107 protein-coding genes and 4 pseudogenes (1 of these 111 running past the window's edge) are annotated in these 115343 nt (G+C 62.3%); 79 read left to right on the forward strand and 32 right to left on the reverse strand.

Annotated features, from left to right (window positions below):
* The coding region (locus NKI95_RS10145) for a VOC family protein (RefSeq protein ID WP_352716413.1) at positions 1-193 on the reverse strand (193 nt) is incomplete at its 3' end.
* A gap of 337 nt (positions 194-530) precedes the next feature.
* Complete coding sequence (locus tag NKI95_RS10150) at positions 531-794, reverse strand: DUF1344 domain-containing protein (protein WP_023716902.1); 264 nt, start codon at positions 792-794, stop codon at positions 531-533.
* 274 nt (positions 795-1068) lie between these two features.
* Here NKI95_RS10150 and aroC point away from each other — a divergent pair, with 274 nt between their 5' ends.
* Together aroC and ribB are read left to right on the forward strand one after the other, a co-directional pair.
* Entirely contained in the window at positions 1069-2169 is a 1101-nt protein-coding gene (aroC, locus tag NKI95_RS10155; protein WP_352716415.1) for a chorismate synthase, read from the forward strand.
* A gap of 115 nt (positions 2170-2284) precedes the next feature.
* Positions 2285-3385 (forward strand): 3,4-dihydroxy-2-butanone-4-phosphate synthase, encoded by a 1101-nt coding sequence (gene ribB / locus NKI95_RS10160; protein WP_023716904.1) that lies wholly within the window; start codon positions 2285-2287, stop codon positions 3383-3385.
* A 58-nt stretch (positions 3386-3443) separates the two neighbouring features.
* Here the strand turns inward: ribB and NKI95_RS10165 are convergent, their stop codons facing one another.
* Complete coding sequence (locus NKI95_RS10165; protein ID WP_352716417.1) at positions 3444-4667, reverse strand: MFS transporter; 1224 nt, start codon at positions 4665-4667, stop codon at positions 3444-3446.
* Between the two features lie 118 nt (positions 4668-4785).
* Between NKI95_RS10165 and NKI95_RS10170 the strand changes: the two genes are divergently transcribed.
* The 7 genes from NKI95_RS10170 (at position 4786) to NKI95_RS10200 (ending at position 10554) form a co-directional block, all read left to right on the forward strand.
* Complete coding sequence (locus NKI95_RS10170; protein ID WP_352716419.1) at positions 4786-5439, forward strand: TetR/AcrR family transcriptional regulator; 654 nt, start codon at positions 4786-4788, stop codon at positions 5437-5439.
* A 133-nt stretch (positions 5440-5572) separates the two neighbouring features.
* On the forward strand, positions 5573-6499 hold the full coding sequence (locus NKI95_RS10175) for a histone deacetylase family protein (RefSeq protein WP_352716421.1): 927 nt from the start codon (positions 5573-5575) through the stop codon (positions 6497-6499).
* A 3-nt stretch (positions 6500-6502) separates the two neighbouring features.
* A complete protein-coding gene (locus NKI95_RS10180; RefSeq protein WP_352716746.1) occupies positions 6503-6754 on the forward strand; it encodes an exodeoxyribonuclease VII small subunit in 252 nt (83 codons plus the stop codon).
* 106 nt (positions 6755-6860) lie between these two features.
* Positions 6861-7127, forward strand: a complete 267-nt coding sequence (locus NKI95_RS10185; RefSeq protein WP_352716423.1) for a DUF2277 domain-containing protein — start codon at positions 6861-6863, stop codon at positions 7125-7127.
* Between the two features lie 9 nt (positions 7128-7136).
* The gene (locus NKI95_RS10190) at positions 7137-8057 is read left to right on the forward strand and encodes a pirin family protein (RefSeq protein ID WP_352716424.1); all 921 of its coding nucleotides are present in this window, start codon (positions 7137-7139) and stop codon (positions 8055-8057) included.
* An 81-nt stretch (positions 8058-8138) separates the two neighbouring features.
* Positions 8139-10052 (forward strand): 1-deoxy-D-xylulose-5-phosphate synthase, encoded by a 1914-nt coding sequence (dxs, locus tag NKI95_RS10195; protein ID WP_352516531.1) that lies wholly within the window; start codon positions 8139-8141, stop codon positions 10050-10052.
* A gap of 307 nt (positions 10053-10359) precedes the next feature.
* Positions 10360-10554: a hypothetical protein gene (locus NKI95_RS10200; protein WP_352716425.1), complete on the forward strand. Its 195-nt coding sequence runs from the start codon at positions 10360-10362 to the stop codon at positions 10552-10554.
* A 32-nt stretch (positions 10555-10586) separates the two neighbouring features.
* Here the strand turns inward: NKI95_RS10200 and NKI95_RS10205 are convergent, their stop codons facing one another.
* Positions 10587-10988: a GFA family protein gene (locus tag NKI95_RS10205; RefSeq protein WP_352716427.1), complete on the reverse strand. Its 402-nt coding sequence runs from the start codon at positions 10986-10988 to the stop codon at positions 10587-10589.
* Positions 10989-11163: 175 nt separating this feature from the next.
* On the opposite strand from NKI95_RS10205, the gene NKI95_RS10210 reads away from it, so the two are divergent.
* The 4 genes and pseudogenes from NKI95_RS10210 (at position 11164) to NKI95_RS10225 (ending at position 14125) form a co-directional block, all read left to right on the forward strand.
* On the forward strand, positions 11164-11943 hold the full coding sequence (locus tag NKI95_RS10210) for a TlyA family RNA methyltransferase (protein WP_352716428.1): 780 nt from the start codon (positions 11164-11166) through the stop codon (positions 11941-11943).
* Positions 11940-13181, forward strand: a complete 1242-nt coding sequence (locus NKI95_RS10215) for a class I SAM-dependent RNA methyltransferase (RefSeq protein ID WP_352716430.1) — start codon at positions 11940-11942, stop codon at positions 13179-13181. Before NKI95_RS10210 ends, NKI95_RS10215 begins: the two co-directional genes overlap by 4 nt.
* A gap of 80 nt (positions 13182-13261) precedes the next feature.
* Positions 13262-13632, forward strand: a pseudogene (locus tag NKI95_RS10220) (antitoxin Xre/MbcA/ParS toxin-binding domain-containing protein).
* Entirely contained in the window at positions 13598-14125 is a 528-nt protein-coding gene (locus NKI95_RS10225; protein WP_502908386.1) for an RES family NAD+ phosphorylase, read from the forward strand. The pseudogene NKI95_RS10220 and the gene NKI95_RS10225 overlap by 35 nt, the downstream one beginning before the upstream one ends.
* Here NKI95_RS10225 and NKI95_RS10230 read toward each other — a convergent pair.
* From NKI95_RS10230 to NKI95_RS10240, 3 genes are all read right to left on the reverse strand, one after another.
* The gene (locus tag NKI95_RS10230; RefSeq protein ID WP_352716433.1) at positions 14114-14386 is read right to left on the reverse strand and encodes an AbrB/MazE/SpoVT family DNA-binding domain-containing protein; all 273 of its coding nucleotides are present in this window, start codon (positions 14384-14386) and stop codon (positions 14114-14116) included. The genes NKI95_RS10225 and NKI95_RS10230 overlap by 12 nt on opposite strands.
* 52 nt (positions 14387-14438) lie before the next feature.
* A complete protein-coding gene (tldD, locus tag NKI95_RS10235; RefSeq protein ID WP_352716435.1) occupies positions 14439-15851 on the reverse strand; it encodes a metalloprotease TldD in 1413 nt (470 codons plus the stop codon).
* A 128-nt stretch (positions 15852-15979) separates the two neighbouring features.
* Positions 15980-16504, reverse strand: a complete 525-nt coding sequence (locus NKI95_RS10240) for an invasion associated locus B family protein (RefSeq protein ID WP_352716436.1) — start codon at positions 16502-16504, stop codon at positions 15980-15982.
* Between the two features lie 371 nt (positions 16505-16875).
* On the opposite strand from NKI95_RS10240, the gene coxB reads away from it, so the two are divergent.
* From coxB to rnhA, 11 genes are all read left to right on the forward strand, one after another.
* On the forward strand, positions 16876-17754 hold the full coding sequence (gene coxB / locus NKI95_RS10245; RefSeq protein ID WP_352716437.1) for a cytochrome c oxidase subunit II: 879 nt from the start codon (positions 16876-16878) through the stop codon (positions 17752-17754).
* A gap of 38 nt (positions 17755-17792) precedes the next feature.
* Positions 17793-19445 (forward strand): cytochrome c oxidase subunit I, encoded by a 1653-nt coding sequence (gene ctaD / locus NKI95_RS10250; protein ID WP_292657466.1) that lies wholly within the window; start codon positions 17793-17795, stop codon positions 19443-19445.
* 75 nt (positions 19446-19520) lie between these two features.
* Entirely contained in the window at positions 19521-20465 is a 945-nt protein-coding gene (locus tag NKI95_RS10255; protein ID WP_352716439.1) for a heme o synthase, read from the forward strand.
* Positions 20466-20467: 2 nt separating this feature from the next.
* The gene (locus tag NKI95_RS10260) at positions 20468-20629 is read left to right on the forward strand and encodes a cytochrome c oxidase system small membrane protein (RefSeq protein WP_198023516.1); all 162 of its coding nucleotides are present in this window, start codon (positions 20468-20470) and stop codon (positions 20627-20629) included.
* A gap of 7 nt (positions 20630-20636) precedes the next feature.
* The gene (locus NKI95_RS10265) at positions 20637-21269 is read left to right on the forward strand and encodes a cytochrome c oxidase assembly protein (protein WP_352489616.1); all 633 of its coding nucleotides are present in this window, start codon (positions 20637-20639) and stop codon (positions 21267-21269) included.
* A gap of 1 nt (position 21270) precedes the next feature.
* Positions 21271-22152 (forward strand): cytochrome c oxidase subunit 3, encoded by an 882-nt coding sequence (locus NKI95_RS10270; RefSeq protein WP_292657474.1) that lies wholly within the window; start codon positions 21271-21273, stop codon positions 22150-22152.
* Between the two features lie 82 nt (positions 22153-22234).
* Entirely contained in the window at positions 22235-22621 is a 387-nt protein-coding gene (locus NKI95_RS10275; protein ID WP_352463894.1) for a DUF983 domain-containing protein, read from the forward strand.
* On the forward strand, positions 22618-23373 hold the full coding sequence (locus NKI95_RS10280) for an SURF1 family protein (RefSeq protein ID WP_352716441.1): 756 nt from the start codon (positions 22618-22620) through the stop codon (positions 23371-23373). Before NKI95_RS10275 ends, NKI95_RS10280 begins: the two co-directional genes overlap by 4 nt.
* 107 nt (positions 23374-23480) lie before the next feature.
* Positions 23481-24485 carry a 4-hydroxy-3-methylbut-2-enyl diphosphate reductase gene (gene ispH, locus NKI95_RS10285; RefSeq protein WP_292657484.1) on the forward strand — a complete coding sequence of 335 codons (1005 nt, stop codon included), beginning with the start codon at positions 23481-23483 and terminating at the stop codon, positions 24483-24485.
* Between the two features lie 5 nt (positions 24486-24490).
* Positions 24491-25453 carry a homoserine kinase gene (locus NKI95_RS10290; protein ID WP_292657487.1) on the forward strand — a complete coding sequence of 321 codons (963 nt, stop codon included), beginning with the start codon at positions 24491-24493 and terminating at the stop codon, positions 25451-25453.
* On the forward strand, positions 25450-25989 hold the full coding sequence (gene rnhA / locus NKI95_RS10295; RefSeq protein ID WP_352716443.1) for a ribonuclease HI: 540 nt from the start codon (positions 25450-25452) through the stop codon (positions 25987-25989). The genes NKI95_RS10290 and rnhA overlap by 4 nt, the downstream gene beginning before the upstream one ends.
* A gap of 18 nt (positions 25990-26007) precedes the next feature.
* Here the strand turns inward: rnhA and NKI95_RS10300 are convergent, their stop codons facing one another.
* From NKI95_RS10300 to NKI95_RS10310, 3 genes are all read right to left on the reverse strand, one after another.
* Positions 26008-26487: a DUF2938 domain-containing protein gene (locus tag NKI95_RS10300; protein ID WP_352716445.1), complete on the reverse strand. Its 480-nt coding sequence runs from the start codon at positions 26485-26487 to the stop codon at positions 26008-26010.
* A 148-nt stretch (positions 26488-26635) separates the two neighbouring features.
* The gene (locus NKI95_RS10305) at positions 26636-27136 is read right to left on the reverse strand and encodes a peroxiredoxin (protein WP_292657494.1); all 501 of its coding nucleotides are present in this window, start codon (positions 27134-27136) and stop codon (positions 26636-26638) included.
* An 83-nt stretch (positions 27137-27219) separates the two neighbouring features.
* On the reverse strand, positions 27220-28026 hold the full coding sequence (locus tag NKI95_RS10310; RefSeq protein ID WP_352716447.1) for a protein-disulfide reductase DsbD domain-containing protein: 807 nt from the start codon (positions 28024-28026) through the stop codon (positions 27220-27222).
* Positions 28027-28173: 147 nt separating this feature from the next.
* On the opposite strand from NKI95_RS10310, the gene NKI95_RS10315 reads away from it, so the two are divergent.
* The gene (locus tag NKI95_RS10315; protein ID WP_292657500.1) at positions 28174-28782 is read left to right on the forward strand and encodes a YqgE/AlgH family protein; all 609 of its coding nucleotides are present in this window, start codon (positions 28174-28176) and stop codon (positions 28780-28782) included.
* Between the two features lie 23 nt (positions 28783-28805).
* On the opposite strand, the gene NKI95_RS10320 is transcribed toward NKI95_RS10315, so the two are convergent.
* From NKI95_RS10320 to thrC, 4 genes are read right to left on the reverse strand one after another with little or no spacing between them, the layout of a single operon-like run.
* Positions 28806-31694 (reverse strand): EAL domain-containing protein, encoded by a 2889-nt coding sequence (locus tag NKI95_RS10320; RefSeq protein WP_292657502.1) that lies wholly within the window; start codon positions 31692-31694, stop codon positions 28806-28808.
* A 3-nt stretch (positions 31695-31697) separates the two neighbouring features.
* Positions 31698-32294 carry a GNAT family N-acetyltransferase gene (locus NKI95_RS10325; protein ID WP_352716449.1) on the reverse strand — a complete coding sequence of 199 codons (597 nt, stop codon included), beginning with the start codon at positions 32292-32294 and terminating at the stop codon, positions 31698-31700.
* A 15-nt stretch (positions 32295-32309) separates the two neighbouring features.
* Positions 32310-33602 carry a M16 family metallopeptidase gene (locus NKI95_RS10330; RefSeq protein ID WP_352716451.1) on the reverse strand — a complete coding sequence of 431 codons (1293 nt, stop codon included), beginning with the start codon at positions 33600-33602 and terminating at the stop codon, positions 32310-32312.
* Positions 33603-33616: 14 nt separating this feature from the next.
* On the reverse strand, positions 33617-35014 hold the full coding sequence (gene thrC / locus NKI95_RS10335; RefSeq protein ID WP_352716453.1) for a threonine synthase: 1398 nt from the start codon (positions 35012-35014) through the stop codon (positions 33617-33619).
* Between the two features lie 128 nt (positions 35015-35142).
* Here thrC and NKI95_RS10340 point away from each other — a divergent pair, with 128 nt between their 5' ends.
* On the forward strand, positions 35143-35841 hold the full coding sequence (locus tag NKI95_RS10340) for a hypothetical protein (RefSeq protein ID WP_352716455.1): 699 nt from the start codon (positions 35143-35145) through the stop codon (positions 35839-35841).
* Between the two features lie 38 nt (positions 35842-35879).
* Here the strand turns inward: NKI95_RS10340 and NKI95_RS10345 are convergent, their stop codons facing one another.
* Positions 35880-36569 carry an HAD family hydrolase gene (locus NKI95_RS10345; RefSeq protein WP_352716457.1) on the reverse strand — a complete coding sequence of 230 codons (690 nt, stop codon included), beginning with the start codon at positions 36567-36569 and terminating at the stop codon, positions 35880-35882.
* Positions 36570-36749: 180 nt separating this feature from the next.
* On the opposite strand from NKI95_RS10345, the gene NKI95_RS10350 reads away from it, so the two are divergent.
* Positions 36750-37883 (forward strand): site-specific DNA-methyltransferase, encoded by a 1134-nt coding sequence (locus tag NKI95_RS10350; RefSeq protein WP_352716458.1) that lies wholly within the window; start codon positions 36750-36752, stop codon positions 37881-37883.
* A gap of 65 nt (positions 37884-37948) precedes the next feature.
* On the opposite strand, the gene NKI95_RS10355 is transcribed toward NKI95_RS10350, so the two are convergent.
* Together NKI95_RS10355 and mutY are read right to left on the reverse strand one after the other, a co-directional pair.
* Entirely contained in the window at positions 37949-38560 is a 612-nt protein-coding gene (locus tag NKI95_RS10355) for an HAD family hydrolase (RefSeq protein ID WP_352716460.1), read from the reverse strand.
* An 11-nt stretch (positions 38561-38571) separates the two neighbouring features.
* Positions 38572-39684 carry an A/G-specific adenine glycosylase gene (gene mutY, locus NKI95_RS10360; RefSeq protein WP_352716462.1) on the reverse strand — a complete coding sequence of 371 codons (1113 nt, stop codon included), beginning with the start codon at positions 39682-39684 and terminating at the stop codon, positions 38572-38574.
* Positions 39685-39740: 56 nt separating this feature from the next.
* On the opposite strand from mutY, the gene NKI95_RS10365 reads away from it, so the two are divergent.
* From NKI95_RS10365 to nadE, 8 genes are all read left to right on the forward strand, one after another.
* Positions 39741-40241, forward strand: a complete 501-nt coding sequence (locus NKI95_RS10365) for a DUF721 domain-containing protein (protein WP_023674157.1) — start codon at positions 39741-39743, stop codon at positions 40239-40241.
* Between the two features lie 129 nt (positions 40242-40370).
* Positions 40371-41099 (forward strand): DsbA family protein, encoded by a 729-nt coding sequence (locus tag NKI95_RS10370; protein WP_352716464.1) that lies wholly within the window; start codon positions 40371-40373, stop codon positions 41097-41099.
* Between the two features lie 117 nt (positions 41100-41216).
* On the forward strand, positions 41217-44675 hold the full coding sequence (gene smc / locus NKI95_RS10375) for a chromosome segregation protein SMC (RefSeq protein ID WP_352716466.1): 3459 nt from the start codon (positions 41217-41219) through the stop codon (positions 44673-44675).
* 108 nt (positions 44676-44783) lie between these two features.
* Positions 44784-45755 carry an NAD-dependent epimerase/dehydratase family protein gene (locus tag NKI95_RS10380; RefSeq protein WP_352716467.1) on the forward strand — a complete coding sequence of 324 codons (972 nt, stop codon included), beginning with the start codon at positions 44784-44786 and terminating at the stop codon, positions 45753-45755.
* 296 nt (positions 45756-46051) lie between these two features.
* The gene (asnB, locus tag NKI95_RS10385) at positions 46052-47989 is read left to right on the forward strand and encodes an asparagine synthase (glutamine-hydrolyzing) (RefSeq protein ID WP_352716469.1); all 1938 of its coding nucleotides are present in this window, start codon (positions 46052-46054) and stop codon (positions 47987-47989) included.
* Positions 47990-48008: 19 nt separating this feature from the next.
* Positions 48009-48272, forward strand: coding sequence for an acyl carrier protein (locus NKI95_RS10390; protein ID WP_352716748.1), 264 nt, complete (start codon positions 48009-48011; stop codon positions 48270-48272).
* Between the two features lie 22 nt (positions 48273-48294).
* Complete coding sequence (locus tag NKI95_RS10395) at positions 48295-49857, forward strand: class I adenylate-forming enzyme family protein (RefSeq protein ID WP_352716471.1); 1563 nt, start codon at positions 48295-48297, stop codon at positions 49855-49857.
* Complete coding sequence (gene nadE, locus NKI95_RS10400; RefSeq protein WP_352463914.1) at positions 49854-50861, forward strand: NAD(+) synthase; 1008 nt, start codon at positions 49854-49856, stop codon at positions 50859-50861. The genes NKI95_RS10395 and nadE overlap by 4 nt, the downstream gene beginning before the upstream one ends.
* Before the next feature lie 48 nt (positions 50862-50909).
* On the opposite strand, the gene NKI95_RS10405 is transcribed toward nadE, so the two are convergent.
* Positions 50910-52025: a hypothetical protein gene (locus tag NKI95_RS10405; protein WP_352716473.1), complete on the reverse strand. Its 1116-nt coding sequence runs from the start codon at positions 52023-52025 to the stop codon at positions 50910-50912.
* 518 nt (positions 52026-52543) lie between these two features.
* Here NKI95_RS10405 and NKI95_RS10410 point away from each other — a divergent pair.
* From NKI95_RS10410 to NKI95_RS10470, 13 genes are all read left to right on the forward strand, one after another.
* Positions 52544-53671: a transporter substrate-binding protein gene (locus NKI95_RS10410; protein ID WP_352716475.1), complete on the forward strand. Its 1128-nt coding sequence runs from the start codon at positions 52544-52546 to the stop codon at positions 53669-53671.
* Complete coding sequence (locus NKI95_RS10415) at positions 53668-54270, forward strand: ANTAR domain-containing response regulator (protein ID WP_352716477.1); 603 nt, start codon at positions 53668-53670, stop codon at positions 54268-54270. The genes NKI95_RS10410 and NKI95_RS10415 overlap by 4 nt, the downstream gene beginning before the upstream one ends.
* 19 nt (positions 54271-54289) lie before the next feature.
* Complete coding sequence (locus tag NKI95_RS10420) at positions 54290-55156, forward strand: ABC transporter permease (RefSeq protein ID WP_352716749.1); 867 nt, start codon at positions 54290-54292, stop codon at positions 55154-55156.
* The gene (locus tag NKI95_RS10425) at positions 55153-56073 is read left to right on the forward strand and encodes an ABC transporter permease (RefSeq protein ID WP_352716479.1); all 921 of its coding nucleotides are present in this window, start codon (positions 55153-55155) and stop codon (positions 56071-56073) included. Before NKI95_RS10420 ends, NKI95_RS10425 begins: the two co-directional genes overlap by 4 nt.
* Positions 56074-56105: 32 nt before the next feature.
* A complete protein-coding gene (locus NKI95_RS10430) occupies positions 56106-57749 on the forward strand; it encodes an ABC transporter substrate-binding protein (RefSeq protein WP_352716481.1) in 1644 nt (547 codons plus the stop codon).
* Positions 57739-58683: an acetamidase/formamidase family protein gene (locus NKI95_RS10435; RefSeq protein WP_352716483.1), complete on the forward strand. Its 945-nt coding sequence runs from the start codon at positions 57739-57741 to the stop codon at positions 58681-58683. Before NKI95_RS10430 ends, NKI95_RS10435 begins: the two co-directional genes overlap by 11 nt.
* The gene (locus NKI95_RS10440; protein ID WP_352716485.1) at positions 58680-60485 is read left to right on the forward strand and encodes an ABC transporter ATP-binding protein; all 1806 of its coding nucleotides are present in this window, start codon (positions 58680-58682) and stop codon (positions 60483-60485) included. The genes NKI95_RS10435 and NKI95_RS10440 overlap by 4 nt, the downstream gene beginning before the upstream one ends.
* Positions 60486-60679: 194 nt before the next feature.
* On the forward strand, positions 60680-61564 hold the full coding sequence (locus NKI95_RS10445) for a dihydrodipicolinate synthase family protein (RefSeq protein ID WP_352716487.1): 885 nt from the start codon (positions 60680-60682) through the stop codon (positions 61562-61564).
* Positions 61565-61603: 39 nt separating this feature from the next.
* Positions 61604-62263, forward strand: a complete 660-nt coding sequence (locus NKI95_RS10450; protein ID WP_023674176.1) for a GntR family transcriptional regulator — start codon at positions 61604-61606, stop codon at positions 62261-62263.
* A 61-nt stretch (positions 62264-62324) separates the two neighbouring features.
* Positions 62325-63662 (forward strand): extracellular solute-binding protein, encoded by a 1338-nt coding sequence (locus tag NKI95_RS10455; RefSeq protein WP_352716489.1) that lies wholly within the window; start codon positions 62325-62327, stop codon positions 63660-63662.
* A 35-nt stretch (positions 63663-63697) separates the two neighbouring features.
* Positions 63698-64600, forward strand: coding sequence for a carbohydrate ABC transporter permease (locus tag NKI95_RS10460; RefSeq protein ID WP_245274609.1), 903 nt, complete (start codon positions 63698-63700; stop codon positions 64598-64600).
* A complete protein-coding gene (locus NKI95_RS10465; protein ID WP_023674179.1) occupies positions 64601-65422 on the forward strand; it encodes a carbohydrate ABC transporter permease in 822 nt (273 codons plus the stop codon). It abuts the gene before it with no gap.
* A 40-nt stretch (positions 65423-65462) separates the two neighbouring features.
* Positions 65463-66521, forward strand: coding sequence for an ABC transporter ATP-binding protein (locus NKI95_RS10470; protein ID WP_352716491.1), 1059 nt, complete (start codon positions 65463-65465; stop codon positions 66519-66521).
* A gap of 29 nt (positions 66522-66550) precedes the next feature.
* On the opposite strand, the gene NKI95_RS10475 is transcribed toward NKI95_RS10470, so the two are convergent.
* Both NKI95_RS10475 and NKI95_RS10480 read right to left on the reverse strand, forming a co-directional pair.
* A complete protein-coding gene (locus tag NKI95_RS10475) occupies positions 66551-67624 on the reverse strand; it encodes a Gfo/Idh/MocA family protein (RefSeq protein ID WP_502908387.1) in 1074 nt (357 codons plus the stop codon).
* Between the two features lie 60 nt (positions 67625-67684).
* Positions 67685-68341 carry a GntR family transcriptional regulator gene (locus NKI95_RS10480; RefSeq protein ID WP_352716494.1) on the reverse strand — a complete coding sequence of 219 codons (657 nt, stop codon included), beginning with the start codon at positions 68339-68341 and terminating at the stop codon, positions 67685-67687.
* A 230-nt stretch (positions 68342-68571) separates the two neighbouring features.
* Between NKI95_RS10480 and NKI95_RS10485 the strand changes: the two genes are divergently transcribed.
* Both NKI95_RS10485 and NKI95_RS10490 read left to right on the forward strand, forming a co-directional pair.
* Entirely contained in the window at positions 68572-69729 is a 1158-nt protein-coding gene (locus tag NKI95_RS10485) for an LLM class flavin-dependent oxidoreductase (protein ID WP_352716495.1), read from the forward strand.
* A gap of 11 nt (positions 69730-69740) precedes the next feature.
* Positions 69741-70211 (forward strand): flavin reductase family protein, encoded by a 471-nt coding sequence (locus NKI95_RS10490; protein WP_352716497.1) that lies wholly within the window; start codon positions 69741-69743, stop codon positions 70209-70211.
* Here NKI95_RS10490 and NKI95_RS10495 read toward each other — a convergent pair.
* Positions 70196-71263 carry a LacI family DNA-binding transcriptional regulator gene (locus NKI95_RS10495; protein WP_352516539.1) on the reverse strand — a complete coding sequence of 356 codons (1068 nt, stop codon included), beginning with the start codon at positions 71261-71263 and terminating at the stop codon, positions 70196-70198. The two genes, NKI95_RS10490 and NKI95_RS10495, sit on opposite strands and share 16 nt — an antisense overlap.
* Before the next feature lie 111 nt (positions 71264-71374).
* Here NKI95_RS10495 and bglB point away from each other — a divergent pair, with 111 nt between their 5' ends.
* The 15 genes and pseudogenes from bglB (at position 71375) to NKI95_RS10565 (ending at position 92269) form a co-directional block, all read left to right on the forward strand.
* Positions 71375-72475, forward strand: coding sequence for a beta-galactosidase BglB (bglB, locus tag NKI95_RS10500; RefSeq protein ID WP_352716498.1), 1101 nt, complete (start codon positions 71375-71377; stop codon positions 72473-72475).
* Positions 72472-73305 (forward strand): 5-dehydro-4-deoxy-D-glucuronate isomerase, encoded by an 834-nt coding sequence (kduI, locus tag NKI95_RS10505; RefSeq protein ID WP_352716500.1) that lies wholly within the window; start codon positions 72472-72474, stop codon positions 73303-73305. The genes bglB and kduI overlap by 4 nt, the downstream gene beginning before the upstream one ends.
* Positions 73302-75821: a hypothetical protein gene (locus NKI95_RS10510; protein ID WP_502909143.1), complete on the forward strand. Its 2520-nt coding sequence runs from the start codon at positions 73302-73304 to the stop codon at positions 75819-75821. The genes kduI and NKI95_RS10510 overlap by 4 nt, the downstream gene beginning before the upstream one ends.
* An 88-nt stretch (positions 75822-75909) precedes the next feature.
* A complete protein-coding gene (locus NKI95_RS10515; RefSeq protein ID WP_352716502.1) occupies positions 75910-77178 on the forward strand; it encodes an ABC transporter substrate-binding protein in 1269 nt (422 codons plus the stop codon).
* Complete coding sequence (locus tag NKI95_RS10520; protein WP_352716504.1) at positions 77175-78197, forward strand: carbohydrate ABC transporter permease; 1023 nt, start codon at positions 77175-77177, stop codon at positions 78195-78197. Before NKI95_RS10515 ends, NKI95_RS10520 begins: the two co-directional genes overlap by 4 nt.
* Complete coding sequence (locus NKI95_RS10525; RefSeq protein ID WP_352716505.1) at positions 78194-79246, forward strand: carbohydrate ABC transporter permease; 1053 nt, start codon at positions 78194-78196, stop codon at positions 79244-79246. Before NKI95_RS10520 ends, NKI95_RS10525 begins: the two co-directional genes overlap by 4 nt.
* Positions 79247-79253: 7 nt before the next feature.
* On the forward strand, positions 79254-80342 hold the full coding sequence (locus tag NKI95_RS10530) for an ABC transporter ATP-binding protein (protein WP_352716507.1): 1089 nt from the start codon (positions 79254-79256) through the stop codon (positions 80340-80342).
* A gap of 461 nt (positions 80343-80803) precedes the next feature.
* Positions 80804-81898: an HlyD family secretion protein gene (locus tag NKI95_RS10535; RefSeq protein ID WP_502909144.1), complete on the forward strand. Its 1095-nt coding sequence runs from the start codon at positions 80804-80806 to the stop codon at positions 81896-81898.
* Entirely contained in the window at positions 81895-83475 is a 1581-nt protein-coding gene (locus tag NKI95_RS10540; protein WP_352716510.1) for an MFS transporter, read from the forward strand. Before NKI95_RS10535 ends, NKI95_RS10540 begins: the two co-directional genes overlap by 4 nt.
* A 442-nt stretch (positions 83476-83917) precedes the next feature.
* Positions 83918-87736: a PAS domain-containing protein gene (locus NKI95_RS10545; protein WP_352716512.1), complete on the forward strand. Its 3819-nt coding sequence runs from the start codon at positions 83918-83920 to the stop codon at positions 87734-87736.
* Positions 87737-88109: 373 nt separating this feature from the next.
* A pseudogene (locus tag NKI95_RS10550) lies at positions 88110-89855 on the forward strand (MASE1 domain-containing protein); the annotation flags it as partial.
* Between the two features lie 30 nt (positions 89856-89885).
* Positions 89886-90545 (forward strand): annotated as a pseudogene (locus NKI95_RS34430) (sensor histidine kinase); the annotation flags it as partial.
* Entirely contained in the window at positions 90542-91183 is a 642-nt protein-coding gene (locus NKI95_RS10555; protein ID WP_352716513.1) for a response regulator transcription factor, read from the forward strand. The pseudogene NKI95_RS34430 and the gene NKI95_RS10555, both read left to right, overlap by 4 nt.
* 2 nt (positions 91184-91185) lie before the next feature.
* A complete protein-coding gene (locus NKI95_RS10560; protein ID WP_352716514.1) occupies positions 91186-91575 on the forward strand; it encodes a response regulator in 390 nt (129 codons plus the stop codon).
* Positions 91565-92269 carry a response regulator transcription factor gene (locus tag NKI95_RS10565; protein ID WP_352716516.1) on the forward strand — a complete coding sequence of 235 codons (705 nt, stop codon included), beginning with the start codon at positions 91565-91567 and terminating at the stop codon, positions 92267-92269. The genes NKI95_RS10560 and NKI95_RS10565 overlap by 11 nt, the downstream gene beginning before the upstream one ends.
* 267 nt (positions 92270-92536) lie before the next feature.
* Here the strand turns inward: NKI95_RS10565 and NKI95_RS10570 are convergent, their stop codons facing one another.
* Positions 92537-93502, reverse strand: coding sequence for an alpha/beta fold hydrolase (locus NKI95_RS10570; protein WP_352716518.1), 966 nt, complete (start codon positions 93500-93502; stop codon positions 92537-92539).
* 564 nt (positions 93503-94066) lie between these two features.
* Here NKI95_RS10570 and NKI95_RS10575 point away from each other — a divergent pair.
* From NKI95_RS10575 to NKI95_RS10585, 3 genes are all read left to right on the forward strand, one after another.
* On the forward strand, positions 94067-95050 hold the full coding sequence (locus NKI95_RS10575; RefSeq protein ID WP_352716753.1) for an alpha/beta fold hydrolase: 984 nt from the start codon (positions 94067-94069) through the stop codon (positions 95048-95050).
* A 50-nt stretch (positions 95051-95100) separates the two neighbouring features.
* Positions 95101-95463 carry a hypothetical protein gene (locus NKI95_RS10580; RefSeq protein ID WP_352716520.1) on the forward strand — a complete coding sequence of 121 codons (363 nt, stop codon included), beginning with the start codon at positions 95101-95103 and terminating at the stop codon, positions 95461-95463.
* Between the two features lie 112 nt (positions 95464-95575).
* Positions 95576-96325, forward strand: coding sequence for a glucose 1-dehydrogenase (locus tag NKI95_RS10585; RefSeq protein WP_352716755.1), 750 nt, complete (start codon positions 95576-95578; stop codon positions 96323-96325).
* Positions 96326-96590: 265 nt separating this feature from the next.
* On the opposite strand, the gene NKI95_RS10590 is transcribed toward NKI95_RS10585, so the two are convergent.
* Positions 96591-96818 carry a DUF680 domain-containing protein gene (locus NKI95_RS10590; protein ID WP_352716522.1) on the reverse strand — a complete coding sequence of 76 codons (228 nt, stop codon included), beginning with the start codon at positions 96816-96818 and terminating at the stop codon, positions 96591-96593.
* A 472-nt stretch (positions 96819-97290) separates the two neighbouring features.
* Between NKI95_RS10590 and NKI95_RS10595 the strand changes: the two genes are divergently transcribed.
* The 9 genes and pseudogenes from NKI95_RS10595 to NKI95_RS10635 all read left to right on the forward strand — a co-directional run bounded on the left by NKI95_RS10595 (position 97291) and on the right by NKI95_RS10635 (position 103127).
* Positions 97291-98082, forward strand: coding sequence for an alpha/beta fold hydrolase (locus NKI95_RS10595; RefSeq protein WP_352716523.1), 792 nt, complete (start codon positions 97291-97293; stop codon positions 98080-98082).
* 65 nt (positions 98083-98147) lie between these two features.
* The gene (locus tag NKI95_RS10600; RefSeq protein WP_352716525.1) at positions 98148-98906 is read left to right on the forward strand and encodes an SDR family oxidoreductase; all 759 of its coding nucleotides are present in this window, start codon (positions 98148-98150) and stop codon (positions 98904-98906) included.
* Positions 98907-98987: 81 nt separating this feature from the next.
* Positions 98988-99389, forward strand: coding sequence for a cupin domain-containing protein (locus NKI95_RS10605; RefSeq protein WP_352716527.1), 402 nt, complete (start codon positions 98988-98990; stop codon positions 99387-99389).
* A gap of 50 nt (positions 99390-99439) precedes the next feature.
* Positions 99440-100087, forward strand: coding sequence for an HD domain-containing protein (locus NKI95_RS10610; protein ID WP_352716529.1), 648 nt, complete (start codon positions 99440-99442; stop codon positions 100085-100087).
* 273 nt (positions 100088-100360) lie between these two features.
* Positions 100361-100882 carry a carboxymuconolactone decarboxylase family protein gene (locus NKI95_RS10615; protein ID WP_023674208.1) on the forward strand — a complete coding sequence of 174 codons (522 nt, stop codon included), beginning with the start codon at positions 100361-100363 and terminating at the stop codon, positions 100880-100882.
* A gap of 137 nt (positions 100883-101019) precedes the next feature.
* Entirely contained in the window at positions 101020-101457 is a 438-nt protein-coding gene (locus NKI95_RS10620; RefSeq protein WP_352483844.1) for a CBS domain-containing protein, read from the forward strand.
* 128 nt (positions 101458-101585) lie between these two features.
* Positions 101586-102320, forward strand: coding sequence for a sensor histidine kinase (locus NKI95_RS10625; RefSeq protein ID WP_352716531.1), 735 nt, complete (start codon positions 101586-101588; stop codon positions 102318-102320).
* Between the two features lie 54 nt (positions 102321-102374).
* Positions 102375-102656 (forward strand): GNAT family N-acetyltransferase, encoded by a 282-nt coding sequence (locus NKI95_RS10630; protein WP_352716533.1) that lies wholly within the window; start codon positions 102375-102377, stop codon positions 102654-102656.
* A gap of 41 nt (positions 102657-102697) precedes the next feature.
* A pseudogene (locus NKI95_RS10635) lies at positions 102698-103127 on the forward strand (DUF1810 domain-containing protein).
* A gap of 66 nt (positions 103128-103193) precedes the next feature.
* Here NKI95_RS10635 and NKI95_RS10640 read toward each other — a convergent pair.
* The 4 genes from NKI95_RS10640 to petA are packed head-to-tail and all read right to left on the reverse strand — an operon-like array spanning position 103194 to position 107461.
* Positions 103194-104105 carry a pirin family protein gene (locus tag NKI95_RS10640; protein ID WP_352716535.1) on the reverse strand — a complete coding sequence of 304 codons (912 nt, stop codon included), beginning with the start codon at positions 104103-104105 and terminating at the stop codon, positions 103194-103196.
* A 26-nt stretch (positions 104106-104131) separates the two neighbouring features.
* Positions 104132-105649: a mechanosensitive ion channel family protein gene (locus NKI95_RS10645; protein ID WP_352716536.1), complete on the reverse strand. Its 1518-nt coding sequence runs from the start codon at positions 105647-105649 to the stop codon at positions 104132-104134.
* A gap of 23 nt (positions 105650-105672) precedes the next feature.
* On the reverse strand, positions 105673-106968 hold the full coding sequence (locus tag NKI95_RS10650; protein WP_352716537.1) for a cytochrome b: 1296 nt from the start codon (positions 106966-106968) through the stop codon (positions 105673-105675).
* 16 nt (positions 106969-106984) lie between these two features.
* Entirely contained in the window at positions 106985-107461 is a 477-nt protein-coding gene (gene petA / locus NKI95_RS10655) for a ubiquinol-cytochrome c reductase iron-sulfur subunit (RefSeq protein WP_352716539.1), read from the reverse strand.
* Positions 107462-107918: 457 nt separating this feature from the next.
* Between petA and NKI95_RS10660 the strand changes: the two genes are divergently transcribed.
* Entirely contained in the window at positions 107919-108503 is a 585-nt protein-coding gene (locus NKI95_RS10660; RefSeq protein WP_352716541.1) for a glutathione binding-like protein, read from the forward strand.
* 338 nt (positions 108504-108841) lie between these two features.
* Complete coding sequence (locus NKI95_RS10665) at positions 108842-109897, forward strand: alpha/beta fold hydrolase (RefSeq protein WP_352716542.1); 1056 nt, start codon at positions 108842-108844, stop codon at positions 109895-109897.
* 76 nt (positions 109898-109973) lie between these two features.
* Here NKI95_RS10665 and guaD read toward each other — a convergent pair whose 3' ends face one another.
* The 5 genes from guaD to NKI95_RS10690 form a co-directional block, all read right to left on the reverse strand.
* Entirely contained in the window at positions 109974-111341 is a 1368-nt protein-coding gene (guaD, locus tag NKI95_RS10670) for a guanine deaminase (RefSeq protein ID WP_352716544.1), read from the reverse strand.
* Between the two features lie 106 nt (positions 111342-111447).
* Complete coding sequence (locus NKI95_RS10675) at positions 111448-112305, reverse strand: aromatic ring-hydroxylating dioxygenase subunit alpha (protein WP_352716757.1); 858 nt, start codon at positions 112303-112305, stop codon at positions 111448-111450.
* 29 nt (positions 112306-112334) lie between these two features.
* Positions 112335-113735, reverse strand: coding sequence for an 8-oxoguanine deaminase (locus tag NKI95_RS10680; RefSeq protein WP_352716546.1), 1401 nt, complete (start codon positions 113733-113735; stop codon positions 112335-112337).
* Positions 113736-113742: 7 nt separating this feature from the next.
* Positions 113743-114678, reverse strand: coding sequence for an ABC transporter permease (locus NKI95_RS10685; RefSeq protein ID WP_352716548.1), 936 nt, complete (start codon positions 114676-114678; stop codon positions 113743-113745).
* A gap of 10 nt (positions 114679-114688) precedes the next feature.
* Positions 114689-115343: the 3' portion of an ABC transporter permease gene (locus tag NKI95_RS10690; RefSeq protein WP_502909145.1), read on the reverse strand. It continues 398 nt past the right edge of the window; 655 of the gene's 1053 nt are visible here — the last part of the coding sequence; its start codon lies beyond the right edge, outside the window; the stop codon is at positions 114689-114691.

Consider the following 115343-nt stretch of genomic DNA (forward strand, 5'->3'; position numbering starts at 1 on the left):
CGCCTGGCTTCGGATCGCCGCCCGCCTGACCACCGCTCCCCGCACCTGGGGCGCTGAGATACAGCGTCAGGTCGTCGCGCAGCAGCGCAGCGAACTTGCCCGGATTGTGCATGTCGATCTTGAAATCGAGATTGTCTCGATAGAACGCGACCGCCTCGTCGACGTCCGCGACGATGTATCGGACGGATGCCATTCAACCTTCTCCTCTGTCTTGTAGCTACAACAGTCAACTCGCGCAAAGGTTTCCCTGTCGGTGGAGCCGAGTGCAGAAGCGGGCTGTCTGGATGTCAGCCGAAGTAGTCGGATGAGGGTTTTTGGACATAGGTCGTATTTCGGCGGTGTGTATGACACTCTATACGACCCACATTGGGTCGGCAGCGTAATGGCTGCTTCTGACAAGCCAGTACCAAAAGCAGACCGTCAACTTCCGGCCCATTTCAGCCGTTCAGTGACAAGCATTCCCATGCCGTTCAGGGCGCTGTGTGCTCGTTTCCACCCGCCGGCTTCGGGATGGATCGGCCGGAAAGACTCTATTCGGTCGATCCGGTGTCCGGCAGTTCCATGTCGGTGACGACGTTCTCGCCATTCGTCACGTCATAGGCGAGGACGATGTCCATGCCCGGCTTCAGCGCATCGAGATCGGTTTCGGCGTTCAGCTTGTAGGACTTGCCGTCGTCCAGCGTCAGCGTCAGCGCATCCTTGTCGACCTTCTTGATCAGGCCTTCGGTCTGGCCGGCGAAGGCGGCGGTGGAAATCAACAGCGTGGCGGCAACAGCGCCAATCAGGATACGCATCATCGTCCTCTTTAATCATTGCCGGTACAGCGGCTCGTCCAACGGAACGGAACTGAGCAGAAACCAATCGAATGTGTCAAAACTAAATCCGCCGGATCACAGTTTGACCACTGTGGAAAACGCCAATAGAAGGCAGGCGACAGCGCCGCGCGTCCTCCTGGACGCGCAAAGGACGCTGTAGCACTTTTGATTTTGTGCATGATCGTTTCCGAAAATCGCTCCGATTTTCGAGGTCATGCGCTAGGCCGGCTCCGCCGCCGGCAGGGCTGGTTCCATGTCGCACAATACGTTCGGCCATCTTTTCCGCGTCACCACCTGGGGCGAAAGCCACGGGCCGGCGCTGGGCTGCGTCGTCGACGGCTGTCCGCCAGGCATCCGCTTCACTCGCGACGAGATCCAGGCCGAGCTGGACAAGCGCCGCCCCGGCCAGTCACGTTTTGTGACGCAGCGTCGCGAACCGGATGAGGTCAAGGTCCTGTCCGGCTTCATTCTCGATGAGGACGGCGAGACGATGATCACCACCGGCACGCCGGTGTCGATGCTGATCGAGAATGTCGACCAGCGCTCCAAGGACTATGGCGACATCGCCCGCCAGTTCCGGCCGGGCCATGCCGATTACACTTACGAGGTCAAATACGGCCTGCGCGATTACCGCGGCGGCGGTCGCTCCTCGGCGCGTGAGACTGCGGCGCGGGTGGCGGCCGGGGCGCTTGCCCGCAAGGTTGTGCCAGGCATGGTGGTGCGCGGCGCGCTGGTGTCGATGGGCGAAAAATCGATCGATCGCGCCAACTGGAACTGGAATTTTGTCGGCGACGCCGAAAACCCGTTCTTCACTCCCGATCCGGCGTCGGTCGCCGTTTTCACCAAATATCTGGACGGCATCCGCAAGGCGGGCTCCTCGGTCGGTGCGGTCATCGAGATCGTCGCCGACGGCGTGCCGGCGGGGCTTGGCGCGCCGATCTATGCCAAGCTCGACCAGGACATCGCCGCCGGCCTGATGTCGATCAACGCCGTCAAGGGCGTCGAGATCGGCAACGGTTTCGAGGCCGCCCGCATCACCGGCGAGGAGAATGCCGATGAGATGCGCATGGGCAATGACGGCAAGCCGGTCTTCCTGTCCAACAATGCCGGCGGCATCCTCGGCGGCATCTCGACCGGCCAGGCGATCGTCGCGCGCTTCGCCGTGAAGCCGACCTCGTCGATCCTGACGCCGCGAAAGTCGATCGACAAGGACGGCAACGATGTCGAGATCATGACCAAGGGCCGGCACGATCCATGCGTCGGCATCCGCGCCGTGCCGATCGGCGAGGCGATGGTTGCCTGCGCCATTGCGGATCATTATCTGCGGCATCGGGGACAGACGGGAAGGGAGTAGGGGAGTAGGGCAGTAGGGCAGTATGTTGGTGCACGCCAAGCAGCCAATTTTTTTCCTTTCCCCTACTGCCGTACTGCCCTATTCCCCTACTCCCCTGCGAGTGAAACGAGCGCTTATGCCTTACGACCAGAAGAAGATCGTTGAAGCCCTGCGCGCCTTCGAGCGCGGCGAGATCGTCGTCGTCATGGACGATGACGGGCGCGAGAACGAGGGTGACCTGATCGTCGCCGCCGTCCATTGCACGCCGGAAAAGATGGCGTTCATCGTGCGCAACACGTCAGGCATCGTCTGCACGCCGATGCCGCGCGAGGAAGCCAAGCGGCTCAACCTGTCGCCGATGGTGGCCGACAATGATTCTGCGCACACCACTGCCTTCACCGTCAGCGTCGACTTCAAGCACGGCACCACGACCGGCATTTCGGCGGACGACCGCACGCTGACGGTGCGCAATCTCGCCAATGGCAATGTCGGCGCGTCCGATTTCGTGCGCCCCGGTCACATCTTTCCGCTGATCGCGCGCGAAGGCGGCGTGCTGATGCGTTCGGGCCATACCGAAGCCGCGGTCGACCTCTGCAAGCTCGCCGGCCTGCCGCCGGTCGGCGTCATTTCCGAGCTGGTCAATGATGACGGCACTGTCATGCGCGGGCCGCAGGTGCAGGCCTTCGCCGAAAAGCACGGGTTGAAGCAGATCTCGGTTGCTGACCTCATCGCCTACCGGCAACGCAAGGAAACGCTGGTCGAACGCGTCGCCTGTTCCGACATCGAGACGCCCGGCGGCAAGGCGCAGGTCTTCACCTACACGCTGCCCTGGGATTCCATGCATCACGTGGCGGTCGTCTTCGGCGATATCCGCGACGGCGTCGAGGTGCCGGTACGCCTTCATTCCGAAGACGTGGTCAGCGACGTCTTCGGCACCAGCCACCGCCTGGACGCCATCATGAAAGCGATGGGCGAGCGCAAGCGCGGCGTCATTGTCTATCTGCGCGAAGGCTCTGTTGGTGTCGCCCATCAGGAGCGCAAGCGGCCGGCTGCCGGCGACCGCGAGGATCATGAAGAGGCGCGCCGGCGCGAGAACGAATGGCGCGAGATCGGCCTCGGCGCGCAAATTCTCAAGGACCTCGGCATTTCCTCGATCAATCTGATCGCCTCGCGCGAGCGCCATTATGTCGGCCTCGAAGGCTTCGGCATCCATATCGCCAAGACCGAGATTCTGTAGGCCGTTCTCACGATGCTGGTATGCGTCCGGCCCTGCTCGGGGCCGGACGCACCGGAAACTATTCCGCAGCGACCGCGGCTGCGTCGCATGCAGCCATGTCGCAGTTCGGCGCGGCAAGGCTGCGCTGGCCGGCGAGCACGATGACCAGCGCGATTGTGCCCGATGCCACCGATACCCAGAACCCGTTCTGCGCGCCGAAAGCGTCCACCATCCAGCCGGCGGCGAACGAGCCGAGCGCCATGCCGATGCCGATGCCGGTCATCACCCAGGTCACGCCTTCGGTCAGCACCGCCTCGGGCACGCGCCGTTCGATCAGGCCGAATGCCGTGATGAAGGTCGGCGAGATCGCCACGCCGCTGACGAAGACGGCCAGTGCCAGCAGCGGCACGGTGTCGGCGACGAGCAGCGGCAGCGTGGTAAGCGCAATGATGGCGATTGCGATGGCAAGCTGAATTTGCAGCGGCATTTTCAGGTTCAGGGCGCCGATGATGATGCCGACGACGAACGATCCGAGTGCGTAGACGCCGATGACGAAGCTGGCGGCGCCCGGCTGGCCAAGCTCCTTGGTGATCGCCACCGTGCTCACCTCGGTGGTGGCGAAGGTCGCGCCGATGAAGATCAGGGCCAAGGTGAGGATCTGGACCGGCCGCAGGCGGATTGCCGAGCCGCCCGAACCGTGTTCCACCGGTCGGGCTCGCGGTTCGGTCGAGCGCTGCAGGATGAAGGCCGTCGAACCGAAGGCGAGGAACAATGTGCTCGCGAGCACTCCCGCCTCCGGGAAAAGCGCGACACTCAGTCCGACCGACAGCGATGCGCCGGCGATGTAGACCAGTTCGTCCGCCGCCGACTCGAAGGCGAACGCCGTGTTCAGTTCGGGGCGGTTGCGAAAAATCTCCGTCCAGCGTGCGCGCACCATTGCCGGGATGCTGGGCATGACGGCGGCGAGCAGCGCCGAGACGAATAGCGTCCATATCGGCCAATGCTGATTGGCCGCCGCAATCAGGATCGCGAAAGCGAGCGTGGAAATCACGGTAGTCGGCACCACAATCCGCGTCTGGCCGAGGCGATCCACCAGCCGCGATACCTGTGGGGCGACGAAAGCGTTGGCCAGCGCATATGTCGCGGAGACGGCGCCGGCCAGCCAGTACTCGCCATCGGTCTGTGACAGCATGGCGACGATCCCGATAGGAGCCATGGCCATCGGCAGCCGGGCAACGAAGCCGGCTGCGGCGAAGCCTTTGGCGCCAGGAGCGCGAAAGATCTGGGAATAGGGATTTTGCATGGTCTGGCTCCTCGACAACGGATAGTCCGACGATTACATACGTAGCGTATGAGTTTAAATAGATCATACGTCTCGTATGTCAATTGGCATACGAGACGTATGTTAATAGGGCCAGACCATGCACAGACCACGCAAGGAGATGATTGCCGAAACCCGCGCCAAGCTGATCGGGGCGGCGCGCCAGGCCTTCGGCACGCTCGGCTATGCCGAAGCGTCGATGGATGATTTCACGGCATCGGCCGGGCTGACGCGCGGTGCGCTCTATCATCACTTCGGCGACAAGAAGGGCCTTCTCCAGGCGGTCATCGCCGAGATCGACGCCGAAATGTCGGCCCGGCTGAAGGTCGTTTCGGCCAAGCCGGACAATCTCTGGCAGGGCTTTGTCGACGAATGCACCGCCTATATCGAGATGGCGCTGGAGCCGGAGATCCAGCGTATCGTGCTTCGCGACGGGCCGGCGGTGCTCGGCGATCCATCGCAATGGCCAAGCCAGAGCGCATGCATCCGTTCGATGACGGAGAGCCTGCAAAGGCTGAGCGACGACGGAACCATTCTCGCCGTCGATTCCGAAGCCGCGGCAAGGCTGGTCAGCGGCGCCTCGCTGCATGCGGCGCAGTGGATCGCAAATTCGAACGATCCCGAAGCGACATCGAAGAAGGCAGTGAAGGCGTTCAAGGTTCTTCTGGAAGGGCTGCTCAATCGCACCGGCAGGCTGCATCAGCCTGATCGACCGTCGGCAATGCAGCCCGAAGTTGCCCGATCACCGGCCTGAGGTCATTCTTTTCGCCAATGTCAGACGGCTCGCGCTGGATCCAGCCGAGGCCGGCCGCGTAAACCCTGTTGAACATCGCGTCACCAGTGCGCGAAAACATGGCCAAAGCGGTGAGGCGCGCCTATATCGGGGCATGGCTACGAGACTTTACACGCATCCGATTTTCCTCGAGCACATAACACCGCCCGGTCACCCGGAGCGGCCGGACCGTCTGCGCGCCATTGAGCGTGTGCTTGACGATGAGGCTTTCGTGACGCTCGATCGCGTCCAGGCGCCGGAAGGCGACGAGGCAACCATCCTCTACGCGCATCCGCCCGAATTCGTCGACCGGGTCCGCGCAGCGATACCGGACACCGGCATCGCCCGTATCGACGCCGATACCACCGCCAGCCCAAAGAGCTGGCAGGCTGCCGTGACTGCGATCGGGGCTGCCAACGCCGCTGTCGACGACGTCTTCACCGGCCGTGCCGACAACGTCTTCGTCGCCGCGCGGCCGCCCGGCCATCATGCCGAAAAGACCACCTCCATGGGTTTTTGCCTGTTCAACACCGCGGCAATCGCGGCACGCTACGCCCAGAAGAACCATGGCGTCGACCGCGTCGCCGTCGTCGACTGGGATGTGCATCACGGCAACGGCACCCAGGACATCTTCTGGGACGATCCGTCGGTGCTCTATTGCTCGACACACCAGATGCCGCTTTACCCCGGAACCGGGGCCGTGAGCGAAACCGGCGCCGGCAACATCGTCAACGCGCCGCTGGCGCCGCAGAGCGGCAGCGATGCGTTCCGCGACGCCTTTCTGTCACGCATCCTGCCGGCGCTCGACAATTTTGCGCCCGACCTCATCATCATCTCCGCCGGTTTCGACGCCCACCACCGCGATCCGCTGGCCGAGATCAACCTGACCGAGGATGATTTCGACTGGGCAACCGGCCAGTTGCTCGAACGCGCCGGACGCCATAGCGGCAACCGGCTCGTCAGTCTGCTCGAGGGCGGCTACGATCTGCAGGGATTGGCATTTTCAGTCGCCGCCCATGTCGGGCGGCTGATGAAGGGATAGATGATGCCTGGTGAGACCAACGAGGACGTCAAGGCGATGAGCTTCGAGCAGGCGCTCGAGACGCTGGAGAGGATCGTCGACGATCTGGAGCGCGGCGACGTGCCGCTCGACCAGTCGATCCGCATTTATGAGCGCGGCGAGGCGCTGAAGGCGCATTGCGACCGGCTGCTGAAAGCGGCCGAGGACAAGGTCGAGAAAATCAGGCTGTCGCGCGACGGCAAGCCGGTGGGGACAGAGCCGCTGGATGCGGATTGAGGCGCGGCCTCGAACAACAATTGTGCTTTCCGGCTTTGGACATCATGATTGAGGATAAAACTCATCCCGTTTGAAACGGCTCCAGGACGAGAGGAGATTGCGAACGATGTGCAGAAACATCAAAACCCTGTTCAATTTCGATCCGCCGGCAACCAATGACGAGGTTCGCGATGCCGCACTTCAGTTTGTCCGCAAGCTGAGCGGAGCGACGCGGCCGTCGAAACAGAACCAGCATGCGTTCGACCATGCCGTCGAGGCCATTGCCGCATCGGCGCGCGAATTGCTCGATAGCCTTGAGACGACGCAGCATCCGCGCAATCGCGAAGAGGTGGCGGCCAAGGCGAAGGCCAAATCTGCACTTCGCTTCGCCTGAGGGGACCGCGTGAGCTTCTTTCCCGGAAACGACCCGCAGTTGGGCGATGCCTTCGCCAGCGATCAGATCGAGTTGATGGTCATTCCGAACGCCAAGGATATTGGCGGATTTCAGGTTCGCCGCGCCTTGCCGACGGCCAGGCGCCGGCTGGTCGGACCCTTCATCTTCTTCGACCGCATGGGTCCGGCCGTTCTGCGGGCCGGCCAGGCGCTCGACGTGCGCCCGCATCCGCATATCGGCCTGTCGACGGTGACCTACCTGTTCGACGGCAAGATCAGGCACCGCGATTCGCTCGGCACCGAGATGGTGATCCAGCCCGGCGACGTGAATTTGATGACCGCCGGCCGCGGCATCGTCCATTCGGAGCGCACGCCGGAAGAATTGCGCGGCGCGCCAATGTCGGTTTCCGGCCTGCAGACATGGTTGGCGCTGCCGGACGGCAAGGAAGAGGTCGCGCCGGTCTTCGAAAACACCGCGGCCCCGCGCCTGCCCGAGATCGATGCAGAGGGTGTCAGCGGGCGTATCGTCATCGGTGCGTTTTCCGGGCTGCGCTCCCCGGTCGCCACCGCTTCGGACACGCTTTATGTCGATCTCAGGCTGGCGCCGGGTGCCAGCGTGAAAATCCCAGCCGAAGCCGAGGAGCGCGCCATCTATACGCTGGAAGGCGCGGTTTCGATATCCGGTGACAGCTTTCCGGCCGAGCGGCTGCTGGTTTTCCGGCCCGGCGATGAGATCGTTGTCTCATCGGAGGGCGGCGCCCATTTCATGCTGTTTGGCGGCGCTTCGCTCGGTTCGAAACGTTATATCTGGTGGAATTTCGTATCGTCCTCAAAGGAACGCATCGAGCAGGCGAAAGAAGAATGGAAGACGGGCCGCTTCGATATCGTTCCCGGAGACGAGCAAGAGTTCATCCCGCTGCCCGAAAGCTGATGCGCGTTACCGCCACATTTACATTCGCCGGCCAGCGGCATATTTCACGATGAACAGAAAATCTGACCAGGCTCGCAAACAGTGAACGCAAAGCCCGATACGCCGCTTCTCGACAAGGTCCGCGTCCCAGCCGATTTACGCACGCTTGCCGAAGGCGACCTGCCGCAGCTGGCGTCCGAGCTTCGCGCCGAGCTGATCGACGTCGTTTCCCATACCGGCGGGCATCTCGGCGCCGGCCTTGGCGTCGTCGAACTGACCGTCGCGCTGCACTACGTCTTCAACACGCCGGACGACCGGCTGATCTGGGACGTCGGCCACCAGGCCTATCCGCACAAGATCCTGACCGGCCGCCGCGACCGCATCCGCACGCTGCGGCAGGAGGGCGGGCTGTCCGGTTTCACCCGTCGCGTCGAGAGCGAATACGATCCGTTCGGCGCAGCCCACTCCTCGACCTCGATTTCAGCCGGCCTCGGCATGGCGATGGCGCGCGATCTGTCCGATGGCCGCAACAATGTCATTGCCGTCATCGGCGACGGCGCCATGTCGGCCGGCATGGCCTATGAGGCGATGAACAATGCCGGCGCACTCGATGCCCGGCTGATCGTCATCTTGAACGACAACGATATGTCGATCGCTCCGCCGACCGGCGCGATGAGCGCCTATCTGGCCCGTCTGGCGTCGGGCAAGACCTATCTGGGCTTGCGCGATTTCGGCAAGAAGCTGACGTCCTATCTCGGCGAGCGCGCCGATCGCGCCATCAAGCGCGCGGTCGAGCACGCACGCGGCTACGTCACTGGCGGCACGCTGTTCGAGGAAATGGGTTTCTACCACATCGGCCCGATCGACGGTCACAACCTCGAGCACCTGATCCCGGTGCTGAAGAACGTCCGCGACAATGCCGACGGCCCGGTGCTGATCCATGTCGTGACCCAGAAGGGCAAGGGCTATGCCCCGGCCGAGGCGGCCGCCGACAAATATCACGGCGTCAACAAATTCGACGTCATCACCGGCGCCCAGGCCAAGGCGCCCGCCAATGCGCCGAGCTACACCAAGGTGTTTGCCGAAAGCCTGATCCAGGAGGCCCGAGAGGACGACCGCATCGTCGCCATCACCGCCGCCATGCCGAACGGCACCGGGCTTGACCTGTTCGGCGAAGCGTTTCCGGCGAGGACCTTCGATGTCGGCATTGCCGAGCAGCATGCGGTGACCTTCGCCGCCGGCCTTGCCACGGAAGGCTTCAAGCCTTTCGCGGCGATCTACTCGACCTTCCTGCAGCGCGCCTACGACCAGGTCGTTCACGACGTGGCGATCCAGAAATTGCCGGTGCGCTTTCCGATCGATCGCGCCGGCTTCGTCGGCGCCGATGGCGCCACGCATTGCGGCGCCTTCGACACTACCTTCCTGGCGACGCTGCCCGGTTTCGTCGTCATGGCCGCGGCCGATGAGGCCGAACTGCGCCACATGGTACGCACCGCTGCAAGCTACGATGACGGCCCGATCGCCTTCCGCTATCCGCGCGGCAATGGCGTTGGTGTCGAGATGCCGCAACGCGGCTCGGTGTTGGAGATCGGCAAGGGCCGGATCGTCAGGGAGGGCACCAAGGTTGCGCTGCTTTCCTTCGGCACCAGGCTGCAGGATTGCCTGGCCGCGGCCGAGGAGCTTGGCGCGGCCGGGCTTTCGACCACGGTGGCCGATGCCCGTTTTGCCAAGCCGCTCGACGAGGATCTGATCCGGCGGCTGGCCCGTTCGCACGAGATACTGGTGACGGTGGAAGAGGGCGCTGTCGGCGGCTTCGCCAGCCATGTGCTGCAGTTCTTGGCTCACGAAGGGCTGCTGGAGAGCGGCCTGAAGGTGCGCCCGCTGGTGCTGCCCGACGCTTTCGTCGACCATGCCAAGCCGGAAAAGATGTATGCCGATGCCGGGCTGGACAGCGCCGGCATCGTGCGCACCGTGTTCGTGGCACTGGGGCATACCGCGCAGGCCCAGCGCGCCTAGCTTTTAGACGCATTTCCCGCGACGCCAAAGCGATCAACTTGGCTGCAAGATGCTAGTCTGAATCAAATTCTCAACTGCTTGAATCAAATTGCCGGTGAACAGTCGTAACATGCTGTTTACGCTTCCGTTTGGCGATTTGCTTACCGTGTCCTTTGGCCATTTTTCAACGCCGCCCTGCTAGCAGGCAACCAGGCAGGGGAAAGAAGACCAATGAGATCGCTTTTGGGGCGGCATCGCGCTAACGGCCATCTTCGCCGAGTCGACCGCGGCCGAAACGCGCTACGACCGCAATCTCGAAAACGCGGTGATGGGCGTCGTCGCCGGCAAGATCGGCGAAATCCGTGGCGGCTTTACCGACAAACAGGCGCCGCAATTCGTCGTGCGCGATACCTTGCCGAAGGCGCCCATTTCCGTTGACCGGCCGCGCCCGCAGGTGTCCGGCGACAGCAACGAAGGTCTGACGCCGGCCGTCGAACGGCGGGCTTCGCGGACCATCTTCTAAAGGATGATCCCGATAAGGCTCTAGAAACTAGACTAGAACCACATATCCCGCACACAGCGACCATCTCTCGGCAAATCCTCGAATGTATCGAGACCATCGAAATGGTCGATCGGGAGATCGGCGACGGCCTCGGGCGGCGCAAGCCTCACATTGACGGCGATGCGGTAGCGCCCAGCCGCATCGGGATGCAAACCGCGCCAGGCCAGGACGCAAGCGCACGTTGGACAGAAGAGAATCTCAAGCGAAGGATGAGCCTTTCCGGCGCGCCGATAGGCGCTTACGGGCCCGGCAAGGCGGATGCGTTCGTCGACATAGTCGTAAGCCCAGAGCGTGCCGTAGCGACGGCAAAGTGTGCAATTGCAGGCAGTGATCGAACCTGGATCGCCCTCCAGGGTCCAGTGGGCTGCGCCGCAGTGGCAGGTTCCCGTCAGCATGTTCCTCCTCCGCGTTTCGACGGCAAAACGGCATCGCTTTCTTAGCATTGCGTCGGGCCTGGCGCGAGGTTCGACAAACAGCGCAGCGGCTGATGAGTTCACCCGCTTTTCCAACTATGCCTTGTCTCATCGCCAATATCCTTGCCATCATCGTTGGCATTCGCCATGAAGGCCGATGACTTCCCTTCCGCCAGCCAGCATACGCCAGCGGCTCGACGAATTGCTCGTCCAGCGCGGCCTGTTTGCCAGCCGCTCGCGTGCCCGTGACGCGGTCGAGCGCGGCACCGTGACGGTCGATGGCATCGTCGCCCGCAAGCCGGGCCAGGCCGTTCTGCCTGAGTGCAACATCGTCGTTGACGATCCGGCGCAAGGTTACGTCTCGCGCGCCGCACTGAAGCTGAAGGCTGGTCTCGACCATTTCGGCCTCGACCCCACCGGTAGCGAAGCCCTCGATGTCGGTGCCTCGACCGGCGGCTTCACGCAGGTGCTGCTCGAACGCGGCGTGGCGCATGTCACGGCGATCGATGTCGGGCACGGCCAGATGCACTCCGACATTGCCGGCGATCCGCGCGTGACGGTAATTGAAGGCCTGAATGCGCGCGAACTGTCGGCCGCCGATCTCGGCGGCCGTGTGCCGGATTTCATCGTCTCGGATGTCAGCTTCATCTCGCTGAAACTGGCGCTGCCACCGGCGCTTGCTTTGGCCAGGAACGGCGCAAAAGCCGTGTTTCTGGTCAAGCCGCAATTCGAGGCCGGCCGCGAGGCAATCGGCAAGGGCGGCCTGCTGAATGACCCCTATGATGCGGCGCGTATTGCCGGCCTGATGCAGGACTGGCTCGACACCATTCCCGGCTGGCGCTCGCTTGGGCTGCATCTGTCGCCGATAGAGGGCGGCGACGGCAACCGCGAGTTCCTGCTCGGCGGCATCAAGGACGTCGAGACCCAGAAGCGATGAGCACCCGTTTCACGATCGCAAGATTGGGCTCGCAGGGCGACGGCATCGCCGAGACGGAAACCGGCGAGGTTTTCATTCCATTCGCGCTGCCGGGAGAGGTCGTCACCGCCGCGCGGGAGAAAGATCGCGCCACCTTGATGTCGGTGCTTGAGGCTTCGCCGCTGCGGGTCGATCCGCCGTGCCGGCATTTCGGCGCGTGCGGCGGCTGCGCCGTCCAGCATCTCGAGACTGAAGCCTATCACCGGTGGAAGCATGAAAAAGTCGTACACGCACTGAAGAGCAAGGGCATCGCTTGCGATGTCGGCGCGCTGGTGCCGTGCGCGCCGCACACGCGCCGCCGCGTCGTCTTCACCGCCCGGCGGAGCGAGGCGGGAATGCAGTTCGGCTTCGTCCGCGCGCTGTCATCCGAGATCATCTCGATCGAGGAATGCCCGATCTCGCTGCCGCAGATCGTCGCTGCGCTCGACCGTTTGAGGATGCTTGCTGGGCTGATCTGCACCACGACCAAATCGTTCCACATGGCGGTGACGGTGACCGGTTCCGGCCTCGATGTCGCGGTTCACGATTCCGGCAAGCTCGGCGAGAACCAGCGCCGCGTCGCCTCCAACTTCGTCATCGCCGAGGGGCTAGCCAGGCTGTCGGTCGACGGCGAGATCATTATCGAACCAAAGAAACCGGTCATCCTGTTTGGTGGCGTCGCCGTCGCAGTGCCTCCGGGCGCTTTCCTGCAGGCGACCGAGGCTGCCGAACAAGCGATGGCCAACATTGTCGGCCAGCATCTCGCTCGTGCCAAAAAGGTCGCCGATCTCTTCGCCGGCTGCGGCAGCTTCGCGCTGCGCCTGGCCGCAAAATCGGAGGTTCATGCGGTGGAAGGCGATGCGGCAGCACTCTCGGCGCTTGACCGGGCCTTCCGTTTCGCCAGCGGCCTGAAGCGGGTGACCGGCGAACGTCGCGACCTGTTCCGGCGGCCGCTCACATTCAAGGAGTTGAATGCCTTTGACGGCGTTGTCTTCGACCCGCCTCGCGCCGGCGCCGAGGACCAGTCGAAGCAGATCGCGCGCTCCGACGTGCCGCTCGTCGCCGCAGTGTCCTGCAATCCGGTAACGCTGGCGCGGGATCTTCGCATCCTCCTCGATGGCGGCTACGCCCTGAAAGGCGTTACGCCGATCGACCAGTTCCTGTGGTCGCCGCATGTCGAGGCCGTGGCGCTGTTGGAGAAGCCGAGACGAAGGCGATAGCAGCATTTATGGGGCGCGAAAATGCGCACCAACAAAGCGCATTTGAACGTGCGTTGTTCAAAATGTGCTAGGAAATTGCAATGAGCACCAAAGCCTTTGAGATTTCGGCATCGCGCTTCGGCGAGGAGCGGGCGCCGTTTCTCTCGCCAAGGCGGGTCGCTGAACTGCTGGGGATCAATATGACAGAACTGGCGGGGCTACGGGTCTCGCGCGCAACACGCTTGCCGCCAAGTCCTGCGCGCGCAAGGTCGACGCCGCATTGAGTCCCATCGTCCGTATCCTGGTGATGGCCGGCGAGATGGCCGGTGATGAACATCGTGCGGCCATCTGGTTCAAGCATCAGCCGATCCCCGGTTGGGCCGGAAAGACCGCCTAGGATCTCGTTCGCGAAGGCAAGACGGACAAGGTGCTTGCCTATCTGGAGGCAGTCCGCTCCGGCATCTATGCCTGAACCCAGGCTGATCCTATGGTGCGCTTTTGTGCCGCGCTGGGCCCATCTGCCGCTTTCCGGTGAGGGCGCGGCCCGCTTCGGCGGCCGCTGGAATCCGATTGGCACGCCGGCGATCTACGCCGCCCGGGAACTGTCCACGGCTTGGGCTGAGTACAATCAGGGTTTTGTCCAGCACCCGGCGCTGATTGCACAATTGAAACTGTCAGGCGCCCGGCTGGCCGACCTGACAGGCGCCGATACGCTGTCGAAGCTCGGTGTAACGGCGGACATTCACCGATGCGAATGGCGTGACATCGTGGATAGAGGTTTTGTGCCCGAGACGCACCAGCTGAGAAACCGCTTGCTTGCCGACGGGCTGCACGGCGTGATCTACCCGTCCTTCATGTCGCCCGGCGGCACATGCGTCGCGCTGTGGAACGAAAACGATGCTCCGGGTCTCGAAATCATCGATCCCGACCATCGCCTGCCGAAAACACCGGCATCATGGTTTTAGGGCAGTTCGAGCTGCGGCGAGCACACCCGCCTCCATCTCTTCCAACGTCTTCGGCCTGCCTTTGTGGGGCAGGGATCCAAACACGTCCTCGGGCCGTGTCTCGGCGAAGACCCGCGCTGGTTTCAGCAGCACGCCCTCCGGAGTATCTTCGACCAGCAGACATGTGCCGGTGGCCCATTGCTTCTGCTCTCGGATCGCGCTGGGCAGCACGATGCTTCCGTCTGCCGAGACTGTGGTCGTGAGCCCTTTCATGGTAGGCATCGCGGCGCATCCTTTTAGCGAACGCAAGACATAAACCAGGTGACAGCCGCCATCAAACCCTGGTGCCGCCGACCGTCATCTGGTTCATCCTGAGATGCGGCTGGCCGACACCGACCGGCACACCCTGTCCGGCCTTGCCGCACATGCCGATGCCGGTGTCGAGCTTCATGTCGTTGCCGATCATCGAAACGCGATGCATGGCATCCGGCCCGTTGCCGATCAGCATGGCGCCCTTGATCGGTTGCGTCACTTTGCCGTTCTCGATCATGTAGGCTTCGGTGCAGCCGAACACGAACTTGCCCGAAGTGATGTCGACCTGGCCGCCACCGAACGACACGGCATAGATGCCGTTCTTGACGGAGGCGATGATCTCGTCCGGCTCCATGTCGCCTGCTGTCATGTAGGTGTTGGTCATGCGCGGCATAGGCTCGTGCGCGTAACCTTGGCGTCGCCCGTTGCCGGTGGCTTTCATGCCCATTAGCCGGGCGTTCTGGCGGTCCTGCATGTAGCCGACCAGCTTGCCATCGTTGATCAGAACGTTATGGGCCGAAGGCGTGCCCTCATCGTCGACAGTCAGCGAACCTCGCCGCTCGGGCATGCTGCCGTCATCAACGACGGTGACGCCTTTCGCCGCCACCTGCTGGCCAAGCAGGCCGGCAAAGGCCGACGTCTTCTTGCGGTTGAAATCGCCTTCCAGGCCGTGGCCGACCGCCTCGTGCAACATGACGCCCGGCCAGCCGCTCGACAGCACGATGTCGAAAGTGCCGGCAGGCGCTGGAACCGCTTCGAGATTGACCAGCGCTTGCCGCAATGCCTCCTTGGCAGCGTGCCGCCAGCTGTCCTCGACCAGGAATTCGCCAAAATCCTTGCGGCCTCCCATGCCGTAGGAGCCGCTCTCCTGGCGGTCGCCGTCGCCGACCACCACCGACACGTTGATCCTGACCAGCGGACGGATGTCGCGCACCATCTGGCCGTCGGCGCGCACGATCTCGATATGCTGCCAGGAGGCGGCGAGCGACGCCGTCACCTGCCTGACGCGCGGATCCTCGGACCGCAGCCATGCATCGATTTCCTGGAGCAGCTTGGCCTTGGTCTCGAAGGAAGGCGAGGGGATAGGGTTTCCGTCGCCGTAGAGATGGCGGTTGGTGCGGGCAGGCGCTGCTGCAAGCGTGCCGGAATAGCCGCTTTTCACCGTCGAAACGGCGTCGGCTGCGCGCAGCAGCGAGGCTTCGGAGAGATCGCTGGAATGGGCGTAGCCGCTGGCTTCGCCGGCGACGGCACGCAGGCCGAAACCCTGGTCGGTGTTGAAATTCGCGGTCTTCAGCTTGCCATTGTCGAATATCAGCGATTCGCTCTCGCTGTATTCGAGAAACAGTTCACCGTCGTCGGCGCCGTTAATAGTCTCGGCAACGATCTGCTTGATGCGATCGTCGGAAATGTCGAATTGGCCGATCAGGCTGTTCATGGCAGATCCATTCGCAGGAGGATTGTTTCCCACGATGTAGGCGCGAAGGCCCCCACAGACAATCTGAAATGAGATTTTGCCGTGACCGCGGCCGGTCAACATCACTGGATCGTGCTACAACACCGCGTTCAGGGCAGGGCGGCGAAGCCGTCGGCGAAACCCTTGAGGTCGACGGGAATGCCGATGCCCTCTTCCGGTGTCTGGAAGACGATGAAGGTGGCGGACGTACCGGTCTTCAGCGTGTCGAGCAGCGGCTTTTCCAGGATGACCTCGGCATAGCAGCCGTCCTGGAAGCAGCGCACGAAGTAGGCGCGGCCGATATCCTTGCCGTCGACATTGAGGCCGAGGCCGTTGGGCAACAGCACACCGAGCGGCGCCAGCACACGAAGGATTTCGGCCTTGTTGTCGGCTGTGCGCAGCACGACGACGGAAAGACCCATTTCCGGGCGGTCCTCGGCGACGACGTTCTGCATCATCACGCATTGTTCGGACGTAGCACCGGCCGGCGTATCGCAGATGATCGACCACGCCCCATGCGTCGACTTCACCGTGCCGCTTGGCTGCGCGGCATTGGCCAGGCCGCCGCCGGACAAGGCTATTGCGGCGGCAACAAGGATGACCTTCGCCAAGGTTCTCGAAAGCCAAGGGTTCATGACGGCTCCATTGCGAATCACGGCACTTTAAGCCGCACTAAACCCAAGTAAAGGACGAGACCCCGGCGATCTGCCCCGACATAGGCGACAATGCGCTTTTCAGTGCGAATTTCGCCCTAATTGCGACTGTTCCGCGCGCCGCGCGGCTCATTCTACCCGGACGCCGCTTCGGTGATTCGCGGCGAGCCGTCACCGCAGGATGCCAGCGCCACGCTTGCGCGCAAAAATGCCGCACGGGTTCCGGCGCTCCTTTCTTGCGGAGGCAAATAGAGTATGGTTTGAACCAGCCTTGAATTGTCCGGGATTCCCGTCCCGGCATTGTTCGACATTCTTGCGGTCCGATCGCGAGGAACTGGGAGATGACGAGGGCGATGAGAAAATTCCTGGCAACCGCCAAAATCGTAGCTAGTGCCGCCGCCACGTTGTTTGCCGCTGCATCCGCTCATGCAGCCCAGCCCCAACCTTGGGAAACCAGTTTTCAGCCTCCGGCGACCGACATTATGAGGCAGATCGAGTGGTTCGGGAACTACTCGTTCGCGTTCATCATTGTGATCACCGCCTTGGTGCTTTTCCTGATCGCCTACTGCATTTTGCGGTTCCGGGCGAGCGTCAACCCGACCCCGTCGCGCACCAGCCACAACACGCTGATCGAGGTCATCTGGACTGTCGGTCCCGTCGTCATCCTGCTCTGTCTCGCCATTCCCTCGTTCCAGCTGCTGACCGCGCAATACACGCCGCCGGAAGAAGCCAAGCTGACCGTCAAGGCGACGGGCAATCAGTGGAACTGGGATTACGAATATCAGGTCGACAACACGCTTTCCTTCAATTCCGCGATCCTTCAGGATGCCGACAGGGCTGCTGCCGGCAAGGAAGATCGCGCCGCTTATCCGCGCCTGCTCGCCGTCGACAATGAGATGGTGGTGCCGGTCAACACCATGACCCGCGTACTGGTGACGGCGACCGACGTCATTCACGCCTTTGCCATGCCTTCCTTCGGCATCAAGACCGACGCGGTGCCGGGCCGCATCAACGAGGTGTGGTTCAAGGCCGACAAGGAAGGCCTCTATTACGGCCAGTGCTCGGAACTCTGCGGCAAGGACCACGCCTTCATGCCGATCGCCATTCGCGTCGTCTCCGATGCGCGATACAAGACCTGGCTGGCGGCAGCCAAGACCGACCTTCCCGGCGCCAACAAGGCGCTGATGGCCGAGGTCGATGGCACGAACAAGGTAGCGGCCGCCGGCAACTGATGCCGCGACCAGAAAAGATTCAGGGAACGGAGCCGACCATGGCAGACGCTGCAGCTCACGACGACCACGACCACAAGCCGTATCATGGCTGGGTCCGGTGGGTGTATTCGACCAACCACAAGGACATCGGTACGCTTTATCTGATCTTCGCGATCATGGCGGGCTGCATCGGTGGCGCCTTGTCGGTCGTCATGCGCATGGAATTGCAGGAGCCGGGCATCCAGATATTCACTGGCTTGGCGCAGATGGTCTACGGCATGAACGGTGACGCCGCCATCGACGGCGGCAAGAGCATGTACAATGCTTTCACCACCGCGCATGCGCTGATCATGATCTTCTTCATGGTAATGCCGGCGCTGATCGGCGGCTTTGCCAACTGGATGGTGCCGATCATGATCGGCGCGCCGGATATGGCGTTCCCGCGCATGAACAACGTGTCGTTCTGGCTGCTGCCGCCGGCTTTCATCCTGCTGATTTTCTCGGCCTTCGTCCCGAGCGCGCCCGGCGCCTACGGCGTCGGCGGCGGCTGGACGCTTTATCCGCCGCTGTCGACATCGGGCCAGCCCGGACCGGCCATGGACCTGGCGATCCTTTCAATCCACATCGCCGGCGCCTCCTCGATTCTTGGCGCCATCAACTTCATCACCACCATCTTCAACATGCGCGCGCCCGGCATGACCATGCACAAGATGCCGCTGTTCGCTTGGTCGGTGTTGATCACCGCCTTCCTGCTGCTTCTGTCGCTTCCGGTGTTGGCCGGCGGCATCACCATGCTTTTGACCGACCGCAATTTCGGCACCACGTTCTTCGCCCCGGACGGCGGCGGCGATCCGATCCTGTTCCAGCACCTGTTCTGGTTCTTCGGCCATCCGGAGGTCTACATTCTGATCCTGCCGGGTTTCGGGATCATTAGCCACATCATCTCGACCTTTTCGAGGAAGCCGGTGTTCGGCTATCTCGGCATGGCCTATGCGATGGTTGCCATCGGCGCGGTGGGCTTCATCGTCTGGGCCCACCACATGTACACGACGGGCCTGTCGCTCGACACCCAGCGCTATTTCGTCTTTGCCACCATGGTCATCGCGGTGCCGACGGGCGTGAAGATCTTCTCGTGGATCGCCACTATGTGGGGCGGGTCGATTTCGCTCAAGACCCCGATGCTGTGGGCGATCGGCTTCATCTTCCTGTTCACTGTTGGCGGCGTCACCGGCGTGCAGCTGGCCAATGCCGGCCTCGACCGCCCGCTGCACGACACCTACTTCGTGGTCGCGCACTTCCACTACGTGCTGTCGCTGGGCGCGGTCTTCGCGATCTTCGCCGGCTGGTACTACTGGTTCCCGAAAATGACCGGCTACATGTACTCACCCGTGATCGCGAACACCCACTTCTGGGTCACTTTCGTCGGCGTCAACCTGGTCTTTTTCCCGCAGCACTTCCTCGGCCTTTCCGGTATGCCGCGTCGCTATATCGACTATCCCGATGCCTTCGCCGGCTGGAATATGGTGTCGTCCTACGGCTCGTACATCTCGGCTGTCGGCGTCGTCATCTTCCTGTTCGGCGTCTTCGAGGCGTTCCAGAAGAAGCGGGTCGCCGGCGCCAATCCTTGGGGCGAGGGTGCGACCACGCTGGAATGGCAGCTGCCTTCGCCGCCGCCGTTCCACCAGTGGGAACAGTTGCCGAAGATCAAGTAGGCGGTTGCCTCCTTAATACGGAACCGCCGGCCGACAGGCGGTTTTGGCCAACGGAATGATGGACTTTAAGTACGCATGGCCCTTGCCGAAGACAGACTGATTGACGAGCCGGGCTTCCGCATGTCGGAAGCGACGGCGGGCGATTTCTTCGCCCTGCTGAAGCCGCGCGTCATGTCGCTGGTGGTGTTCACCGCGTTTGTCGGCATGGTCGCCGCCCCGGTGACCATCAATCCGCTGCTGGCGGTGATCGCGATCCTGGCTATTGCCATTGGTGCTGGCGCGTCCGGTGCGCTCAACATGTGGTACGACGCAGACATCGATGCGGTGATGACGCGCACCGCCGGCCGTCCCGTGCCGGCCGGCCGCATCCGGCCAGGCGAGGCATTGAGTTTCGGGTTGGTGCTGTCGGTTTTATCGGTGATGACGCTCGGCGTGCTGGTCAACTGGTTGGCCGCATCGCTGCTGGCCTTCACCATCTTTTTCTATGCCGTCATCTATACGATGTGGCTGAAGCGCTGGACGCCGCAGAACATCGTCATCGGCGGTGCTGCCGGTGCCGTTCCGCCGGTCATCGGCTGGGTGGCGGTAACCGGATCGGTCAGCCTCGAAAGCTTGGTGCTGTTCCTGATCATTTTCCTGTGGACGCCGCCGCATTTCTGGGCGCTCGCGCTCTTCAAGTCGGAGGACTATGCGAAGGCAGGCATTCCGATGATGCCGAATGTCGCCGGCCAGGCCTCGACCAGGCGCCAGATCTTTGGCTATGCGCTGGTCCTCGCGCCGGTTGGCGTGCTGCCCTGGGTTCTCGGCTTCACCACGCCGGCCTATGGCGTCGTTGCATTGCTGCTCGGCGGCGGCTTCGTCTGGTATGCGTGGAAGGTGCTGCAAATGGCCGATGACGACCGGGCGATGAAGCCGGCCAAGGCCTTGTTTGGCTATTCGCTGCTCTATCTCTTCGCCATCTTTGCCGCCTACCTTGGCGATTGCGTCGTCGCGCGCGCGCTGACCATCGGTGGAGCGTGAGCATGGCCGAAAAAAAGCTTGAACTGGTCACGCTGACCGAACGTCAGCAGAAGGCCCGCCGCAATCGCTCGGCCGCAATCGGTTTCGCGCTGGCGGCGCTGGTCGTCATATTCTACGTCGCGACCATCGTGAAATTTGGTCACAGTTTCCCCGGCTCGATGTGAGCTGACGATGACCAGGCAAACAGTCACCGATCCTACGAAGAAAAATACGAACCGCGTCGTCGCCGGCGTCTGCATCGCGTTCTTCGGTGGCATGATCGGCATGGCCTACGCCGCGGTGCCGCTTTATGCGATGTTCTGCCAGGCGACAGGCTACGGCGGCACCGTCAAACGGGCGACCCAGCAATATGCCGATCGGGTGCTCGACCGCGACATCACCATCCGCTTCGATGCCAACACCGTCGGCGTTCCCTGGCAATTCCAGCCGGTCGCCCGCTCGATCACCATCAAGATCGGCGAGACCGCCGAGGCGCATTTCAGCGCGACCAACAAATTCAGCCGGCCCATCACCGGACGTGCCACCTTCAACGTGCAGCCGGAACTGGCCGGACCTTACTTCAACAAGGTCGAGTGTTTCTGCTTCACCGACACGACGCTGAAGCCGGGCGAGACACTGGACATGCCGGTCGTGTTCTATGTCGATCCCGACATCGTCAACGCGCCGGAACTGAAGGATTTGAAGACGATTACCCTGTCCTACACGATGTTCCCGGTCGACAAGACCAAGCCGGTCGCATCATCGGTGCCGGCCGACGGCCGCCGCAACAAGATTTCAGATACCGAAGCAAGCCTCGGGGGTTGATATGGCAGACGCACACGCAAAACCACAACATGACTACCACCTCGTCGACCCGAGCCCGTGGCCTTTCCTGGGCTCCGTCGGGGCGCTGGTGACCGCGCTCGGCGGTGTCTGTTACATGCAATATCTCAAGGGCGGCGATTTCCCGATCTTCGGTTTCAACATCGCCAACCCATGGCTGTTCTTCATCGGCCTGCTGATCGTCATCTACACGATGTTCGCCTGGTGGTCGGATACGATCAAGGAAGCGCATGAGGGACACCACACCCGTGTCGTGTCGCTGCATCTGCGCTACGGCATGATCATGTTCATCGCCTCCGAGGTGATGTTCTTCGTCGCCTGGTTCTGGGCCTTCTTCGACGCCAGCCTGTTTCCGGGCGAGGTCCATCAATACGCCCGTACCGCCTTCACCGGCGGCGTCTGGCCACCCAAGGGCCTCGAAGTTCTCGACCCCTTCCATCTGCCGCTTTACAACACCGTCATCCTGCTTCTGTCGGGCACCACGGTGACCTGGGCGCACCACTCGCTCATCCACGGCGACCGCAAAGGTCTGATCAATGGCTTGGTGCTGACCGTCGGCCTCGGCATGCTGTTCACCATGGTGCAGGCCTACGAGTACATGCACGCGCCGTTCGGCTTCAGGGATTCAATCTACGGCGCCACCTTCTTCATGGCGACCGGCTTCCATGGTTTCCACGTCATCATCGGCACGATCTTCCTGCTGGTCTGCCTGATCCGCGCCATGAAGGGCGACTTCACGCCCAAGCAGCATTTCGGCTTCGAGGCCGCCGCCTGGTACTGGCACTTCGTCGACGTGGTGTGGCTGTTCCTGTTTGCCTCGATCTACGTCTGGGCATCGAACGGCGCGATGATCGAACCACACTGAGATCGAGCTGAGGAAATCGACAAGGCGGCTGCGGCGACGTGGCCGCCTTATCTTTTGTGGCAAATGCTCCTAGGATGACCTCATGAGCGACGACAAGGCGATCTGGCCACCAATCGATCCGATCTCGGCCGGCCTGCATGGCCGCTGCCCCCGCTGCGGCGAGGGCAGACTGTTCTCTGGGTTCCTCACGGTCGGCAATCGCTGCACCAATTGCGGCCTCGATTATTCCTTCGCCGATGCCGGCGACGGGCCGGCGGTGTTCGTTATCCTGATCATCGGCTTCATCGTCGTCGGTCTGGCGCTGTGGATGGAGGTGACGCTCAATCCGCCGCTCTGGCTGCATCTGCTGCTGTGGATTCCGCTGACGCTGGTGCTTTGCCTGGCGGCGCTCCGGTTGATCAAGGGCGTCCTGCTGACGCTGCAATACCGCAACAAGGCGGCCGAGGGCCGGCTGGACCGCGGCGAATGAGCGAGGCATCAGGTTTGGTGGCCGGCCGGTCGCGGCCGAAGCGCGCATTGGCGCTCGGCCTGGGTATCGTCGTGTTTTTGATACTGCTGGCGCTCGGCACCTGGCAGGTTCAGCGCCTGCACTGGAAAGAGGGCCTTCTCCAGACGATAGACCAGCGGACGCATTCGGCGCCTGTGCCATTGGCCGAGGTCGAAAAGCGGTTTGCTGCCACTAGCGACGTGGACTACACGCCGGCAACGGTGACCGGCACTTTCCTGCATCAAGGCGAGCGGCATTTCCTCGCCACCTGGGAAGGCCAGTCCGGTTTCGATGTCTTCACGCCGCTGCAGCTCGACGATGGCCGTTTCGTACTGATCAACCGCGGCTTCGTGCCTTACGATTTCAAGGACCCAGCCAAGCGGCCGCAGGGGCAGGTAACGGGCGAAGTGACGGTGACGGGGCTCGCCCGCAACCCACTGCCGGCCAAGCCCTCGATGATGCTTCCCGACAATGATCCGCAGAAGAACATCTTCTACTGGAAAGATCGTGACGCGATGGCCTCGAGCGCCGGCTTGCCAGCAGGAGCGGCGCTGGTGCCGATCTTCATCGATGCGAACGCCACGGCCAACCCCGGCGGGCTGCCGGTTGGCGGTGTCACCGTCATCGACCTGCCGAACAGCCATCTGCAATATGCGATAACCTGGTACGGCCTTGCCGCCGCCCTTGCCGGCGTCCTGATCTCCTGGCTCCGCCGCCCGGCGAAAGACCAATGATCGCCGCCACTACCCTTGACAGGGCAGGGCCGCACACCTCATTTCGCGCCTTGAGCTCAGAAGTCATAGTCCGATCAACCGGCCTACAATCAGCGTAAGATGCAATCATGCTTCACACAAAGCCACCGCTGACCATCCGGCTCTGCCAGCCGCGCGGTTTCTGTGCGGGCGTTGACCGTGCGATCCAGATCGTCGTGCTGGCGCTGAAGAAATACGGCGCGCCGGTTTATGTCCGCCACGAGATCGTGCACAACCGCTACGTCGTCGAAGGGCTGCAAAGCCTCGGCGCGGTGTTCATCGAGGAGCTCTCCGAGATCCCGCCCGAGCATCGCCAGAGCCCGGTCGTCTTTTCGGCGCATGGCGTGCCGAAATCGGTGCCGGCCGACGCCCGGTCCCGCAACCTATTCTATCTCGACGCGACTTGCCCGCTGGTCTCGAAAGTCCACAAGCAGGCAATGCGCCATCAGCGGCTGGGCCGCCACGTGCTTTTGATCGGCCATGCCGGGCATCCGGAGGTGATCGGCACAATGGGCCAGTTGCCGGACGGCGCGGTCACTCTGATCGAGACCGAAGCCGACGCCGCAAGCTTCGTGCCTGCAGACCCGCAAGCGCTCGGCTTCGTGACCCAGACGACGCTGTCAGTCGAGGACACCGCCGGTATCATCCGCGCGCTGCAGCAACGTTTTCCCGAGCTGCACGCGCCGGCGGCGGAATCGATCTGTTATGCCACCACCAATCGCCAGGAAGCGGTCAAGGAGACAGCGGCCGGCGCCGATCTCTTCCTGGTTGTCGGCGCACCTAACTCCTCCAACTCGCGGCGCCTGGTCGAAGTGGCCGAGCGCGCCGGCGCCTCGATGTCGCTTCTCGTGCAGCGCGCCTCCGAAATTCCGTGGAATGACATTGTCGGCATCTCGACGCTCGGCCTGTCGGCGGGCGCTTCGGCGCCGGAGATCATCGTCGACGAGATCGTCGATGCGTTCAGGCAGCGCTTCGACGTGACCATCGAGCTGGCCGTGACGGCGACGGAGACGGAGGATTTTCCGGTGATGCGGGTGTTGCGCGATGTCGAACTGACGGCTGCCGACATGGCCTTCGTCAACGGGGCTGCGTAGCCACGATGGCGGTCTACACCGACGTCAATGAGGGCGAGCTCGGCGCGTTCCTCAGCAACTATCCGGTCGGCGATCTCTTGTCCTACAAGGGCATCGCCGAAGGCACCGAAAACTCGAATTTTTTACTGCACACCAGCAGCGGCTCCTACATCCTGACGCTTTACGAGAAGCGCGTCGACAAGGCTGACCTGCCGTTCTTTCTCGGCCTCATGGCCCACCTCGCCAGAAAGGGCATTTCGTGCCCGCTCCCGGTCACCGCACATGATGGCGGTGTGATCGGAACACTTGCCGGCCGGCCGGCGGTCATTATCACCTTTCTCGAAGGCCTGTCGCTGCGGCGGCCGACGGCTGCGCATTGCGGCGAGGTCGGCAAGGCGCTGGCGGCACTGCATCTCGCCGGCGCGGATTTTCCGATGACCCGCCCCAACGCCCTTGCCATCGATGGCTGGCGCAAGCTGTGGAATGCCGCCCGCGCCCGCGCCGACGAGGTCGAGCCGGGACTGGCGGCCGAGGTCGATGCCGATTTCGCCGATTTCGAGCGAAACTGGCCGAACGGTCTGCCGCAGGGCATCATCCATGCCGATCTTTTCCCGGACAATGTGTTCTTCCTCGGCGAGAAACTGTCCGGGCTGATCGACTTCTATTTCGCCTGCAACGACCTCTACGCTTATGACGTTGCCACGTGCCTGAACGCCTGGTGCTTCGAGAAGGATTTTTCCTTCAATCTGACCAAGGGCACGGCGCTGCTTGCCGGCTACCAAGGCGTGCGGCCGTTGAGCGGTGACGAGAAAGCTGCGCTGCCGATGCTGGCGCGCGGCTCGGCGCTGCGCTTCATGCTGACCCGGCTCTACGACTGGCTGACGGTTCCGGACGGCGGGCTGGTGATGAAACGCGACCCGACCGAGTATATTCGCCGGATGCGCTTCCACCGGGCGATCAACTCTCCTTCCGAATATGGACTGACATGACCAAGCGCGTTGAAATCTTCACCGATGGTGCCTGTTCGGGCAATCCCGGGCCTGGCGGCTGGGGCGCAATCCTGCGCTTCAACGGCGCCATCAAGGAACTCCACGGTGGCGAGGCTCTGACCACCAACAACCGCATGGAGCTGTTGGCCGCCATCTCGGCTCTCAATGCGCTCAAGGAACCTTGCGTCGTCGACCTTTATACCGACAGCAACTATGTCAAGGACGGTATTTTCAGCTGGATCGACGGCTGGAAGCGCAACGGCTGGAAGACGGCCGCCAGGCAGCCGGTGAAGAATGCCGAGCTGTGGCAGCAGCTCGACGCAGCGCGTAACCGCCATCAGGTCACCTGGCATTGGGTCAAGGGCCATGCCGGCCATCCCGAGAACGAGCGTGCCGACGAATTGGCGCGGCTCGGCATGGCGCCATTCAAGACGAAGTCGGCGAAACCCGCGCTCGCGTCCGTAACGCCGAAGGAAGGCACCCAGTCCAAGCAATCGGCGGCCAAGAAGGTTCGGCGCTCGACCCAGAGTTATTGATCCGGTTGAACTGGCGTGTCAGCGGATTAGAAGGGCGGTGCCGAACAGTCCGATTGCAAACACCGTATGCGACACAAGATTCAGGGCGCGGACCTGCATCGGATTGGGCCGCTTCGAAGCGGCCCAGCCGGCGCCCATGCCGGGCGCCAGCAGAAACCACCCGGCGCCGACGGTGACCATGCTGAGGATAAAGGCCGGCAGGAAGGTCGGCGCGGTGAGCCAGGCCGTTCCGGCCAGCACGACCAGTATGATGCCGTAGACGATGCCGACAGCATAATGAAAGGCCCAGCCAAGTACTGATTCATGCGCGTAGGGCGAGGCCTCGCCAATGTCGTCATGGAAGACCTTGCCTTCCCTGAGATGCCAGACCCAGCGGCCGACCAGCCCCCAGTTCGGCCGCGGTTGAGCAAACGCCTTGTTCAGGAAAATCGCCCAGACATCCATAAGCGCGGTTGCGCCGATGCCGATCGCGACGCTGCGCCAGACGATGTCAGACATAATCGAGGTCCCCAAAAGCAAGCAGTTCCGAAGCGCCGACGCATGGCCCCGAAAACCGGGTCGGCTTTCGGAGGGATCATGCGCCAATGCAAAAAGTCAGCGTCCTTTGGACGCTGAGCGCTCGAAGGCGCCCGCCGCCGTCCCTGGCCTATGCTGTCGCCAAGACGGAAAGCTGTCCGAGAATGTGAGCCGCACCGGATTCGTCGACGCCGGGCTTTGTCTCGACATTGAGCGCGGTGACCTTGCCGTCGTCGACGATCATCGAAAAACGCTTCGAGCGCAGCCCCATGCCGCCGCTGGAGAGGTCGGCGTCGAGGCCGACCGATTTGGCGAAATCGCCATTGCCATCGGCAAGATAAAGGATTTTGCCTTCACCGCCGCTGAAGCGGGCCCAAGCCCCCATGACGTGAACATCGTTGACCGAGACGACGGCGATAGTGTCGACGCCGCGCGCCAGGATGGCGTCGTAATTGTCCAGGTAGCCGGGCAGATGATTGTTGCTGCAGGTTGGCGTGAAAGCGCCTGGAACCCCAAACAGCACGACCGTCTTTCCTGAGAATATCTCGCCCGTCGTGATCGGCTTTGCACCGTCGGCGGTCATTGTCTTGAAGGTCGCATCGGGCAGTTTGTCGCCAACGGAGATCGTCATGATGGTCCTCGCTTGAGAATGGAAAGGGAGTGTCCTTGCGATAGCGAACTAAGGCGCGCCCGGCAACCGTCCAGACGTTGGCATCACGGAAAAGGCAGCAGGCCTTCGACCGCGCCAGCGGCACTTGTCAGTGTGTAGTGCAGGCCGCCGTCGGTTGGCGTTGTCGACGGCCTGTCGAGGATCGGCACAGTAAAGATCAGCTTGCCATCCTTTTCGCTGCGCGCGGGGGCACCGAACATGTAGTCGCGTTCGCCGGCAACGAAGAAGTCGGCGGCCTCGGGACTGCCCGGAAAGCTCGCTTCGACAATCAGCGTTTCGTGGTCGCCCGGCAGTACGTTTATGCCGAAATCGGGCGTTGCCGTGGCGGGCAGGGTGGCAAGGCCTGCCTTGACCAGTGCCGCGTCCTCGGCGTTGTCCGGATCGGCGCCGGGATCGACGGTCAGCCTCGTCTGCACCGGGATGCAGATGGTTTCGCAAATGCCGAGGAAGATATCCGCATCGATGACGGCCGGCTGGCCGGGCGCGGCAAGCGTGAACGTCACCGGCAACGAAACCGGGTGGTCGTAGCCGGCCCATTTGCCATAGCCGTCGTCATGGCGCTGCGGCGGCGGAAACGAAAGCGTCGCGTCGGCAATGTTGGTGCTGGCCGAGACGTCGATCTGTGGCGGCACGCCTGCATCGCCCGGATCGCGCCAATAGGTTTTCCAGCCGGGCTTCAGCGCAATGTCGAGGACGCCCTGGAGACGTCCGGCCTCGTCGGCTTTGCCGCTCGTTACCAGTCGCACCCTGCCGCCTTCGCTGTTGTACCAGGCCGACGAGGAGGCTGAGGCTGGGAGGCCGGTCGCCGATCCAATGGCCACACTAAGCAGCAGGATTTTCAAGCTTTGCATGACGGTGATTTGATCGTCCGTTGATGGCCGCACAATGATTTCATGACGCGGCCGGCATCATATTTGCGTGACCTTCGATTTACGAGCCTGATCAAATCGGGCGCCGCCCATCTTTTCGACGCTTCGGAAACGCGTTACGCTGTGGCCATGGATTTGTTGCGCCATAAAAGGACGGCCGCAGGACCCGGCTTTCTCGACGACCAGTTCCTGATTGCCATGCCCGGCATGAAGGACGACCGCTTCACGCGCTCTGTCATCTACATTTGCGCGCACAGCGACGAAGGCGCGATGGGGCTGATCATCAACCAGACGCAGCAGATGCTGTTTCCGGACCTGCTCGTACAACTTGGCATCATGAATGAGATGGAGGCGATCCGCCTGCCACCGCCGGCGCGCGACTTCGTCGTGCGCAATGGCGGACCGGTGGATCGCAGCCGCGGCTTCGTCCTGCATTCGGGCGACTACCGGGTGGAATCCTCGCTCGCCGTGTCCGACGACGTCTGCCTGACCGCGACCGTCGACATATTGCGCGCCATCTCCTCCGGCCGCGGACCCCGGCGGGCGCTGATGGCGCTCGGTTATGCCGGCTGGGGTGCGGGCCAGCTTGAAAACGAGATCGTCGAGAATGGCTGGCTGACTTGCCCGGCAAGTGCCGAGCTTCTGTTCGACGCCGACATCGACCGCAAATACGACCGGATCCTTGCCTCGATCGGCATCGATCTCGCGCATCTCAGCCTGGCTGCCGGTCACGCCTGAGCCTCATCACGTCCCGAAACTTGTCACGCTTGAGTGAGCGGGTACTGTTCCTTCAGCGTCTTCAGCACCTGGTCGCCCGGCATCGGCGCGCCGAACATGAAGCTCTGCACGTATTCGCAGCCCATCTGCCGCAACTCCAGCGCATCGCTCTCGTCCGAAATGCCTTCGGCGACAACCGACAGGCCGAGTTCATGCGCCATGTTGACCATGGATTTGAGCAGCACCGCGCGTTTCGGCGTCGCGTCGTCGACGAAGCTCTTGTCGATCTTGATGGTGTCGAACGGAAAGCGCGTCAGATAGGCCAGCGATGAATAGCCGGTGCCGAAATCGTCCAGCGACAGGCCGATGCCAAGCTGCTTTAGCTTGGTCAGCACATGAGCGGTCTGCTCGGGATTGTCCATCACCAGCGATTCCGTGAGTTCGAGCCGGAAGCAGCGCGGTTTCAGATTGGCCCGCGCGATCACCGAGCGGACGTCGCTGACCAGGTCGCGGCGGATGAGCTGACGGCTGGACAGATTGACCGAGACCGACAGCGGCGCATCGCCGATCTGCTTTTGCCATCCCGCCAGGTCTTCGGCAGCCTGCTGCATGGCGAATAGCCCAAGCTGCACGATCAGGCCGCAGTTTTCGGCGACCGGGATGAAATCCGCCGGCGGGATCATGCCGCGTCGCGGATGGTCCCAGCGCAGCAAGGCTTCAAAGCCGGCAACGCTGCCGTCCTCCAGCCGTACGATCGGCTGATAGGCAAGCGTGAATTCGCGTCGCTCGATGGCGCGCCGCAGGTCGGACTCGAACTGCAGCCGGTCGGTGCCGACCGTGCGGAAGGCAGGCCGGAAAGGCTCGATCCTGTCGCCGCCGAAGCGCTTGGCTTGATGCATGGCGAGCTCAGCATCCTTGACCATGTCCTCGGCCGAAGTCTGGGTTGAGGTCCAGGTGATCAGCCCGATCGAGGCGGTCAGCACGATCTCGCGCTTGGCGAAGGTGATCGGGTTGTTGATGGCGTGCTTGATGGCATCGGCAATGGCCGCGATGCGAGCCGGATCCTGCTCCGACAAAAGCATCAGCGCGAACTGGTCGCCGGCAAAGCGCGACAGCGAATCCTTCGGCTTGAGCAGCCGGTGCAGCCGCCGCGCGATGGTCAAAAGGATGGTGTCGCCGGCCGAGATGCCGAGCCCGTCATTGACCTGCTTGAAGCGGTCGATGTCGATGACGAAGACGGTCGGGCGCACCTTCTCTTCGGTGCGGGCGATCGAAATGATCGCCTCCAGCCGGTTCATGAACAGCTCGCGGTTAGGCAGGCCGGTCAGATTGTCATGTACGGCGTCATGCAGCAGCCGTTCCTCGGACTTCTTCTGCTCCGTCACGTCGACCATGGTGCCGACGCAGCGGATGACCTCGCCGTCCGAGCCGATCACCGGCCGGGCGCGCAGCGCAAACCAGTGATAATGCCCGTCGGCGCCGCGCAGGCGGAAGTTTTGCGACACCCGGCCGCGCCGGTGCTCGAGCACGACGTCGAGCGTCGTACGAAACGTGTCGCGGTCGTCGGCATGCAGCACCGGCAGCCAGTTGCGGGCTGGGCCGCCGAGGCTGTTGGGCGCAAGGCCGAGCTGGATGCTTACGTCGGGACGAGTGACGACGCGGTCGCGCAGCACGTCCCAGTCCCACACAGTATCGCCCGATCCGGCAACCGCCAGCGCCTGGCGCTCGAGATCGGAGAACAGGCCCTGATGCAGGGCGCCGCCGGCAAAAGCGTGCTGCATCACGGTGAAGCCGATTAGCAGGATGATGAGGATCAGCCCACCGCCCAGCGCCGGCTGGGCGATATCGTTGTCGAGCATGCCTGTGATCGCCATCCACGATCCGCATAGCCATAGCAGAACCATCACCCAACTGGGCACCAGCATGATGGCGCGGTCGTAACCGCGGATGCCGAGGAAGATGATCAGGCCGAGCCCGGTCAGCGCGGTGGCGGCGAAGGACAGCCTGGCAATGCCGGCGGCAACCGCCGGATCGATGATGGCGACGCCGGCGATCAGCACCAGCCCGAGAATCCAGACCAGTGCGCCGTAGCTGAAATGGCCGTGCCACCGGTTGAGGTTGAGATAGGCAAACAGGAACACCACGAAGGTCGCCGCAAGCGCCACCTCCGTTCCGGCGCGCCACATCTGCTCATTGCCCGGCGAGATTTCTATAATCTTGTTGAGAAAGCCGAAATCGACGCAGATATAGGCAAGCACCGCCCAGGCCAGGGCCGCCGTTGCCGGGAACATCGAGGTCCCCTTGACGACGAAAAGAATGGTCAGGAACAGCGCCAGCAGGCCGGCGATGCCGATGACGATGCCACGAAACAGCGTGTAGGAATTGACCGAGTCCTTGTAGGATTCAGGGTCCCACAGATAGACCTGCGGCAGCTTGGGCGAGGCGAGTTCGGCGATGAAGGTAATCACCGTTCCGGGGTTGAGCGTCACCCGGAACACGTCGGCGTCGGGGCTGGTCTGGCGGTCGAGCGCAAAGCCTTCGCTGGGCGTGATCGCGGCGATACGGGTCGAGCCGAGGTCCGGCCAGAACAGGCCGGAATTCACCAGCCGGAAATGCGGTGCGACAATCAGCCTGTCGAGCTGCTGGTCGGTGGTGTTAGCGAGCGCGAACACCGCCCAGTCGCCGGTCGAGCGCGCGTCATTGGCCTCGACCTCGATGCGCCGTACGATGCCGTCTGGGCCGGGTGCCGTCGAGACCTGGAAATTCTCGCCCTGGTTGCGGTAGATTTCGACGGCGCCCGAAAGGTCGAGCGCCACGTCGTCGCGGGCAATCTTGATCGGTTCGACCGCAAACGCCGAGGATGCCGCGCAGAGCGTGACGATTGCCGCCAGCATAAAGGCAAGCAGCGACCCGTTGCGCAGAAAATTCGTCAAAAATCAGTCCTTTGTTCCAACGCCCGGCGGATCGTCCGCGATTCGGGCGTATAGGTAATGGTCCTGCCAGATGCCGTTGATCCTCAGATAGGATCGTAGCAGTCCTTCGCGCCGGAATCCGGCTTTTTCAAGCACGCGGATCGACCGGGCGTTATCGGGGATACAGGCAGCTTCGATCCGGTGCAACCGCAGCGTTTCGAAGGCGAAACGCGTCACCACCTTGACGGAATCGGTCATCAGGCCGCGTCCGCTGAAGCGCTCGCCGATCCAGTAGCCGATATGGCCGCTTTGGGCGACCCCGTGGCGGATATTGCCGAGGGTGATACCGCCGGCCAGCTTGCCGCTGCTTTTCTCGAAGATGAAGAAAGCGATCGCCGTCCCCTGCGCGTAGTCCTCGCGGTAGCGGCCGATACGATGCCGCCACGCCGTGCGGTCGAGCTCGTCAGGGGTCCATCGCGGTTCCCACGGCTCAAGAAAGGCGCGGCTTTCGCCGCGCAGCACCGACCACTCGCGATAGTCGTTGGTCAGCGGTACGCGCAGCGTGACAAGGTCGCCCTTCAGCGCCGGCAGGTCGCGGCGAAAGAAAGGGAGCGCGAACACGACGCTCGAATAGGCTTAGACGGCGAGCTTGCGGGCAGTGATCTGCGTGCCCGAAAGCGAATCGAGGATCGCTTCATAGGGCGCGAGCGTACCCACCGGCCCGACGGCTGTAAGCGTCGGCTTGGTCGAAAAAAGCCGAGACGACAGATCCGTCAGCCGCTCGACAGTCAACGCCGACAGCCGCTCCATCAGCTCTTCCTTGGCGATCGGCCTGCCGAACAGAAGTAACTGCCTGGCGATCTGCGAGGCGCGGCTGGCCGGGCTCTCGGCCGACATGATCAGCCCGGCGCGGTATTGGGCACGCGCCCGGTCGAGCTCCTCCTGCAGGATGTTTTCACCGGCCTTTTGCAACTCATCGATAATCACAGGCACCAGCTCGGCAATATCGCTTTGTCCGGTCGCCGCATGGACCCCGAAGACGCCGGTGTCGGAAAAACCCCAATGGAAGGCATAGACCGAATAGCACAGGCCGCGTTTTTCACGGACTTCCTGGAAAAGTCGCGACGACATGCCGCCGCCAAGGATCATCGACAGGACCTGAGAGGCATAGAAATCGCGGACGTGATAGGCGCGGCCCTCGAAACCCAGCACGATCTGCGCGTCCATCAGGTCGCGGTCTTCGCGAAAATCGCCGCCGACATATTGCGCATATTGCGGAATGGTGCCGTCGGCCTTGCCGCGGAAGCCGCCGAGACGTTTTTCGACCTCGCGCACGAAATCATCGTGCTTGATATCGCCGGCCGCCACCATCACCATGTTCTCGGCGCCGTACTGCCGTTCGATGAAGTCGTGCAACTGCTTCGAAGTGAAGGATTTGACGGTTTCCGGCGTGCCGAGAATCGAGCGACCGATAGTCTGGTGGCGAAAGGCGGTCTCGGTAAAGTGATCGAAAACGACATCGTCGGGCGTATCGTGCGCGGCGCCGATCTCCTGCAGAATCACATGCTGCTCTCGCTCCAGCTCCTGCGGATCGAATTCGGATTCCTGCAGGATGTCGGAAAGGATATCGACCGCCAGCGGCACGTCGTCGCTCAGAACCCTTGCATAATAGGAGGTCGTCTCGACGCTGGTGGCGGCATTGATCTCGCCGCCGACGTCCTCGATCTCCGAGGCGATCTCGAAGGCGCTTCGCCGCCTGGTGCCCTTGAAAGCCATGTGCTCGAGCAAGTGCGCCATTCCGTGCTCTTCGTCACGCTCGTTGCGTGCGCCCGACTTGACCCAGGCGCCAAGGGCAACAGATTCGAGGCTTGGAAGGGTTTCGGTGGCGACTGTCAGGCCGTTCGACAGACGGCTTACCTCAACACCCATATGGCAATTACTCCCTAACGCGCCGCCCGCGTGTGGCGGCCGAGATAATCTTCCACCATTTTCAGGTCGGATGGAAGTACCGTGTATTTTTCCTCGGCGCTCATCAACCCGCCTAGCCATGCAGGCAGGGCAGGCGACACGCCGCTGGCGGCTTCGACGGCGGCGGGAAACTTTGCCGGGTGCGCAGTGCCCAGCACCACCATCGGCACCTCACCCGCAGCCTTGCCGGCGGCCACATGCACGGCTGCGGCCGTATGCGGGTCGAGCAGATAGCCGCTCGCCGCAAGTGTGGTGCGGATGGTGGCGGCGACCTCGTCCATGGTGGCGCGGCCGGCGTCGAATTCGGAGCGGATCCTGGCGATTTCGCCGGCCTCGACGGTGAAGGCGCCGGACTGCTTGAGCCCGTCCATGTAGCGCCGCACGGTCGAGGCATCGCGGCCGGCTGCCTCGAACAGCAAGCGTTCGAAGTTCGAAGACACCTGGATGTCCATCGAGGGCGACGTGGTCGAAAAGACCCCCTTCATGCGGTATTCGCCGGTCGCCAGCGTGCGCGCCAGAATATCGTTGTCGTTGGTGGCGATGATCAGCCGTTCGATCGGCAGCCCCATCTTCTTGGCGGCATAGCCGGCGAAGATGTCGCCGAAATTGCCGGTCGGCACGGTGAAGGAAACCGGCCTGTCGGGCGCGCCGAGCGACAGCGCGGAGGAGAAATAATAGACGATCTGGGCCATGATGCGGGCCCAGTTGATCGAGTTGACGCCGGACAGCGATACCCGGTCGCGAAAACCGTGGTCGTTGAACATGTCCTTCACCAGGCCCTGGCAGTCGTCGAAATTGCCTTCGATCGCCAAGGCATGGACGTTTGCCGCGATCGAGGTCGTCATCTGCCGCTGCTGTACCGGCGAGACGCGGCCGTGCGGGAAAAGCACGAAGATGTCGGTGCGGTTGCGCCCCGCAAAGGCATCGATGGCGGCCCCCCCGGTGTCGCCGGAGGTGGCGCCGACAATGGTGGCGCGCTGGTCACGCTCGGCCAGCACATGGTCCATCAGCCGTGCAAGAAGCTGCATCGCCACGTCCTTGAACGCGAGCGTCGGGCCGTGGAAGAGCTCCAGCACGAAGCTGTTGGGCCCGGTCTGCACCAGCGGGCAGACGGCCTCATGGCGGAAGGTCGCATAGGCTTCGCGCACCAGCCGTTCGAACACCGGCGCCGCGATCTCGCCACCGAGGAACGGCGACAGCACGCGGATGGCAAGATCGGGATAGGCAAGACCGCGCATGGCGCGGATCTCGGCTGCGGAAAAATGCGGCCAGGCGCTCGGCAGATAGAGCCCGCCGTCGCGCGCCAGCCCGGCCAGCACCGCGTCGGAAAATCCAAGCGCGGGCGCTTCCCCGCGGGTACTCACATATTGCATCGTCACGTTTCCATTGTTGCCGGGAATTTTCGCCCGCCGCGAGGTGGTGGATTTCTGCGCAGGCTCAGTCGCATTTTTGCCGCGCGGTTGATATACGTCACCGGCTTTGCGAGAGGGAAGTGCAGTTCATGGCGTTTCATTCATTCAACGGTCGTTTTGTCGCGGGTCTGGCGCTCACCGGCTTTATGCTTGCCGCCGCAGGCTGCCAATCGAGCGACAATGGCATTCTCGGCTTCGGCAAGAAGGATACGACGCCGCCACCGCCACCCGATCCCAAGGTGCTTTCCAGCCAGCTGCAGGCCTATTGCCCGAAAGTGACGTTGCGTGACGGCACCGCCTTCTTCAATACCTACGCCAAGAGCGGTCCGAAGCCGAAGAAAAAAACCGATGTTGCCGCCGAGGAAGCCGCCCAGCCGGCAGCGGACGCGGCAGGCGTCGATCAGCCGGACGATTCCGCCAAGATCATCTATCAGGCTTCGATCACCGATGTGACCCGCGACTGCAGCCGCGCCAACGGCTCCTTGTCGATGAAGATAGCCGTCGCCGGCAAGGTCGTGCCTGGCCCGATGTTCACCCCCGGGACCATCACCATGCCGATCCGCATCGCGGTGATGCACGGCACCGAAGTTCTCTATTCGCAGCTTCACTCCTATCAAGTCCAGGTCACCGATCCTTCGAGTGCCACGCAGTTCGTCTACACCGATTCCAACGTCGTCGTTCCGGAGCCGACGGCGCGGGACTACCAGGCATATGCCGGGTATGACGAGGGCGCTCCGAAAGTAGCGACAGACAAGCCGAAGAAGAAGAAAGCCGCCGCGACCAACTGAGCCTGTGCATTCGCGCCACGGCGGTTGGAGGCGGCCTCTCAGGCGTCCGCCGACCATTCCGACAGCGCGGCGATCACGCTTTTCAGTTCCGCCCAGCGGCGGATGACCGTTTCCGCACCGGCCTCGGTCAGCGCATCGGCGTGGCCGGGATAGCTGTGCGCCGCGCCGGTGAAGCCGATGACGCGCATTCCCGCCGTCTTAGCGCCGGTGACGCCATGCACGGAATCCTCGATGACGAAGGTGTTCGCGGGGTTCGCCTTGAGCTTTTCCGCGGCGAACCGAAACACGTCCGGCGCCGGCTTGGTTTTCCCGGTCGGTGTTTCCAGCGAGGAAAAGATACGGTCGGCAAAGAACGGCAAAAGCTGCACCTTCTCCAGCATGAATTCGATCCGCTCCGAACGCGAATTCGAACAGACGCAGCGCGCCACTGCTACCGCGGCGACAGCCTCGTGCGCCCCGTCGATAGCACGCACGTCGCTGCGCAGCCGGCGATCGACGAGCTGTTCCTCCTTGTCGATCAGGGAGGCCTGGAACGGGATCCGGGACTTTTCCTCGACCCGCATCATGATGTCCTTGAAAGTCAGCCCGGCATAGACCTCGGAAATCTCCTCGGCCGATATCTCGTAGCCGGCCGAGGTCAAAAGCTCGGCATCGATACGCGCGGCGATGATTTCGGAATCGACGAGCACGCCGTCGCAATCGAAGATGACAAGATCTGGCTGGGGCATGGTGGTCCGGAAAGCGGGATGAAGGGAATGCCGAGGGCCCTTTGGTCCAAACGGCTCAGGCGGCGCGGCATACACCAACAGGCCGGGCTTCGCAAATTCGGCAGTCTGCTTCACTGAATATTTACGCTGATCGGTAACCATAACGGACAGTAAACAGTAACGCGTGCCTTGGGTGTCACAATGTCTGCCGTGCGTCTTCTCGACGAGCTTTCCGATGCTCCCCAGCAATCCGAGTGGCTGGATACGATCCTGAAGGGCGACTGCGTCGCCGCGCTCGAACGGCTGCCGGAAAAGTCGATCGACGTGATCTTCGCCGATCCGCCCTACAATCTGCAGCTCGATGGCGATCTGCACCGGCCCGACCAATCCAAGGTCGATGCCGTCGACGACCATTGGGACCAGTTCGACAGTTTTGAGGCCTACGACGCCTTCACCCGCGCCTGGCTGCTGGCGGCACGCCGCGTGTTGAAGCCCAACGGCACGATCTGGGTCATCGGCTCCTACCACAATATTTTCAGGGTCGGCGCCAAGATGCAGGACCTGGGCTTCTGGATCCTCAACGACGTCGTCTGGCGCAAGACCAATCCAATGCCCAATTTCCGTGGCCGCCGTTTCCAGAACGCGCATGAGACGATGATCTGGGCATCGCGCGACCAAAAGGGTAAGGGTTACACATTCAACTACGAGGCGCTGAAGGCGTCTAATGATGATATTCAGATGCGTTCAGACTGGCTATTTCCGATCTGCACCGGCGGCGAGCGCCTGAAGAACGACAATGGTGACAAACTGCATCCGACGCAGAAGCCGGAAGCGTTGCTTGCCCGCGTCGTGACGGCATCGACCAGGCCGGGCGACATCGTGCTCGACCCCTTCTTCGGTTCAGGTACCACCGGGGCGGTGGCCAAGCGGCTTGGCCGTCACTTCGTCGGCATCGAGCGTGAGCAGGCCTATATCGATGCCGCCATGGAACGTATCGATGCGGTCCGGCCGCTGGAAGGCGCCAATTTGACGGTACTAACCGGCAAGCGGGCTGAGCCGCGCGTCGCCTTCGTCACGCTTCTCGACAATGGCCTGGTGGCGCCCGGCGCCACGCTCTACGATGCCAAGAAGCGCTGGGCGGCAAAGGTGCGTGCCGACGGCACGCTGGCAATCGGCGACAGCGCCGGGTCGATCCACAAGATCGGCGCACAAGTGCAGGGGCTGGACGCCTGCAACGGCTGGACCTTCTGGCATTATGAGCGCAGCGGCGGCCTGACCCCGATCGACGAGCTTCGCCGCATTGCACGCCTGGGCATCGAACGGGCAGGGGCCTGACGGCTTCCGAGTTGCCACAGATCGGTAAATGCGAAGGCTCAACCAACCTCTGGAAGCGATTCAAGTCACACTTTGATCCCAAGACGCTCAAGGTCCGCCCTGAGCGTCTGTGCATCGGTGAACAGCACCGACTGCCAGCCGGCCGCCTTGGCGCCGTCGACGTTCTTCTGGCTGTCGTCGATGAACAGCGTGGCTGACGGTTCGAGGCCGAATGCGGCGACGTGGTGATCATAGATGGCGCGATCCGGCTTGATCTGGCGGATGTCGCCGGACACGGTCACGCCGCGCGGCCGATTGAGGAAATCGAAGCGCTCGCGGGCCTCGGCAAGCGTATCCGCGGCGAAATTGGTCAGCATCGTCACGTCGTGGCCGCTCTCGATCAGGCCGATCATGATGGCAACGCTGTCCTCATAGGCATGAGGCACCATCTCGTGCCAGTGCCGGCGGAAATTACGGATGTTTTCGGCGTGCTCGGGATATTGCGCGATCGCCAGTGCTTCGGCCTCTTCCCAGCTGCGGCCGCGGTCCTGTTCGATGTTCCAATCATGCGTGCAGACATTGTCGAAGAACCATTTCCGTTCGTCGGGATCGGGGATCAAGCGGCTGAAGGGCAGGTCCGGATCATAGTGGATCAGCACTTTGCCGATGTCGAAAACGATGTGGCGGATTTCAGTCATTCTTCTCTCGTTCAATGCGGGTGCTGCTTCTTCGTCGCGCCCGGTATCGCCGCTTCGATTACCTTTTTCATGACAGTCGGCAGCGCTTCCCCGGAAATTTCATGGACCAGCGACCAGAAATGCCCGGCCGGGGCGGCACTGTCGGTCTCCGCCTTGAACACGTCGAGTTCAAGCGCAAAATGGGTAAAGACATGGCCGATTCGTCCGGCCTGCCGCCAATTGCCGGGGAACGGGGCTGCCGCTTCCGTGGTGGCGCCGTCGATGCGCGCCGTCCAGCCGGTCGTCGGCACCTCGGTCATGCCGCCGAGCAGGCCCTTTTCCGAACGCTTTCGCAAAAGAATGGCGCCGTCAGCCCTGACCGCGACGAAGGCGGCGCCGCGCCGCAATGGTTTCTCGCCCTTCGGTAGGCGGACCGGAAAGCGTTCGGGGTCGCCCGAGATTGTGGCGCTGCAATCCTCGCGAACAGGGCAGAGCATGCAGCGGGGCCGGCGCGGCGTGCAGATCGTCGCGCCCAGGTCCATCATCGCCTGCGCGAAGTCGCCGGGCCTTGTCCGGGGAACCATGCGTTCGACCTGGCCGCGTATCTCGCCCTTGGCTTCGCCCAGCGGCGTGGCGATCGAAAACAGCCGTGAGACCACCCGTTCGACATTGCCGTCGACGACCGCGGCTGGTCGGTCGAAAGCGATCGCTGCGATCGCCGCCGCCGTATAGGCGCCGATGCCGGGCAGTTCCCTCAAGCCGGACTCGCTGTCCGGAAAGCGACCGCCTTGCCGCGCCACGAGATCGGCACAGGCTTTGAGGTTACGGGCGCGGGAATAATAGCCGAGCCCGGCCCAGGCCTTCATGACGTCTTCGGTCGGTGCCGCCGCCAGTGCCTGGACAGTTGGCCATTTCTGCACGAAAGCCCGAAAATAGGATTTTACCGCCTCGACCGTGGTTTGCTGCAGCATGACCTCGGAAAGCCAGACCAGATAGGGATCGGGCCGCGCCCCGCCCGCCAGCGCGCGCGGCGGAACGCGCCAGGGCAGGTCGCGGTGATGCGCGTCGTACCAGCCAAGCAGCCGGGATGCGATCTCGCCATTGTCTCCGGATACGGCCTTGCGGGTCTGGTCGTGCAGTGCCATTGATCGAGGGTCGGCCCTAATCCATTGGTGCTGAAGCTGGTGACTGGAGAACGCACATGGCAGGGAAAAGGCCCTTCGGCAATCCCGTTCCGGTGAGCGATCTCGCAACCGAGATCCTCGACCCGGTGCTGCGCAAGCGGGCCGGCATGTCGATCGGGCTGGTCCAGTCATGGGAAGAAATTGCCGGGCCGCGGCTTGCGGGCCGCTCGCGCCCGGAAAAGATCCAGTGGCCGCGCCGCATGCACGAGGACGATCCGTTCGAACCGGCGGTGCTGGTGATTGCCTGCGAGGGTGTCGCGGCACTGCATCTGCAGCACGAGACCGGCGAGATCATCAACCGGGTCAATGCCTTCCTCGGTTTCAATGCGATCGGCCGGATCAGGATCGTGCAGAAGCCTGTAATGGCGGGCAAGGACAAGCCGAAACCCAGTTTGCGGCCATTGACTGCGGCCGAGAAAGCGAAGCTGTCCGGCACCGTCGGTTTGATCGAGGACGGCGGGCTGCGCGCCTCGTTGGAGCGGCTTGGCGCCACCATTCTCGGGCAAAAGAAGCCGTGATCTCGCGCTATCGTGATGGCATGCCCGGATTTGGCGATTGGAATAGGCGCGGTAATGCCTTAATTCGCGCCAACTCTCGCTTTTTGTAGCCTTTGCATTGCAAAATCCAACTATTGCCAGGTGATTCGTATGATCCGTTCCTTGTCCCGCAGAAACCTTTTGACTTCGCTGGCCGCAATACCAGCAGCGGCGCTGCTTGCCGCCTGCAGCGACTCGGGCGAGAAAGCCGAGGCGCAGGATGTGAAGCCTGCGGCTCCGGCGGAACCTCCGAAGCCGGCCGCTCCGGCCGCCGCCAAAGCGCCTGAAGCTCAGGGCACGGTGGATATGGCAGCCTTGTTGAAGCCCGGCGCGCTGCCCGACATGCAACTCGGCAAGGACGACGCAAAGGTCACCATCGTCGAATATGCTTCGATGACCTGCCCGCACTGCGCGCATTTCGCCGAAACCACATTCCCGGAGCTGAAGACGAAATATATCGATACCGGCAAGGCCCGCTATATCCTGCGCGAATTTCCGTTCGATCCCAGCGCCGAGGCCGGTTTCATGCTGGCGCGCTGCTCAAAGGACAATTATTTCCCGATGGTCGACGTGCTGTTCAGGCAGCAGGCAAACTGGGTTGGTGTGAACAATACCAAGGACGCACTGCTGCAAATCGCCAAGCTTGCCGGTTTTACACAGGAGTCCTTCGAGGCCTGCTTGACGGACCAGAAACTTCTGGACGATGTGAGATCCGTCCAGAAGCGCGGCGCCGACGAATTCAAGGTCGATTCCACACCGACCTTTTTCATCAACGGAAAGACCTACAAAGGGGCGATGTCGATTGCGGAAATGTCGGCCATCATCGACCCTCTGCTCTGACGTTTCGGCAGCGCCGAAGCGGCGTCGCTTCGGCGTGCGCACTTCTTTGTCTTGCCGCGGGTTCTCCTCGCAAAACCGCGGAACAGTTTTGCGAAACTTGGCGATGGGCAGGCGCGAATGAAGTTCTCGCGCCTTCGCCTGCTCGGCTTCAAATCCTTCGTAGAACCCGGCGAGTTCGTCATCGAACGCGGCCTGACCGGCATCGTCGGGCCGAATGGCTGCGGCAAGTCGAACCTGGTCGAGGCGCTGCGCTGGGTTATGGGCGAAAGCTCCTACAAGAACATGCGTGCGTCCGGCATGGACGACGTCATCTTTTCCGGCTCGGGAACGCGTCCGGCCCGCAACACCGCCGAAGTCACGCTGTTCCTCGACAATAGCGACCGCACCGCGCCGTCCGCCTTCAACGACGCCGATGAGTTGCAGGTCTCGCGTCGCATCGAGCGTGAGGCGGGCTCGCTCTACCGCATCAACGGCAAGGAGGCTCGCGCCAAGGACGTTCAGCTGCTGTTCGCCGATCAGTCGACCGGCGCCCGCTCGCCCTCGATGGTCGGCCAGGGCCGCATCGGCGAGCTGATCCAGGCAAAGCCGCAGGCGCGCCGCGCACTGCTGGAAGAGGCGGCCGGAATTTCCGGCCTGCACACGCGCCGCCACGAAGCCGAGCTGCGGCTGAAGGCAGCCGAACAGAACCTCGAACGGCTGGACGACGTCGTCGGCGAGCTGGAAAGCCAGATCGAAAGCCTGAAACGCCAGGCCCGCCAGGCCTCGCGCTTCAAGAACCTGTCGGCCGACATCCGCAAGGCCGAAGCGACGCTGCTGCATCTGCGCTGGACGCTGGCCAAGACGCAGGAAGGCGAAGCGCGTTCGGCGCTGGCGATTGCCACCGCGCTGGTCGGCGACCGTGCCGCCGCCCAGATGGCTGCCGCCAGGGAACAAGGTATCAACGCCCACCGGCTGCCGGACCTGCGCGATGCGGAAGCCGCCGCCGCCGCAGCCTTCCAACGTCTGTCGATCGCCAAGGCGCAGATCGAGGAAGAGGCAGGCCGCATCCGCGCCCGCCAGGCTGAGCTCGACCGCCGACTGCAACAGCTTGATGGCGACCTTGCCCGCGAGGAGCGCATGGTCCGCGACAATGCGGATATCCTCGAACGTCTCGCCGCCGAAGAAGCCGCGCTCAACGCCGAAAACGCCGGCGCCGCCGAGCGCGAGGCCAGCACCCGCGCGGCCTTCGAGCAGGCGGCATCGACGCTTGCCTTGAGCGAGGCCAGGCTCGCCGCGCTGACCGCCGAACGGGCGGAGGCCGCCGCCTCGCGCAACCAGATCGAACGGACGCTGCGCGACACCGCTGAGCGCCGCGACCGCTTTGCCCGCCAGCTTGCCGATGTCGACCGCGAATTGTCGGAGATCGTCTCCAGGGTCGCCGGCCTGCCCGATCCCGCCGAGAAGCGGCTGCTGGTCGATCAGGCGCTGGCGCTGCTCGAAGAGGCCGAGGCAGCCGCCATTACCGCCGAACAGGCGGTCGCCGAGACACGCGCGGGCGAAAGTGCTGCCCGCCCACCGGTTCAGGACGCAAAGGCCGAGCTGGCGCGGATCGAAACCGAGGCCCGCACGTTGGCCAAGATCCTCAACGCCGCCAGCGGCGATCTATTTCCCTCGGTGCTGGAGCAGATCAGCGTCGAGCGCGGCTACGAAACGGCGCTGGGTGCCGCGCTTGGCGAAGATCTCGACGTGCCGCTCGACCGCAGTGCGCCGGTGCATTGGGGCCAGAGCGAAATCCAGCCCGCCGACGCCGCATTGCCCGAAGGCATAAGGAGCCTCGCCAGCGTTGTGCGCGCGCCGGCGCAGCTGGCCCGCCGGCTGGCCCAGATCGGCATTGTCGAGGCCGCCGCCGGAAGAAGGCTGCAGACGCTGCTTGCTCCCGGTCAACGGCTGGTCAGCCGCGAAGGCGCGCTGTGGCGTTGGGACGGCTTCACCGCGAGCGCCGATGCGCCGACCGCCGCCGCGCAGCGGCTGGCGCAAAAAAACCGGCTGGCCGAACTCGATGCCGAAGCAGTCCAAGCGACGCGCACCCTGCGCGAAGCTGAACAGGCCCTTGCGCAGGCCGAACAGGCGCTTGCCCAGGCGAGCGAGGCCGAACGCAATGCCCGACAGGCCGGGCGCGACGCCCAGCACGGGCTCGACGCTGCCCGCAACACGCTGGCCGAGGCCGAAAAAGCCGGCGGCGAACTGTCGAGCCGGCGTGCCGCACTTGACGAGGCGCGCGCACGCATTGTCGACAGCCATGAGGAAACGGCGGCGGCATTCATCGAGGCGGAAATGCTGCTGCAAGACGCGCCCGATCTCGGCGATCTGCAGTTGCAGCTCGAGCAGTCGGCCGCCAACGTCGCCCGCGATCGCGCCGCCCTTGCCGATGCGCGTGCCGTTCACGAGGGCCTGAGGCGGGAAGCCGAGGCACGTGCGCGCCGGCTCGATGCCATCGGCTCTGAACGGCGCAACTGGGTGGAGCGCGCCGAAAACGCCTCGACGCAGATTGCGGCACTCGGCGAACGTAAGGCCGAGGCGGAGGCCGAGCGCGAGCAACTGGCCGACGCACCCGACGAGATCGACGCCAAGCGGCGCGCCTTGCTGTCGCAGCTCGCCGAGGCCGAAAGCCTGCGAAAAGCTGCGGGCGACCGCTTGCAGGAAGCGGAGAACCGGCAGTCCGAGATGGACAAGGCTGCGACCGCTGCCATCCAGTCGCTCGCCGAAGCTCGCGAAACGCGTGTTCGCGCCGAAGAGCGGCTGACCGCCGCCGACGAGCGGCGGCTGGAAGTCGAAGCGCGCATCCAGGAAACGCTGAACACGCCGCCGCATCTTGTGATCCGCCACACCGGCCTCGAACCCGACAGCCCGATGCCCGAAATGGCCGAGATCGAGCGTCAGCTCGACCGGCTGAAGGTCGAACGCGAACGGCTGGGCGCCGTCAATTTGCGCGCCGAGGAAGAGCAGAAGGAACTGTCGGACCGGCTGGAGACCATCGTTTCCGAGCGCGACGACATCATCGAGGCGATCCGCAAGCTGCGGCAGGCGATCCACAGCCTGAACCGCGAAGGCCGCGAGCGGCTGCTCGCCGCCTTCGAGGTGGTCAACGGCCATTTTCAACGGCTGTTTTCGCATCTGTTCGGCGGCGGCACCGCCGAGCTGCAACTGATCGAGTCCGACGATCCGCTCGAAGCCGGGCTCGAGATCCTGGCGCGACCGCCCGGCAAGAAGCCGCAGACGATGACGCTGCTGTCCGGCGGCGAGCAGGCGTTGACGGCGATGTCGCTGATTTTCGCCGTGTTCCTGACCAACCCGGCGCCGATCTGCGTGCTCGACGAAGTCGACGCGCCGCTCGACGATCACAACGTCGAGCGTTTCTGCAATTTGATGGACGAAATGGCCGCAACCACCGAGACACGCTTCGTCATCATCACCCACAACCCGATCACCATGGCGCGCATGGACCGGCTGTTCGGGGTGACCATGGCCGAGCAAGGCGTCAGCCAGCTGGTGTCGGTCGACCTGCAGGCGGCCGAAGCCATGCGCGAGGCAAGCTGACGCATCAGGTTAATGGTGGTCTCCACCTCGGCTTTCGACTATAGCACGACGAAATGGCCGGATCTGCCGCTCCAGATACCGGTCCGGCTATGCGCGTGGAGAAGCTTGTTGCCTATACTTGTCACCGGAGCCGCGGGGTTCATTGGCAGTCACGTTTGCCACCATCTGCTCGACCGGGGAGAAGCGGTCGTCGGCGTCGACAACATGAACGACTATTACGACCTGGCGCTCAAAAAGGGGCGGCTTGCCGGGCTTCTGCCCCATAAGGATTTTTCGTTCCACCAGATCGATATTGCCGAACAGGGCGCGCTTGCGGCCGCTTTGGCCGGGCAAGGCATCGTCAGGATCGTCCATCTCGCCGCGCAGGCGGGCGTGCGCCACTCACTCGACAATCCGCGGCTCTATATCCGCTCCAATGTCATGGGCCACCTTGAAGTGCTCGAATTCTGTCGCACAGAACCGGCATTCGAGCATCTGGTCTATGCCTCGTCGAGCTCGGTGTATGGCGGCAACCGCAGCGTGCCGTTCAGCGAAGCCGACCAGGTCGACAAGCCCGTTTCGCTTTACGCTGCCACCAAGAAAACCGATGAGTTGATGAGCCACACCTACGCCCATCTGTTCGGCATACCGCAGACCGGCCTGCGGTTTTTCACGGTCTACGGCCCCTGGGGCCGTCCCGACATGGCCTATTGGATGTTCACCCGGGCGATGCTCGAGGGCAAGCCGATCCGGGTCTTCAACAATGGCGAAATGTGGCGCGATTTCACCTACATAGACGATGTTGTGAAGGCGGTTGTCGCCGTGCTCGACAAGCCGCCGGCGGCTGACGTTCCGCCGAACAGGCTTTACAATGTCGGCAACAACCGGCCGGTGCGCCTGGGCGACTTCATCGACATTCTGGAAAGGCTGCTCGAGGTCAAGGCAATCCGCCACAACGAGCCGATGCAGACGAGCGACGTCGAGAAGACTTACGCCGACATGACCGCGCTGGAGCGGGATTTCGGCTTCAGGCCTAGCGTTTCGATAGAGGACGGGCTGAAGAAGTTTGTCGATTGGTACCGGCCGTACTCGAAACAGTAATTTGCACCGCTCGCCGTGACGTCTTCCATCTCGATGCGAACCGATGTCACTGGCATTCGGCCTAAATCCGCAACTGATCCGGCGCGAAGCTTTGAAGAACCTGGCCCATGGTGCTCGTGCAACAGTAGCTCGCCATCAAGCGTGACATCTGGAGTGGGGCACAAGTCGGTCCGCAAAAGCATCATTTTGTCCTAACACCCTGTTAACCACATGCTCGCTGAAAAGTATCCGATTAACCTTTGAGGCGCTTATGACCGCTATGTTTCGTGGCTTGCTGTTCAGTATGAGCTGTGTAGATGTGCGGATTCGGGGGCTATTTCGGTTCAGTCCGGGATGCGGAAGCTTTGCTTGCGCGCATGACGTCCGCGATCGCCCATCGCGGGCCGGATGAACAAGGGAAATTCGTAGCGCCCGAGGCAGGACTTGGGCATGCGCGGCTGTCGGTGATTGGAATTGGTGATGGCCAGCAGCCGATGTCCGACGAAACCGGCAATTTGACGATTGCGTTCAACGGCGAGATCTTCAACTACGTGGAATTGCGCGAAGGGCTGCTGGCCAAGGGCCGACGCTTCCGCACGTCGAGCGATACAGAAGTTCTCCTGCAGCTGTATGACGAGATGGGCGAAGACTGCCTGTCTCTCCTGAAGGGTGATTTCGCCTTCGCGATTTGGGATAACCGGCGGCGGCGGATGGTGCTTGCAAGAGACCGCATGGGTGTTAGGCCGCTGTTCTACACCAGCAGCGACGGAGTGCTCTACTTTGCGTCGGAGATAAAAGCCCTGCTGAAGGTACCCGGCATCTCGGCCGAAATCGATCCGATTGCACTCGACCAGATCTTTACGCTGTGGGCGCCGATCGCTCCACGCACGGCTTTCCGCAATATCCACGAGCTGGAGCCGGCAAGCGTGATGATCGCGACACAGGGGCAAGTGACGGTCAAACCATACTGGCATCTGGACTATCCTCATCGAGATGCGCCATCGAAGATCACCAATGAGGATGACGCGGCCGAAGAACTGCAGGCCCTTTTGACCGACGCGGTGAGGCTTCGCATGCGCGCCGACGTGCCGGTCGGTTCTTACCTTTCGGGCGGGCTCGATTCATCCCTCGTTTCGGCACTCGCGGCCGGCATGACTCCTCTTAAGCTGCAGACATTTTCCGTGACGTTCGACAGTGCTGAGCATGACGAAAGCGCCTTCCAGACCGAAATGGCGTCAGCACTTGGCACGCGCCATCGAACCATAGCCTGCCGTGCCGGCGATATCGCCGGTGTGTTTCCCGAAGTCATCCGCTTTACCGAGCGGCCGATCATCCGCACCGCCCCGGCGCCCCTTTATCAATTGTCCGGCCTCGTTCGCCAGGCCGGTTTGAAAGTAGTGCTGACAGGCGAAGGCGCCGACGAGGTCTTTGCCGGCTATGATGTCTTCAAGGAAGCGCGGGTTCGCCGTTTCTGCGCACGACAGCCAGCATCGCGCATAAGGCCACAGCTTTTCCGCAAGCTTTATCCCTATCTGCCGGGTCTGCAACAGCAGTCCGTAGAGTACCTGGCCGCGTTTTTCGGCACCGGCAGCGCTGCCCTGGACGATCCGCTGTTCTCCCATCGGCCGCGTTTCAAGACCACATCAGCGGCGAAGATGTTCTTTTCCGGTGACCTGCGCGCGACATTGAGGGGGTATGACGCGGCCGAGGACCTGGCCAGCCGGTTGCCTGAGGCGTTTTCCCGGTGGCATCCGCTGCATCAGGCGCAATATCTCGAAACCCGCTTTCTCCTGCCGGGCTACATCCTCTCCAGCCAGGGCGATCGCATGGCCATGGCGCACGGTATCGAAGGGCGTTTCCCCTTCCTTGACCATCGCTTGGTGGAGTTTGCGGCGAGACTTCCGCCGGAAATGAAGCTGAAGGGATTGGTGGAAAAACACATACTGCGCAAAGTTGCCAAGCACCTGCTTCCGACGGCCATCCGGGAGCGCACCAAACAGCCTTACCGAGCGCCGGAAGCCCGCTCCTTCGTTGGAGCCGGAGAACTGGACTACGTGCGCGACTCGCTCAGCGAGGCGAGCATCGCCGCCGGAGGACTATTCAACGCCAAGGCGGTGGCGAACCTGCACGAGAAATGCCGCTTGCAGCCAGCGTCCGGATTCCGCGACAATGCGGCCTTCGTCGGCATCTTATCGACGCAACTGTGGCAGAAGATTTTCACCGGCCAAAAGGTCGGTGCAGCACGAGCGGCCTGAGAAATCGAGGGAAGGAAACATCATGGTAACAATCAAGGACAAGGTCAAAACCTTTATCGTCGACAACTTCCTGTTCGGCGACACGTCCTACGAGCTTGCAGACACCGCATCACTGATCGAGAACGGCATCATCGACTCGACGGCCGTGTTGGAGCTCGTGGCATTCATAGAGGATGATTTCGGCATCGCGATGGTCGATGCCGACATCGTACCGGCCAATCTGGATTCGATTGACCGCATCTCAGCCTTCATCGAGGCAAAAGCAGAAGCGTTGGCAGCGTAGGCGCCATCGGCGAGGAGCGTCCGTGCGGATCGAACATTTTCTGACGGCGAAGGCCGCTGCCCATCCAGCCAAAACGGCATTGATCACCGAGCACAAAAGGCTGTGCTACGAAGAGCTGGACGATCTCTCGAGCCGCCTGGCCGCCGCCCTTTTCATGAATGGCGTCAGGCGCGACGACCGGGTGCTGATCTTCATGGACAATTGCTGGGAGGCTGCGGTTTCGATTTTCGCGGTTCTTAAAGCAGGCGCGACGTTCAGTCCGATCAACGCATCCACCAAGGCCGAAAAGCTGGCCTACATCATCGCCGATTGCGATGCGGCCGCGATCCTCACGCAAGCAAAACTGATGCCCGTGGTCGCCGAGGCGTCTGGATCCTCCGGCAAGACGTCCTCCGGCAAGACCGGCATCTTCGTGGCTTCCACCGTTGCTGCCGATAATCAATGCCCGGCAGGTGCCACATCGCTGGCGGATTGCTTGACGTTCCAAGCCAGGGAGATTGACCATCGCGGCATTGACGTCGATCTTGCGATGTTGATCTACACCTCGGGCTCGACCGGCCGGCCCAAGGGCGTGATGATGACGCACCGCAATTGCGACGCGGCGGCCAACTCCATCACCACTTATCTGCGCAACTCGCCAGACGACATCATCTTGAATGTTCTGCCCCTCGCCTTCGACTACGGCCTCTATCAGCTGCTGATGGCTGTCAGGCTCGGCGCCACGCTCGTGCTCGAGAAGTCCTTCGCTTTTCCCCAAGCGATATTTGAACGCATCCGCCAGGAAGGCGTCACCGGGCTTCCGCTCGTGCCCACGATGGCAGCGATGATCCTGCAGATGAGGGACCTGGCGCCGGGCTTCCTGCCCAGCCTTCGCTATATTTCCAACACGGCGGCTGCCTTGCCGCCGCCTCACATAGAACGCCTTCGGTTCCTTTTCCCCGGTGTCAGGCTCTATTCGATGTATGGCCTGACGGAATGCAAGCGCTGCACCTATCTGCCGCCCGAGGAGCTCGACCGCCGGCCGGGTTCGGTCGGAATAGCCATTCCGAACACCGAAGCCTTTGTCGTCGACGACCACGGGCAACGGGTGCCGTCGGGCGTAGCAGGTGAGTTGGTCATTCGCGGGCCGCACGTCATGCAGGGTTATTGGCGAAACGAAACTGCGACGGCACGAGCCCTGCGCCCGGGTCCGAACCCTTGGGAGAAGGTTCTCTACACCGGCGATCTATTCAGGGCCGATGAAGAAGGCTTTCTTTATTTCGTCGGCCGCAAGGACGACATCATAAAGTCGCGGGGAGAGAAGGTGGCGCCCAAGGAAGTGGAAGCCGTGCTTCATGCTCATCCGGGCATCGCGGAAGCGGTGGTTGTCGGTGTGCCGGATCCCGTGCTCGGGCATGCGATCGGCGCAGTTATCGTACGGTCCGACCCGGCGCTGAGCGAAAAGGATATCATACGTCACTGCGCACGCCACCTTGAGGACTTCATGGTCCCCAAGGTCATCGAGTTCCGCCGCGAGCTGCCGAAGACCGATACCGGCAAGGTCAGCCGTCGGCTTGCGGCAGAAACAATGGAGGCCGCGCAATGAATGTTCGCCCGACCGAGGATGCGCGGACCTTTCTGGCGCAGGCTCTGGCGATCGACCTGGCCACCGAAACGGACCGTATCGTAACGGCCTTGCGCCAGCAGTTGCGCGGGCTTCGCAAGCGGGGCCTTGTGCTCGGTCTTTCGGGCGGGATCGATTCGAGCGTCTCGGTCGCGTTGGCGGCACGAGCCGTCGGCCCCAAGAATGTGCTTTGCCTGTTCATGCCGGAAAGCGATTCCGATCCTGAAAGTCTGCGGCTCGGCCGCCTCGTCGCCGAAACTTTTGGTGTCGAGGCTGTGACGGAGGATATCGGGCCGATCCTGCGCGCAATGGGGTGCTACAAGCGTCGCGACGCCTTCATCCGCGAATTGGTTCCGGAATACGGCGAAGGCTGGGCCTCGAAGATCGTGATCGCGAACGTCCTTGAGGGCGGGGATTACAATATCTCATCCCTGGTGGTGCAGGATCCGGAAGGCAAGCAGACGAAACTGAGAATGCCGCTGCCTGTCTATCTCGGCGTCGTCGCCGCTACCAATATGAAACAGCGCACCCGCAAGCAGATTGAATACTATCATGCCGATCGCTTGAACTTCGCCGTTCTTGGAACGCCGAACCGGCTGGAATACGATCAGGGTTTCTTCGTGAAGAACGGTGACGGCGCCGCGGACGTCAAGCCGATTGCCCACCTCTACAAAACGCAGGTCTATGCGCTGGCGGCCCATCTCGGCGTTCCGGAGGAAATCCTGAACCGGCCTCCGACAACCGATACCTACTCGCTGGCGCAGACCCAGGAGGAGTTCTACTTCTCGCTTCCTTATGACCGTATGGATCTTTGCCTTTACGGTCTCAACAACGGCGTGGCGGCTGAGGTGGTGGGGCAGGCGGCGGGGTTGGCCGCCACACAAGTGGAACGCGTCTGGGCCGATATCATCGCCAAACGCAAGGCGACGCGTTATCTGCACCAGCGTCCGCAACTCGTTGATGACGTCGAGGAAATCGGCACCTGACAAACAGGTAGGGCGGTGTGGCACGGTCCGATTTGAACGCGTCCCGTTTTAGCTGAAACGGCTGCCGATCAGCCGGCTCCACTGCTCGCCCGCAAGCCCATTCAGGAAGACGTGCGAGTTCTTCATGGCGTCCAAAAGCTCTGGATCGCGTGAATGCACCACCGTTGAGGCAACGGTCAGGAAAGCGATGCGTCGTCCAAGCATCGCCTCCAGAAGTGCAGGTTGAATGCGTCCGCGCAGGCCGCTGACGCCGCGCGCGGCGGCATGATCGATCAGGCAATCTATCACGGAGCCCGCCTGGCCGGGGAGGGCGAGGATCTGCAGCACGCGACCGATTTCATACTTCCGTGCGTAATAGGCGAAAGCGCCGACATTGGTGCCGACTGGCGACGTCACACAAACGTAGACAAGCTCGCCCAGATCCGGCTTTTGTGCCGCATCGGTCAGGATGTGGTCGAGTTGGTCTTCCGTCCAGTCCGGCCGCAGGGCGAATTGAGCGGTAAACGGCTCGATGAGCTTGGCGAATGCGTGGCCGTCGATTTCGGATGTACGAAATGCTCCGTGGCCTGCCCCATCCACCGCCACACCCGACCAGCGTCGTTCGCTGGACGTCATCCTCCTGCAATAAAATCGGTCGACTGCACGCGCCAACGGATTGAGCATTCGGGCAAGCGCCATGCGATTGGCGGAAAGGCTGAGCATGAAGGCCGCGGGGCGCATCACGCGGACCCAGTCAAGGCTGTATTGCGGCAGGACCACGCCGCGCAGCCGCGTCCACAATTTCACGGAGATATCGTTGGCCGTCTCGCTGAAGGAGATGTCCTGCGGACCATCCAGGTAAGCTTTCAGCAAGCGGGCGCCGGCCAGCGGATCGTGCTCATGGTCTTCGACCATGAGCGAGCTACAGATGGCGGCGCGTAGTTGTCGGCCGTTGAACGTCATCGGCAGCACGTGGACACCAACAAATCCGGAGACGCGACCGGCGTTGTTGACGTGGACAAGCGACCGGAGGTCGTCTCCGCAACCGGGCGCATCCAGATAAAACCGTTTCATGTATTCCACGAGAGAGGCCGGCGCTTCGGTCCTTTCCTTCAACAGCACGCGCTGAAACATGTTCGCGACTGCCGGGAGGTCGGCGCCTTGCAAGGCGCGAATGACGCTCAAACCCGGCTCCCGCCACCAAAGTCCCGTCCACCGAGCTTCCGGGCCAAGGCGACGCGAGGCACGAGAACATCGGACGCGAGTTCCAACTCGACGCCCATGAAGCCGTGCAACCTCGACCAGTTGCGATCGCCCCGGTGACTGAACGGAGTGCTGAATTGCTGCGGCAAGGTGGACCCTTTGCTTGACCGTCGAAAACCGGCGTCATTGCTGCTAGCAGATTCAGGTAAACCGATATTAAAGTCGTTGCTTTGAATGGTAGCGAACCAGGTTGTCCGGCCTCATACCTGGACATCAGCAATTTTGGTTCCGGGCGGACTCTACACGACCAGCGGCATGAGTTGCGTGCTCCACGTCGAACCGTTTCGGCTGGCCAAAGTTTCGTGTGGCGGCTCTTGACTGGGGGCGCGGGCGTAATACGGTGAGGACAAATACCGGCTCTGGCCGCCGGGCGGCAAGAATGCCTCGTATGCCTCGCCTTGCGGCGGTGGCTGCGGGGCATTGTCATTTTGAGGCTTTGCTTGAAACGGCATATCGAGATCGGCATTCTCTATTCGCGGTCCGGCAACTACCGGCTGGTGTCCGAATCCTGCCGTGCGGGTGCGGTGAACGCCATCGCCGACGTCAACGCCGATCCCGCTATCCCATTCGAATTTATCCCGGTCGAGCGCGACCCGCAGGGCAACATCGATCGGTATGCAAGCGGCTGCGCGGACATTCTCGCCAACAGCGGCGCGCGTCACATCATTGGCTGCGTCACCTCGTGGAGCCGCAAGGAGGTCATTCCAATCCTGGAAAGGGCAGGCGGCACGCTGTGGTACGCCTGCCCGTACGAGGGCTTCGAAGCCAACGAGCATGTCGTCTACACGCACGCCTGCCCCAATCAGCATCTCGTACCGCTGCTTGCCTATGTCGTGCCTCGTTTCGGCGCCGACGGCTTCCTGCTCGGTTCCAACTACATCTGGGGTTGGGAGACCAACCGCGTGGCGCGCGACCTGATTGCGGACGCTGGCGGCAAGGTGCTGGGCGAACGCTATCTGCCGCTCGGCGAGGTCGATGTTGCGCGGCTGATCGCGGAGATACAGGCGACGAGACCTGATTTCATTCTGAACAATCTCATCGGCCCGTCTTCCTATGCGTTTATCGCCGCCTATGCCGAGCTTGGCCGGAGCGACCCGCATTTCAGGCCGGAGCGTTGCCCGATCCTGTCCTGCAATCTCACGGAATGCGAATTGCCGGCGCTCGACGGGGCAGGCGATGGTCATCTTTCCGTTGGGCCCTATTTTCACGACACCTCGGGGGCGGATCGCGGAGCGGCTTCAGTGTCTTCCGTCATGCCTGCCTCATCCTTCGAGGCGGCGGCTTATGCCTCGGTGCGCACGCTCGCCGAGATCCTCACCCGCAACCCCGGTGCGCAATGGACGGACCTTCCCAGGGTCTTTGCCGGAACATCATTTCGAACACCGCTGGGCGACATCGCCATCGACCCGCAAACGCAGCACGCTACCTTGCCGGTGCAGATCGGACGTATCGATGGAACATCGTTCAAAACGGTCACGCTGACGAAGGGCGTGGCACCCGATCCCTACCTTTCCCGCTATGACCGGACGGAGACGTTCGGGCGGCCACGCCTGCGGGTGGTGTCGTGAGCAAGATGGCGCGTATCCCGAACCTTGGAGGCGCCAGGGCTTTTGTCCTGCATCGTCCACATCCGACCGTGCAGGCGATCACAAGGCAATTGTCGGCCATCGGCCTTGAGGCGATTGGCTTCTGGCCGGAACTGCCGGCCGAAGCCTTGGCGGCGGACTTCGTTTTCTTCGACGTCGACCTCGGCTTTGACGAGCAATTTCCGTGGAAGCCGGGCGAGGCACCGATGCCGCTGATAGCGCTGATCGGCTCCGAGGCGCCGGGGCGTGTCGAATGGGCACTGTCGCACAAGGCCGATGCCCAATTGCTGAAACCGGTCGGCAATGCCGGCGTCTATAGCGCGCTTTTGATCGCAAGGCAGAGTTTCGAGGCGCGCAAGCTTCTGGCCAGCGAGATCGCCTCGCTTCGTCAGCGCGTCGCGGAGCGCCAGACCATCGTACGCGCCGTGGAGGTCTTGTCGAAGGGCGCCGAGGACGGCCGCGCCTATGCGCAGCTCCGCTCGCTGGCGATGAGCTGGCAAATCAGCGTCGAGGACGCCGCGCGCAGGATCGTGGCGATGACACAAAAAGAAGGCGACGATGACCAATCCGATCGCGCCTGAGCTCTCAGCCGCCGGGCGCATGCCAGCCAAGCCTCGCGCCGGCGTCTGGCGACGTCTGCTAAAACGGCCTCTCGCTTTGCTCGGCCTCGGGATTATTGCCCTTGTCTTGGCCGGCGCCATTCTTGCACCGTGGCTGACAGGCTACGATCCGAACGAGCAGATGTTCGACGGGCTCACGCTTGAAGGCGCGCCACTGCCGCCGGGAGCCCAGTTCTGGCTGGGCACCGACCTGCTTGGCCGCGACCTGCTGACCCGTCTCCTCTTCGGTGCGCGCACGTCGCTGATCATCGGCATCGTCGCCAATGGCGTGGCGCTTCTAATCGGCACGCTGGTCGGCATCACCGCCGGCTATTTCCGCGGCTGGATCGGCAGCGCGCTTATGCGCTTCACCGATTTGATGATGGCCTTCCCGGCGCTGCTGCTCGCCATCTGCCTGGCGGCGGTGCTCCAGCCGAGCCTGTGGATCGTCGCCATGGTGATCGCATTGGTGAACTGGGTGCAGACCGCCCGCGTCATCTACACCGAGACAAGTTCGCTCGCCGAGCGCGAGTTCATCGATGCCGAGCGCACTATCGGCGCAAGCGCCCCACGCATCCTGTTTCGTCATATCCTGCCGCACCTTTTGCCGACGATCATCGTCTGGGGCACGCTCGGCATCTCGACCACTGTGCTTCTGGAAGCGACGCTCAGCTATCTCGGTATCGGCGTGCAACCGCCGACTGCTTCCTGGGGCAACATCATCTTCGAAAACCAAACCTATTTCCAGGCAGCGCCCTGGCTGGTTTTCTTTCCGGGTGCGGCGATCCTGGCGCTGGCGCTAGCCTTTAACCTGGTCGGCGATGCGTTGCGCGACATTCTCGATCCGACGCAAAGGGGGCGGGCATGATCGCCTATCTCGGCCGTCGCGTTGTCCAGTCCGTGCTCATCTTGCTCGGCGTCTCTCTGATCACCTTTGCGTTGCTCTATCTGCTGCCCGCCGATCCTGTCCGCCAGATCGCCGGCCGCAGCGCCACGCCCGAGACAGTCGAGAACATCCGCCGGCAGCTCGGCCTCGACCAGCCCTTTGTCGTCCAGTACTGGCACTACCTGACCAGCCTGCTCAGCGGCGATCTGGGTCGCTCCTACATTCAGCGCTCGGAGGTCACGGAGCTGATCGTCTCGCGGCTGCCGGCAAGCCTGCTGCTGATGGTCGGCGCCATTGCTTGCGAAGTCGTGATCGGGCTGACGATGGGCCTCATCGCCGCCGTCAAGCGTGGCACCGCAACCGACCAGTCGCTGATGGTCGCCTCCTTCGTCGGCGTCTCGGCGCCGCAATTCGTCGTCGGCCTGCTGCTGCTTTACGTGTTCGCGGTGCGGCTCGGCTGGTTCCCGATCGGCGGTTATGGCACCTGGCGTCATCTGGTGCTGCCATCGCTGACCATGGGAATTCTCGGCGCCGGCTGGTACGCCCGCATGATGCGCACGTCGATGATCGACGTGCTGCGCCAGGATTACGTGCGTACCGCGCGTGCCAAGGGTCTTGCACGCAGCGCCATTATCTTCCGTCACGCGCTGCCCAACGCCATCCTGCCGGTCATCGCCATGATCGGCATCGACATCGGCATCTTCATGGGCGGCATCGTGGTTGTCGAAAGCGTGTTCGGCTGGCCAGGCATCGGCCAGCTAGCCTGGCAGGCCATTCAGCGCATCGATATTCCGATCATCATGGGGGTCACCCTGGTTTCGGCCTTTGCCATCGTGCTCGGCAATCTCCTGGCCGACACGGTCGCACCGTTCATCGATCCACGCATCAAGCTCAGATGAAAACAAAGAAAACCAGAGAAAGGGAACATGACATGGGAAAATATCTGATATCGACCGTGGCGGCATCGGCGCTTGCGCTGGTGCTTGGCATGACAAGCGTACGCGCCGAAGGCGCCGTCGATCCGAATGCCAAGCAGGGCGGCGCGATCACCATCACCTATAAGGACGACGTCGCCACGCTCGATCCGGCCATCGGCTATGACTGGCAGAACTGGTCGATGATCAAGAGCCTGTTCGACGGGCTGATGGACTACGAGCCGGGCACCACCAACCTGCGGCCCGACCTTGCCGAGAGCTACGAGATTGCGCCCGACGGCAAGACCTTCACCTTCAAGCTGCGCCACGGAGTGAAGTTCCACAATGGCCGCGAGATGACCGCCGACGATGTGAAATATTCGCTCGACCGGGTCACCAATCCAAAGACACAGAGCCCGGGTGCCGGCTTCTTCGGCTCGATCAAAGGCTATGACGACGTCGCTGCCGGCAAGGCGGAAAGCCTGGCGGGCATAACCGTCGTCGATCCCTACACGATCAAGTTCGAGCTGACCCGGCCCGACGCCACCTTCCTGCATGTCATGGCGATCAACTTCTCGCATGTCGTGCCGAAGGAAGAGGTCGAAAAATACGGCGCGGACTTCGGCAAACATCCGGTCGGCACCGGCGCCTTCAAGCTCGCCGAATGGAGGCTCGGCCAGCGCGTAGTTTTCGAGCGCAACCCGGATTACTGGCACAAGGGCCTGCCGCATCTCGACAAGATCACCTTTGAGATCGGCCAGGAGCCGATAGTGGCGCTGCTGCGGCTGCAGAAAGGCGAGATCGACGTTCCCGGCGACGGCATTCCGCCAGCGAAATTCCAGGAGGTGATGGCCGATCCCGAGCAGAAGGCCCGTGTCGTCGAGGGCGGCCAGTTGCACACCGGCTATATCACCATGAATACCACCATGGCGCCCTTCGACAATGTGAAGGTGCGGCAGGCGGTCAACATGGCGATCAACAAGGACCGCATCGTCCAGTTGATCAACAACCGTGCGGTGCCGGCCAATCAGCCGTTGCCGCCGTCGATGCCCGGCTATGACAAGGAATTCAAGGGCTATCCCTATGACGTGGCCAAGGCCAAGGCCTTGCTTGCCGAGGCCGGGCATCTCGACGGATTTGACACGCAGCTGTTTGCCATGAACACCGATCCCAACCCGCGCATCGCGCAGGCCATTCAGCAGGATCTGGCGGCGGTCGGCATCAAGGCCAGCATCCAGTCGCTCGCGCAGGCCAACGTCATCGCCGCCGGCGGCGACAAGTCCGGCGCGCCGATGATCTGGTCCGGCGGCATGGCCTGGATCGCCGACTTCCCCGATCCGTCGAACTTCTACGGCCCGATCCTCGGTTGCGCTGGTGCCGTCCCAGGCGGCTGGAATTGGTCGTGGTATTGCAACAAGGAGCTCGACGCCAAGGCAGCCGAAGCCGACTCCATCGTCGACCCGGCCAAGGCTGGCGAACGCGCCAAGATGTGGAGCGAGATCTACGGCAAGATCATGGAAGACGCGCCCTGGGCACCGGTGTTCAACGAGCAGCGTTTCACCATGAAATCGGCCCGCATGGGTGGCGCCGACAACCTCTATGTCGACCCGGTCCACATCCCGATCAACTACGACAATGTGTATGTGACCGATGTGCAATAACTGCGACTACACCATCCACGGGCGCCACCATCATTTCGGCTGGGACAATTCCTTTGTCCCGACCGAACGGGTCGCGCCAGGGTCGACGATCGAGTTCCAGTGCCTGGACTCGTCCGGCGGGCAGCTGACGATGGAGAGCACCGTCGACGATGTTGCTTTGCTCGACTTCGCCAAGGTGAACCCGGTTACTGGGCCAATCTATGTCGACGGGGCAGAGCCGGGCGATGCCCTGAAAATCACCATCGAGGCGTTCAAGCCGTCCGGCTTCGGTTGGACGGCGAATATCCCGGGATTCGGTCTGTTGGCGGATGACTTCACTCAACCGGCACTGAATATCTGGAAGTACGACGCCGCCTCGCTCGAACCGGCGCTGTTCGGCAAGAGCGGCCGGGTGCCGCTCAAGCCCTTCGCCGGCACCATCGGCAATGCCCCGGCTGAGCCGGGTCTGCATTCGGTGGTCCCGCCGCGGCGCGTGGGCGGCAATCTGGACATACGCGATCTTGCTGCCGGCACGGTGCTCTACCTTCCCGTAGAAGTCGCGGGAGCGTTGTTCTCGGTCGGCGACACGCACGCCGCGCAAGGAGACGGCGAGGTCTGCGGCACGGCGATCGAGAGCCCCATGAACGCCGTGCTGACGCTCGATCTGGTCAAGGATGCCCGGCTGCGGACGCCGCGTTTCACAACGCCCGGTCCGGTGTCGCGACATCTCGACGCCAAGGGCTATGAGGTGACAACCGGTATCGGGCCGGATCTCATGGACGGCGCCAGGAGCGCCGTCTCGCAGATGATCGACCTGCTCTCCGGCCGCTACCGCATGGATCCGGTAGACGCCTATATGCTCGTGTCGGTTTGCGGCGACCTGCGCATCAGCGAGATCGTGGACATGCCCAATTGGGTGGTTTCTTTCTACTTCCCCCGCTGCGTCTTTGAATGAAGGTGGAGGACATCAAACGATCCGGGCAGGCCGCTGCGGAGAGTGGCTCCGTCAGGCCGGTACTCAGCGTCTCAGGTCTGAGCGTCGCCGTACGCGGCGAGGAGGGCGAGCGCGACGTCGTTTCCGACCTCACATTCGGCCTGATGCGCGGCGAAACGCTTTGCATCGCCGGCGAGTCCGGTTCCGGCAAGTCGATGACGGCGCTGGCCATCATGGCCTTGCTGCCGCAGCCGGCGGCACGCATCAGATCAGGCTCCATCCGGCTCGGCGATCAGGATCTCGCGGCTCTCAGCGAGAGCGGTATGCGCCGCATCCGCGGCGACCGCATTGCCATGATCTTTCAGGAACCGATGACATCGCTCAATCCGGTTCTTTCCATCGGCCGTCAGCTCACGGAGGCGATCGAGGCACACACCTCGCTGTCGCGCTCCTACTCGCGGCTGAGGGCGCTCGAGGCGCTGAAGGCAGTACGAATTCCGGATGCCGAACGGCGGCTCGAGAACTATCCGCACGAACTCTCAGGCGGCATGCGCCAGCGCGTGATGATTGCCATGGCTCTGGCCCTGAACCCGGATGTGCTGATCGCCGATGAACCGACGACCGCCCTCGACGTCACGGTTCAGGGCGAGGTGCTGGAGCTGCTGCGCGACCTGCAGCGCGGGCACGGCACCAGCGTTATCCTGATCACGCACGACATGGGCGTCGTCGCCGAAATGGCGGACCGCGTCATCATCATGCGCGATGGCCGGATGGTCGAGCAGGGCAGGGCGACCGACATCTTCACCCGCCCGCAGGCCGATTATACGCGCGAGCTTCTGGCCGCCGTGCCGCGCATCGGCGGCGGACGGAAGGCCGAAGACCGACAAGATGCCGCCAACATGCCGGCCGAGCTTGTATCTGTCAGCGATCTTCACGTCCGTTTCGACCTGCACGGCGGCTTCTTCGGCCGCGTTGACCGCAGGGTGCACGCGGTCGAAGGCGTCAGTTTCTCGATCGCCCCGCACGAAACCCTGTCGCTGGTCGGCGAATCGGGCTGCGGCAAGTCGACGACGGCCAAGGCGATCGCCGGGCTGGTGCCCTACACCGGCAGCATTTCAATCGGCGGCCACGACCTGTCGGCGCTCAGTCGAAAGGAGCGCAAGGCTGTACGCCGCAATGTGCAGATGATCTTTCAGGATCCCTTCGCGTCCCTCGATCCGCGCATGCGAGTAGGCGATCTCGTCGCCGAGCCTCTGCTGATCCACGGCATCGGCGACAGAGAGCAGCGGCACGCCCAGATCGCCGCACTGTTCGAACGTGTCGGCCTCTCCGCTGACCAGATGGAGCGCTATCCCCACGAATTCTCCGGCGGGCAGCGCCAGCGAATCTGCATTGCACGGGCGCTGGCGCTGCGACCGAAGCTGATCATTGCCGACGAAAGCGTTTCTGCCCTCGACGTGTCGGTGCAGGCGCGCGTGTTAAGGTTGCTGAAGGAGCTGCAGCGCGAATTCGGCGTCGCATATCTCTTCATCTCGCACGACATGGCAGTGGTGGAGAACATCTCCGATCGCGTGGCGGTAATGTATCTGGGGCAGATCGTCGAGATGGGCACCCGCGACCAGATCTTCTCCAACCCGCGCCATCCTTACACAAAGCGGCTGATCGAAGCCGTTCCGGTTCCCGATCCAGGCCGCCGGCGCGCCCGGTTCGCCCGTTTGGACAGCGAAATTCCAAGCGCTGTGCGGCGCATCGGTGAGGAGCCCCGGAAACTCAAGCTCAAAGATGTTGGCGACGGCCACCTCGTCGCCACTGATCGAGCTTAGGCTGCCTCGTCCAGCCAATCCCGCAGAGGCTCGGGGACAGCTGCATACGTGATGTTCGAGCAGCGGAAAATGATCGGCGATGGCGCTCCCGCGGCAGCGCCGTTCGGCGATGCCGAGTTGGCAAGATCACCAGTTTACATCTGACATGTTAGCGTGCTAACGCTACGTGCACATTGATTTCAACGGAGATCGCATTGGCTTCCCGCTTTGGTCTTTCGGTTGCCCTAACCACACCCTTCGATCCGTCGGGGCAGATAGCACTCGCGCCGATGATCGCGCATGCCCGAACCTGCCTTGGCGCCGGCTGCAGCAGCGCGACGCTGTTCGGCACCACCGGCGAAGGAGCCTCGGTCGGCACCGACGAGCGGCGGATCGTCACCGAGGCCATGCTGGCGGCCGGTATTCCGGCACATCAGCTCGTCGCCGCAGTGCTGGTCGATGCAGCCGAAGATGCCGCCGATCAGGCCCGGCACGCTTTGCAGCGCGGCGTTCGCAACATTCTGCTCGCTCCGCCGAGCTACTTCAAGAATGTCGGCGAGGACGGGCTGTTCGGATGGTTTTCCGCCGTTTTCGCCGCACTCGGTCCGCTGGCGCGCGACGTGCTGCTCTATAACATCCCCTCAGTCACCATGGTGCCGCTCCCGCTTGGGCTGATTGGCCGGCTGCGCACCGCCTTTCCCGCTGTAGTGGCCGGGGTGAAGGATTCCGGCGGGGACTGGAGCTACAGTGAGGCGCTGCTTGAAGCGCACGGCGATCTGGTGATCCTCATCGGCGACGAACGGCATCTGGCGAGAAGCGTACGCCGCGGCGGACAGGGTGCGATTTCCGGCATGGCTAATTTTGTTACCGGCGAAATCGGCGCAATGGTCGAAGACGGCCGCGACGACCCACGCGTCGAGGACTTCGTGCTCGAATTGCTCAAATACCCGGTCACGCCGGCGGTGAAGGTCATGGTCGCGCGCAAGACCGGCGACGAGCGCTGGCTGGCGGTCCGCCCGCCCCTGGAGGCGATCGGCCCGCAAGGACAGCGGCAGCTTGCTGCTGCCTACAACAGGCTGTTTGCGACAGAGGCGGCCTGACCGACAAGGCCGGGCTGACCGACAAGGAAGCGAGCTGAAGTGGAAGACGGCAGCGAACCGATCACTCTCCGGGAGAAAGCCTATGCTAGCTTCACGCGGCATTTGCTGGCCCGCGATCTGCGGCCGGGGCAGTTCGTGTCACAGCGCGAACTGGTCGCTTTCACCGGACTGCCGCTGGGTGCCATTCGCGAGATCGTCCCGCGTCTCGAGGCCGAGGGACTGCTGACCACCATCCCGCAGCGCGGCATGCAGATCGCGCATATCGATATCAATCTGATACGCGAGGCGTTTCAGTTTCGGTTGTTCATGGAACGCGAGGCAGTGGCGCTATTCACGACCAGCGCTTCTGACGCCGAACTTGCCCGCATGCGGCGCGAACATGAGGAGATGCTGGCGCAAGCTCTGGGACAGGCGCCGACGCCGGAAATGGAAGCCAAGGCCCAGAACATCGACTGGGCGATGCACGATACCTTCATCAATGCGCTCGGCAACGAGATTATCGCCAAGGCCTATCTGGTCAACTCGGTGAAAATCCGGCTGATCCACCAGGAGCGTTTCCGCATCGACGGACGTGTGGTGCCGGTGATGCGCGAACATTTGGCGGTCATCGAAGCCATGGAGAGCCGCAATCCGCAAAAAGCGGTTGAAGCGATCAGTCTGCATATCGACAATGCGCGCCGGCTGGCGCTCCAGATCTGAGGAAATATAGCCGCGCCGCGGTTCGCGACGCATCCACAACGACAGCAACCGGGAGGAAGAAATGTCGTCCAATCTGTTCAACCCAACCAGGACGCAATTCCTTGCCGGAACCGCGGCGCTCACCGCTGCCGGCCTTGTGGGGCTTCGCCCCGGCCTTGCCGCAGGCCTCGACTGGAAACGCTTTGCCGGGACGACGCTTGACGTCAATCTGGTGAAAAGCCCGCGCAGCGACACCATCCTGAAATATCTCGCCGAGTTCGAGGAACTGACCGGCATCAAGGTCAATGCCGAGGCCACGCCCGAGCAGCAGCAGCGCCAGAAGACGGTGATCGAGCTGAGCTCGGGCAAGCCGAGCTTCGATGTCGTGCATCTGAGCTACCACGTGCAGAAGCGCCAGTTCGAGAAGGGTGGCTGGCTGGCCGACATCGCCGGCTATCTCGCCGATCCGTCGCTCACCGACCCGGCGCTGATCGAAAGCGACTTCGCCGAAGCCGGCATGCTGTTTGCCAAGGACGGCCAGGGCGTGCTGCGCTCACTACCCTTCTCGGTGGACTACTGGATCCTCTATTGGAATAAGGAGCTGTTCGAGGCCAAGGGCCTCAAATACCCCGAGACCTTCGAGCAACTGGTGGCCGCCGCCGAAGCGCTGACCGACCCGTCGACCAATACATACGGCTTCGTCGCCCGCGGGCTCAAGAACGCAAACACGCCAGTGTGGACGTCGCTGATGCTCGGCTACGACATGACGCCGCTCGATGACAAGGGCAAGCTGCGCACCGAGGCTCCCGAGGCGATCGAGGCTGCCGCGCTCTATCAAAGATTGATGACCAAGTCCGCCCCTCCGGGCGTCACCGGGTTCAATTGGGCCGAAGCACAGTCTGCCTTCCTGCAAGGCAAAATCGGCATGTGGCTCGACGGCGTGGGCTTTGCCCCGCCGATGGAAAATCCGGAAAAATCGAGAGTGGTCGGCAAGGTCGGTTACGGCGTCATGCCCAAGGGTCCCAAGGCGCATGCCTCGGGTACCTTCGGCGACGGGATTGGCGTTACCGCCGCCAGCGAGAAGAAGGAGGCCGCCTATCTGTTCTGCCAGTGGGCGGTATCGCCAGCCATGGGCGCGCGGCTGTTGCAGGCCGGCGCCGGCGTTCCATTCCGCAAATCCGTGCTGGAGGATCCCAAGGTGCGCGAAGGCGTCACCATGCCGGCAAGCTGGCTCGATGCCGTGGTCGGCTCGGGCAATATCAGCCGGCTGGCGCTGCCGGTCATCATCCCCGTCACCGAATTCCGCGACATCTATGGCGTGGCGCTGACCAACATGATTGCCGGCGCCGATCCCGCCGCGGAGCTGAAGAAGGCCACTGAGCAGTTCCAGCCGGTTCTCGACAGGAGCGAGCAGGGCTGATGTCAGCCACCACCCCAGAACAGACCGGGGTGACGATGCCGGTTATCGACGGGAGCCAGACGATCCGGCTGGCTCCCAACTACTGGCCCTTCGTTGTCCCCGCACTCGTCGTCGTCGGCGCCGTCATCGTTTTCCCCTGGGCTTTCACCCTGTGGATGAGCGTCAATCGCTGGACGCTCGGCCAGTCGCGGAGCTTTGCCGGGATGGAAAACTATCTCCGCCTGGCCAGCGACCCACGGTTCTGGGAATCCCTTGTTCATACATTGACCTACACCTTCCTCTCGGTTGCAGCGCCGATGCTCCTGGGCACTCTGGCCGCCCTGATCTTCGATGCCAGGTTTCCGCTGCGCGGCTTGCTGCGCGGCGTCTTCGTCATGCCGATGATGGCAACGCCCGTTGCCGTGGCACTGGTCTGGACCATGATGTTCCATCCTCAGCTCGGCGTGCTCAACTACCTGCTGTCGCTGGTCGGCATCCCGGCTCAGGAATGGATATTCAACGCCAACACGGTCATCCCGTCGCTTGTTGCGGTCGAGACCTGGCAGTGGACGCCGCTGGTCATGCTGATCGTGCTTGGCGGGCTGGCCTCGGTGCCGCGCGAGCCCTTCGAAAGCGCCGAGATCGACGGCGCCAATGCCTGGCAGCAATTCCGCTATCTCACTCTGCCGATGATCGCACCGTTCCTGATGATCGCGGTCATCATCCGCACCATCGATGCCTTGAAGAGTTTCGACATCATCTACGCGATGACCCAGGGCGGCCCGGGCACGGCGTCGGAGACCATCAACATCTATCTCTACAACACCGCCTTCTCCTACTACGATATCGGCTACGGCTCGGCCATGGCCGTGGTGTTCTTCATTGTCATCGTGGCCCTGTCCTTCGTGCTGCTGATGCTGCGCCAACGCTCGCAGTGGATCGATACGGAGGGCAAATAGATGAGTTCACGGCTACTCAACCAGATCGGTCTGTTTTTCGCTGCCCTGGTTTTCGTCTCGCCGGCGATCCTGTTCTTCCTCTGGATGATCTCGCTGTCGCTGAAATTCGAGATCGACAACGGTGCCTATCCGCCGATCCTGATCCCGGAACGTTTCGCCTGGTCGAACTATGTAAAGGTGTTCGAGGAGAACAATTTCCTGCTCTATCTCTGGAATTCGGTTCTGGTGACCGGCACGGCGACCTTGCTGGCGCTGCTGATCGGCGTACCGGCCGGCTATGGCATCGCACGGCTCAAGGCTGAACGATCGGCGGTCGTCATCATGATCGCCCGCATGACGCCTGGGCTATCCTATCTCATCCCGCTGTTTCTGCTGTTCCAATGGATCGGGATACTCGGCACGCTGTGGCCGCAGATCATCATCCATCTGGTGGTGACGGTGCCGATCGTGGTGTGGGTGATGATCGGCTATTTCGAGACCACGCCGATGGAACTGGAAGAGGCGGCCAACATCGACGGCGCCAGCTCCTGGCAGGTTTTCCGGCTGGTTGCCCTGCCCATCGCCAAGCCGGGCATCGTCGTCGCGTTCATCCTGTCCGTGATCTTCTCGTGGAACAATTTCGTCTTCGGCGTGGTGCTCGCCAGCCGTGAGACGCGCACCCTGCCGGTCGCCGTCTACAACATGCTGTCCTACGAGCAGGTGAGCTGGGGGCCGCTCGCCGCGGCGGCGCTGGTGGTGACCCTGCCGGTGCTGATCCTGACCATGTTCGCGCAAAGGCAGATCGTCGCGGGGCTGACCGCCGGCGCCGTCAAGGGCGGCTGAGGGGCGCGCCCTGACATCACTCTTTTCCAGGAAAGATCCAATGGCATCGGTAACGATCAACAACGTGCAGAAGGCCTTCGGGGCCACCAAGATCATTCACGACGTCAGCGTCGATATCGCCGACGGCGAGTTCGTCATCCTGGTCGGTCCGTCGGGATGCGGAAAATCGACGCTGCTGCGCATGATCGCAGGCCTTGAGACGATCTCCGGCGGGAAGATCGCCATCGGCGAGCGTATGGTCAACAATCTGCGGGCACGGGACCGGAACATCGCCATGGTGTTCCAGAATTATGCGCTCTATCCGCACATGACTGTGGCCGACAATATGGGCTTTGCCCTGAAGATCAAGAAAGCCGACCCGACCGATACCGCTGGCCGGGTCAGGAAGGCAGCCGGCATCCTCGGCCTGGAAAAGCTGCTTGACCGCTATCCGCGCCAGCTTTCGGGCGGCCAGCGCCAGCGCGTCGCCATGGGTCGCGCGATCGTACGCGACCCGCAGGTTTTCCTGTTCGACGAGCCGCTCTCCAACCTCGACGCCAAGTTGCGCGTCCAGATGCGCGGTGAGATCAAGGCCCTGCACCAGCGGCTGGGTACCACGACGATCTATGTCACGCACGACCAGATCGAGGCGATGACGATGGCCGACAAGATCGTCGTGCTGCATGACGGCCTGGTCGAGCAGATCGGCGCGCCGCTGGACCTCTATGACCATCCGGCCAATCTCTTCGTTGCCGGGTTTATCGGCTCGCCCGCCATGAACTTCATTGCCGGCCGCATCGAGGAGGGCGTGTTTCGCAGCGCCGGCGGGTTGGTCCTGCCGTTGCCGGAAGGCGCCCAGCCGGCGGATGCCGCAGGACGCGAACTCGTCTACGGCATTCGCCCGGAACATATCCGGGCGACGGGACAAGGTATGCCGGGCACGGTCACGCTTCTCGAGGCGACAGGCTCGGAAATCTTCGCCAGGGTCGACTGCTCCGGTGAAGAAATCTCCTGCCTTTTCCGAGAAAGGCTTGCGCTGAAGCAAGGCGAAGGGGTGCGGATCGAGATCGACCGCGCATGTGCGCATCTGTTCGACGCCGAAACTGGTCGGCGCATCTGACTCGGTGGTCCGGTGAATGCGTGGTCGGCCTAGGTCGGCAAAGCGAATTCACCGGCGAGTTCGATGGCGCGGCCTTCGCGGGCCGATCTCTCGGCGGCGAGGCCCATGACGACGGCCCACCAGCCGTCTTGCAAGGTCACTTCCACTTTGCCTTGCCCGCGCACCGCAGCGGTGAAGCGGGCGTGCTCGAAATAGGTCGAACCATTATGGTCGCCTGCCTCGAGCAGCCGGGGGTCGACGGGAATCTCCAGCAGGCGTGGTCCAGGCGGATTGCGCGGGCTGACGATCAACTGGGGCACTGGCGCAGGGCCAAGGTGGGTCGGCCAGAAACGGCCTGGTCCGGGCACCAGACATTCGATCTTTCCGTCGCCGCCGACAGCGCAGAGTTCCTCCTGGTAGCGGCTGCCCTGGGCAAACATGCACAGTTCCAGCATGGCGCGCGCGCCGCTCGCGAAATCAGCCAGCACATAGCCATGGTCAACGATATCCGGCCTCTCACCGCCATAGCGTTCGTCGAGATGGTTTACGGCCTGTCCAGCGCTCGCCATCACGCGGACGGGGTCGGATCCGAGTATCAACCGCATCAGATCGAAGAAGTGGCAGCACTTCTCGACGAACGTGCCGCCGGTGTTGCGGTTGAACCGGTTCCAGTCGCCGACCTTCGTCAGAAACGGGAAGCGGTGCTCGCGGACCGTCAGCATGCGGATGCCGCCGGTGGCGTGGCGGGCCTGCTCGACGAATGCGGCGACGGGAGGCATATAGCGATATTCCATGGCCACCCAGACGAGCGGAAGCCGAGCTTTCAACGCCGCGATCCGCCCCTCGTCGGCGGCCTCGGTGAAGGGCGGTTTTTCCACCAGCACCGGCAGCGGTCGAAGTGCGGCGATCTCCTCCATCTGACTGAGGTGATGGTGGTTGGGGCTGGCAATCAAGACGCAGTCCACCTCGTCCATGGCCAGCAGTTCGGCGATCGACGCCGCCGATCGCGCGCCCGACGCCGTCGCCAGCGATGCTGCCAACATGCCGGGGTCCGGCTCGAAGATCGCTGCCACATGCGCGTCGGGCAACAGGGCGATGTTGCGGATGTGCTCGCGGCCCATCATGCCGCAGCCGATGATGCCGTAGCCGATCGATGATCTGGTCACGCTGCGACTTCCTCCGGCCTATCTGAAACGCGTGACGTACCGCGCCGCGCCCGGATCGAACCAGCTGCGGGAATATTCCGCGCTGGCGCCGTCGCCAGCCCAGGCGATACGTTCAATGAAACCCACAACCGTCCCCGGCGGTGGCCTGAACTCGAGCGGGGCCCAGTCCGGCGCGGGCGCGACGGCGACATGGTCTTCGGCGCGAACGATCGAAAAGCCGAGCGCGAGCCGGTAGTGGAGATAGAGGGATTCCGACAAGTCCTCGCGCTTGAGCCGCTCGGCGCGGCTGGCGTCGAGCCAGATCTCTTCGACCGCGGCCGGCTCGCCGTCGAGCCGCCGCAGCCGGCGTATACGGTGGGCTTCGCCGGCGCTGCCGAATTGCGGCAGGTCGGCGGGCTTGGGCAGCCGCTCGATGGATAGCACGTCGGCGCTCGGCAGGCCGCCACCGCCGATGCGCTCCAGGCGAAAGAAGGCATAGATCCCGAGCAACTCGCCGCGCGCCCGCACATAATTGCCCGAGCCCTGGATGCGATCGAGAAGCCCCTTTTCCGTCAAATCGGCAAGCGCGCGCCTGAGCGTGCCGACGGCAATCCCCAGGCTCGCGGCCATCTCTCGCTCGGGCGGCAGCCGCGCCCCGTCGGCCAGCCGTCCGGCCGCGATTTCGCGGATCAGCATTTCGCTGGTCTGCAGGTGCACAGGCAAGGGGCCGCGCATCTGGCTGGACCGGTGGCCGGGGTCCGCCCTTGTCAAATGCATCCGGTGCTCCAATCGCATCCCGGTTTCGGGTTTGGCCGCAAAAAATTGATACAGTATTGATCTACACAAAAACGAATGCTACGCAAGCCCTATTCGCAGCTCCGGACGTCATTGAAGAGTGGCCCGGACGTCTTTTCTGAAGAGTGGCAATGAGCATCGTCCCAATCACTTCGCCGGACCTCGACGCAGCCGAAGTCTCGTGGTTCGCCGCACTCTGCTCGGATGACTATCGGTATCTCGGCGTGCCGCACGGCGCGCTGCGCTCAAGCTGGGCGCATTGCTCCGAGATCGTGAAAACGTCCGAGGAACTCGGTTTCCGCAACATCTTGTGTCCGTCGTCCTATCAGGTCGGCCAGGACACGCTGAGCTTCGTTGCCGGCTGCGCGCCGATCACGTCGAAGATCAATCTGCTTGCCGCTGTGCGCTGCGGCGAGATGCAGCCGATCATGCTGGCGCGCACGATTGCCACGCTGGACCACATGCTGGAAGGCCGGCTGACGGTGAACATTATTTCGTCGGACTTTCCGGGCGAGACAGCCGACAGCGCCTACCGCTATCAGCGTTCGCGCGAGGTGGTGCAGATACTGCGCCAGGCCTGGACCAGCGACAGCATCGATTTCGAGGGCGAGGTCTATCGCTATAAAGGGCTCTCGACGGCGCCGGCGAAGCCTTATCAGCAGAATGGCGGCCCGCTGCTCTATTTCGGCGGTTATTCGCCCGACGCGCTCGAGCTTTGCGCCGAACAGTGCGACGTCTACCTGATGTGGCCGGAAACCAGGGAGGAGCTCGCCGGCCGCATGAGAGCCGTCCACCAGCGCGCCGAGCGTCATGGGCGGACGCTCGATTACGGCCTGCGCGTCCACATGATCGTGCGCGATACCGAGGCCGAGGCAAAGGAATATGCCCGGGAGCTGGTTTCGAGGCTGGACGACGAGCAGGGCAGGGCGATCCGCGAGCGCGCGCTCGACGCCCGATCGCTCGGCGTATCGCACCAGGCCAGGAACCGCCAGATCGCCGATGCCGAAGGTTATGTCGAGCCGCATCTGTGGACGGGCGTCGGGCGGGCGCGCTCTGGCTGCGGCGCGGCGCTGGTGGGCTCGACCGATCAGGTTCTGTCGGAAATCGAGGCGTATATGAAGATGGGGATCCGCGCCTTCATCTTTTCCGGCTACCCGCATCTCGACGAGGCGCGTCATTTCGGCACCAAGGTGTTGCCTCAGCTCAAGACATGCTCGCTCCCGCACGCCTATGGCCGTGTGCCGGAACGGATCCCGGCGACACCACTGGGAACGGGAGAGCGCCGCTGATGGAGCATGTTGTGTGTGATCCCCGCCTTTTGCGCAACGCCTTTGGGCGTTTCGCCACCGGCGTCACGGTCGTCACCACCGGCACGGCCGACGGCCCGGTCGCAATCACTGCCAACAGCTTCTCATCCGTGTCGCTCAATCCGCCGCTGGTGCTGTGGTCTATCGGCCGCCACTCGCGCCGGTTCGAAGCCTTCGCCAATTCCGCGCACTACGCCATTCACGTGCTGGCGGAAGATCAAATCGATCTGTGCTGGCGTTTTTCGAAGTCGGGGACGGACTTTGCCGATCTTGACCTGTCGTGGAGCGAGCACGGCGTGCCATTGCTGCCGCGCGCATTGGCGCGGTTCGAATGCAGCGTCGCCGACCGCTTCCCGGCTGGCGACCATATGATCCTGCTTGGACGTGTCCTTGAACTGCAGACGCAAGAGGGTTTGCCGCTGCTCTTTGCTGGCGGCAAGTCGCGCGCTCAAGAGGCCAGTTGATGACCGCCGGCGCCGCTCCGGGCTGGTGCCGTCGATTGGCGCACCACGAGATTGCAGGCAAGTTCGACGCGACGTGGCGGCGACCCCGAATGGGCCATGTCGTCGAGCAGCAGGCTAAGCGCAGCCGATCCGATCTCGCGCATAGGAATGTGCATCGCCGTCAGCGGCGGGTTGCAGAAGGCAGCGAGCGGCAAGTCGTCCATACCGACCACGGACACATCGCCAGGCACCGAATATCCGGCCTCCTGGACGCCGGCGATGGCACCAAACGCCAAGCTGTCGCCAGCCGTCAGCACGGCGGTGAAATCGAGGCCGCGGGCCGCGATGCGCTCGGTCACGGCCCTGCTTGCAAGTTCCGGCAACCAGTCCTGCACCTCGACCACGAAGTCGTCGAAGCCGGCAATGCCGGCCGTGATCAGCGCGTCGCGCCAACCTTCGTAGCGCCGCTCGATCGTGCGCCGGCCACGCCGCATCAGGAACAGGATGCGGCGGTGGCCGAGGCCGATCAGATGCTGCGCGGCAAGCATGGCGGCAGAGCGATTGCAGGGCGTCACGCTCGAATGGCGCATCGAGGGATCGTCGCCGTTGACGAGCACGATCGGCTTGGCGAATCCGGCTGTCAGCGTCAGCACATCGTCATCGTCCAGCGTCAGAAACAGACAGCCGGCGACGCTGTCATCGCGCTCGGATTCACGCAGCAGCGCGATTTCGTCCTCGGGCGCCGAAACCGGCCGGGTCACGAGTTCGACGCCCAGCAACCGGGCGCGCTCGTTGAGCCCATCAAGGACATGGTAGGTGAACTGATTGCGGGCACTGTCCACCATTGCCACGCTGCTTGCGGCCAGGATGACCTTGCGGCCGGCAACCGAGGCGGGAATGGCATAGTTCATCGACTTCGCCGTTTCGATGATCCTGGTGCGAAGCTCGTTCCTCACGCCGCCGACTCCGCTCAGCGCACGAGAGGCGGTGCTGACCGACACGCCGCAACGCGCCGCGATCTCCTCAAGTCGAATGCGGCGGCTGGGGCGGCCGCGCTTGCCCTGGATACTCATGCGCTCCGTCACCTCCGCCAAAGTCATCCGATTAATGCAAAAAATTTTCAGATTGCGCAAGAAAAATGGCTGTGAAACAGTTCTGATGAAGCGGGAGAAACGGGAGGAGTTATGCCGCTATCGGCCGAACGCCTGAATTCCGCGCTTGCCAGCCTCGTGGCCGGCATGACCGGCTTGCGTCATGACGGGCGGTTCCATGAGCCGAATCTCGACGGCACGCCGGGCGACTATGTCAGCTTCGACAGCTGGGAATGGCCGCAGGGCGTCGGGCTCTACGGGCTGGTTCGGCTGTGGGCGCAGACCGGTGACGATCGGCTGCTGCAGACGATCGAGGCTTGGTACGACCGACGCATCGCTGCCGGTCTTCCGGCGATGAACGTCAACACCACCGCGCCTCTGTTGGCGCTAAGTGAATTGTGGCGGCGCCGGCGCCAGCCGCGCTTCGAGCCGGTCCTGCGCGAATGGGCCGAGCAGGTAGTCACCGCCTTGCCGCGGACGCCGGAGGGCGGTTTCCAGCACGATGTTTCGGATCGGGTCAACGACGACGAATTGTGGGACGACACGCTGTTCATGGTGGCGCTGTTCCTCGCATCCTACGGCCAGGCTGCCGGTCAGCGTCGCTTCGTCGAAGAAGCAGAAAGGCAATTCCTGGTCCACGCCCGTTATCTCGCCGACCCGGCATCAGGGCTGTGGTTTCACGGCTGGACCTTCGCGGGACGGCACAATTTCGCCCGTGCGCGTTGGGCGAGAGGCAATGCCTGGATTACCGTCGGTATCCTCGAACTGGTGGAGTTCGCCGAAATTGCCCCCTCGGTCCGGGCCTATCTGCTCGGCGTGCTGGAGACGCAGATCAACGCCCTGCTCGAGGTGCAGGCAGGTTCGGGCGCATGGCACACTCTGCTCGACGACCCGACGTCTTACGAGGAGATTTCCGCCACGGCCGGCTTCGGCTACGGGTTGATGAAGGCCGTGCGGCTCGGAATCGGCTCGACAGAGTGCCGTGCCGCCGGCCTCCGCGCGTTGGCAGCCGTGGTGGCGAACATCGATGACAAAGGCGTGGTGGCGAACGTGTCCTATGGCACACGCATGGGCGCCGACCTGCAGTTCTATCGCGATATACCGATCCATCCGACGGGCTACGGGCAGGCGCTGGCCATTCTGTGCCTGACCGAAGGGGCGCGGCATCTGCAGTCGAAGGTGGAGGCGGCATGATGCGGACGCTCTATGGCGCGTCGCCGGGCGATATTGCCGGTATGGACACGGACCGGCTGAGGGCCGAGTTCTTGGTCGACGGCTTGTTCCGGCCTGGCGCGATCGAATTCGTCTACACCCATGTCGACCGCATGATCGTCGGTGGCGCGGTGCCGCTGGCCAACCCGCTGGCATTCGGCAACGGGGCCGAAGTCGGCACGCCGCTCTTCTTTGACGCGCGCGAGATGGGCATCGCCAATCTCGGCGGCAATGGTGCGGTCGCGGTGGACGGCCGGCGCTTTCCCGCGGCTAACCGCGACATCGTCTATGTCGGACGCGGAGCGCGTGAGGTGACGCTGGAGAGCGACGATCCGGAGAGGCCGGCACGCTTCTACATGAACTCGGTGCCGGCCGGCGCCGATATTGCGCACCGTCTCATCGTCAACAGCGAAGCCAAGCCGCTTGTGCTCGGCGAGGAGGCCCGCGCGAACAGGCGCACGCTGCGCATGTACATCCATCCCGAAGTGGCCCCGTCCTGCCTCTTGCTGATGGGGATCACCGACCTCGCGCCGGGCAGTGTGTGGAACACCATGCCGCCGCATCTGCACGAGCGGCGCATGGAAGCTTATTGCTACTTCGACCTCGCCGAGGCCGACCGTGTAATCCATCTGATGGGCCGGCCAGACAAGACGCGCCACCTGATGGTCGCCGACGGTGACGTTGTCCTGTCGCCCGCCTGGTCTATCCATATGGGTGCCGGCACCGGCCCCTATGCTTTCGTCTGGGGCATGACCGGCGAGAACCAGGCCTACACCGATGTCGATCCAGTTGCCGTGAAGGATTTGCGATGAGCGAGGCCGCGCAAAGCGTTCGGACGGACTTTACGCTGCGCCGGCCGCTCATGGCGGGGCAGCCAATCGTCTATTGGCGGCTCGGGTCTATCGCCGAGCAACGCTACGATGTGGCCGACCAGCCCATGCAAGGCGAGATGGATCCCTTCTTCTTCCTGACCAAGCACAAGAATTTCATTCCCCATGAATATCCGTGCCGCACGCAGTTCGCAGCGGAACGACGCGGCAAGCGACCACAGGTCAGCGCCGAATTCGGCGCCGAGCGCATTTGGCTGCCCTTCGCCTCGCCGCGCATCGACCTATCGGGCTTCTGGTTCCGGCCGACGGTGCTTGGAACCTGGGCCGAGACCACCATCGAGGCGGCCTCGACTGGCGAGGTGATGGTGCGGCTGCGCACATGCGGCGGCGCCATACTCTTTGCCAATGGTGAGGAAGCCGGCTGGATGGCGCCCTACGGCCGCAATCTGGAAAGTGCCGAGCACTTCAAGATCGCGCTGAGGGCCGGCCGCAACGACATTCGCATATGGTTCGACGATCTCGCAGAGCGCGACGCCCGCTACTATTTCCAGCTCGACTATCTATCCGGTCCGGCTGCTTCGGTCGCACTGCCGATCGAAGTCGAGAGCGGCGTTGCCGATGCGATGGAAGCAGCCCTCGACGACATGCATTTCGAGCGTCCCGCCTATGACGGCGGCGAGGTGGCGCTTGTCACCGGCGTGGCCCTGCCGCGCGACGCGCAAGTCGAGGTCGAGATCGAGGGCGATTTCATGTCGATCGAGACGCCGGTGCGCTTCGCCTTCGATCTGCCGGCGGGCCAGACGCGGCTGCCGATCGCCGATACCGAGCAGCTGCCGGCCGACTTTCGCCATTTCAAGGTGGCGCTGACGGTCGCAGACCATGCCGTATCGCGTGTCTTCGGCGTCGAGATATGCCACGCGCGCCGTCAGGGCGATGCGCCGGAAACGCTTACCGCGCGTATTAATGAGGCCTTGCGTGAGGTCGCCGGTCACGCCGAGGCCGACACCGTGCGCGCACTGGCGCGCCTGGCGATCGGCCAGCAGGGCGCCGAGACCGACGCCATGATCTCCGGTACGCTGCCGGCGATCGAGGATTGTCACGATTGCGCCGACTTCATCCTGGTGCCGCTGCTGTGGTGCCGCAAGGCCTATGGCGATCGGCTGGAAGTGAGCCTGCGCGCGCGCGTCGACAACGCCATCCTCGGCTATCGCTACTGGATGGACGAGCCCGGCAATGATGTGCAGTGGTACTTCTCCGAGAACCACGCTTTGCTCTTCCACACCGCCGCTTATATTGCTGGGGGCCTGTTGCCTGATGTGCGGTTCGTGCGGTCGGGCCGCCTTGGCCGCGAACAGTCCGCGGTGGGAGCCGCGCGGGTGCGGGCCTGGCTCGACCATTTCGAGGCATGGGAGATGGCCGAGTTCAACTCGGCGCCTTATTTTCCCATCGACCTCAAGGGCCTGTGCGCGCTCTACGCGCTGGCCCCGGACAAGGACATCGCCGAACGTGCCGGCAAGGCAATCATACGCCTGCTTGAAATCGTCGCCCGCTCGGCGCATCGCGGCATCCTCACCGGGGCGCAGGGCCGCTCCTACGAGCACACGCTGCGCGCCGCGCGTTCGCTGGAATTATCCGGCATCTGCCGCATGCTTTGGGGCAAGGGCAATTACGGCATGCGCTTTCATGCGCTGCCACAGCTGGCACTGTGCCTGCGGGATCACGATTTGAGCGTTCCGGACGGGTTGGCACCAATTGCTTCCCTCACCGACGATACGGCGTGGGAATGGACTTTCGCGCAGGGACAAGACCGCTTCGCGCGGCTCTACCACTACAAGACGCGCAACCATGCGATGGGCAGCGCCGCTGGCTATCGCTGGAATCAATGGGGTTATCAGGAGACCGTCATTCACGCCCGGCTGGGCAAGAATCCGAATGCGCAGATCTGGATCAACCACCCCGGCGAAGTGCTGCAGTCGGGATATGGCAGACCATCATATTGGGGCGGCTCAGGCACTTTGCCCCGGCTTCACCAATATCGCGACCTCGCCATCGTCAGCTTCTCCTGCTCGGATGAACAGCCCGACTTCACGCACGCCTGGTTCCCCGCACGTGCCTTCGATGCCGTGCAAGTGGGTGGCGATCGGGCGTTCGCGCAATCCGGCGACGCCTTCGTCATGCTGAAGACGGATGTGCCTCTCACGCAGGTCGTGGCCGGCCCGACCGCCGGCAACGAGCTGCGGGCGGCGGGACGCAGGACGACGTGGATCATTCGCCTCGGTGACCGGAATGCCAATCTGCCGGCGCTCGACGCCTGGGCGGACGCCTTTGCCGGCCTGTCGGTGCGGTCGGGTCCCGACGGCGAGTTGATCGTCGAGGATCCGGAGTACGGCACGGTGCATTTCCTCGCCGACGCAAGGATCGTGGCTGAGGGACGTACACTCGATCCGACCAACTGGACCGTGCGCGGTGAGGCGATGCGCATGAAGCACAGAGAGTAGGGAGGAAATCGGCTGCGACGCTCAAGAGGAGAGGGCGTAGCGGCTTGAACTATCGGGGCGCCGCCCCGCTAAAGGAGGAGACGAAAGCATGAATAAGTCCCGCACTTTGCTGGCCGCGCTATCGGTCAGTCTGCTCGCATCGACCAGCGCGTTTGCCGGCGACGTGCGCATCATGTGGTATTCGGACGGTGTCGAAGGCGATGTCATCCAGGACATTCTGAACCGCTTCATGAAGGACAATCCCGACATCCACGTCACGCTCGACAACGTCGCCTACAAGGTGATCCAGGAGCAGCTGCCCATCCAGCTCGAAGCCGGCCAGGGCCCGGACATCGCCCGCGTCACCAACATCAAGGAGCTTGCCCAGCACTGGCTCGATCTCAGGCCACTGGTGGCTGACCCGAAATATTGGGAGGACAATTTCGCTGACACGCTGGACTGGATGCGCCCCGACGGCTCCAACGCCATCCCGGGTTTCATGACCCAGCTCACGCTCACCGGCGGCTTCGCCAACAAGACGCTGTTCGAACAGGCCGGCGTGCCGCTGCCCGGCGACAAGGCGACCTGGGACGACTGGATCAACGCCGCCGCCGAAGTGGCGAAGAGCCAGCAGCTTCCGGCTGCCTTCGCCATCGACCGTTCCGGTCACCGCATTTCGGGTCCGAATGTCTCCTTTGGAGCGAACTATATCGGCCCCGATGGTATGCCGGCGAAAGTGGACGACGGCACCAAGGCGTTCGTCGGCAAGCTCGTCGACTGGACCGCCAAGGGCCTGATGCTGAAGGATACCTGGGTGTCGGCGGCAGGCTCGACCTATCGCGCGGCCGCCGACGACTTCATCAACGCCCAGATCCCGTTCTACTATTCGGGCAGCTGGCAGGTCGCCAATCTGTCGACCAAGATCGGCGACAGTTTCGACTGGGTGGCGACCGGCTCGCCCTGCGGTACCGCAGGCTGTTCGGGCGTGAAGGGCGGCGCGGCGCTGGTCGCCATCAAATATACGAAGAATCCCAAGGACGTCGCCAAGGTCATGGATTATCTGGCCCGTGAAGACGTGGTGAAAGAGTTCAGCGAGCGCACGCTGTTTCTGCCCGCGCACAAGGGCGTCGTAGACAAGGGCGGGCTGAAATGGGTCTCGGCCGACAAGAACGTCGGTCCCGCGCTCGACAAGTTCGTCAAGGCGGCGGGCGAAACCCTGCCGGCGGCCGATGCAATGCCGCCGTGGAAGTGGGCCAACGCTTACTTTGCCGCGCTGGTGACGCGCGTCAGCCAGGTGATGGCCGGCGAGCTCAGCCTCGACGATGCCTGGGGCAGGATCGACCAGGATATCGCCGACAAGGTTGCCGAGGCGAAGTGACCGCCGCCGCGACACTGAAGACATGGATTGGCGCCGCCCTCGCGGCGCCGGTCGTGTGGCTGGCATCGATCGTCAACGTGCCGCTGAAGTTCTGGCAGCGCGCGACGGGCACCGGCGGCATGGCCGCGTTCTTCCTCGCCCCAAACATGGCGATCTTCGGCATTTTCGTCCTGGTGCCGATGATCATCAACTTCTTCTATTCGGCCACGTCGGGAACGGCCTACTTCCTGCAGGACCGAACCTATGTGGGGCTCGAGCAATACCAGCGCCTGCTCGATTGCGGCAACTATCTGGACACTGCCACTTGCCACGAGGATCTCTTCTGGAAGGCCGTGCACAATACCGGTCTGTTCGTCGTCGTGCAGGTGGCGCTGATGACGGTCGTGTCGATGGCGACAGCGCTGATCCTCAACCGCGAGATCGTCGGGCGCAGCTTCTGGCGCGCGGTGTTCTTCTTTCCGGTGCTGCTGTCGCCCGTCGTCACCGGCCTCATCTGGCGTTGGATCCTGCAGCGCCAGGGCCTGCTCAACCTGATCGTCCATGATATGGGCGGCGAGCCGCACAACTGGCTGACCGACCGTTTCTGGGCTTTCACCGCCGCCGTCAGCGTTTCGGTCTGGGCACATATGGGCTTCTATACGCTGATCCTGCTTGCCGGATTGCAGGCGATCCCGCGCGACCTTTACGAAGCGGCCGAGATGGACGGCACGAAGCCGGCGCGGGTGTTCTGGCGCATCACGCTGCCGCTGCTGATGCCGAATCTGCTTGTCGTCATCGTACTGACGCTGATCCGCGCCGTGCAGATCTTCGACGAAGTCTATGTGCTGACGGGTGGAGGGCCGGGAACCTCGACCCTCTATATCACGCAGTACATCTATGAGATCGGCTTCGCCTCCCTGCTGCGCAATCCGGGGCTGGCTTCGGCGGCTTCGATTCTGATGGGGTTGGTGCTGGTCGTGCTCACCTTGGTTCAGCTGCAGGTCGGACGCCGGGGTGAGCGGAAAGGAGCCCGCGAATGAGCGGCGTCATGACATTCCTGACCCGCCGGCGCGGCGGTCGCGGCTGGCATTGGACGGATATCGTGAGCTGGCTGTGGCTGCTCGGCGGTGTTGTCATCATGTTCGGTCCGGCCGTCTGGCTGGTGGGTTCGTCATTCAAGACGCCGGCCCAGCTTGCCGAGTTCCCGCCGACCATAATGCCTTATGTCAGCCAACAGGCGAGGGTTGAAGGCTACGACAAGCCGCTGGCCCTCTACAGGGTGAAGCTGCCGGATGGTTCGACCAAGGTGCTGGCCGAGGTGCGGCGCATCGGCATCATGGCGCAGATGGTCGACCCGCAGGCGCCGAACGATGTCGTCAAGGTCAACATCGCCGACCGGCAGCCGGTGCGCGAAATCGGCTTCGCGACGGAGAACTACACCGAGCCCTTCGTCCATTTCGACTTCCTGCGCTATCTGCGCAATTCGGTTTTTGTGACGGCAATGGCGACGCTGATCACGCTGCTCACCAATTCGATGGCCGCCTTCGCCCTGTCGAAATACAAGTTCCGCGGCCGCGATCTGACGATGCTTGTGATCGTCGGTACGCTGATGGTGCCGCTGTCGGTCATCCTGGTGCCGCTCTATTCGGTGGTGGGCGCCGTCGGGCTGCTCGATTCGCTGTGGGGCGTGATCTTGCCGACGGTAGCGACGCCGACCGGCGTCTTCCTGCTGCGCCAATATATGCTGACCATCCCCGACGAGCTGCTCGATGCGGCGCGCATGGACAACGCTTCCGAATGGCAGATCTACTGGCGCATCGTATTGCCGCTTGCAGCACCGGCGCTCGCCGTGCTGGCGATCTTCTCGGTCGTCTGGCGCTGGAACGACTTTCTGTGGCCGCTGGTGGTGCTGTCGCGCAAGGAACTCTACACACTCCAGGTCGGCCTCAACACCTATGCCGGCCAGCTAAACGTGCAGTGGCACTACATCCTGGCGATGACCGTGGTGACGATGATCCCCGTCGTCCTCGTCTTCGTCTTCCTGCAGCGTTACATCACTTCCGGCATTGCCGGCACCGGGCTGAAGTGAGGATGTCATGGGACGGATAACGCTGACCAACATCGATCGCGCTTACGGCAAGATGAAGATCTTGCACGGCATCAATCTCGACGTCGGTGACGGCGAGATGCTGGTCCTCGTCGGCCCGTCGGGTTGCGGCAAGTCCACGCTGCTGCGGCTGATTGCCGGACTCGATCGGCCGACCGACGGCAAGATCGAGATCGACGGGGTCGACGTCACCAACGTTTCGGCCGCACAGCGCGGTCTGGCGATGGTGTTCCAGTCTTACGCGCTCTACCCGCACATGAGCGTGCGCCAGAACCTCGCCTTCGGGCTCGAAAACATCCGTATGCCGAAAGCCGAGATCGACGCGCGGATCACGGAAGCGACGCGCATGCTGGAAATTGCTCCCTATCTCGACCGCCGGCCCGGTCAATTGTCGGGCGGCCAGAAGCAGCGCGTGGCGATCGGCCGTGCGGTGGTGCGCAATCCGACCGCCTTTCTACTCGATGAACCGCTGTCCAACCTCGATGCCGAACTGCGCATCACCATGCGCGCTGAACTGGCGGGCCTGCACCGGCGGCTGGCAACCACGATGATCTACGTCACCCATGACCAGATCGAGGCGATGACGCTGGCGGACCGCATCGTGGTCATGCGCTCGGGGCGGATCGAACAGGTCGGCCGGCCGCTCGATCTCTACAACGCGCCGGCCAACCTGTTCGTCGCCGGCTTCATCGGCGCGCCGCGGATGAACCTGCTGCCGGTAAAGGTGCGTTCGGCAAGCGCTGGTGAGGTGCGTGTCGAAGGTCCGGGCGGGCTGTCGGCCTCGGTCGCGGCCGACGGGGTCGCGCTGAAACCGGGAGACGACGCGACGCTTGGCATCCGGCCACACGACATCCAACTTTCGGATGGCAGCAAGGGATCGGTGGAAGCGCGGGTAACGCTGGCCGAGGCGTTGGGACCGGAAACCGTTGTCCACGCCACCATTGCCGGCGACAGCAAACTCATCGCCGTTCTCAAGCAGCAGGGCGTTGAATCGCAAGGGCCGCCGATCAACCTCGCTCTGCCGCCGGAGCGCATGCATCTCTTCGATGCCGCCGGGCTGCGTGTCGCACCGCGTTAGCCGGCGGCAAGATAGCGGGTTGCTTTCATGAACCGTCGCAACTGCCGCACAGCGAACGCGTGTTGCGCGCTTGTCAAATAGGTGAACGTTAAGACAACCGAACTCTTCAAGAGGGCGCTCTCTGCGATCATTGCTGCCACGGTCTTCGGCAATACGGAGGTTCGCGCCGGCACGTTCGCGCGCCTGAGGAATCCGGCTGACTGATAATGCGACCTGTGCTGAGGTTCAGTACGAACCACCGATCAGGGCAGATGGGATGTTCGTCCGCGTGATAGCGGCGAGGCCGTGAAATCCGCGATCGTTCTGCAGTTCTGCTTTGTTGCAGAACCGCAGCTCGACGGAGACGTTCTCGTGAAACTGTACTGCGCACCGTGGGCTTCCAGCCTTGCCGAACATCTCGCTCTTCGGAAGACGGATACCTCCTTCGATAGCGAGCGCATCGACCGGGTGTCGAGGCAATCATGAGCCGAGCCCGCAAGATCGCAATTGCCATCGTTGCCCTTATGGTGATTCCAATGGCAGCTATTTGGAGCTGGCAATGGTTCACGAGGGGACGGTTCGAGGAAACGACCGATAATGCCTATCTCCGCGGAGACATTACCAGCATCGCTCCGAAGCTTGCCGGTTACGTCGTCGAAGTCGACATAGACGACAATGCCAGTGTGTCTAAGGGTGCTGTCCTGTTTCGCATCGACGACAGCGACTACAAGGCCAAGGCGGAGCAGGCGAAAGCCAACGTCGCCGCCCGGCAGGCGGAAATCGCCAACATCAAGGCAACTCGTGAACTGCAGGACGCATTGATCGCGCAGGCTGAGGCGCAGAAGCAATCTGCCGCAGCCGACCTGCAATTCGCCCGCGCCAACCTGAACCGCTACGTCACGCTGCAGAAGAACGGGACCGCAAGCGATCAGAAGCTGCAGGATGCGCAGGCCGGCCATGACAAGGCAAAGGCATCGCTGGACGGTGCAGAGGCCAATCTGCTGGCTCAAAAGTTGAAGCTCGGTGTCCTGGATGCACAATTGTCCGGTGCGCAGGCAGCCCTGTCGCAGGCACAGGCAGCGCTCGACCTGGCAATGCTCGACCTGGCCAACACCGTCGTGAGGGCCCCGGTCGACGGCATCGTCGGCAATCGCCAGATCCGTGTCGGCCGCTATGTCACCCCAGGGACGGCAGCCCTGGACATCGTTCCGGTTAACGATGTCTGGATCGTCGCCAACTTCAAGGAAACACAGCTGAGGCAGGTTGAGATCGGCCAACGCGTCCGCGTCATGGTTGATGAATATCCCGATCTGCAAATCGACGGCCTTGTCGACAGCTTCGCTCCCGGCAGCGGCGTGGCATTCAGCCTGCTTCCGCCGGACAATGCTACCGGCAACTTCATCCGCGTCGTCCAACGCGTGCCGGTCAAGATCAGGATGACGCGCAATCCGTTGCCCGGCCGCCTGGTTCCGGGACTCTCGGCTCGTGTTGCCATCACCGTCGGCACCAGGGATGCTCCGGCAGTAGCGCAGGAAATGCAGACAGGCGGGACCGCGGACGGGCGCTCAGCACAATGATGCACCTCGCCGAAACGGCGGCTGTGCAGCGCCATCCCGGCACCCTGCGCGCTTCCTTGATAGCAACCGGCGTCGTGCTGGCCGCCTTCATGGACGCGGTCGCATCCACCGCACTGTCCATCGGCCGGATCGACATGCTCGGCGACACCTACGCAACGTTGGACGAACTGGCGATGATCGACGTTGTTTTCATAGCGGCCAAGCTGACGGCGTTCCTTGTCGCTCCGCTTCTTGTGACGGCAGCCAGGCCGACCGCCTGCCTGCGCGCGGGGGTTGTCGCCCTTCTGCTGGCATCCGCGACCTTGACGTTGTCGGTGGACCTCACCTGGATTTGCATCTGCCGCATTGTGCAAGGGCTGGCCGGCGGCACAGTTCTCGTCGCTGGCCAGACACTACTGTTCTTTCGCTTCCCGCACCGGCATCAGCCCGTCGTTCAGGCGGTTTTTGCCGTAGGCGCCGTCATGGCTCCGACGACTGTCACGCCGGCCCTGCAGGGCTGGCTTGTCGACCATCTGACCTGGGAGTGGATATTCCTGAGCATCATTCCGCTCGGCATCGTCTCCCTTCTCCTTCTGGCGGCGGACGGCGATCGGACCTTTTGGCGGAAAACCAGGTTTCCTGCCGTCGAAATATTGTTGCTCGGCATCGGCGCCGCGCTTTTGACATACGTCCTGCTGCAAGGCAGCAGGTTCAACTGGTTCGACGACACCGACATCACCTTCCTTGCCGCAACCGGTGTGACGGCCGCCGGCCTTCTGGCCGTCTGGGAGACCCGCTTTCGTTCAGAAGGCTCACTGCTGGCCATCTCGCCCCTTGGCAATCCGGACTTTCGCTTCGGCCTTCTCGTCAGCTTCGTCGCCGGCTCTGCTCTTTCAGGCAGCGCCTATCTCATTCCGGCTTTTGCCCTCAACGTGCTCGATTTTACCGCCACGGGCGCAGGAGTGCTTCTGCTGCCCAGCGGAGCCATGCTCGCACTTGGACTTCTGTTGTCCGGCTTCGTCATCCAAAGGACCGGGATCCGCCCGATCACGCTTGCGCCATTTGGTATTCTCCTCTTCGCAGGCGCCATGTGGCTGCTGTCCGCTTCGACGAGCGGTAGCGGATCACCGGACCTGACCCTTGCTCTGCTGCTGCGAGGATTCGGCCTCGGCCTTCTGTTCGTGGCACTGACGCTGGTTACGCTGCAGCGCCTTGCCGCCAATGCGCTGCCGTTCGGCATCGGGCTGTTCAACTTCGGCAAGCAGGTGGGCGGTCTGACGGGCACAGCCCTCTTGCAAACGTATATTGATCACCAGAATGCCCACAATCGGACGATACTGGCGTCCCACCTCGTCAATGGCGATCCAGCCGTAGACCAGCGCTTGAGAGCCGCTGCGAACGCTCTGGCGAACAGTGTCGACAGCACTGCGGCGACCAAGACCGCCCTGCCGCTGCTGCAGCGCGCGCTTGAGAAGCAGGCCGCCACGATCTCGTTCGACGAAGCTTTCTTCGCGCTCGTCCTGCTGTTCGCGGTCGCTGCGCCCTGTCTCATTGTCGCCAAACAATTGCTCGGCCGCCAAGCCGCTCCGCAGAACTAAAACCGCGTCCACGCCCTATACTTTGGAACAGATGTATTGGTCGGGAGAGGCTTCCAGATTATCTCATGAGCCGTGTCAACTGGACGAGATAGGGATGACGAATGCAGGGGTTTTTCCGGTTTCGCTCTGCAGCCAACGGAGAGGCAGGCGAGGGTCTTACCTGTCCGGCGCGCGCTTTCCAGCGGTGAGTGGCGCTGCCACTCTTTGATGCGTCATTCCAGTCGCTCCTTGCACGAGGCGATCGTTACGCGCGCAGGAGCATCCGGCCTTTTCCAGCTTCCGTAAAGGCGGCCGCAGCACCCACATTCCGTTTAATGCACGGATGTCCATGAGACGCGGGGGCATGGCGGTATTAGACTTGGGGCCGTGAGTTCGCCTGTCCAGATAGGGAACAAGTGCTATACGAAGCGCTGACAGTTCCTTTGTCCGGCAGGAGTAGCCCATGACAGCAGCGTCCAACTCACTTGACGAAACCGACTCCGAAGCATTGCGAGCGGCGCGGATCATCGAAAACGTGGTCGGTAACGCATGGGCGACCGACGCCGCCGGCAAATTCACCTACGTGACTCCGGCGGCGCTTTCGCTTCTTGGCATGACGTTGGAGGAACTCAATTCGCCTTCGGAAGAGGGCCGTTCTGGTTGGAAGCGGATAATCCATCCAGACGATTATGACGGCGCCGTCGCCACATGGCGTCGCTGTCTGCAATCAGGTGAGCATTACAATGTCGAGCACCGCATTTTGCGCCCGAGTGGTGCTTACGGTTGGGGGCGAAGTTCGGGACAGCCATTGCGCGACAGCCAAGGTCGTATCCATGCATGGTACGGTGCAGTGATCGACGGCGATGTTCCGTCCGTCGTCAGTAAGCGATTCGCGGATGTCGCCAATGCTGCGCTTGAGGAAAAAGCCGCGCCCGACGTACCGCATTCGCTGAAGGTTATTCATCCGGACGACCGGGCTGCGGCGGCTCATGCGGCCGCGCGCGCCTTCTGGACGGGCGTCCCACAAGTCACAAGACATCGGCAACTCAAGGCCGACGGTAACTATCGTTGGACCGAAACCCGCTCAGAGCCGGGGTACAGTGTAAGTGTCGATATCGACGATCTGGTGACAGACAGGGAGCCTCGGCCAACTACGACAGCGTCAGACCCGTCGGGCGAAAACGAAGCCGAAGCAATCCGGTCGGCGAGGGTCGTCGAGAGCATATTCGGCAACGGATGGGCATTCGATGCGGCCGGTAGGTGGATCTACCTGCACCCGTTTGCCCAGAATTCCCTCGGGGTGACGCTGGAGGATCTGAATGCTTCGTTGAAGGAGGGTCATACCGGCTGGAAGCGGTTGCTTCATCCGGATGACTATGACCAGATCGCCGCCGCATGGCGTCACTGCCTGGAGACCGGCGATCATTTTAATGTCGAGTTTCGCTTTCGGCGCGCGACCGGCATCTATGTCTGGGCTCGAACCGCGGCACGACCAGTGCGCGACAGTCAAAGTCGTATCACGGGATGGTTTGGCATCGCGCTTGACATCGACGTTTACAAGAAAACCGTCGCGGCGTTGCGCTATCGGGAGCGTGAGCTCTCACAGCTCGTGGACATGGTTCCGAGCCACATCTGGCGGCTGGCTCCGGACGGCGAGCCGATTTTCTTCAACAAGCGCATGGTCGATTTCCTCGGCCTGAACGTAGCGGATGCGGACAAGCCGGGGATGAGTCGGCTGGAGGTGGTCATAGAGACAATCCATCCAGACGACGCAGCAGCGTTCCGAAACGCGCTCCACCATTGCCTCGCCACCGGCGAGCCCTTCTCTATGAGACATCGCCTGCGCCGCGCCGACGGCGTCTATCACTGGATGTCGAGCCGGGCGGACCCGATACGGGATCAGGACGGACGCATCGTCCAATGGTATGGCCTCTGTCTCGACATCGATGATGAGGTGCGCGCGCAAGAGGCGTTGCGCGATCGGGAGCGCGAGCTCTCGCAACTCGTGAACATGGTCCCGGTCCAGATCAGGCGTCTGACGCCGGACGGCGAGCCGACCTTCTTCAACAAGCGCTTGCTGGACTTTTTCGGTCTGGACGACGTAGCGGCTTTGGACAAGCCGGGCATGAGCCGGCTGGCTGCAGTCATAGGGACCCTCGTCCATCCCGATGATGCGGCTAACTTGCTGGAGACGGCCCGCCACTCCTTCGCCACCGGCGACCCCTTCTCCTTGAAGTATCGTATGCGTCGTGCGGACGGTGCGTATCGCTGGGTTGATGGTCGCGGGGAACCGCTGCGAGATCAAAGCGAAGCGATTGTGCAATGGTACGTAGTTTCCATCGACATCGACGATGAGATGCGCGCACAGGAAGCGCTGCGCGATCGGGAGCGGGAGCTCTCGCAACTCGTGGATATGGTTCCCAGCCTGCTCTGGCGGTTGAGCCCAGAGGGCGAGCCGACCTTCTTCAATAAGCGCCTGATAAATTTTCTCGGCATGGACATAGCAGACACAGACAAGCAGGGCATGAGCCGGCTGACAGCCGTCATAAAAGCCGCCGTCCATCCCGATGATGCGGACAGCCTTAGGGAAGCGCTCAACCATTCCCTCGTCACCGGCGAGCGCTTCTCCAAGAAGTATCGCCTGCGGCGTGCGGATGGCGTCTACCGCTGGGTGGAAGGCAGCGCGGAGCCACTGCGGGATGAGAGCGCACGCATCGTCCAGTGGTACGGCCTCTCACACGACGTCGATGATCAGCTGCGCGTCGAAGAGGCGCTGCGACGCAGCGAGCGGCAGCTTCAGCAGCTCATAGATACAGTGCCAATGCAGATCTGGTGCGTAACGCCAGGCGGCGAGCCAGCATACATTAACAAAACTATGGTGGACTATATCGGCCTGAAGCTGGAAGATTTTGATGCTCCAGGATTGCCGAGCGCCATTGAAACCATCGTCCATCCGGAGGACAGGGCCGTATTGCTGGGAGCTCTAACCCATTCCTTCAGCACGGGTGAACCGTTCGAGCTGAAGTTTCGTAACCGGCGATGGGACGGTGCATACCGCTGGACTGAGGGACGCGCGGATCCGCTCCGCGATGAGAGCGGTCGCACAATCCGGTGGTACGGCGCCAACGTCGACATCCACGATTTTGTAATTTCTCAGGAAGCGCTGCGAGAAAGGGAGCGCTCGCTCTGGCAACTCGTCGAAACCCTGCCCGTAATGATCGATTGCGCTGCGCCGGACGGCGAGCCGATGTATCGCAGCCAGCAGCTCCGCGAATTCCTCGGCTACGAACTTGAAGAATTGGATGATGCGGGAAAATCCCGGTTGGCCGGCACACTCGACGCCGGCGTTCATCCCGACGACGTCGCGGGAGTCAAGGAGCAGTACGCACATTCGTTGTCGACCGGCGAGCCATACTCGCGGAAGCACCGTCTACGGCGCTTCGATGGCGAATATCTCTGGGTCGACACGCGCGCGGCGCCGATGCGCAATGCCGAAGGCGCCATTGTGCAGTGGAATGTTATCTGCCTGGACATCGACGGTGAGGTTCGGGCGCAGGAGGAGCTGCGTCTGGCGCAAGAGCGACTTGCACGGGCGAGCCAGGCGGCAAGCCTCGCCGAGCTTTCGGCGTCTATCGCGCATGAGGTGAACCAGCCACTGGCAGCGATCGTGGCCAACTCACACGCCTGCTATCGTTGGCTGGCCGCCGATCCCCCGAACCTCGAGCGCGCGAAGATCACGGCCGAGCGCATCATCCGCGATGCTAACTCGGCGGCGGATGTCGTCAGCCGCATCCGCGCCTTGTTCAGGCCATCCCTTGAAATGAGAACCAGTATGCCGATCCCAAGTGTCATTGCCGAAGCGCGTGACCTCATGGCTGAGGAAGCCATGCGGCGTCGCGTTCGCATGGATGTCGACATCGAAAGCAACCTTCCGCTCGTCGTGTTCGATCGCGTCCAGATCCAGCAGGTTTTGGTCAATCTCATCCGCAACGGCGTGGACGCGATGGACGCCATTGCTGGCGACAAGGTTCTTGGGATACGCGTGCGCCGGATAGAGGACAAAATCCAGATCGATGTCAGCGACCGCGGCCCAGGAGTCGAACATCCTGACAAGATATTCGAGCCGTTCTTTACGACGAAAGGGAACGGAATGGGCATGGGGCTCGCGATCTCCCGTTCGATCATCGAGTCTCACGGCGGACGCCTTTGGGCGGAGAATAGCGTGCCGCGTGGGGCGACATTCATCTTCACCCTCCCGGCTGAAGCGAAAGCTGCGCAATAACTGGCGGCGCTCAGTAAGCGCTTGGTTTTTCGGCTCTCGGTGAAGGGGCGCCGCCGCCCCGTGCAATGCATGGATTTCCATGAGGTGCGGTTGGGGCGTGGCGGGATTAGGGTGGCGACGTGAGTCCGTCAGCCCAGTCCAGCTATCAAGAGCAAGTGCTACACGAAGCGCCGACAATCTCCAGAGTTTGTTTGTCCGTGAGGGGCACCCGATGACGACAGCGCCCAACTCACTTGGCGAGACCGATTCCAACGCAACGCGCGCGTTAACGCATGACTTGGACCGATCCGGACCGGGAAGTGGCCGACCTTTCGCGACGAATGAACCGGGCCTGATTCGCGGCAACATGAGCAGCGATCTTGAAAGAGGCAGGTTGTCGCGCGTCTGGTCGCACCGTCCCCAACTCTTGCATCTGGGGCTTTTTATTACGGCCTATGTCCTGGGCTGCGGATTCGCCCAGTCGCTCGCAATCATACCCGGAACAGGGATTTCCATTTGGCCTCCGAGCGGGCTGTTCATCGCTACACTTGTCTTCGCCTCCAGGTATAGCTGGCCGTGGTGGGTGCTGGGGGCCTGTCTGGCCGAACTGTTCAGCAACTTCTTGTGGTTCCACACTCCGCTGCCCGCGGCCTTCCTGATCTTTGCCGGCAACGCTCTTGAAGCGGTGGCCGGCGCATGGCTTGTGAACCAGACCTGCAAGCGCCCAGTTCGGCTGGAAACGTTGCGGGACGTTCTCGCATTCGTCGTACTGGCCGCTGGAATTGCGCCAGTTGCAAGCGCGACGGTGGGAAGTGCGGCGCTTGCGTGGTTTGGCATACAATCGCAAACCTTTGCGACGGCTTGGCCGCTGTGGTGGATCGGAGACGCGACGGGAGTCCTGATCGTAGCGCCACTGGCGCTGGTCGTGTTCCAGAACTGGCGCGGCAAGGCGCAGCTCTCGGCAGCGCGGTGGATGGAAGCTTGCGTCCTGGGGCTGATTTTTCTTGGTATCGCCGCCCTTTCCTTGAGCGGCTATCTGCCCTTCGCCTACATCATCATGCCGCCTCTTCTTTGGGCCGCAGTGCGCTTTGAGTTCAGAGGCGCCGCCGTAGCATTGGCCGTCCTCGCTCTGATCACGGCGGTATTCACGATATCCGGCGCCAGCCAATTTGCCGGCGATCCCGAGTCCCAGAAGCACAACCAGATCATGCTGCAGCTTTTTCTGGCCATCTCGGCATTTTCGGCGCTCGTCGTGGCCGCCATATCCCGGCAGCATCAGGCGGCGGTGCTCACCTTGCGTGAAAGCCTTGAGGCATTGGGCGACCGGGAGCGGGAGCTCTCGCAGCTTGTCGACATGGTTCCGAGCCACGTTTGGCGCCTGACGCCGGACGGCGAGCCGACCTTTTTCAACAAGCGAATGGTCGACTTTCTCCGCCTCGACGTAACGGATTTGGACAAACAGGGCATCAGCCGGCTGGCGGCGATGATAGCGTCCACCGTCCATCCGGACGACGCAGCAGCATTCGGCGATACGCTCAGTCACTGCCTTGCCACCGGTGAGCGCTTCTCCATGAGGTATCGCCTGCGCCGCGCCGATGGCGTCTATCACTGGATGTCGAGCCGGGCAGAGCCGATGCGCGATCACGCTGGCCTGATCGTCCAGTGGTACGGCCTCTGTCACGACATAGACGATCAGATGCAAGCCGAAGAGGCGCTGCGGCGGAGCGAATTGCAGCTTCAGCAGATGATCGACGCTGTGCCGGTCCGCATCTGGAGCGCGGTGCCGACCGGCGGGCCGGTCTACTTCAACAAGCGATACCAGGACCATTTCCGCTCCGTGATCGCCAATTTCGAAACGCTCGGAGAGCCGCGCATCGAGGAATTGCTGCAAGAACTGGTTCATCCCGAAGATGCTCCCGAGGTGCTGCGCACGTTGCTGACCTGTTTCGAAACAGGCGGCGGTTCCGCGATGCGGTTTCGCTGGCGCGAAACAGATGGCTATCGCTGGGCGGAGTGCAGGGTCGAGCCGCGGCGTGATGAGGACGGGGCGGTCGTGCAATGGTACGGGGTTTCCCTCGACATCGACGAAGAGGTGCGCGCCCAGGAAGCGCTGCGACAAGCCTCCGACAAACTCGCGCAAGCCACTCAGGCTGCAAGTCTCGCCGAGCTTTCCGCTTCGATCGCGCACGAGGTGAATCAGCCGCTGGCCGCGATCGTCGCCAATTCCCATGCATGCCACCGTTGGCTGTCCGCCGCCCCGCCGAACGTCGAACGCGCGAAGATCACGGCCGAGCGCATAATCCGGGACGCCAATTCGGCGGCGGACGTCGTCGGCCGCATCCGCGCGCTGTTCAAGCAATCCACAGAGACGAGGACCAATGCGACGCTCAGCAGTGTCATCGCAGAGGCACGCGACCTCGTGGCCGAGGAAGCGATGCGGCGGGGCGTTCGCATCAGTGTTGATGTCGGAAGCGACATTCCGCTAGTCGCGTTCGATCGCGTCCAAATCCAGCAGGTTCTGGTCAATCTCATCCGCAACGGCATGGAGGCGATGGACTCTGGTGCGGACGACGGAGCTATCAGCATCCGCGTGCGCCATATCGGGGATGTTGTCCAGACCGAAGTCAGCGATCGCGGCCGGGGCGTCGAGTTTCCCGACCGGATATTCGAACCGTTCTTTACCACGAAAGAGCAAGGGATGGGCATGGGACTGGCGATCTGCCGTTCGATCATCGAGTCGCATAGCGGGCGTTTATGGGTCGAGAAGAACGAACCACGTGGAGCGACGTTTATCTTCACGTTGCCGATTGAAGCGAAAGCAGCGTCATGATGACGGACGGCCAAATTGTCTTCATCGTAGATGACGATGAACGCATCCGGGAGGCGCTCAGTGAGCTGCTGGCTGCGCACGGCATGCGTGCCGTAGCGTTCGGATCGGCGGGCGATTATATCCGCGCTGACAAGCCGGACGTCCCCGCCTGCCTCATCCTCGATATCGAGCTGCCGGATATTAACGGCCTCGATCTGCAGCGGCAGATTGCCGAGGGCGATCATCCGCCGATCGTTTTCCTGACGGGACATGGCGATATCCCGTCCTCCGTGCGTGCGATCAAGCACGGCGCCGTAGATTTCCTGACTAAGCCCTTCAGTGATGCGGACCTCATGGCCGCAATCCATGCAGCGATCGCCCTGGATCGGGCACAGCGATCGGAGCGCGCCGAGCTGGGCGTGTTGAAGCAACGTTATCTCGAACTGACGCCGCGCGAACGTGAGGTGCTGCCGCTGGTGGTCAGCGGCCTGCTCAACAAGCAGGCGGCCGCTGAACTGGGGATCAGCGAAGTTACGCTGGAAATTCATAGAAGGAACGTCATGCAGAAGATGGTCGCGGCGTCGCTCGCCGACCTCGTGCGCATCGCCGAGCGATTGGGAATACCGATCACGCACTCGCGCCGGGCAGGGGGGAGCTGAGCGTGGGCAAGCGGAGGCCTGTCGTGGCGATTGTCGACGATGACCCAAGACTGCTCGAGTCGCTGGAGGACCTTCTGGAGTCCGCCGGCTATGTGGCCCGCAGCTTCTCATCGGCGAGGTCGTTGCTGGTCAGCGGCCTGTCTGGATTGGACATGCTTATCACCGACATCGGGATGCCCGGCATGGACGGCTTTGAACTTCGCGACTTGGTCAAGAAGGCGCGTCCGGATCTGCCTGTGTTCCTGATCACCGGCCGCCACGAGATAGTGGATCAGCACCGCGCCAAGGGCATTGGCAGGCTTTTCCGCAAGCCGTTCGATGGCCAGGCACTGCTTGCGGCGATCGGCGACGCTTTACGCAACCCAGAAACGGAGGCTAAACATGAGAGTTGACCAATTGCCCTTACGGAGATCGACGCCGTCATCACAGCAGCGGCGGGCTGAAGCCGAGCAGCCGCTGGTCATTATTGTCGATGATGATGCCTCTGTTCGGGAGGCGCTGTCTGAATTGATCCTGTCGGCGGGTTTTCTGCCGGTGTGCTTTACCTCGACCCGTGAATTGCTTGACGCCGACGTGTTGGAGAGCCCCGGCTGCTTGATCCTCGACGTGCGCATGCCAGGGACGAGCGGTCTCGATCTGCAGCACCATCTTGCGAAAAACGGCAACCCCAAACCCATCATCTTCCTGACCGGGCATGGCGACATCCCGATGACTGTCCAGGCGATGAAGGCCGGCGCCGTGGACTTTCTGACCAAACCGGTGCGGGATCAGACGCTGCTTGACGCCGTGATCGCGGGCATTGCGGTGGACGCCAAGCGGCGGGCGGATGCGGTGATCGTCAAGCGCAACATCGAGCGCGTCGAGACGCTGACGCCGCGCGAGCGCGAGGTTCTGCGAGAAGTGGCGCGCGGACGCCTCAACAAGCAGATCGCCTTCGACCTCGGCATCAGTGAAGTGACCGTCAAGCTTCACCGCGGCAATGTCATGCGCAAGATGGAAGCTGCTTCCATCGGTGAGCTAATCCGGGCGTGGGAAACGCTGCCCCCGCCGATGCGCGAGGCCGGCGCGGCCAAGACTTTCGAATAGGGCCGAACCATGCCTCCGTCCGATAGGATCGCCCGGCGGCGGGCGCTTCTTCGCTAAGAAAAGCTTGCCCAGGACGATCCGGACTCAGGAAAACCTTTATAGAGCTTAGAGCGATAACCGCCGCGTGTAATCTGATGTTGACGCTGCACAGCCAAGCTTCTGCCGCGCATCCCCCGCTAGCAGCGACGCATTGGGAAAGCTTTGGAGCGGCCGTATCTCCATCACGACGACTATCGCTAATGCTGTGCCTTCAGGCATCAGCGAAGCTTAGTATGCTGGCGGCAGGAACTCGATCAGGGCCTTGGTGACGGCGGCTGGCTGCTCCTCCGGAACCCAGTGACCTGAGCCCTCGACTACTACGGCGCGTACGTTTTCGGCGACGTGGCGGAGATGGTCTTCGTACATCGATCCCAAGCCACCTGAGCCGCTTATTCCGAGTACCGGCATCGTTAGCTTGTGTTTTGCAAAGGCCTTGTTCTGCTCTTCGTCACGGGGAAAAGCCCGGTAGTACTCGAAGCCTGCGCGCAATGCGCCAGGCTGGGCATAGGAACGCCCGTAGACTTCGTCGGCTTCGTTGTCGAACGCGCAAGCATTTACCCCCTCTGCATTGTGAAACCACTTTAAATACTCAAGCTCGCGACCGGCAATGAGCATTTCCGGTACGTCGCGTACGGAATGGAAGCGAAAATGCCAAGTGCGAGGGCCTTGGATCAATTCGTTCCATGGTTCGATGCCTGGCAGTGGGACGTCAAGGATGGCCAATGTGGCGACTTCCTCTGGGTGCTGCGCCGCATAGGAATAAACCACCATGCCACCCATATCGTGGCCGACAAGATTGACGACCGGACCAAGGTTCAACTGATTGACGAGTGCGTGAATATCCTCGGCAATCGACGCCTTTTCGTAGCCGGCCGCAGGCTTGGCAGTGTCCCCCAAACCGCGCAAATCGGGCGCAAGTACAGTGTAACCGCGCGCCACCAGTTGTGGCATTACAAAGCGCCACATGTATGAGGTCGTGCCCCAACCATGCAACAACACAACAGTTTTCGGGCCGCCTACCGCCAGCAAATAGTGGTAGACCACACCGTTAACGTCGGCCTTGCCGTCGACGATACGTGCCGACAGGTCAGTCGATTGTCCGAGCGGCACGTCTGAGCGCGAAGCGTTGGCAGAAGTCGATGGTCCAGCAGCAAGGACCGCAATGAGGAAACCAGAAAGAAAGCTAAGGCGCATTAAAGCACTCCGGGATTGTGAGGTCCAAAGGGCTCCAAGAGCGGCAAATGCCGCTTAATGTCTATAAAACGAAAGCTAGCAGATCTTTGGCCCGATACTAACACGCAGTATACATAAGTATATACGCCTCTAACCGGCGGTGAGTTGATTCCTCAATATAAGGACCACATTGGCGAATCTTGTCGCGGTCCGTTCGGGCGGTGACTTGCTCGTGATCAGCCGCTTCTCGTTTTGAGAAGCGGATCCTCATACGGATTGATAGGTTCTGTTTGTAGCGGCCGCCGCACGAGCGGCGGGTCGCGCACGACACTAACGTCATGGCAATTTTAGCCCCACCTCGGCGACAGCTCCAGGACCTCGGCGTGCCTGCCCTGCACCTTGGCATCGTATGACAGATGCTTCCGTAGAATAGGTTCGCGGCCCGGATCGGTGCATCCTGTTCCTCGCAAGCCATCACGACCGTCGCGTTTCCACCGCTCCTCGCTCGCTCCTCCCCGAACGCGACCGCACAGGCCGACTCGACGGTCGTGATGGTGAGCAGGAGTTCACAGCACATGGATGGACATGATGAACAAAGACGGACTTTTCTCCGCCGGCGGATCTCGCCGCGATGTCTTGTTGGCCGGCCTGATCGCCACTGTCGCCGCCGGACTGCCCCGCGCTGCTTCGGCCGCGAGCCGAAAACAAAACCTTTCCTCTTCCCCCTCAATCAAAGGAACCAAGACGATGAGCACCATCACGACCAAGGACGGCACCGAAATCTACTACAAGGATTGGGGCAAGGGTCCTGTCGTCACGTTCTCGCATGGCTGGCCGCTGAATTCCGACGCCTGGGACAGCCAGATGCTCTTTCTTGCCCATAACGGCTTCCGCGTGGTTGCGCATGACCGGCGCGGCCATGGCCGATCGAGCCAGGCCACGTCCGGCAACGACATGAACGGCTATGCCGACGACCTTGCAGCCGTGATCGAGGCGCTGGATCTCCGGGACGCTACGTTGGTCGGCCATTCCACCGGAGGAGGCGAGGTTGCTCGCTATATCGGACGGCACGGGACGAAGCGGGTGGCCAAGGCTGTTCTTATCGCCGCTGTTCCGCCGATCATGGTGAAAACGCCGGCCAATCCGGAAGGTCTGCCGATCGAGGTATTCGACGGCATAAGGGCTGGCCTCGTCAAGGATCGTTCGCAGTATTACCGGGACCTCGCACCGTTGTTTTATGGCGCGAACAGGCCGGGCGCCAAGGTTTCCCAGGGGATTCTGGATCAGTTCTGGCTCTGGAGCATGCAGGCGGGTCTCGTCAATGCGTACGAAAGCGTCAAGGCGTTCTCCGAGACCGATTTCACCGAGGATCTCAAGAAGTTCGACGTACCAACCCTGGTCCTGCATGGCGAGGACGATCAGATCGTCCCCGTCAAGGACTCGGCAGTCAAGTCGGCCCGATTGATCAAAGGCGCAAAGGATATCTATTACCCCGGCGCGCCCCACGGGATCACGGCCACGCACCAGGATCAGGTCAATGCTGACCTGCTCGCCTTCATCAAAGGATAGCACGCCCTCAGTCACGACCGCATGTTGTCCGCAATTCCTTGGAGCCGCCGATGACCACCTTTGGCAATGTTTCGCGCGCCCTGAACCGCATTTCGGGTGGCGCGCCAGGTCAAACCTTGTGCGCTCGCATAGCCGAGCGGTGGCCTGAATGCTGGTTCTGCCGGCTCATGTCCCGGATTGTGGAACCGAACCACTGCGCCATCGAGTTGGAGCGCTGGCAAAGGCGCGAAACATATGCTGCGCCACGGCTGCCATTCGGGCAATTGCGCCTGTGCAGCACGGAGGCGATCACCGGCGTTCGACACTACGTCGCGCTGTCGGGGGTCGCCGCCGCGCGCTTGTTCTGCCTTGAAGGCCAAAGCGCTCTCCAAGACGTCAAACTGGCTAAGCGCCGGGAGTTTATCAATCGGTAGCCGTTTGCGATTGCCGCTCATTTTGGCGGTCTCAATTCGGCGTGAAATTTTCTTGGCCAGCAGTTGCGACTATCGCAGCAGCACCGGCACAATTTTCGAAGGCAGGAACGACATGGGCGCACTATCAGGCAAGATCGCGGTGGTCACCGGCGGAAACAGCGGGATCGGACTATCGGCTGCAAAAATCTTTGCGGCCGAGGGCGCGCAAGTCGTCATTACCGGCCGTCGGCGGCAGGCGGTCGAGGAAGCGGTCGCACAGATCGGGGCAGGCGCGCTGGGCATTCAGGGAAATGTGGCCGACGTGTCGCACCATGACGAGGTAGCGCAGCAGATCCGCCAGAGGTTCGGGGCGCTCGACATCTATATGGCGAACGCCGGCATAAACACCATCACGCACTCGGCCGACGTCTCCGAGGCAGAATATGATGCGCAATTTGCCGTCAACACGCGAGGCGTCTTCTTCGGCGTCCAGAAGCTGATTCCGATCATGCGGAACGGCGGCGCAATCATCCTCACAGGCTCGCTGGCCAGCGAGAAGGTTCTGGACGGTCATGCTGTTTACGCGGGCTCGAAGGCGGCCATAAATGCCTTTGCGCGCAGTTGGGCGATAGAACTGAAGTCTCGCGGCATCCGGGTCAACGTGCTCAGCCCAGGTCCGGTGGATACGGCTATTCTCGATAAGCTAGGCATACCGTTTGAGCAGCGCGGGCCGTTTGAAAAGGCGATGGCCGAGGCAATACCCCTGGGCCGGATGGGGCAGCCGGAAGAGCTGGCAAAAGCCGCCCTGTTCCTTGCCTCGGACGCGAGCAGTTTCGTCACGGGCATCAATCTGCGGGTCGACGGCGGGATGGCAGTGCTCTGAGCCACGACTGCGATGTCGTCGCGCCAATAGACGGCCGAATAATGCCTAAGCAATCGGTCTTCCTCACGAAAATTTTCCGGGAAGCTGCCGCACGAGTCGCGCCAAATAGGTCGGAGGCGAGACGTTCCGTCGACGTGGTGCAAATTGAGCCACGTAAGCGGCAAGTCGCATTGCAGGGATCGACGCGCAAGAGAGAAGTCGGCTCGCCGATACGGCGGAAGGACCGAGGTCTCGCCCCGGTCCTTCAATTTTCTGTAGGTCGGGATCAGTGACCCCAGATGCCCTGGCCATATTCATCGTTGGGAGCAGTCGGCTTGCGTACGGTTTTCGGCACCCCGATATCGTTGTTCATTTTTTGGATCGAGGATGTATACATGTTGTCAGACGCAGTCGCAGGCTGCTGGGCTCCATTTGATCCATAGTGGTCGCTTCCGGCAATGGCGCTACCTGCTGTAATAACAAGCGCGGCGACAGCAAGGACTGTCATTTTCATTTCAGTAACTCTATTGGTAGCTTGGATGGTATTCACCCATACAAATATAGATGCCGTGACGCAGCGACACGATCAGACGGTCCGGCTGTTTGACCCATACGAACGCATTGGGCGATGCGGGCCGAAGGCCAGGGACTATGTCGTCTGCGAGAGGAGGCTTTGCCGCCATGTTCGATCCGGCCGGCTCACCAGCGCTCAACGGATCGACCGCGCCAGGTTCTCGCCACGGCGGCAGCGGCGTCTTGCAAACACAACTCTCTGGCCGCGCGCCCTCAGTGTCTGTTCCGGCGACTGCCGACAATGCACACCCGGCATAGATACCCTCAATCATGCTGCAGGGCACCTGATCTCCCTGGTGACCTACCCTGCACCTTGGCATTGTATGACAGACCCTTCCGCACAATAGGTTGGCGGGCCGCGTCGGCGCATTCTCCTGAGCATTGGTCACCACAGGCCACACGGGAGAAAGCAAATGCGAAACATAACTCGAGTCCTGGCGCTCACCGCGGCGCTTGCCGCGTCGGGCGGCGGGATGGCGCAGGCCGCGAATTCTCAGCCCAAGCCGACGATCGTACTGGTGCACGGCGCCTTCGCGGAATCGTCGAGCTGGGACGCAGTCATCACCAAGCTCAGCAAAGACGGTTATGTAGCGATAGCCGCAGCTAATCCGCTCCGCGGCGTTGCCAGCGATGCGACAGCAGTCTCAGCCATCGTCCGGTCGGTTTCCGGGCCAGTTGTGCTGGTGGGGCATTCCTACGGCGGGCCTGTCATCACCGAGGCCGCCAATGGCAATCCCAATGTAAAGGCCTTGGTCTACGTGGCGGGTTTCGCGCCGGATACCGGCGAATCGAGCCTTACGTTGTCCAGCATGTTTCCCGGCAGCACCTTGGGGAGCGCGCTTGCTCCAGTCGCGTTGCCGGACGGCGGACAAGACCTCTTCATCGAGCCGGCCAAGTTCCGCGCCCAGTTCGCCGCCGACGTTCCGCAAGAGCAGACTTTGCTGATGGCTGCCACTCAACGCCCTGTTGCGCAGGCAGCTCTGGCAGAAGCCTCGGGCGTCGCCTCATGGAAGACGCTGCCGTCCTACATGATCTACGGCTCGGATGACCGGAACATCCCGGCAGCCGTCATGAGCTTCATGGCCAAGCGTGCGCACGCGGTAAAGACCGTCGTCATCGAGGGTGCGTCCCACGCGCTCATGGTTTCGCATCCCGACGAGGTCACGTCACTCATCGAGGATGCTTCTGCGTCGGTCAGTCAGTAGCAGGCTGGAAGCGCCTGCATCCGATCGAGCAACGAAAATAGACACGCAACACCAGGAGACTAGACATGAAGATCGTCGTCATCGGCGGAACCGGACTGATCGGTTCAAAGACCGTGGAGAGACTGCGAAACAAAGGACACGACGTGCTTGCGGCGTCGCCGAATTCGGGCGTCAACACCGTTACGGGACAGGGTCTGGCCGCCGCGCTTGCCGGTGCGCAGGTCGTCGTCGACCTCGCGAACTCGCCGTCGTTCGAGGAAAAGGCTGCCCTGGAGTTCTTCGAGGCATCCGGGCGTAATCTTTTTGCGGCCGAAACGGCCGCCGGCGTCCGTCATCACGCGGCGCTGTCGGTCGTCGGTACCGACCGACTGCAGGGCATGGGCTATTTCCGCGGCAAGTTGCTTCAGGAAAAGCTGATCAGGGAGTCCGGAATTCCCTACACCATCGTTCACGCCACTCAGTTCTTCGAATTCACCGCCGCCATCGCAAACACGGGCGCCGTCGGGGATACCATTCATATGTCGCCGGCCTACTTCCAACCCATGGCGGCTGATAATGTTGCCGACGCGATGGCGGACGTCGCGCTTGCCGCGCCGTTGAACGGCATGATCGAAATTGCCGGTCCGGAGCGTGTTCGCATGAGCGAACTTGTCGAGCGCTTCCTGAAGGCCACCAACGATCCCCGTAAAGTCGTCGCGGATCCTGGTGCTCTCTACTACGGCCAAGTGGCAATCGACGATCGAACGCTTATGCCCGGCGACAACGCGCGCATCGGCGCCGTGCGTTTCGATGATTGGCTCAGCCGATACACGCCGCCGAAATAAGCAAACAAAAGCGAACGCCGATCCTCTGATCCATCAGATCAGCACTCTCTTACCATTCGTATTTCAACAAGGAGACCAGACATGATCAAAACACTTCTCTGCGCGGCGGCGCTCACCGCCGCTTCTGTCACTGCAGCGATGGCCGATGACGCAAGCGTGAAGCTTGTCTACGACCAGGCTCTTCCAAACGTGCCCGGCAAGAGTATGAAAGCCGTGCTGGTCGAATACGAGCCGGGCGGAACATCGCCGGCCCACACCCATCCCAACTCCGCGTTCATTTACGCGACGGTCCTGGAGGGAGCTATGCGAAGCCAGGTCAACGATGGCCCGGTGACGACCTATCGCGCCGGCGAAAGTTTCTCGGAATTTCCGGGCGATCGTCATGCCGTCAGCGAAAACGCCAGCAAGACCGAACGTGCCCGCCTGCTTGCTATTTTCGTCGTTGACACCAGCGAGACGGAACTGACGACGAACGCGAAATGAAATCGTAGCCGCCGGGACCATCGGGGCGTATGCGAAGGGACGTCAGTGACATGAATTCGATCGCCAGCCGCACACTTGCGGGGATTTCGGTCCCCGATACACCGCTTGTTGGCCGAGCGATCGAACATGCCCGCCAGCGATGTGAACCCTACTTGTTCAACCACGTGGTCCGATCCTGGCTTTTCGCGGCCCGGATCGGACAGATTCAGAGTATCCAGCACGACGCGGAGGTTGTTGCCGTTGCAACCCTGTTGCATGACGTCACGCTCAATGAGGACTTCGCCGGGCCGCGCCGCTTCGAAGTGGAAGGCGCCGATCTTGCCCGCACCTTCGTTCGGGAAGGCGGCTTCGACGAGCGGCGCGCCCAATTGATCTGGGACAGCGTCGCCCTCAACTCGACGCCATCGATCGGCCTTTACAAGGAGGCTGAGGTGGCGCTGTGCACAGCCGGCATCTGCCTCGATGTCGTCGGCTTGCAATACAGCCTCGTTTCGTCAGCTGAGATTGCAAAGATCGTTGCCGAATTTCCGCGCCTCGGGATGAAGCGGCGGATGACGCGATGCTTTTGCCATATCGCCGAGATCAGGCCCGAAACCACCTACGACAACTTTGCCCGGGACTTCGGCGAGCGCTTTGTCTCCGGCTACAAGGCGCCTTCAGCAGTTGATCTTGTGATGAACACTCCCTTCGAAGAGTGAGGGCAGTTTCGATCCAGGTCTCTCGATCGACGCCGGCCAGCTCAGCCGAGCCCTTCATATGACCCAAACGCTGTGCGCCTGTCGCATGCCTGCGGCAAAGCGAATTGCCGAGGGCAGCGTTCAGGGTGCCAATTTCCACCGCTTACTATACTTCGGTTTAGGCGCCCCAAACCAATCGAGTGGCAATACATATCATCGGCAGGATAGCAACAGTTTGGCTCACCGGTCATCCTTATGCTGCAATGGATTGCAAACACCTCAAGGAGATAAGTAATGAATATTGCAGCGTCACCGGTCGCTCCGAAAGGAAAAGCTGTCGCCCAACGCGCGAGTTATGCGGAGCAGTCGCCAGAACTTCTGAAGAAATTTATTGAATTTCTTGGTGCGACGCGAGAGGGGTCGATCGAAGAGCCGATCCGCGACCTTGTTGCAGTCCGAGCCGCGCAGCTGAACGGGTGCACCTTCTGCCTCGATATGCACGTCAAACAGGCGAAGATCCATGGCGAGCGCGAACTGCGCCTTTACCACCTGGCAGCCTGGCGGGATTCGACCTTGTTCGTTCCTCGCGAGCGTGCAGCCTTGGCATGGACGGAAGTCTTGACCAAGCTGCCCGAGCAGGGTGTCCCGGACGAGATCTACGATCGGGTCAGGTCGCAGCTTTCCGAGAAGGAGATTTCCGATCTGACCTTCGTTGTCATGGCGGTCAATTCTTGGAATCGTCTGAACATCGGCTTCAAACCCGTCCCGGGCTCGGGGGATGCGAAGTTTGGCCTGAGCAAAGCAGCACTAAGCTAATCTTTGGAATGGGTCAGAATGGCGCTTGTTTGGGCGCCATTCTGACGGCCAGGCAGGGGCGCCGACCTCGGCGACCAAACCCTGGAACCGATCCCAGCCTCCCGGCCGCGGCCGCGAGGCGCTCTCAGGAGGGCGTCATGCGCATTGACAGTCTGCATCCAGTAATATCGGCCCGTCTCATGGTGATCGATGTCGACGCTCCACTCCGCAGTGCAGCACTCTCACTTTCCAGGCCCGCAATAGGCCTGGTCGTGGTGTGCCACGGCAGTGGGGAGGCGGCAGGCGTGCTGAGCAAGTCCGACCTTGTCCGCCATCTGGCGAATTCAGGGCCAACAGAAGCGCCGATTGCGGCATTGATGAGCCGGTCCATCGTGTCCTGTGGTCCCGACGATGATCTTCATTCAGTCTGGCAGACCATGGCCGCGCAAGGCCTGCAGAATGTGCCGGTGCTCGGGGCTGACTCGAAACCACTAGGCGTCCTCGATATCCGTGATGCGATGAAGGCGCTCTTCAAACAAGAGGAACTGCAGGAACGGCTGCTTGCCAACTATATCAGCGGGATCGGCTATCAATAGATCATGGTCTCGCGATTGAATATACATAAGGATGTGTTGGAGTCGTCTTAGATATAATAGACAATAAATGCCGTAAATTATAGCGTATTGAAGCAAATAGGTGTCGACTAAGCCAACGGGGGAATGAAATGTTTCGTCCGGACATAAAAGAGGATGTCTTCGACAGCCCGCCCGATGGTCCTGGAAGTGGTATGTCCGTGCAAATGTCGACCGCCGGCATTGTCCATGACCTGGGCAATCTCATTCAGGTCGCCTCGTCGGCGTTGAACCACCTGGCCCGCGATCCGAGCATCCAAGCGGCTCCGGCGCTTGGGCCTGTAATTGCCGGCGCCAAAACGGCTTTGGAACGGGCTGGGGACCTTGTCCGGCAAACCATCAGCCTGGCCCGAGAGAGCCGCGCGGAAATCGAATGCACAAACGTAGGTGCTTGCCTGGCTGAGATCGAAACCCTCGTGCGGAGCGCCTTGGATGCCAATTTCGGTCTTGAGCTTCGGGTTGGGTCCGACCTGCCTTTGGTGAGATGCGATCGCTTTGGATTGCAAAATGCGGTTCTGAATCTTCTGTTCAACGCCCGCGATGCAATGCCTGACGGCGGTTTCATCTCGATCGATGCCGGCTTGGCCTCTGAAAGCTCTACCGCCGGTCAGGTAGATATCCGTGTCGCGGACAACGGTATTGGGATGACCAGCGAGACAATGGTCTGCGCCTTCGATCCGTTCTTCACCACCAAAAGCGAAGGCCTCGGCGGCGTCGGTTTGCCGATGGTGAAGCGCTTTGCCGAGCAGTCAGGCGGAAGCATCGATATTCAGAGCACGCTTGGGGCAGGCACGACCGTCACTCTGCGGTTGCCTGCGGTGCGATAGCGGCCGGCCAATCTCCCTCCGGTGACAGACGTGACATACAATCGAGAGATAAAGATGGATGCACAAGTCGTTGAAAACGTCCAACAGCACCGTTTCGAGCTGCCGATCGCCGGCGATATGTTTGCGGCGGCCTATTATCGGCTCGAAGGCGGGAAGGTCGCGCTGATACACACCGAAGTCCCGTCGGAATTTTCCGGACAAGGGATCGCGTCGCGATTGGCCCAAGGGACCTTCGAACTGCTCCGCAAAACCGGCCGTAAAGCGATCTTGAAATGTCCCTTCATGAGCCGTTTTTTCGCCAAGCACCCGGACTACGCGGATGTCGTCGACGGCTAGTCAGGGCACGAATGTTGAGGGTTTCCCAGGGATCCATCCAAATGCACGACGAGTATGATTTGCAGAGGTTCGTCAGCGCACAGGATCCGGTCTACGACGACGCGCTGGCTATTCTCCGTCAAGGAATGATGTGCACTCCCTACATGGAGTTCATCTTTCCAAGGTTGGCCACCAGGCGAAGCGGTACTGCGCCTGAGCCATATGCAATCGCATCGCTCGACGAGGCCAGCGCCTATCTCTCATTTCCGATTCTCGGAGGCCGTTATCGGGAATGCGTTGGCACCCTGCAGCGGCTCTCCGGCCTAAGCGCTCGCGCAGCCTTCGGTGAGGTTGATGAAGAAGTTGCACGCGTCTCTCACGCTGTTTTCCGAAGCAAGCAACGACGAGTTCCTGCTCGAGACAATCTTCGACGTCTGGTTCGACGGTTTGCTCGATGAGGAAACGATGAACGATCTCTACTTGATGTCCTAGTGGTCTGCCTGCGCCACCGGCGTAAAGCCGTCGCGGCGCAGAGGTCACCATCCGCTGCCTTATCCCTCACACGCTGCCATCTGGCAGAGGCATGAGCTCGTGCTCTCCCGGCACGCCTGGGAAGCGGCCCTCGCGCCAATCCGCCTTTGCCTGCTCGATCCGTTCGGCTGAAGTGGAGACGAAGTTCCAATAGATATGACGTGGCTCGGCCAGGGGCTCACCTCCTATCAGCATTAGTCTCGCCGCATGGAAGGCAGGCGCCTGGAGCACAATCTCAGCGCCGGGCGCCAGAGCTATCAATTCAGCCTCATGAAACGTACCGAGCTGGCCGACAATTCCAACCTCACCGGCGACGATGTAGATCGCACGCTCACGGTGTTCGGGTTTCACCTGGTATCGGGCACCGCTCGTGAGCACAATTTCGGCATAGACCATGTCGGAGAACGTCCTTACCGGCGAGACCAACCCGTCGGACTCGCCGGCGATCAACGCAAACTCGATGCCGTCGGCACAGATCCTCGGTATTTCGGGGGCGCCAAAATGTGCGACATCGGCAGCAATTTCTTCATAGCGGGAGGGGAGGGCGATCCAAGCCTGAGCGCCGAAGAGATTGCTTCCCGAGGCCCGGACTTCCGGTGGCGTGCGCTCGGAATGGACGATGCCCGACCCGGCCGTCATCCAGTTGACCTCGCCAGGACGGATGGTCTGCACTTTACCGAAATTGTCCCGATGGACGATCTCGCCATCGATCAGGTAGGTCACGGCCGCAACGCCGATATGCGGATGCGGTCCCATATCGAAACCGTGACCTGCGTCGAATATGGCGGGGCCGAAATGGTCGAACAGGATGAAGGGCCCGATCATGAGGCGATTCGAGGAGGGCAATACACGCCTTATCTTCAGTCCGTCGGCAAAATCACGGACAGCCGGCTGGATGAGTGTATCGATGCCTGTGATATCGCTTTGGCGGGTGGTCATGGATCTCTGTCCTTCTGCATGCCTTGTCAGCCAGGTGCTCGAACGCGCTTGAACGGAGCGGCGCGAAAGACCGTCTGAATGGCATTGAGGAGCGCGAATTTGGAGCTCGCGTGGTGCTGTCCGGCGATGCCGCTTTCATTAGAAGCCGAAACCCTCATCGACAGGATCGCGGCAAGATCTTCGGCCATTTCGGGCCGGTCGTGCAGCAGCGGCGCAAAGCTTTCCTGGTCTATCTCGTAAACCGTGACAGGGGTCATTGCCCGCAAACTTGACATCTCGCCAATGCCGGCGAGCAAGCCGGTCTCGCCGAAGAAATCGCCAGGTGCAAGCCGGCCGATCTCCTGCAGTTGATCATCGTCCTCGCCAATTTGCCGGACGATGACTCCCGTCCGTACGATCATGAGCGACGGCAGCATCTCTCCCTGTCGTGCGACGATCTCGCCCTTGTGGTAGCTGCGAACCGAGGCCGCTTTGGCGAGCGACTCCTGCTCGGTACCCGTCAGTGCCGAGAATACCGGTATGGAATTAATGAGTTCGATTGGGGTGAAGCCTTGCGACGCTGCCGTCTCGTCGCTCGGCCGGTTGGTCATGGCAATCGAAGCCGAAAGTGGCTGCGCCAGCAGTATGCCGGTCGACTTTGAATGGCGATAAATGAGATCGAAGATGTCGTTCCGAGCGGCACTTCGCTGGTCAATACTTGCGACGCGAAACGACAACTCTATCTCGATAGCTGCGGCATCCAGGCTTCTGATGGTAACCGAAGGCGGAGGGTCCTGGAGGATTGAATTACAGCTCAGCAAGACAGTGCGCATGAGATCTATGATGATCGCCGGCGTCTTCGTTGGCGCCACCTTGACGGTCACGGCAAGTCCATGGCTCTCGTCCGGACCGCTTAAATTTGTTACCCCGATCTTGGCGAGAAGGCTGTTTGGCAGTGCGACGACATTGTGGGTCGGGGTCAGGAGTTGAGTCGACCGCCAATTGGTCTCGACAACGCGGCCTTCGGTTCCGTCGCCCAGAATGATCCAGTTTCCAAGCACGTAAGGGCGGCCGAGGTTAAGCGCGATCCCCGAAAATACGTCACCAAGCGTATTCTGGAGCGCCAGTCCCAGGATGACGGCAAAGACGCCCGACGTGGCAATGAGCGTTCCGACCGGCACTGCAAAGACAAACGCCAGGATCGACAGGAACATTCCAGCGTAGACGACACCGACCACGACGTCCTGCAGGAGACGTGCCTCGCGCGGCTTTCGCTCAAAGACGAGATAGATACGGACAAATCCGATTAGCGCCCAGGCAAGGTGAACCCACCAGAGCAGCTTGACCGAGCCGGTGAGGACCGCTCCTCCGGTTGTCTCGTTGTCCCCTGCTGCCTCGTACGGAATGACGCGCAGGTCGACAACCATGGCCGACATCGCGAGGAAAAAGCCGAGTTGGACGACCAGCTTCGCATTGGCGAAGCGTCTGGGGATGAGGGTCCAAACGACGATCCCGGCGAGGCCGAGCAACACGATGTAGACCAGAGGAGAGTTCCACCAGTTCATGAACGATCACCGCCATGCCCAGTTCAACGTTTGGTCTCCGGCCCGGCGATCGGGCCTCTGCCGCTGGCCTTGTCTTTTTCGAGAACTGCTTCGGTGATCGAATTAGGCAGCCGTCGCGGCTTTTCGATCAGCCCGAGCGCAGGCATGGCGATGATGAAGAACGCAAAATAGTAAAGCGTCGCCAGTTGGGACATGACGACGTATGCGCCTTCCGCCGGTCGCGAGCCGAGCCAGCCGAGAAAGAGGGCATTGGCAACGAACAGCCAGAAGAGCACCCTGTACCAGGGGCGATAGACCGCCGAGCGCACCGTCGAGGTGTCGAGCCACGGCACCAGGAACAGCACCGCGATCGAGCCGAACATCGCGAGCACGCCGCCGAGCTTGGAATCGATCGGCCCGATATTGAACGTGATGGCCCGCAGGATCGCGTAAAACGGCAGGAAGTACCATTCCGGCACGATGTGGGCCGGCGTCTTCAGCGGATTGGCGATGCTGTTGTTGTCGGGATGGCCGAGATAGTTCGGCAGGTAGAAGACGAAATAGGCGAAGAAGAACAGGAACACGAGGATGCCGAAGGCATCTTTGACGGTGGCATAGGGCGTGAAGTCCACGACATCGGTTTTCGATTTGACCTCTATGCCGGTCGGATTGTTCTGGCCGACGACGTGAAGCGCCCAGATATGCAAGGTCACCACGCCCGCAAGCACAAATGGCAGCAGGTAATGCAGCGCAAAGAAGCGGTTCAGCGTCGGATTATCGACCGCGAAGCCACCGAGCAAAAGCTGCTGGAGCCAGTCGCCGATCAGTGGGACGGCCGTGAAGAAGTTGGTGATAACAGTAGCGCCCCAGAACGACATCTGTCCCCAAGGCAGCACGTAGCCCATGAAGGCCGTCGCCATCATCAGCAGGAGATTGGTGCAACCGAGCACCCACAGCAGCTCACGCGGCGCCTTGTACGAACCATAGTAGAGCCCGCGGCAGATGTGGAGGTAGACGGCAATGAAGAAGAACGACGCGCCGTTGGAATGGAGATAGCGCAGCAGCCAGCCCGAATTCACGTCGCGCATGATCTTCTCGACCGAATTGAAGGCCAGCCCCGTATCCGGAGCGTAATGCATCGCCAGCACGATGCCGGTCAGGATCTGTGAAACCAGCATGATCGTGAGAATGCCGCCGAACGTATAGGCGTAGTTCAGGTTGCGCGGGACGGGATAGACGATGAAGCTGTCGTGCACCAGCCGCGGCAGCGGCAGGCGGGCGTCGAACCAACGTTCGATTCTGGTTTTGGGCGTATAGGTCGAGTGTTTGTCGCCGCTCATCGAAATGCCCCCTGCCTTAACCGATGCGGATCTTGGTGTCGGAAACGAACTGGAACACCGGTACCGCCATGTTCTCGGGCGCCAGCCCCTTTCGGATGCGGCCGGCGGGGTCGTATTGAGAACCGTGACAAGGGCAGAGCCAGCCACCGAAATCGCCTTCCTGGCCATGCGGGATGCAGCCGAGATGGGTGCAGACCTGGACCATCACCACCCAGGCTTCCTTGCCCGGCATAGTTCGGTTGGCGTCGGTTGCCGGCGCATCGGCCGGCAGGTTGGCGTTGCGGGCAATTGGATCCTTGAGCTCGGCGAGACTGACTGCCTGGCCGTCCTTCCTCTCTTTTTCGGTGCGGTTGCGCACGACCACCGGCTTGCCGTGCCAGTCGACGATCAGCGACGTTCCCGGCGTCAGCGAGGAGACGTCGACCTCGATCGCGGCGGGCGCTTCGACGCTCAATGTGTGCTCGGCTTTGGAGGTTTCGGAAAGGTCGGCCATGATGGCGACTCCTATTGTTGGAAGCTGCTTCATCGCGTTGGTGGCAATCGAGCAAAAGCAGGCCACGGCTTTCGCCTTTCCAGTCTGCTTATGTCGCGCGGAATATGCCGGCCGTGGCCGGGTGTGAGCCATCGTGCCAACGGCACGTGCGTCCAATACTTTCGTTTAGGATTTCCTGAGCGAAGGACTGGTCGGGCTGTCGATGATGTCATCATGGAAGGCTCTGGATTCCTCCAGATAACCGTTGGCCACTGAGCTGGGATATGCCCCGGCATTGCGCACGGCGATCCCGAACTTCAGCCCGACCATACCTCGGCATAGGCACGTCTAGCTGTCGGTGTCGTAGTCGTCGTCCCCGCCAAGTGCGAATTCTTGGAGCGGTGTCTTGCGTGGCAGGTTTTCCGCCCGGCGACGACCAATTGCGCCGATTCAATCGGGTTCAGAAAAGGGAAAAGCGGTGAAACTCTACTACAGCCCTCTCGCCTGCAGCCTGGCGGACCACATCGCACTGGAAGAGGCTGGTGTTTCCTTCGAGCGCGAAAGTGTGAACCTCAAGACCAAACGAACAGGCTCCGGGGATGATTTCACTACCGTCACGCGCAAGGGCTACGTTCCAGCCCTCATGCTGGATAGCGGCGAAACGCTGACGGAAAATATCGCCGTCCTCGACTGGATTGCGTCGCAATACCCGCCACTGGGAGTGGCGGGGCCGTTGGGCCGTACCCGCCTTCTCGAAGCGCTGGCCTACGTCTCAACTGAAATACACCGAAGCTTCAAGCCGATGTGGCACCAAAGCAGCGATACCGAAAAGGCCAAGGCGAGCGTGACGATTACGAGCCAACTCGAGTTCTTCGCTGACGGGCTCGAGACCGACTATCTGTTCGGCGACAAACCCACCGTCGCGGATTTTTATCTTTTCGTGATGCTGCTTTGGGCGGCGCGCTTCCACGTCCCTGTTCCCGCGCCTTTGCAAGCGCTTCGCGCCCGAATGGCTGCCCGACCGGCTGTGCGCATCGCAATGGATCGTGAGGGCCTCGTCTAAAGCCGGGGGTGGCTCCGAGCACAAGATCAGACGCAACATATTCTCTCGCCCCAACAGAAGGTCAGGAGTCATTGTCATGCTGCCGTTTCTGCGGATGCTACATCCAGCCGCTTCCAAGCGCCGGGATGGCCTACGTCTCGAATTTCTCCGGAGCGAAATCGAGGAAACGCTGGACCTTACCGACATTCAGTCAGAGCTCGCCGCACGGCCTCCTGGCAGAGTGGTTACAATCCTGGATTCGCCGCAGTCACCGTCGAAATAAACGCAATATTTCCTGTCGGCCGATGCGGCCGGCGGTCTAGTCGTTCCCGCTTGTTGGTCATCATAGAGGCTTCATCATGAGTGCGAGTAAGGCTCCCGAGACGGTCGATCATCGCCGCCGGCGCATTGTTGGTGCAACAGCAATGACGTTCGCCGCCACCGAACTCGGCTTGAGCGCGCCGGCAGCCACTTGGATGGTCGAGGCGAGGGCATCTGCGACGCAAGCCACGCAGAACGCGTTCGGCTCGCTCAGGCAGGTCAATGCCGGAAAGCTGAGCGTCGGACATGCGGAACTGGGGCCCGCCGAAGGTGCCCCTGTGATCCTGCTTCATGGCTGGCCTTATGACATTCACACCTACACCGACGTCGCTCCCCTGCTTGCCGCAAAGGGGTACCGCGTGATTGTGCCCTACCTGCGCGGCTACGGCACTACGCGCTTCCTGTCGGACGACACGATGCGCAACGGCCAGCAGTCGGCGCTCGCCGCGGATACGATTGCCCTGATGGATGCGCTGGGGATCGCGAAGGCCACGATCGCCGGCTGCGACTGGGGCGCTCGAACGGCCAATGTCGTTGCCGCGCTCTGGCCGGAGCGTTGCAAGGCGATCGTCTCGGTGAGCGGCTATCTCATCGGAAATCAGCAGGTCGGCATGGTGCCGCTGCCACCGGAGGCTGAGCTTCAATGGTGGTATCAGTATTACTTCGCCACGGATCGCGGCCGCGCCGGCTACGAGAAATACACGCGCGATTTCGCCAAACTCATCTGGCAACTCGCTTCGCCGCAGTGGAATTTCGACGATGACATCTTCCAGCGCAGCGCCGCAGCCTTGGACAACCCGGATCACGTCAGCATCGTCATTCACAATTACCGCTGGAGGCTCGGCCTGGCACATGGCGAGCCGGAATATGACGTTCTGGAAAACCGGCTGGCCGAAGCTCCCGTGATCACAGTGCCGACCATTACCCTTGAGGGTGATGCCAATGGCGCACCCCATCCCGACAGCAGTTCCTACGCCAAGAAATTCTCGGGCAGATACACGCACCGGATCATCACCGGCGGTATCGGCCACAACTTGCCTCAAGAAGCCCCGCAAGCCTTTGCCCAGGCTGTCATTGACGTCGGCGAATACTGATCAAGTCCATGACGTGCCCCGACCGTAAGGAATAACACGGGAAGATTTCGGGTTCTCGGCACAGCCTTCCGTCCGCTTAGGCGAGAACAGCTCTCCCGCTGACCCAGACCGACGCGATGTTGGCCCTGGAAGCGGAGTAGACGATCTTCTGAAGGATGCCGTCGCCGTCGTCGAGTTCGTCCCACAGGTGAATTGTGCCTCTGGGCGCGGCGGTGTCGACCAGGATCGCATCGAAATGGTAGCCAGGCGAGAATCGTCCCACAGGCAAGCCGAGTGCCGCGCCGCCGCCTGCCGTCGCCAAGTGGAAGGCCTCGCGAAAGTCGACGCGTGCTGTTCCGGCCGTGCCGCGCGCCTCGGCCGCTAGCGCCGGGTCGGTGCCGGTTTCCAGCATGCGCGACGACATGACCGTCGCGCGCATCGCATCGAACATCGAGGCGCTCGGTCCCCCGGAAATATCGGTGCCGAGCCCGACCTTGACACCCTTCTCGAGGGCCGCCCTCAACGGGAACACGGCGCCTGCGAAGTAGGCGTTGGAAACGGCGCAGTGCGCCACGGCCGCCTTGCGCACACGGATTGTCTCCATGTCGGCAGGCGTAATGAAGTTGGCGTGCGCGAGCACGCTGCCGGCGCGCAGCAGGCCGAAGCGATCAAGGCTCGACGTGTCGCTGATCCCGTGGCGCTGCAGCACGTAGCCATGCGCCCAGTCGCTTTCCGAGCAATGCGTCTGCACATGGCAGCCGCATTCCTGTGCGAGCGCTCCAAGGCCTTCGAGGGCGGCGTCGGTACAGGAGGGGATGAAGCGCGGAGTAATGACCGGCTTTACCCGTCCCGCGGCATTGTCCGGATGCCCATGCACGTAGTCGATCACAGCGCGCGTGCCATCGATGGCCGCGTCCGCCGAGGTATCGCGATAATAGGCCGGGCACTCGTCGGGATTGTCCATCGCCACTTTGCCGACCAGCGCACGTTGTCCGCGTTCGAGGCAAATGTCGACGAGCAGCCTTGTCGCGTCCTGATGGATGGTTGCGAAGTAGAGCGCTGTGGTCGTGCCGTCAGCGATCAGGTCGTCGACCAGAAGGCCGTAGCTGCGCCGCGCGAAGGCGAGATCGGCGTAGCGCGCCTCCAGGGGAAACGTGTATTTGTGAAGCCAGGTCTCGAGCGGCACGTCCAGCGCCCGGCCGAGCTGCGGATATTGCGGCGCGTGCACGTGAAGATCGACGAAGCCGGGCAGCAGATAACTCTGCGCCGGCAAGGTCGCCAGCGCGCCGGTCCGGCGTGCGGCCTCCACCCCCTCGTCATAGCCGGCATCATGCGGATGCAGCACCGAGGCGATGATGCCTGATTGATCGACTGCGATCAGGGCATGGCGCAACTCTTCCACGAGCCCGCGCTCCGGCGCGTGAAAGCCGCTGGCCAGAAGCGTCTTGCCGTTCAGGTTGCTCACCTGTCCTCCGCCGAAGAACAGCTAAGCACTGCGGCCGGGCAGCGCCAGAGCGCGTTCGCGAATGCCCGCCCGTCGATGCCGATAGCAATATCGGAGGGGCTGCCACTCATGCGGCTTGCGCCGTCGTGCCGTAGCTGATGCCCTTCTCCTTCAGCCAGCGGCGATAGGCGATGGACGAGCCGTCGGCCCGCGTCGGGATTTCCGTGCGCGGCTCGAGCGGCAAAAGAAGCGGGCGCTGATTCTCCAGGATGATGCGGTCCTGCAGGAAGATGAGCTGCTGGAATTGCACCAGTTCGGTCGTGGTCGACACGTCGTCGATCAGGAACATGACGGGGTGAGCGCGGCAGCGGTCCGGATCAAGGGGCTGCACGAACAGGCAGATCACGTCCCAGCGGGTAGCCGAGTTGGGGCAGGTCTTGTAAAGCATCACCGCGAAAGGATTGGCGACCCGATACATGTATTGGGTCATGATGCCGCCGGTCGCCGAGAGTGCTGCCTGTGGCTGGAAGAATTCGCAGTTGGTCGCCCACACCTCGTCCACGTCGCGGCGGATTTCGGTTGTGTAATGCCGCACTTCCGTGTGCGGCTCGGCGCCCAATATGTCGGTATGGACAAAGGGGAAATGCGCCATGTCGAGGAAATTCTCGACGATGCGGAGGCCGGACGCCTTTACCGCGATCGCGCCGCAAACGACAGGCCGGCGGTCGTCCTCATAGGCCTCCGGGATCGACAGCACATCGCCGGCCGGCATGCCGAGCGTGATCCATAGATAGCCGTAGCGTTCCTTGGCCGGGACTTGGCTGCCGTCGCCGGCGCGCGACACATTGACCGCGCCTGCCGTATCGCGGGCTACCAACAGATCGATGCCCAAAAGCCGGTTCGGCATCGTGCCAACCGGAATCTCGTTCAGCGCGTCAATGCAATACCATTGATCGAGGGCCGCCTGCTCCGCAGCTCGCTTCATGGTCATTGTTGCGTCCTTCCTGTGCTGTCTCACTGCCGATAGATGCGGTCCATCACGGCCCGGTGGTCGGCCATCGCCGCCTCGACATCGAAGGAGGCGAAGTCGCCTCTCGCGATAATCTGCCGGCCGTTGATGTAGGAATAGTCGACCTTGAAGGGTCCGCAAAGCACCAGCGCGGCGAGCGGGTCGCGCTCGGTGCCGGAAAGGCCGAGCTGACTGCGTTTGACTGCGATGAAGTCGGCGCACATGCCGGGCGCGAGATGGCCGATGTCATTGCGGCCGAGCAGGGCAGCGCCGCCGCGCGTCGCCATTTCGAGGGCCTCGCGCGCGGACAGCGCCGTCGGCGTGCCGCCGAAACCGCCGCGGCCGCCGGGCTTTTCGGAGAGATAGTGGTGCGGCGCGACACGCTGAAGCATCAGCGCCAGCCGCGCTTCCATGAACAGGTTCGACGTGTCGTTCGAGGCCGAGCCGTCGACGCCAAGGCCGACCTTCACGCCCTTGTCGAGCATCTCGCGGATCTTCGCGATGCCCTGGCCGCAGCGCATGTTGGCCGACGGGCAATGGGCGACCCCGGTGCCGGTTTCGGCGAAGCGGTCGATCTCGTCGCTGGTCATGAAGATCGAGTGGGCGAACCAGACGTCGTCACCGAGCCAGCCGACGGATTCGGCGAACTCGACCGGCCGCTTGCCATAGATTTCGAGGCAGTACTTCTCCTCGAAAAGCTCTTCGGCAAGGTGCGAATGCAGGTTCACGCCCTTGTGGCTGCGCGCCAGCGATGCCGCATCGCGCATCAACTCCGGAGTCACCGAGAAGGGCGAGCAGGGAGCCAGGATGATGCGGCTCATCGAATGCCGCGACGCGTCGTGATAGCTGCCGATCAGCCGTTCGGCATCCTTCAGGATATCCTCTTCCTTTTCGACGCAGCGGTCCGGCGGCAGGCCGCCCTGGCTTTCGCCGCGCGACATGGCTCCACGCGCAGCGTGGAAACGCAGACCGATATCGCGGGCCGCACCGATCGTCGCGTCGAGCGTGCAGTTGTTGGGCAAGATGTAGAGGTGATCGGAGCTGGTCGTGCAGCCCGAATGGATGAGCTCGGCCATCGCTACGCGCGCAGAGACGCCTATCGCATCGTCGTCGAGCTCGGCCCAGATCGGATAGAGCGTCTTCAGCCAGACAAGCAGCTCGTCGTTCTGAGCCATCACACGGGTGAGGTTCTGGTACATATGGTGATGCGTGTTCACCATGCCCGGCATGACGACATGACCCGACAGGTCGAGCACCTCGTCGGCGCTGGAGGCACTGAGTTCCGCGGTGGTGCCGACCGCCTCGACGACGTTGCCGTCGATCAACAAGGCGCCGTCGGAAATCTCGCGGCGCGTATCGTCGAAGGTGGCGAGCAGATCGATGTTCTTGACAAGCAGGCGGGGCATGATCGTCTCAACGCATGTCGCGGAAATAGGGTTCGCCGAGAGCAGCCGGCGCGGCCATTACCCGGCGCATGCGCTGCCAGGCAAGCACCGGCACGATGATCAGGGCGATCGTGCCGAGATAGGGCAGCATCGACAGGATCGGCGCCGCTATCGGCCAGTTGCGTGCTTGGCCGACGAAGCCGAGCGAGGTGATGAGACCGAACAGCAGAGCGGCCAGCACGGCGTTGAGGGGCCGGTAGCCTGCGAAGATGACGAGAGAGACGGCAATCCAGCCGCGGCCGGCCACGACGCCTTCCGACCAGGAGGGAACGAAGGCAAGCGTGAGGTAAGCGCCGGCGCCGGCCGCCAGCGCCGAACCCGCGGCGACATACCAGAAGCGGATGCTTTGCACCGAAATGCCGGCGGCGTCGGCTGCCGCGGGGTTTTCGCCCACCGCGCGCATGTTCAGCCCGTGGCGCGTGCGGAACATGATGTAATGCAGCACAACCGGCAGGACGATGTAGATCAGGTAGACAAGGATGTTCTGCGTGAAGATCGCGCGACCGAGCAGCGGGATGTCGCTAAGATAGGGAATAGCGATCGGCGCGAAAGTCGCCGGCGCCGGCATGCCGGAATAGGCGCGACCGATCGTTGCGGCCATGCCCGTGCCCATCAGCGTCAGCGCCAGGCCGCACAACACCTGGTTCGCCTTGACGACGACGGTTCCAACAGCGAAGACGCAGCCGACGAGGAAACCGACGGCAAGCGCAAGGACGAAGCCGAGCATAGGGTGCGGCGTGGCGACGACGACCGCGATGCCAGTGATTGCACCGAGCGCCATAAGCCCTTCGACGCCGAGATTGACGACGCCGGCGCGCTCGGAGAGCGTCTCGCCCAGCGCCGCCAGCGCCAGCACGCCGCCGGCGAGAATGGAGGTCTGGATCAGTCCGGCGATCATGTCCATGGGTGTTTCCTCAGCTCGCGGCCGGTTCGGTCCGCGTGATGCGGTAGTGAGCGAGTTCGTTGCCGATCGCCGTGAAGAACAGGATCAGTCCGGTGATGGCGAGCACGGCTGAAACGGTGATGCCTTGCGTCTGCAGGATGATGCCCGAATTCAGGATGACGCCCATCAAAGCCGCGCCCGCGAGCACGCCAAGTGAGGAACCGCGCGCCAGCACCGCGACCATGATGCCGAGATAGCCGAAATTGTTGGAGATGCCGCCCTGCAGGCGATGCACCGTGCCAGCTACTTCCAGCATACCGGCGATGCCGGAGATCGCTCCCGACATCAGCAGGACGACGATCAGGCGGCGTCGGAACGGCATGCCCGCATAAAGCGCCGCGCTTGGATTCGACCCGGCGACCCGCACCTCGTAACCCCAGCGCGTGTAGTTGAGCAGTCCTGCGATGACAAAGGTGAGCAGGATCGCCAGCGGGAAACCGTAGTGCACGATACCCCAGAATTCGGGCACGTCATGCGGCAGACGCGCAGTGGTCGCGAGCGCGTGGCCGCTCGGGTCGAGCCATGGGCCGGTGGCGACATAATAGACCATCAGCGTCGCCACGAAATTCAGAAGCAGGGTGGTGATAAGTTCGCTGACATCGGCGTAGGCGCGCGCCAGCGTCGGC

Origin of the sequence: Mesorhizobium sp. M0306, from assembly GCF_040321655.1 — a bacterium.
Lineage (GTDB): Bacteria > Pseudomonadota > Alphaproteobacteria > Rhizobiales > Rhizobiaceae > Mesorhizobium.

Coding starts and splice junctions, on each gene's coding strand:
- NKI95_RS10150 (WP_023716902.1), bottom strand. CDS start 794: ATGCGTATCCTGATTGGCGCTGTTGCCGCCACGCTGTTGATTTCCACC.
- aroC (WP_352716415.1), top strand. CDS start 1,069: ATGTCGCACAATACGTTCGGCCATCTTTTCCGCGTCACCACCTGGGGC.
- ribB (WP_023716904.1), top strand. CDS start 2,285: ATGCCTTACGACCAGAAGAAGATCGTTGAAGCCCTGCGCGCCTTCGAG.
- NKI95_RS10165 (WP_352716417.1), bottom strand. CDS start 4,667: ATGCAAAATCCCTATTCCCAGATCTTTCGCGCTCCTGGCGCCAAAGGC.
- NKI95_RS10170 (WP_352716419.1), top strand. CDS start 4,786: ATGCACAGACCACGCAAGGAGATGATTGCCGAAACCCGCGCCAAGCTG.
- NKI95_RS10175 (WP_352716421.1), top strand. CDS start 5,573: ATGGCTACGAGACTTTACACGCATCCGATTTTCCTCGAGCACATAACA.
- NKI95_RS10180 (WP_352716746.1), top strand. CDS start 6,503: ATGCCTGGTGAGACCAACGAGGACGTCAAGGCGATGAGCTTCGAGCAG.
- NKI95_RS10185 (WP_352716423.1), top strand. CDS start 6,861: ATGTGCAGAAACATCAAAACCCTGTTCAATTTCGATCCGCCGGCAACC.
- NKI95_RS10200 (WP_352716425.1), top strand. CDS start 10,360: ATGGGCGTCGTCGCCGGCAAGATCGGCGAAATCCGTGGCGGCTTTACC.
- NKI95_RS10205 (WP_352716427.1), bottom strand. CDS start 10,988: ATGCTGACGGGAACCTGCCACTGCGGCGCAGCCCACTGGACCCTGGAG.
- NKI95_RS10210 (WP_352716428.1), top strand. CDS start 11,164: ATGACTTCCCTTCCGCCAGCCAGCATACGCCAGCGGCTCGACGAATTG.
- NKI95_RS10215 (WP_352716430.1), top strand. CDS start 11,940: ATGAGCACCCGTTTCACGATCGCAAGATTGGGCTCGCAGGGCGACGGC.
- NKI95_RS10230 (WP_352716433.1), bottom strand. CDS start 14,386: ATGCCTACCATGAAAGGGCTCACGACCACAGTCTCGGCAGACGGAAGC.
- tldD (WP_352716435.1), bottom strand. CDS start 15,851: ATGAACAGCCTGATCGGCCAATTCGACATTTCCGACGATCGCATCAAG.
- NKI95_RS10240 (WP_352716436.1), bottom strand. CDS start 16,504: ATGAACCCTTGGCTTTCGAGAACCTTGGCGAAGGTCATCCTTGTTGCC.
- coxB (WP_352716437.1), top strand. CDS start 16,876: ATGAGAAAATTCCTGGCAACCGCCAAAATCGTAGCTAGTGCCGCCGCC.
- ctaD (WP_292657466.1), top strand. CDS start 17,793: ATGGCAGACGCTGCAGCTCACGACGACCACGACCACAAGCCGTATCAT.
- NKI95_RS10255 (WP_352716439.1), top strand. CDS start 19,521: ATGGCCCTTGCCGAAGACAGACTGATTGACGAGCCGGGCTTCCGCATG.
- NKI95_RS10260 (WP_198023516.1), top strand. CDS start 20,468: ATGGCCGAAAAAAAGCTTGAACTGGTCACGCTGACCGAACGTCAGCAG.
- NKI95_RS10265 (WP_352489616.1), top strand. CDS start 20,637: ATGACCAGGCAAACAGTCACCGATCCTACGAAGAAAAATACGAACCGC.
- NKI95_RS10270 (WP_292657474.1), top strand. CDS start 21,271: ATGGCAGACGCACACGCAAAACCACAACATGACTACCACCTCGTCGAC.
- NKI95_RS10275 (WP_352463894.1), top strand. CDS start 22,235: ATGAGCGACGACAAGGCGATCTGGCCACCAATCGATCCGATCTCGGCC.
- NKI95_RS10280 (WP_352716441.1), top strand. CDS start 22,618: ATGAGCGAGGCATCAGGTTTGGTGGCCGGCCGGTCGCGGCCGAAGCGC.
- ispH (WP_292657484.1), top strand. CDS start 23,481: ATGCTTCACACAAAGCCACCGCTGACCATCCGGCTCTGCCAGCCGCGC.
- NKI95_RS10290 (WP_292657487.1), top strand. CDS start 24,491: ATGGCGGTCTACACCGACGTCAATGAGGGCGAGCTCGGCGCGTTCCTC.
- rnhA (WP_352716443.1), top strand. CDS start 25,450: ATGACCAAGCGCGTTGAAATCTTCACCGATGGTGCCTGTTCGGGCAAT.
- NKI95_RS10300 (WP_352716445.1), bottom strand. CDS start 26,487: ATGTCTGACATCGTCTGGCGCAGCGTCGCGATCGGCATCGGCGCAACC.
- NKI95_RS10305 (WP_292657494.1), bottom strand. CDS start 27,136: ATGACGATCTCCGTTGGCGACAAACTGCCCGATGCGACCTTCAAGACA.
- NKI95_RS10310 (WP_352716447.1), bottom strand. CDS start 28,026: ATGCAAAGCTTGAAAATCCTGCTGCTTAGTGTGGCCATTGGATCGGCG.
- NKI95_RS10315 (WP_292657500.1), top strand. CDS start 28,174: ATGGATTTGTTGCGCCATAAAAGGACGGCCGCAGGACCCGGCTTTCTC.
- NKI95_RS10330 (WP_352716451.1), bottom strand. CDS start 33,602: ATGGGTGTTGAGGTAAGCCGTCTGTCGAACGGCCTGACAGTCGCCACC.
- thrC (WP_352716453.1), bottom strand. CDS start 35,014: ATGCAATATGTGAGTACCCGCGGGGAAGCGCCCGCGCTTGGATTTTCC.
- NKI95_RS10340 (WP_352716455.1), top strand. CDS start 35,143: ATGGCGTTTCATTCATTCAACGGTCGTTTTGTCGCGGGTCTGGCGCTC.
- NKI95_RS10345 (WP_352716457.1), bottom strand. CDS start 36,569: ATGCCCCAGCCAGATCTTGTCATCTTCGATTGCGACGGCGTGCTCGTC.
- NKI95_RS10350 (WP_352716458.1), top strand. CDS start 36,750: ATGTCTGCCGTGCGTCTTCTCGACGAGCTTTCCGATGCTCCCCAGCAA.
- NKI95_RS10355 (WP_352716460.1), bottom strand. CDS start 38,560: ATGACTGAAATCCGCCACATCGTTTTCGACATCGGCAAAGTGCTGATC.
- mutY (WP_352716462.1), bottom strand. CDS start 39,684: ATGGCACTGCACGACCAGACCCGCAAGGCCGTATCCGGAGACAATGGC.
- NKI95_RS10365 (WP_023674157.1), top strand. CDS start 39,741: ATGGCAGGGAAAAGGCCCTTCGGCAATCCCGTTCCGGTGAGCGATCTC.
- NKI95_RS10370 (WP_352716464.1), top strand. CDS start 40,371: ATGATCCGTTCCTTGTCCCGCAGAAACCTTTTGACTTCGCTGGCCGCA.
- smc (WP_352716466.1), top strand. CDS start 41,217: ATGAAGTTCTCGCGCCTTCGCCTGCTCGGCTTCAAATCCTTCGTAGAA.
- asnB (WP_352716469.1), top strand. CDS start 46,052: ATGTGCGGATTCGGGGGCTATTTCGGTTCAGTCCGGGATGCGGAAGCT.
- nadE (WP_352463914.1), top strand. CDS start 49,854: ATGAATGTTCGCCCGACCGAGGATGCGCGGACCTTTCTGGCGCAGGCT.
- NKI95_RS10420 (WP_352716749.1), top strand. CDS start 54,290: ATGCCAGCCAAGCCTCGCGCCGGCGTCTGGCGACGTCTGCTAAAACGG.
- NKI95_RS10425 (WP_352716479.1), top strand. CDS start 55,153: ATGATCGCCTATCTCGGCCGTCGCGTTGTCCAGTCCGTGCTCATCTTG.
- NKI95_RS10430 (WP_352716481.1), top strand. CDS start 56,106: ATGGGAAAATATCTGATATCGACCGTGGCGGCATCGGCGCTTGCGCTG.
- NKI95_RS10435 (WP_352716483.1), top strand. CDS start 57,739: ATGTGCAATAACTGCGACTACACCATCCACGGGCGCCACCATCATTTC.
- NKI95_RS10440 (WP_352716485.1), top strand. CDS start 58,680: ATGAAGGTGGAGGACATCAAACGATCCGGGCAGGCCGCTGCGGAGAGT.
- NKI95_RS10455 (WP_352716489.1), top strand. CDS start 62,325: ATGTCGTCCAATCTGTTCAACCCAACCAGGACGCAATTCCTTGCCGGA.
- NKI95_RS10460 (WP_245274609.1), top strand. CDS start 63,698: ATGCCGGTTATCGACGGGAGCCAGACGATCCGGCTGGCTCCCAACTAC.
- NKI95_RS10465 (WP_023674179.1), top strand. CDS start 64,601: ATGAGTTCACGGCTACTCAACCAGATCGGTCTGTTTTTCGCTGCCCTG.
- NKI95_RS10470 (WP_352716491.1), top strand. CDS start 65,463: ATGGCATCGGTAACGATCAACAACGTGCAGAAGGCCTTCGGGGCCACC.
- NKI95_RS10475 (WP_502908387.1), bottom strand. CDS start 67,624: ATGATGGGCCGCGAGCACATCCGCAACATCGCCCTGTTGCCCGACGCG.
- NKI95_RS10480 (WP_352716494.1), bottom strand. CDS start 68,341: ATGCTGATCCGCGAAATCGCGGCCGGACGGCTGGCCGACGGGGCGCGG.
- NKI95_RS10485 (WP_352716495.1), top strand. CDS start 68,572: ATGAGCATCGTCCCAATCACTTCGCCGGACCTCGACGCAGCCGAAGTC.
- NKI95_RS10495 (WP_352516539.1), bottom strand. CDS start 71,263: ATGAGTATCCAGGGCAAGCGCGGCCGCCCCAGCCGCCGCATTCGACTT.
- bglB (WP_352716498.1), top strand. CDS start 71,375: ATGCCGCTATCGGCCGAACGCCTGAATTCCGCGCTTGCCAGCCTCGTG.
- kduI (WP_352716500.1), top strand. CDS start 72,472: ATGATGCGGACGCTCTATGGCGCGTCGCCGGGCGATATTGCCGGTATG.
- NKI95_RS10510 (WP_502909143.1), top strand. CDS start 73,302: ATGAGCGAGGCCGCGCAAAGCGTTCGGACGGACTTTACGCTGCGCCGG.
- NKI95_RS10515 (WP_352716502.1), top strand. CDS start 75,910: ATGAATAAGTCCCGCACTTTGCTGGCCGCGCTATCGGTCAGTCTGCTC.
- NKI95_RS10525 (WP_352716505.1), top strand. CDS start 78,194: ATGAGCGGCGTCATGACATTCCTGACCCGCCGGCGCGGCGGTCGCGGC.
- NKI95_RS10530 (WP_352716507.1), top strand. CDS start 79,254: ATGGGACGGATAACGCTGACCAACATCGATCGCGCTTACGGCAAGATG.
- NKI95_RS10535 (WP_502909144.1), top strand. CDS start 80,804: ATGAGCCGAGCCCGCAAGATCGCAATTGCCATCGTTGCCCTTATGGTG.
- NKI95_RS10540 (WP_352716510.1), top strand. CDS start 81,895: ATGATGCACCTCGCCGAAACGGCGGCTGTGCAGCGCCATCCCGGCACC.
- NKI95_RS10545 (WP_352716512.1), top strand. CDS start 83,918: ATGACAGCAGCGTCCAACTCACTTGACGAAACCGACTCCGAAGCATTG.
- NKI95_RS10555 (WP_352716513.1), top strand. CDS start 90,542: ATGATGACGGACGGCCAAATTGTCTTCATCGTAGATGACGATGAACGC.
- NKI95_RS10565 (WP_352716516.1), top strand. CDS start 91,565: ATGAGAGTTGACCAATTGCCCTTACGGAGATCGACGCCGTCATCACAG.
- NKI95_RS10570 (WP_352716518.1), bottom strand. CDS start 93,502: ATGCGCCTTAGCTTTCTTTCTGGTTTCCTCATTGCGGTCCTTGCTGCT.
- NKI95_RS10575 (WP_352716753.1), top strand. CDS start 94,067: ATGATGAACAAAGACGGACTTTTCTCCGCCGGCGGATCTCGCCGCGAT.
- NKI95_RS10580 (WP_352716520.1), top strand. CDS start 95,101: ATGACCACCTTTGGCAATGTTTCGCGCGCCCTGAACCGCATTTCGGGT.
- NKI95_RS10585 (WP_352716755.1), top strand. CDS start 95,576: ATGGGCGCACTATCAGGCAAGATCGCGGTGGTCACCGGCGGAAACAGC.
- NKI95_RS10590 (WP_352716522.1), bottom strand. CDS start 96,818: ATGAAAATGACAGTCCTTGCTGTCGCCGCGCTTGTTATTACAGCAGGT.
- NKI95_RS10595 (WP_352716523.1), top strand. CDS start 97,291: ATGCGAAACATAACTCGAGTCCTGGCGCTCACCGCGGCGCTTGCCGCG.
- NKI95_RS10600 (WP_352716525.1), top strand. CDS start 98,148: ATGAAGATCGTCGTCATCGGCGGAACCGGACTGATCGGTTCAAAGACC.
- NKI95_RS10605 (WP_352716527.1), top strand. CDS start 98,988: ATGATCAAAACACTTCTCTGCGCGGCGGCGCTCACCGCCGCTTCTGTC.
- NKI95_RS10610 (WP_352716529.1), top strand. CDS start 99,440: ATGAATTCGATCGCCAGCCGCACACTTGCGGGGATTTCGGTCCCCGAT.
- NKI95_RS10615 (WP_023674208.1), top strand. CDS start 100,361: ATGAATATTGCAGCGTCACCGGTCGCTCCGAAAGGAAAAGCTGTCGCC.
- NKI95_RS10620 (WP_352483844.1), top strand. CDS start 101,020: ATGCGCATTGACAGTCTGCATCCAGTAATATCGGCCCGTCTCATGGTG.
- NKI95_RS10625 (WP_352716531.1), top strand. CDS start 101,586: ATGTTTCGTCCGGACATAAAAGAGGATGTCTTCGACAGCCCGCCCGAT.
- NKI95_RS10630 (WP_352716533.1), top strand. CDS start 102,375: ATGGATGCACAAGTCGTTGAAAACGTCCAACAGCACCGTTTCGAGCTG.
- NKI95_RS10640 (WP_352716535.1), bottom strand. CDS start 104,105: ATGACCACCCGCCAAAGCGATATCACAGGCATCGATACACTCATCCAG.
- NKI95_RS10645 (WP_352716536.1), bottom strand. CDS start 105,649: ATGAACTGGTGGAACTCTCCTCTGGTCTACATCGTGTTGCTCGGCCTC.
- NKI95_RS10650 (WP_352716537.1), bottom strand. CDS start 106,968: ATGAGCGGCGACAAACACTCGACCTATACGCCCAAAACCAGAATCGAA.
- petA (WP_352716539.1), bottom strand. CDS start 107,461: ATGGCCGACCTTTCCGAAACCTCCAAAGCCGAGCACACATTGAGCGTC.
- NKI95_RS10665 (WP_352716542.1), top strand. CDS start 108,842: ATGAGTGCGAGTAAGGCTCCCGAGACGGTCGATCATCGCCGCCGGCGC.
- NKI95_RS10675 (WP_352716757.1), bottom strand. CDS start 112,305: ATGAAGCGAGCTGCGGAGCAGGCGGCCCTCGATCAATGGTATTGCATT.
- NKI95_RS10680 (WP_352716546.1), bottom strand. CDS start 113,735: ATGCCCCGCCTGCTTGTCAAGAACATCGATCTGCTCGCCACCTTCGAC.
- NKI95_RS10685 (WP_352716548.1), bottom strand. CDS start 114,678: ATGGACATGATCGCCGGACTGATCCAGACCTCCATTCTCGCCGGCGGC.